The 115,343-nt window shown below is 60.5% G+C and carries 83 protein-coding genes and 1 pseudogene (1 of these 84 running past the window's edge); 15 read left to right on the top strand and 69 right to left on the bottom strand.

Annotated features, from left to right (window positions below):
* Positions 1–2,691, bottom strand: partial view of a glutamate synthase large subunit gene (gltB, locus tag H7C18_RS16270; protein WP_185130138.1) — the 5' portion only. 1,914 nt of this gene lie to the left of the window's left edge; only the first 2,691 of its 4,605 coding nucleotides appear in the window; the start codon lies at positions 2,689–2,691; its stop codon lies off the left edge, out of view.
* Positions 2,692–3,017: 326 nt separating this feature from the next.
* On the opposite strand from gltB, the gene H7C18_RS16265 reads away from it, so the two are divergent.
* Positions 3,018–4,334: a stalk domain-containing protein gene (locus H7C18_RS16265; RefSeq protein WP_185130137.1), complete on the top strand. Its 1,317-nt coding sequence runs from the start codon at positions 3,018–3,020 to the stop codon at positions 4,332–4,334.
* 175 nt (positions 4,335–4,509) lie between these two features.
* Here the strand turns inward: H7C18_RS16265 and H7C18_RS16260 are convergent, their stop codons facing one another.
* The 10 genes from H7C18_RS16260 to H7C18_RS16215 form a co-directional block, all read right to left on the bottom strand.
* A complete protein-coding gene (locus H7C18_RS16260) occupies positions 4,510–6,738 on the bottom strand; it encodes an Ig-like domain-containing protein (RefSeq protein ID WP_185130136.1) in 2,229 nt (742 codons plus the stop codon).
* 121 nt (positions 6,739–6,859) lie between these two features.
* The gene (locus tag H7C18_RS16255) at positions 6,860–8,419 is read right to left on the bottom strand and encodes a response regulator transcription factor (RefSeq protein ID WP_185130135.1); all 1,560 of its coding nucleotides are present in this window, start codon (positions 8,417–8,419) and stop codon (positions 6,860–6,862) included.
* Complete coding sequence (locus H7C18_RS16250) at positions 8,416–10,170, bottom strand: cache domain-containing sensor histidine kinase (RefSeq protein ID WP_185130134.1); 1,755 nt, start codon at positions 10,168–10,170, stop codon at positions 8,416–8,418. Before H7C18_RS16250 ends, H7C18_RS16255 begins: the two co-directional genes overlap by 4 nt.
* A gap of 25 nt (positions 10,171–10,195) precedes the next feature.
* Positions 10,196–11,530 (bottom strand): extracellular solute-binding protein, encoded by a 1,335-nt coding sequence (locus H7C18_RS16245; protein WP_185130133.1) that lies wholly within the window; start codon positions 11,528–11,530, stop codon positions 10,196–10,198.
* Between the two features lie 31 nt (positions 11,531–11,561).
* Entirely contained in the window at positions 11,562–12,557 is a 996-nt protein-coding gene (locus H7C18_RS16240; protein ID WP_185130132.1) for a mannonate dehydratase, read from the bottom strand.
* Between the two features lie 199 nt (positions 12,558–12,756).
* Positions 12,757–14,136 carry an ABC transporter substrate-binding protein gene (locus tag H7C18_RS16235; protein ID WP_238357736.1) on the bottom strand — a complete coding sequence of 460 codons (1,380 nt, stop codon included), beginning with the start codon at positions 14,134–14,136 and terminating at the stop codon, positions 12,757–12,759.
* Between the two features lie 43 nt (positions 14,137–14,179).
* Positions 14,180–15,010 (bottom strand): carbohydrate ABC transporter permease, encoded by an 831-nt coding sequence (locus tag H7C18_RS16230; protein WP_185130131.1) that lies wholly within the window; start codon positions 15,008–15,010, stop codon positions 14,180–14,182.
* A complete protein-coding gene (locus H7C18_RS16225; RefSeq protein ID WP_185130130.1) occupies positions 15,007–15,900 on the bottom strand; it encodes a carbohydrate ABC transporter permease in 894 nt (297 codons plus the stop codon). The genes H7C18_RS16230 and H7C18_RS16225 overlap by 4 nt, the downstream gene beginning before the upstream one ends.
* Positions 15,901–16,497: 597 nt before the next feature.
* Entirely contained in the window at positions 16,498–18,636 is a 2,139-nt protein-coding gene (locus H7C18_RS16220) for a YhgE/Pip domain-containing protein (RefSeq protein ID WP_185130129.1), read from the bottom strand.
* A 76-nt stretch (positions 18,637–18,712) separates the two neighbouring features.
* Positions 18,713–19,300 carry a TetR/AcrR family transcriptional regulator gene (locus H7C18_RS16215; protein ID WP_185130128.1) on the bottom strand — a complete coding sequence of 196 codons (588 nt, stop codon included), beginning with the start codon at positions 19,298–19,300 and terminating at the stop codon, positions 18,713–18,715.
* A gap of 184 nt (positions 19,301–19,484) precedes the next feature.
* Here H7C18_RS16215 and H7C18_RS16210 point away from each other — a divergent pair, with 184 nt between their 5' ends.
* A complete protein-coding gene (locus H7C18_RS16210; RefSeq protein WP_185130127.1) occupies positions 19,485–19,877 on the top strand; it encodes a PilZ domain-containing protein in 393 nt (130 codons plus the stop codon).
* 31 nt (positions 19,878–19,908) lie between these two features.
* On the opposite strand, the gene H7C18_RS35150 is transcribed toward H7C18_RS16210, so the two are convergent.
* Positions 19,909–21,162 (bottom strand): RluA family pseudouridine synthase, encoded by a 1,254-nt coding sequence (locus H7C18_RS35150; protein WP_238357735.1) that lies wholly within the window; start codon positions 21,160–21,162, stop codon positions 19,909–19,911.
* 258 nt (positions 21,163–21,420) lie between these two features.
* Here H7C18_RS35150 and H7C18_RS16200 point away from each other — a divergent pair, with 258 nt between their 5' ends.
* Complete coding sequence (locus H7C18_RS16200) at positions 21,421–21,612, top strand: hypothetical protein (protein WP_185130126.1); 192 nt, start codon at positions 21,421–21,423, stop codon at positions 21,610–21,612.
* Positions 21,613–21,866: 254 nt separating this feature from the next.
* Here H7C18_RS16200 and H7C18_RS16195 read toward each other — a convergent pair whose 3' ends face one another.
* The 14 genes and pseudogenes from H7C18_RS16195 to H7C18_RS16130 all read right to left on the bottom strand — a co-directional run bounded on the left by H7C18_RS16195 (position 21,867) and on the right by H7C18_RS16130 (position 40,932).
* Positions 21,867–22,541, bottom strand: coding sequence for a tetratricopeptide repeat protein (locus tag H7C18_RS16195; protein ID WP_185130125.1), 675 nt, complete (start codon positions 22,539–22,541; stop codon positions 21,867–21,869).
* Positions 22,542–23,283: 742 nt separating this feature from the next.
* Positions 23,284–25,865: pseudogene (gene hrpB, locus H7C18_RS16190) on the bottom strand (ATP-dependent helicase HrpB).
* A 345-nt stretch (positions 25,866–26,210) separates the two neighbouring features.
* On the bottom strand, positions 26,211–27,707 hold the full coding sequence (locus H7C18_RS16185) for an MFS transporter (protein WP_185130124.1): 1,497 nt from the start codon (positions 27,705–27,707) through the stop codon (positions 26,211–26,213).
* A gap of 25 nt (positions 27,708–27,732) precedes the next feature.
* On the bottom strand, positions 27,733–28,371 hold the full coding sequence (locus H7C18_RS16180; RefSeq protein ID WP_185130123.1) for a cysteine hydrolase family protein: 639 nt from the start codon (positions 28,369–28,371) through the stop codon (positions 27,733–27,735).
* Positions 28,372–28,400: 29 nt separating this feature from the next.
* The gene (locus H7C18_RS16175; RefSeq protein ID WP_238357734.1) at positions 28,401–29,477 is read right to left on the bottom strand and encodes an ABC transporter substrate-binding protein; all 1,077 of its coding nucleotides are present in this window, start codon (positions 29,475–29,477) and stop codon (positions 28,401–28,403) included.
* A 52-nt stretch (positions 29,478–29,529) separates the two neighbouring features.
* Entirely contained in the window at positions 29,530–30,402 is an 873-nt protein-coding gene (locus H7C18_RS16170) for an ABC transporter permease (RefSeq protein WP_185130232.1), read from the bottom strand.
* A gap of 34 nt (positions 30,403–30,436) precedes the next feature.
* Entirely contained in the window at positions 30,437–31,240 is an 804-nt protein-coding gene (locus H7C18_RS16165) for an ABC transporter ATP-binding protein (protein WP_185130122.1), read from the bottom strand.
* 122 nt (positions 31,241–31,362) lie between these two features.
* Positions 31,363–31,731 (bottom strand): Na-translocating system protein MpsC family protein, encoded by a 369-nt coding sequence (locus H7C18_RS16160; RefSeq protein ID WP_185130121.1) that lies wholly within the window; start codon positions 31,729–31,731, stop codon positions 31,363–31,365.
* Between the two features lie 757 nt (positions 31,732–32,488).
* Positions 32,489–33,505: a galactose/methyl galactoside ABC transporter permease MglC gene (gene mglC, locus H7C18_RS16155; RefSeq protein WP_185130120.1), complete on the bottom strand. Its 1,017-nt coding sequence runs from the start codon at positions 33,503–33,505 to the stop codon at positions 32,489–32,491.
* Between the two features lie 16 nt (positions 33,506–33,521).
* A complete protein-coding gene (locus H7C18_RS16150) occupies positions 33,522–35,045 on the bottom strand; it encodes a sugar ABC transporter ATP-binding protein (RefSeq protein ID WP_185130119.1) in 1,524 nt (507 codons plus the stop codon).
* A 125-nt stretch (positions 35,046–35,170) separates the two neighbouring features.
* On the bottom strand, positions 35,171–36,217 hold the full coding sequence (locus tag H7C18_RS16145) for a galactose ABC transporter substrate-binding protein (RefSeq protein ID WP_185130118.1): 1,047 nt from the start codon (positions 36,215–36,217) through the stop codon (positions 35,171–35,173).
* A gap of 356 nt (positions 36,218–36,573) precedes the next feature.
* Positions 36,574–37,566, bottom strand: coding sequence for a substrate-binding domain-containing protein (locus H7C18_RS16140; RefSeq protein ID WP_185130117.1), 993 nt, complete (start codon positions 37,564–37,566; stop codon positions 36,574–36,576).
* Positions 37,547–39,244, bottom strand: coding sequence for a sensor histidine kinase (locus tag H7C18_RS16135; RefSeq protein ID WP_185130231.1), 1,698 nt, complete (start codon positions 39,242–39,244; stop codon positions 37,547–37,549). The genes H7C18_RS16140 and H7C18_RS16135 overlap by 20 nt, the downstream gene beginning before the upstream one ends.
* A gap of 68 nt (positions 39,245–39,312) precedes the next feature.
* Positions 39,313–40,932 (bottom strand): response regulator transcription factor, encoded by a 1,620-nt coding sequence (locus H7C18_RS16130; protein ID WP_185130116.1) that lies wholly within the window; start codon positions 40,930–40,932, stop codon positions 39,313–39,315.
* Positions 40,933–41,122: 190 nt separating this feature from the next.
* On the opposite strand from H7C18_RS16130, the gene H7C18_RS16125 reads away from it, so the two are divergent.
* On the top strand, positions 41,123–41,629 hold the full coding sequence (locus H7C18_RS16125; RefSeq protein ID WP_337913591.1) for a GNAT family N-acetyltransferase: 507 nt from the start codon (positions 41,123–41,125) through the stop codon (positions 41,627–41,629).
* A 148-nt stretch (positions 41,630–41,777) separates the two neighbouring features.
* On the opposite strand, the gene H7C18_RS16120 is transcribed toward H7C18_RS16125, so the two are convergent.
* Positions 41,778–42,725: an NADP-dependent oxidoreductase gene (locus H7C18_RS16120; protein ID WP_202887099.1), complete on the bottom strand. Its 948-nt coding sequence runs from the start codon at positions 42,723–42,725 to the stop codon at positions 41,778–41,780.
* Positions 42,726–42,970: 245 nt separating this feature from the next.
* On the opposite strand from H7C18_RS16120, the gene H7C18_RS16115 reads away from it, so the two are divergent.
* Positions 42,971–43,570, top strand: coding sequence for a TetR/AcrR family transcriptional regulator (locus H7C18_RS16115; protein WP_185130114.1), 600 nt, complete (start codon positions 42,971–42,973; stop codon positions 43,568–43,570).
* Between the two features lie 145 nt (positions 43,571–43,715).
* Here H7C18_RS16115 and H7C18_RS16110 read toward each other — a convergent pair whose 3' ends face one another.
* The 7 genes from H7C18_RS16110 to H7C18_RS16080 all read right to left on the bottom strand — a co-directional run bounded on the left by H7C18_RS16110 (position 43,716) and on the right by H7C18_RS16080 (position 53,528).
* Positions 43,716–45,389, bottom strand: coding sequence for a hypothetical protein (locus H7C18_RS16110; RefSeq protein ID WP_185130113.1), 1,674 nt, complete (start codon positions 45,387–45,389; stop codon positions 43,716–43,718).
* Positions 45,386–46,156 (bottom strand): sugar phosphate isomerase/epimerase family protein, encoded by a 771-nt coding sequence (locus H7C18_RS16105; RefSeq protein ID WP_185130112.1) that lies wholly within the window; start codon positions 46,154–46,156, stop codon positions 45,386–45,388. Before H7C18_RS16105 ends, H7C18_RS16110 begins: the two co-directional genes overlap by 4 nt.
* Positions 46,157–46,610: 454 nt before the next feature.
* Entirely contained in the window at positions 46,611–47,432 is an 822-nt protein-coding gene (locus H7C18_RS16100) for a carbohydrate ABC transporter permease (protein WP_185130111.1), read from the bottom strand.
* Positions 47,433–47,523: 91 nt separating this feature from the next.
* Positions 47,524–48,426, bottom strand: coding sequence for a carbohydrate ABC transporter permease (locus H7C18_RS16095; protein ID WP_185130110.1), 903 nt, complete (start codon positions 48,424–48,426; stop codon positions 47,524–47,526).
* An 81-nt stretch (positions 48,427–48,507) separates the two neighbouring features.
* On the bottom strand, positions 48,508–49,980 hold the full coding sequence (locus H7C18_RS16090) for an ABC transporter substrate-binding protein (RefSeq protein ID WP_185130109.1): 1,473 nt from the start codon (positions 49,978–49,980) through the stop codon (positions 48,508–48,510).
* Between the two features lie 124 nt (positions 49,981–50,104).
* Complete coding sequence (locus tag H7C18_RS16085; protein ID WP_185130108.1) at positions 50,105–51,715, bottom strand: helix-turn-helix domain-containing protein; 1,611 nt, start codon at positions 51,713–51,715, stop codon at positions 50,105–50,107.
* Entirely contained in the window at positions 51,708–53,528 is a 1,821-nt protein-coding gene (locus H7C18_RS16080; RefSeq protein ID WP_185130107.1) for a sensor histidine kinase, read from the bottom strand. The genes H7C18_RS16085 and H7C18_RS16080 overlap by 8 nt, the downstream gene beginning before the upstream one ends.
* A gap of 226 nt (positions 53,529–53,754) precedes the next feature.
* On the opposite strand from H7C18_RS16080, the gene H7C18_RS16075 reads away from it, so the two are divergent.
* The gene (locus H7C18_RS16075; protein WP_185130106.1) at positions 53,755–54,711 is read left to right on the top strand and encodes a D-2-hydroxyacid dehydrogenase; all 957 of its coding nucleotides are present in this window, start codon (positions 53,755–53,757) and stop codon (positions 54,709–54,711) included.
* A gap of 468 nt (positions 54,712–55,179) precedes the next feature.
* Here the strand turns inward: H7C18_RS16075 and H7C18_RS16070 are convergent, their stop codons facing one another.
* Together H7C18_RS16070 and H7C18_RS16065 are read right to left on the bottom strand one after the other, a co-directional pair.
* Complete coding sequence (locus H7C18_RS16070) at positions 55,180–56,334, bottom strand: GntR family transcriptional regulator (RefSeq protein ID WP_337913588.1); 1,155 nt, start codon at positions 56,332–56,334, stop codon at positions 55,180–55,182.
* A 95-nt stretch (positions 56,335–56,429) separates the two neighbouring features.
* On the bottom strand, positions 56,430–58,235 hold the full coding sequence (locus tag H7C18_RS16065) for a heparinase II/III domain-containing protein (RefSeq protein WP_337913587.1): 1,806 nt from the start codon (positions 58,233–58,235) through the stop codon (positions 56,430–56,432).
* A 281-nt stretch (positions 58,236–58,516) separates the two neighbouring features.
* Between H7C18_RS16065 and H7C18_RS16060 the strand changes: the two genes are divergently transcribed.
* Together H7C18_RS16060 and H7C18_RS16055 are read left to right on the top strand one after the other, a co-directional pair.
* Positions 58,517–59,125 carry a DUF3990 domain-containing protein gene (locus H7C18_RS16060; RefSeq protein ID WP_185130105.1) on the top strand — a complete coding sequence of 203 codons (609 nt, stop codon included), beginning with the start codon at positions 58,517–58,519 and terminating at the stop codon, positions 59,123–59,125.
* Positions 59,094–59,387, top strand: a complete 294-nt coding sequence (locus H7C18_RS16055) for a hypothetical protein (protein ID WP_185130104.1) — start codon at positions 59,094–59,096, stop codon at positions 59,385–59,387. Before H7C18_RS16060 ends, H7C18_RS16055 begins: the two co-directional genes overlap by 32 nt.
* A gap of 228 nt (positions 59,388–59,615) precedes the next feature.
* On the opposite strand, the gene H7C18_RS16050 is transcribed toward H7C18_RS16055, so the two are convergent.
* The 6 genes from H7C18_RS16050 to H7C18_RS16025 all read right to left on the bottom strand — a co-directional run bounded on the left by H7C18_RS16050 (position 59,616) and on the right by H7C18_RS16025 (position 68,423).
* Entirely contained in the window at positions 59,616–61,220 is a 1,605-nt protein-coding gene (locus H7C18_RS16050) for a response regulator transcription factor (protein ID WP_185130103.1), read from the bottom strand.
* A complete protein-coding gene (locus H7C18_RS16045) occupies positions 61,213–63,033 on the bottom strand; it encodes a cache domain-containing sensor histidine kinase (protein ID WP_185130102.1) in 1,821 nt (606 codons plus the stop codon). The genes H7C18_RS16050 and H7C18_RS16045 overlap by 8 nt, the downstream gene beginning before the upstream one ends.
* An 87-nt stretch (positions 63,034–63,120) precedes the next feature.
* The gene (locus tag H7C18_RS16040) at positions 63,121–64,557 is read right to left on the bottom strand and encodes an ABC transporter substrate-binding protein (RefSeq protein WP_185130101.1); all 1,437 of its coding nucleotides are present in this window, start codon (positions 64,555–64,557) and stop codon (positions 63,121–63,123) included.
* Positions 64,558–64,679: 122 nt separating this feature from the next.
* Positions 64,680–65,519 carry a carbohydrate ABC transporter permease gene (locus H7C18_RS16035; RefSeq protein ID WP_185130100.1) on the bottom strand — a complete coding sequence of 280 codons (840 nt, stop codon included), beginning with the start codon at positions 65,517–65,519 and terminating at the stop codon, positions 64,680–64,682.
* A gap of 198 nt (positions 65,520–65,717) precedes the next feature.
* Positions 65,718–66,665, bottom strand: coding sequence for a carbohydrate ABC transporter permease (locus tag H7C18_RS16030; protein ID WP_185130099.1), 948 nt, complete (start codon positions 66,663–66,665; stop codon positions 65,718–65,720).
* Positions 66,666–66,782: 117 nt separating this feature from the next.
* Positions 66,783–68,423, bottom strand: a complete 1,641-nt coding sequence (locus H7C18_RS16025) for a hypothetical protein (protein ID WP_185130098.1) — start codon at positions 68,421–68,423, stop codon at positions 66,783–66,785.
* Positions 68,424–68,714: 291 nt separating this feature from the next.
* Here H7C18_RS16025 and H7C18_RS16020 point away from each other — a divergent pair, with 291 nt between their 5' ends.
* The 4 genes from H7C18_RS16020 to H7C18_RS16005 all read left to right on the top strand — a co-directional run bounded on the left by H7C18_RS16020 (position 68,715) and on the right by H7C18_RS16005 (position 72,197).
* Positions 68,715–69,578, top strand: a complete 864-nt coding sequence (locus H7C18_RS16020) for a MurR/RpiR family transcriptional regulator (RefSeq protein ID WP_185130227.1) — start codon at positions 68,715–68,717, stop codon at positions 69,576–69,578.
* Positions 69,575–70,303 carry a glucosamine-6-phosphate deaminase gene (gene nagB, locus H7C18_RS16015; RefSeq protein WP_185130097.1) on the top strand — a complete coding sequence of 243 codons (729 nt, stop codon included), beginning with the start codon at positions 69,575–69,577 and terminating at the stop codon, positions 70,301–70,303. The genes H7C18_RS16020 and nagB overlap by 4 nt, the downstream gene beginning before the upstream one ends.
* The gene (nagA, locus tag H7C18_RS16010) at positions 70,300–71,493 is read left to right on the top strand and encodes an N-acetylglucosamine-6-phosphate deacetylase (protein ID WP_185130096.1); all 1,194 of its coding nucleotides are present in this window, start codon (positions 70,300–70,302) and stop codon (positions 71,491–71,493) included. Before nagB ends, nagA begins: the two co-directional genes overlap by 4 nt.
* 527 nt (positions 71,494–72,020) lie before the next feature.
* Entirely contained in the window at positions 72,021–72,197 is a 177-nt protein-coding gene (locus H7C18_RS16005) for a YjfB family protein (protein WP_185130095.1), read from the top strand.
* 94 nt (positions 72,198–72,291) lie between these two features.
* On the opposite strand, the gene H7C18_RS16000 is transcribed toward H7C18_RS16005, so the two are convergent.
* Entirely contained in the window at positions 72,292–76,533 is a 4,242-nt protein-coding gene (locus H7C18_RS16000; protein ID WP_185130094.1) for an OmpL47-type beta-barrel domain-containing protein, read from the bottom strand.
* A gap of 583 nt (positions 76,534–77,116) precedes the next feature.
* Between H7C18_RS16000 and H7C18_RS15990 the strand changes: the two genes are divergently transcribed.
* The gene (locus H7C18_RS15990; protein ID WP_185130092.1) at positions 77,117–78,760 is read left to right on the top strand and encodes a carbohydrate-binding family 9-like protein; all 1,644 of its coding nucleotides are present in this window, start codon (positions 77,117–77,119) and stop codon (positions 78,758–78,760) included.
* A 55-nt stretch (positions 78,761–78,815) separates the two neighbouring features.
* Here H7C18_RS15990 and H7C18_RS15985 read toward each other — a convergent pair whose 3' ends face one another.
* From H7C18_RS15985 to H7C18_RS15965, 5 genes are all read right to left on the bottom strand, one after another.
* Positions 78,816–80,672, bottom strand: coding sequence for a glycoside hydrolase family 20 zincin-like fold domain-containing protein (locus H7C18_RS15985; protein ID WP_185130091.1), 1,857 nt, complete (start codon positions 80,670–80,672; stop codon positions 78,816–78,818).
* 19 nt (positions 80,673–80,691) lie between these two features.
* A complete protein-coding gene (locus H7C18_RS15980) occupies positions 80,692–83,247 on the bottom strand; it encodes an Ig-like domain-containing protein (RefSeq protein ID WP_238357743.1) in 2,556 nt (851 codons plus the stop codon).
* A 100-nt stretch (positions 83,248–83,347) separates the two neighbouring features.
* Entirely contained in the window at positions 83,348–84,955 is a 1,608-nt protein-coding gene (locus H7C18_RS15975) for an extracellular solute-binding protein (protein WP_238357733.1), read from the bottom strand.
* 30 nt (positions 84,956–84,985) lie between these two features.
* Positions 84,986–85,855 (bottom strand): carbohydrate ABC transporter permease, encoded by an 870-nt coding sequence (locus H7C18_RS15970; RefSeq protein ID WP_185130089.1) that lies wholly within the window; start codon positions 85,853–85,855, stop codon positions 84,986–84,988.
* 16 nt (positions 85,856–85,871) lie between these two features.
* The gene (locus H7C18_RS15965; protein ID WP_238357732.1) at positions 85,872–86,789 is read right to left on the bottom strand and encodes an ABC transporter permease; all 918 of its coding nucleotides are present in this window, start codon (positions 86,787–86,789) and stop codon (positions 85,872–85,874) included.
* 293 nt (positions 86,790–87,082) lie between these two features.
* On the opposite strand from H7C18_RS15965, the gene H7C18_RS35755 reads away from it, so the two are divergent.
* Complete coding sequence (locus tag H7C18_RS35755) at positions 87,083–89,347, top strand: helix-turn-helix domain-containing protein (RefSeq protein WP_185130087.1); 2,265 nt, start codon at positions 87,083–87,085, stop codon at positions 89,345–89,347.
* A 368-nt stretch (positions 89,348–89,715) separates the two neighbouring features.
* Here H7C18_RS35755 and H7C18_RS15955 read toward each other — a convergent pair whose 3' ends face one another.
* From H7C18_RS15955 to H7C18_RS15880, 17 genes are all read right to left on the bottom strand, one after another.
* Positions 89,716–90,405: a hypothetical protein gene (locus H7C18_RS15955; protein ID WP_185130086.1), complete on the bottom strand. Its 690-nt coding sequence runs from the start codon at positions 90,403–90,405 to the stop codon at positions 89,716–89,718.
* A 243-nt stretch (positions 90,406–90,648) separates the two neighbouring features.
* Positions 90,649–91,791 (bottom strand): tyrosine-protein phosphatase, encoded by a 1,143-nt coding sequence (locus H7C18_RS15950; protein WP_185130085.1) that lies wholly within the window; start codon positions 91,789–91,791, stop codon positions 90,649–90,651.
* 108 nt (positions 91,792–91,899) lie between these two features.
* Positions 91,900–93,390: a sulfatase-like hydrolase/transferase gene (locus tag H7C18_RS15945; protein ID WP_185130084.1), complete on the bottom strand. Its 1,491-nt coding sequence runs from the start codon at positions 93,388–93,390 to the stop codon at positions 91,900–91,902.
* Positions 93,387–93,518 (bottom strand): hypothetical protein, encoded by a 132-nt coding sequence (locus tag H7C18_RS35530; RefSeq protein ID WP_273386761.1) that lies wholly within the window; start codon positions 93,516–93,518, stop codon positions 93,387–93,389. The genes H7C18_RS15945 and H7C18_RS35530 overlap by 4 nt, the downstream gene beginning before the upstream one ends.
* A 43-nt stretch (positions 93,519–93,561) precedes the next feature.
* A complete protein-coding gene (locus tag H7C18_RS15940; protein WP_185130083.1) occupies positions 93,562–94,512 on the bottom strand; it encodes an oligopeptide/dipeptide ABC transporter ATP-binding protein in 951 nt (316 codons plus the stop codon).
* Positions 94,484–95,485: an ABC transporter ATP-binding protein gene (locus H7C18_RS15935; protein ID WP_185130082.1), complete on the bottom strand. Its 1,002-nt coding sequence runs from the start codon at positions 95,483–95,485 to the stop codon at positions 94,484–94,486. Before H7C18_RS15935 ends, H7C18_RS15940 begins: the two co-directional genes overlap by 29 nt.
* Before the next feature lie 168 nt (positions 95,486–95,653).
* The gene (locus tag H7C18_RS15930) at positions 95,654–96,517 is read right to left on the bottom strand and encodes an ABC transporter permease (protein WP_185130081.1); all 864 of its coding nucleotides are present in this window, start codon (positions 96,515–96,517) and stop codon (positions 95,654–95,656) included.
* Between the two features lie 22 nt (positions 96,518–96,539).
* A complete protein-coding gene (locus tag H7C18_RS15925; RefSeq protein ID WP_185130080.1) occupies positions 96,540–97,526 on the bottom strand; it encodes an ABC transporter permease in 987 nt (328 codons plus the stop codon).
* A 28-nt stretch (positions 97,527–97,554) separates the two neighbouring features.
* Positions 97,555–99,279 carry an ABC transporter substrate-binding protein gene (locus H7C18_RS15920; RefSeq protein WP_185130079.1) on the bottom strand — a complete coding sequence of 575 codons (1,725 nt, stop codon included), beginning with the start codon at positions 99,277–99,279 and terminating at the stop codon, positions 97,555–97,557.
* A gap of 173 nt (positions 99,280–99,452) precedes the next feature.
* The gene (locus H7C18_RS15915) at positions 99,453–101,828 is read right to left on the bottom strand and encodes an AraC family transcriptional regulator (RefSeq protein ID WP_185130078.1); all 2,376 of its coding nucleotides are present in this window, start codon (positions 101,826–101,828) and stop codon (positions 99,453–99,455) included.
* 43 nt (positions 101,829–101,871) lie between these two features.
* A complete protein-coding gene (locus H7C18_RS15910) occupies positions 101,872–102,771 on the bottom strand; it encodes a response regulator (protein WP_185130077.1) in 900 nt (299 codons plus the stop codon).
* Positions 102,772–102,773: 2 nt separating this feature from the next.
* Entirely contained in the window at positions 102,774–104,099 is a 1,326-nt protein-coding gene (locus H7C18_RS15905; protein WP_238357731.1) for a sensor histidine kinase, read from the bottom strand.
* Positions 104,100–104,208: 109 nt separating this feature from the next.
* Positions 104,209–104,973: a sulfite exporter TauE/SafE family protein gene (locus tag H7C18_RS15900; protein WP_185130076.1), complete on the bottom strand. Its 765-nt coding sequence runs from the start codon at positions 104,971–104,973 to the stop codon at positions 104,209–104,211.
* Between the two features lie 42 nt (positions 104,974–105,015).
* Positions 105,016–105,666, bottom strand: coding sequence for an ABC transporter permease subunit (locus tag H7C18_RS15895; RefSeq protein ID WP_185130075.1), 651 nt, complete (start codon positions 105,664–105,666; stop codon positions 105,016–105,018).
* Between the two features lie 12 nt (positions 105,667–105,678).
* Positions 105,679–106,332, bottom strand: a complete 654-nt coding sequence (locus H7C18_RS15890; RefSeq protein ID WP_185130074.1) for an amino acid ABC transporter permease — start codon at positions 106,330–106,332, stop codon at positions 105,679–105,681.
* A gap of 71 nt (positions 106,333–106,403) precedes the next feature.
* Entirely contained in the window at positions 106,404–107,285 is an 882-nt protein-coding gene (locus tag H7C18_RS15885; protein ID WP_185130073.1) for a glutamate ABC transporter substrate-binding protein, read from the bottom strand.
* An 18-nt stretch (positions 107,286–107,303) separates the two neighbouring features.
* Complete coding sequence (locus H7C18_RS15880; RefSeq protein WP_185130072.1) at positions 107,304–108,035, bottom strand: amino acid ABC transporter ATP-binding protein; 732 nt, start codon at positions 108,033–108,035, stop codon at positions 107,304–107,306.
* A gap of 270 nt (positions 108,036–108,305) precedes the next feature.
* Between H7C18_RS15880 and H7C18_RS15875 the strand changes: the two genes are divergently transcribed.
* On the top strand, positions 108,306–111,473 hold the full coding sequence (locus H7C18_RS15875) for an S-layer homology domain-containing protein (protein ID WP_185130071.1): 3,168 nt from the start codon (positions 108,306–108,308) through the stop codon (positions 111,471–111,473).
* Positions 111,474–111,583: 110 nt separating this feature from the next.
* On the opposite strand, the gene H7C18_RS15870 is transcribed toward H7C18_RS15875, so the two are convergent.
* From H7C18_RS15870 to H7C18_RS15855, 4 genes are all read right to left on the bottom strand, one after another.
* Entirely contained in the window at positions 111,584–112,114 is a 531-nt protein-coding gene (locus H7C18_RS15870; protein ID WP_185130070.1) for an acyltransferase, read from the bottom strand.
* A 90-nt stretch (positions 112,115–112,204) separates the two neighbouring features.
* The gene (locus H7C18_RS15865; protein WP_185130069.1) at positions 112,205–112,939 is read right to left on the bottom strand and encodes an alpha/beta hydrolase; all 735 of its coding nucleotides are present in this window, start codon (positions 112,937–112,939) and stop codon (positions 112,205–112,207) included.
* A 99-nt stretch (positions 112,940–113,038) separates the two neighbouring features.
* Positions 113,039–114,163 (bottom strand): TIGR03943 family putative permease subunit, encoded by a 1,125-nt coding sequence (locus H7C18_RS15860; protein ID WP_185130068.1) that lies wholly within the window; start codon positions 114,161–114,163, stop codon positions 113,039–113,041.
* On the bottom strand, positions 114,160–115,173 hold the full coding sequence (locus H7C18_RS15855; RefSeq protein WP_185130067.1) for a permease: 1,014 nt from the start codon (positions 115,171–115,173) through the stop codon (positions 114,160–114,162). Before H7C18_RS15855 ends, H7C18_RS15860 begins: the two co-directional genes overlap by 4 nt.
* Positions 115,174–115,343: the final 170 nt, after the last annotated feature.

Below are 115,343 nucleotides of genomic sequence, written 5' to 3'. Positions count from 1 at the left end.
TTCCTTGCTGATCGAGCCGAACGACATCGCGCCCGTCTTGAACCGCTTGAAGATCGCTTCGACCGGCTCGACCTCTTCGATCGGCACCGGAGGCTGATCGAACTTGAAGTCGAGCAGCGAACGCAGCGTGCGAATCTCCTCGTACTCGCCTTGAACGAGCGCCGAGAACTTCTTGTACAGGCCGTAATCGTTCGAACGGGTCGCCATCTGCAGCGTGTGGATCGTCTTCGGGTTGAACAGATGGTCCTCCCCGTCCTTGCGCCATTGGTATTCGCCGCCGGAGTCCAGCTCGCGCACCGCGCCTTCCTGCTTCTCGAACGCGCGGTTGTGCGACTTCAGCGTCTCTTCCGCAATGACGTCCAGGCCGACGCCGCCGATGCGCGAAGGCGTCCACGTGAAATACTTGTCGATAACTTCGGTCTTCAAGCCGATCGCTTCGAAAATCTGCGCGCCGCGGTACGACTGGATCGTCGAGATGCCCATCTTGGACAGCACCTTGACGACGCCCTTGTTCGCGGCCTTCAGATAATGCTTGACCGCCTTCTCGTGCGAGACGCTCTTCAGCATGCCCTGGCGAATCAGGTCGTCCAGCGTCTCGAACGCCAGGTACGGATTGACCGCGCTGACGCCGTAGCCGATCAGCAGAGCAAAGTGATGCACCTCGCGCGGCTCGCCGGACTCGAGCAGAATGCTCACCTTGGTCCGTGTGCCTTGGCGGATCAGGTGGTGATGCAGCGCCGAGACGGCCAGCAGCGACGGAATCGCCGCGTTGTCCGCGTCGATGCCGCGGTCGGACAGAATCAGAATGTTATGGCCGTGCTTGATGACGCGGTCGGCCGCCGAACACAACGTCTCGAGCGCCTCGCGCAGCCCTTCCTCGCCCGACTGCGGATCGAAGAAGATCGGCAGCGTGATCGACTTGAAGCCGGGACGGTGAACGTGACGCAGCTTCGCGAAGTCCTCGTTGGACACGATCGGCGACGCGAGCCGGATGTGCCGGCAGCTCTCCGGTTCCGGATTGAGCAGGTTGCGCTCCGGACCGATCGTCGTGTACGTGGAGGTGACGATCTCCTCGCGGATCGCGTCGATCGGCGGGTTGGTCACCTGCGCGAACAGCTGCTTGAAATAGTTGAACAGCCGCTGCGGCCGTTCGGACAATACCGCGAGCGGAGAGTCGTAGCCCATCGAAGCGAGCGGCTCGACGCCGCTGGACGCCATCGGCTCGATAATCTTGCGAATGTCTTCGAACGTGTAGCCGAACGCCTGCTGGCGCTGCTGCACCGTCGCATGGTCCGGCTCCGGCAGATCGGTCGCTTCCGGCAGGTCGGACAGATCGACCAGATGGTCGTTCAGCCATTCGCGGTACGGATGCTCGGTGACGATCGCCTTCTTCACCTCTTCGTCGGAGATGATCCGGCCTTCCTTCGTGTCGACGAGCAGCATGCGGCCCGGACGCAGCCGGTCCTTGAGCACGATGTCCTCAGGCGGCAGCTCGATGACCCCGGCTTCGGACGCCATGATGATCAAGTCGTCCTTCGTGACGTAGTAGCGCGCCGGGCGCAAGCCGTTGCGGTCGAGAATGGCGCCGATCTGAACGCCGTCGGTGAAGCCCATGGCGGCGGGGCCGTCCCACGGCTCCATCAGCGTGCTGTGGTATTCGTAGAAAGCTTTCTTGTCGTCGTCCATATACTCGTCGTTCTGCCACGGCTCCGGTACCATCATCATGGCGCAGTGAGCGAGGGAACGGCCGGACAGGTACATGAATTCGAACGTGTTGTCGAACTTGCCGGTGTCGGAGCCGTCATGGTTGATGACCGGCTTGACCTTCTCGAGATCGTCTCCGAACAGCTCGGAAGCGAACAGAGTCTGGCGCGCGTGCATCCAGTTCTCGTTGCCGCGGAGCGTGTTGATCTCGCCGTTGTGAATCATGTAATGGAACGGATGCGCGCGCTCCCAGCTCGGGAACGTGTTCGTCGAGAAGCGCGAGTGAACGAGCGCGATGCCCGTCGTAAGCCGAGGATCGTGCAGCTCCCCGTAGAACTCGCCGACCTGCTCCGTCGTCAGCATTCCTTTATAAATGATCTTCTTGCTCGACAGGCTGGTGAAATAGAACGTCTCGCCGCCTTCGATGCCGGAATAGCGGATCGCCTTCTCGGCGCGCTTGCGGATCACGTACAGCTTGCGCTCGTACGCCATGTCGTCCCGCAGTCCCGTGGAACGCGAGATGAACGCCTGACGGACGAACGGCTTGACGCGCTTCGCCGAAATGCCGAGCATGTCGTCCCGCGTCGGAACGGTCCGCCAGCCGAGGAGCGACAAGCCTTCCTCTTCCACGATGCCCGCGAAAATCTCTTCATGCTTGGCCCGCTGGGCGTCGTTCTGCGTCAGGAACGTCATGCCGACGGCATATTGTCCTTCTTCAGGAAGGCTGAAGCCGAGCTTGGCCGTCTCCGCCTGGAAAAATTCGTGCGGAATCTGCAGCAGAATGCCCGCGCCGTCCCCGGAGTTCGGCTCGCTTCCCTGGCCGCCGCGATGCTCCATGTTGATCAGGAGCGAAAGCGCCTGTTCGACAATCTCGTGGGACTTTCGGCCTTTGATATGGGCGACGAAGCCCATGCCGCAAGCGTCCCGCTCGAATTGCGGATCGTACAGGCCCTGCTTCGGGGGCAATCCGTTAAAGAGCTGATTCATATAAACGCAACCTTTCTGTAAGGAGAGTTTGAAGGGAAAATCCTTGAAACCGAACGAAACGGCCGTACCGTCCTACGTGCCGTCCAAGGGAAACCATTCAGAAAAGAATCGCAGGGTTATCTTCCTGAATCGCAAACCAATGGGGAGTCAAGGAGAGATGGGAATGGCGCGCATTGTCTGATACAATAGGAATGCTTCATATTTATTCACTTTTGTAGTTATATTATTTTAACATCACCGCGCGACGAATGGCAATTTAATATTTTTATGACGCCGATAACGTTTGTTTCGCTTCGGCCGCGCGGGAGAACGGGGGAAAACGACAAATGCTGAGCCATGCAATGCGCCGCGTCCGGACGATCGCCGTGGCGGGAGCTCTGCTCTGGACCGGAGCCGGCTCCGTCTGGGCCGGGCCGGTCTCGGCGGAAACCGCCGCCGCGCCTTCCGCTGCCGGCGAACCTTATCGAATCGTCGTGCTGGGCGATTCCGTCAGCGTCGGCTACGAGCCGGGAGCGACCAAACCGTCCGATCTGTACGGCTACGCGGACCGGCTGCTCGACCAGGCGCTTCTTCACGGCAGGGCGGAGGAATCCAACTTCGCGATCATGGGGCTGACGACCGACGGATTGGACCGTTTCCTGCAGGGCACCAAGGACAAAAAGCCGATGACCGCCGCGCAAATCCAGGATTTCTCTAGCTTCGATCCCCGCGTTCGGGCCGAAGCGGAGACGACCGCCGCCCGCGCCGCCGAGCTCGGAGATGCGCTGGCCCAAGCGAACCTGGTCGCGCTGACGATCGGCGGCAACGATTTTCTCGATTACATACGGGAGCTGTCGACGCTCGGCACGGCGGACGCGCTCGCGTCGCTGGACCGGGATATGGACGGCAAATTGAATAATTATGCAGATCAGGCGGAACAAGCCGTTCGTCTCATTCACGATCTGGCGCCGCAGGCCGAGATTCTGATGACCGACCAATATCTTCCGATACCCGAGCAGTACAACGCCGATCTGTACAAACGCCTTCTCCAGGTTACCGACGATTTGGCCGACCGGCTGGACAAAATGGCCGAGAAGCTGGTCGAGGAGCATATCGACGTCGGCATCGTGGCGGTCCGGCAGCTGTTCGCGGGCAAGGAGCTGTCGTACACCCATATCTTCGACGCGAAGGACGTTCACCCGAACCAGGCGGGCTACTCCGCGATCGCCGAAGCTTTCGCCGATTCGCTGTGGGGCGGGTATACGCAGATCCCTTACGCTTCGAAGGGTACCGGTTCCGCTCCCGCGGCGCCCGCCCTTTATATAGAAGGAAGCCCGCTGAAGACGGCGAACAAGCCCGTCCTTCGCAGCGGCACGACATTCCTTGCGCTCAGCGATATCGCCGCCGCAACGCGCGCAACGCTGACGTGGGACAACAAGACGAGAACGGCGACGTTCCGCAAGGGCGCAAACGAGGTCTCGATCGCGATCGGCGCCAAAACGATGAAAGTAAACGGCACGCCAAAGGCGTTGGCGACTCCCGCTTACTTGCAGAAGGTCGGATCGGCGGAGAAAACGTACGTGCCGCTCGCCGCCGTGACCGAAGGCCTTCAGTATCAAGTCGTTTATCGCAGCAGACTGTATACCGCATTCATCCATTCATAAAAGAATCCCCCAAAAGTGACGTGGCGCTCCGAAGCCGATTCCGATTACTTTTGGGGGAGCTCCCGACATGAATCCCAAAAAAGCCAGTCCATCATAGAATTTCCCAACCAAACAAAAAAACAACGGAGCCGGGAAGCGTCCCGGCTTCGTTGTTTTTCGTATACGGCTGGCTGATCTACTTGGTTACTTTCACGCGAACGGTGACCGTTTTGCCGTCAAATGTCGCTTTGAGCGTCGTGCTGCCTTTGGCGACGGCTTTGATGACGCCGCCGCTGACCGTCGCCACCTTGGTGCTGGTCGCGGTCCAAAGCGCGGCGCTCGTCACGTCCACCGTCTTGCCGTTCTCGTACAGCGCCGTAATCTTCACCGCAGCGGAAGCTCCGGGAGCGAGTTCCAGCGACGGATTCGACGCCGAAAGCTTCGTCAGCTTCGCTTTGACGGTGAACGGAACGGTCAGCGTCTTGCCCTGGAACGTAGCGGTCAGCTTGCCGCTGCCTTCCGCCAGCGACTTGACGCTGGCGCCGTTCACGGTGAGGACCGATTCGTCCGAGGACGTCCATTCGATGCGCGAGCCGAGCGACACTTTCTTGCCGGCTTTGGTTTTCCCGGTCACCTTGATCGACTTGGTCTTCTTGATCGTCAGATCGATCGAAGCCGGATCGATCGTATAGACGATGTATTCGTCCTCCACGACCGCATTGACTTTGACGGTCGCGTTCAGGTAAGTGCCGGTGAGCGTCGCTTTGGAAGCGACCAGCCCTTTCCACGTATGGGTCGAATCCTTCACCAGCACGTTGGCCGATCCGGACGTCCATTCGATCTTGTCGGTCAGGTCCTCTTCGTCCCCGTCTTCATAAACGACATGGATCGTCGGATAGGCGACTTCCTGGCCGGTAATGATGCTTACGCTGTCGGTATCGGCCAACAGCATATGAACCTTCTTGTTCACTTGAAGATCGAAAGATGCGGTAAGCGTATCGTCTCCGCTCTTCAGCGTCGCCTTCAGCGTCGCGGCGCCGGTCTTGACCGCTTTCCACTGCCCGTCCTCGATCGAGACGATCGAATCGTCGCTCGACGTCCAGGTGACGCTGTCGGTAAGATCGACCGTGTCGCCGGACAGCGCTTCGCCGGTTACCGACGGAAAAGCGCCGGTCTCGTCCACGAACGCGTCCAGGCTATCCTTGTCGATCTTGAGCGACGTAACCGTAGGGTAGACGATGAGGGTAAATGAACGCGACAGGCCTTTGTACTCCGCCTTGATCGTCGTCGTGCCGGCGCTCTTGGGCGTCACGTAGACGGTTCCGTTCTCGATGCCGACGGTGGCGACGACCAGATCCGACGACGTCCATTGCGCCTTCAAGCTAACGTCTTCCGAGCTGGACGCATCCTTGACGGCATTGGCCTTAACCGCAAACTTGTCGTCCTGAAGCGACAGCTTCAGCGTCTTCTCCTGCGACAGGCGCAGCGCCTCGCTCGGCGTCCGGACGACGACCGTGACTTTGCCGGACACGCCCAAGTACGTCGCGGTAATGTCCGCCGTCCCGACGCCGACGAAGGAGACGGAGCCTTCCTCGTCCACTGTCGCAACTCCCGAGTTGGAGCTGGACCACGTTACTTTGTTCGTAACGTCCTCCGTGCCGCCCGTCTTCAACTGGGCGGTCGCGGTCAGCTTGATCGCGTCGTCGTCGACGTTCTTCTCGATCGGACCGGTCTGATCGATGCTCAGGCTCTTATAAGGAGAGGCGACCGTCAGCGCGACGGAATCGGTCCGTCCGAGGTAGGACACCGTAATCGTCGCCGTGCCGGACGCGACCAGCGTAACTTCCCCGCCGTCCACGGTCGCCACGCTCGAATTCGACGTGGTCCACGCGGCGTCGTCGGTTACGTTGACCCCGGTGCCCGTCGTCGGGATTCCTTCGGCCGTGAATACGATCGTGTCGCCCAGCTTGATGTCCATTTTGGAGTCGACCGCCGCGTCGTTCTGACGAATCTCGACCGACTTGTATCGATAGGCGGCGTTTAAGGCTACGGTGGCCGTGTAGCCGCCGTACTTGCCCGTAATGACCGCGTTGGCGGCGCTGGCCGTGGCCGTGACGACGCCGCCGCTTACGCTGACCGCCGAATTGGACGATGTCCAGGTCGCGACGGAAGTGACATCCTTCTTGCTCGAAGAGCCGCTGATCGTGGCCCATAAAGTCAAAGCGATCGAATCGTCGTTGACGTATACCGTCTTGTCGTCGATCGGCGACAGTTCGACGCCCGTAACCGTATCCTCCGCGTGCGCAAGACCGCTCGCTTGTCCCCAGAACAGTGCGGCGAGCAGCAAGGCGGCCAGCAGCCGGAACAGAACCGGTCGGCCGTATGGCCGCTTCCGCCGGCTGACCTGAATCGTGTCGTTTCTCATCGTGTGGCGTATCCTCCTAAAGCAAAAATTCCATACACCACTTATAACGGTCGAAACGCGGGAAAAATGAACCAATTTCGACAAAATCGGGACGTTAGTCGCAAACTTTCGTCCTAGGTATTCAGGGAGCCAAGCCGCGCTCCCGGTATTCGCTCGGCGTCTTGCCCGCGTATTTCTTGAACATCTGGCCGAAATACTTCACGTCCCCGAAGCCGACCATGCCGGCCACTTCGCTGATCTTCGCGGGGGACGACAGCAGGATGTCGGCCGCGCGCTCCATCTTCTTCTTCGTCACGTAATCGACGAACCGCATGCCCGTCTCCTTCTTGAACAAATCGCTCAGATGGCTCGGATGCAGGTGCACGCGGCTGGCGATCTGCCGAAGCCGAACGTCTTCTCCGAGCATCTCTTCTATATAAGCGAGCGCTCTGCGCACATGCGACGCCTGTCCGCCCGCGAGCTTCCCGTGATACAGCTCCATGATGCCGTACAAATGCTGGAACAGCAGCTCGCCCGGCGCCGTCCCCAGCTTGCCGGCCGGCATCGCGGGCCGCGCTTCCTGGGCGGAGTCGCGGCCCGTCGCGGCCAGCGCGCGGTCGAGCCAGCGATGGGCGGCGATGACGACGGATTGCAGGGCGGCTTCGAACGTGGCCGGCGTCGCCTCCGCATCTTCGGCAAGAGCTCTCGCATACGTCTGCGCCCATGCTTTCAGGCGCATCGGGTCGTTCTCGAGCAGCAGGGACGACAGCTCCTTCTCCTCCTCGGCCGTGCAGACCGATTGGCCGCCTTGGCGATGGCGAACGTCGTCGAAGCTCCAGACGGCCGGCTTCATCAGCGGCTTAAACCCGAACGCTTCATCGGCCGCCGCATAAGAGGCATGGAGCTCGCGCGGATGCTTGGCCTCCGTGCCGAAGACGACCGTCAGCTTGCACTTGAGCACCCGCTCGATTTTCGCGAACGCCGCCCGGTACGCCTCGGCGCATGGGCTGCCGGCATCCGAGCGCAGAGCCGCCGCGATCCGGCCGTCCTGCGCGAAGCTGACGCACGGCAGCGTGTCCTTCAGCGCATTGTCGACCGCAAACAGCAAAAGCGACGCTTCCTTGACCGATGCTCCCCATCCGCCGGCGGCGATCAGGGCGACGGTCCACGCTCCGCCAAGGCCGGCTTCCTCCCCGAAGGGAAGCGCCCTATCGCCGGGCAGCTCGACGCGCTCCCCGGCGTCCGGAATCCCTTCCTCGACCCACCTCCGAAACCGCCGCATCGATTCCTCGCGCCTGCGCCTCTCTTCCCCAGTCAGCGTCACGCGCCGCTCCTCGGCCTTTTTTTTCACCTTCAGCATCGTCTTGATAATCTCTTCCGGCCGGCTCGACTTCAGCAAGTAATCGCTCACGTTCTGCCGGATCGCCTGCTGCGTATAGATAAAGTCGTCGTATCCCGAAAGGATGACCACCTCGAGCCGGGGGAGCATGCGGGCCGCTTCCTCCGCCAGTTCCAGCCCGGTTTTGCCCGTCATGCGGATGTCGGTCAGCAGAATGTCGGGGCGCTCTTCGGGAAGACGCGCCAGCGCTTCTTCCGCCGAACCCGCGGGCGGCAGCAGGGAGATGCCCATCTCCCGCCAATCGATAACGGTAGCCAAACCCGTTCGAATGATGACTTCGTCGTCCACGATCATCAGCTTCATGCGGGTCCCTCCAAGATCGGAATGGAAAAGGAGATACGGGTGCCGGCCCCCGGCCTGCTGTCGATGCGAAGGCACGACCGTGGACCGTAATGGAGCCGCAGCCGCTCGTTGACGTTGCGCAAGCCGTAGCCGGCTGCGGCATGTTCGGGAAGCTCGGGTTCGGCCAAGCTGTCCCGCAGCTGCCGCAGCCGTTCCCCGGTCATGCCGATGCCGTCGTCGAGGACGAGAAAATGCATGTCGCCGCCCCTTTGCTCCAAATAGACGGCAATCGTTCCTTGTTCTCCCTTTTTGAGAATGCCGTGGATCATCGCGTTTTCCAGCAGGGGCTGCAGCAGCAGCTTCAGCATGTATTTGTCCGACAGCTCCGGATCGACGATGCATTCGACTTCGAATTGTCCCGGATAGCGGAGCGCCTGGATTTGGGCGTAGTTGCGGATGTGCGCGAATTCCTGGCGGACGGGGCAATAGTCGTTGCCTTTGTTCAGGCTGAACTGAAGGAAGTCGCTGAGCGCCCCGACCATCTCGGCGATACGCTTTTCCTCGGACATGAGCGCCATCCAATGAACGGAAGAAAGCGTGTTGTACAGAAAATGGGGGTTGATCTGCGCCTGCAGCGCCCGGATGTCCGCCTCCTTCTTCCGGGTCTCGTCGCGGATGAGCTGCTCTTTCAATTGCTTGATGTGCGAGCCCAGCTTGTTGTAGCTTTTGCTCAGTTGGCCGATCTCGTCGCTCGACGACGGATGGTACACCGGCACCGGCTCGTCGGGATTGATCTTGCTCAGTAAGCGGGCCAGCACCTTGAGCGGATTCGTGACGCGCTGGATGACGAACAGGATCAGCCCCGCGTTCATGACGATCGAGATCACGACCGCCGCCGCCGACAATTGCAAAATATATCGGTTCTGCGACCGGTTCAGACTTTCGGGCGTCAGGCCCATCAGCGTCCAGCCGGTGGAAGGCTCCGGATAGACGATCGCGTTCATGGCGCCGCTGCCTTTCCCGTACCGGAATCGGCTGTAATTCGAGGCTCCGTCTGCTTTCCAGGGAATGTCGGGGAACAGCTCCTCGACCGGGCGGGCGAGCCAGGCTCTCTCCGTGGACGACAGAACGCTGCCGTCCCCGCCGAGGAGCAGCACGCGCCCCTTGCCTTCCCCGAAGCCGACTTCCGACCAGATGTCGGCGATCGCCGACTCGTCCACGCTGACGATCAGCCAGCCGATCGGTTCCAGCGTATAGATGCTGCGCATCGGGCGGATGAGCGACAGGACGCGGTGCGTTCCGGCGAAGTCGGTCATGTCGTACAAGCCGGTCCACCTTTTTTCTTTGACCTTGGCAAGGTCGACTTGCCGATCGAGCGTCGATTCGTAGACGTTGGTCGTGGACAACGGCGGGTTGAATTGCTTGGGGTAGATCGCGATGTTGGAGATATAGTTCTTGGAGCTGGTCAGGTCGCTCATGAAGCTGAGGATGCGCGTCTTCACCTGCTCGTTTACCGCCGTGGTGCTCAAATAGAGCTGGATGTCGCTCTGGCCGATCAGCGTAATCGACAGGCTCTCGATGTCGGATATGACGAAGCGAAGCTTCCCCTGCATCTGCCCAAGCGTATCGACGCCGGATTGCAGCAGCTTCTGTTCCGTCACGTCGGTCGAGACCTTGTACGTAAAAACGCCCAGCAGCGCAAGCGGAAGCAAGGTCGACGCCAGCATGAGCAGCGACAGCTTCCGCTGCAGCGAAGCCGCAATCCATCGCATCTGCCCGCCCCCCTTCCGCCGCGCGTTACTTGCTCATGGCTGCCGCTTGGGTGTCCTGCAGCTGCTGGGCGATCTTGTAGACGTTGCCGCCGAGCAGAACTTCCTGAAGCCCGCTGTTGATCGCCTCCGTCGCGGACAAGCTGAGGCTGACGTCGTATACGGGGCTGAGCTTGACGCTGCCGATCAGATCGTAGAGTTCGAGAAACAGCGGATTGGCCTTCGTCCGGTCGGGCTCCAGGTCGTAGCTGGTCAACGTGCTGCTGTCCAGCGTCGCCTTCTGGCCTTCCGGCCCGGAAAGGGCGTAGAACAGGTCGAGCGCCGCTTCTCGTTCGGCGCCTTCCAGCCTCTTGTTTACGCCCAGCCCCGTGCCGACGACGCCGGAGACGGAGCGGGCTTCGCCCTTGCCGCCCGCGATCGAGGGCATGATTCCGACGTGCGTATGCGCGAGTGCCTCCTTCGGCATGTTCTGGACGATGTAGGAAGTCGCCCACCCGCCGTTGAAGAACATCGCCGCTTTTCCGTCAAAGAACAATTGCATCATCTGATAATCGTCGAGCAGATTGAAATCGGCGGGAAAAGCCCCGGTCTTGCCGAAATTTTGCAGCAGCTTCAGCGCATCGATGAACGGAGGGTCGGTAAAGCGGGCTCCCTTCTGGTTAACCGCTTTCATAAACCAGTCGGAACCGGTGACCCGGTCGGCCAGGGTGCTGAAGATCGTAGACTGCACGACCCAGTTCGCCTTGTTCCCCAGCGCGATCGGGATGATTCGATGCTCGTTGAAGATGCGAACGGCCGTCTGCATCTCCTCCCAGGTCTCGGGCACCTTCACGCCGTATCGATCGAACAGCTCTTGATTGTAGTAAAGAATGGACGTCGGCGCGAGATTCATCGGAACGCTGTAAATGCCGCCGTTCACGGTAAACCCGTCGAAGGCGTGCGGGATGAATCGGTCCCGCCATTCGGGCTTGCCGTCCAGCAAGTCGTTTACCGGCTGCAGCAAGCCCCCCTTTACGAAATCTGTCGTCATCGACCCCGGCCACATGACGAACAGGTCCGGCATTTCGTCCGCCGCGGCAAGCGTCCGCAGCCGGACCTTGAGCACGTCGGTCGGCAGACCGACGTCTTCGAGCCGCACGTCGGGATGGGCGGTCCGGAATTCGTTGAGGATGCGTCTCATCGCGATCGCCTTCGCGTCCTGGCCGGTCCAATTGTGCAGGAGCGTCAGGCGAACGGTTTGCTGTCGCCCTCCGGCAGGCTGCGGGGGCGTGTACGTCCCGATTCCGCAGCCTGCCGCCAGCGCCGCGAGCAGCCCCGACATGAGAATGAGGATGACGATCGTCGCTCCACGCCTCGTTGCCATAGTCCAGAACCTCCCGCGAGAAAGTTCATTTTCATTTTATATGCGGGACGGGTTGGGGACAATCCGCCGATCGTACCGCGGCTTCCATCAGACCTTTGATATAGCCGACGCCGAACAGACGGCCCAGCAGCTCGTAGCCGGGGTTCTCGTTGCTCTCCCCTTCCATCGTCGGCACGTGGTCCGGCCGCGCCGGTCCTTCGAAACCGACTTCGCGATAGGTCTTCATGGCCTCCCACATGTCCGTCTGGCCGTCGTCGTGGAACGTCTCCTCGAATCGGTCCGGCGTCCCGCGCACATCGCGAAAATGGACGAAAAACAGCTTGCCCTGCCCGGCGAACCGGCGGATGGCGGCAGGGATGTCGTCTCCCGCCGTCGACAGCGTGCCCTGGCACAAGGTGACGCCGTTATATTCGCTGGGCACCAGGTCGATCGCCCGCTGCAGAGCATCGGCGTTGCGAAGGATCCGCGAGACGCCCCGGATCGGCGAGATCGGGGGATCGTCGGGATGGAGCGCCAGCTTGACGCGGGCTTTCTCCGCGACCGGAACGATCTGCTTCAGAAAATATTCCAGATTGGTCCACAGCCGATCCTCCGGGACGATGCCGGCATCGGTGAGCGGCGCATCCATCATGAGCGCGTGATCGTAGCCGGATACGAGCGCCCCTCCGCGCGTTCGAATCGAGGTCGAGGTGCGGAACCAGCCGAACTCGGCCATGAAGTTGTAGCACAGCACCGGGATTCCGGCCGCGCCCATATTTACGATCAGACTTTTGAACGCATCGATCTCTTCGTCCCGCCCTTCCGTCCCCAGCTTGATGCGGTTGCTTGGCGGCATCGATTCGATGACCTGCAGCGAGAGACCGAAGTTCTCGAACCGCTGCTTCATCTGAAGCAGCGGAACGAAGTCCCACGCCTTGCCGGCTTTCTCCTCCCAGGCGAGCGGGCCGACCGCGTGGGCGATTCCCATTTGCCGGGCCAAGTGCCACAACCGCGTAGGCTTTGACGGAAAAAATTCGGCCAGCAGCATTCGAATTCCTCCTTTTTAGATGCGCGAACGGTTTCGCGCCGATATCATGGTGCCGCTACGCCCTCCGGGCGGCGGGCTCGCCAGGGCCGATTGCGGCTTCGTGTGCCGCTGTGTCCCCGAGCAGTACAAATGGGCTCCGGCCGAGCGAAGAACGAAAGCTGCCAGAACGAACCGCTCCGGCAGCAAACCCTCGAATGCCTTACGCGTTTTTCGCCGCGATTTGCTGTCCGAGCTTATTGAGCTTGTCGTATGCGTCCTCGATCGACGTTTGGCCGAACATGACCCCTTCCATCGTCGACTTGTACGTATCGACCCACTCCGTGAAGCCTTGCGCGATCGAGTAGAACGGCAGCGCCTTCTCCACGGACATGTCGTAGATTTTTTTGCCGATCAGGTCCTTCGGCTCCATCGTCGGCTCCAGCTGCTTGAAAATGTCCGGATTGATCGGAATGCCTCGCGTCATCTTGAGCGTCTGGCCGGCATCCGGATCGGTGATGAACCATTTTAGGAACGCCTTGGCTTCCTCCTTATGCTGAGAATTGGCGCTGACGCTGAGGAAGATCGTCGACTGCGCCCATCCGCCTCCGGCCGGGCCGGTCGGAATGCCGACGACGTCCACCTGGTCGGGCATCAGCGTGTACAGGGCGGCGACGGACCCGGTCGTCGCGCCGCGGGTCATCACGACGCCGCTGGCCATCGGGTCGGCGCTCGGATCGTTCTCGACGAACGAGAGCGACTTGTCGGGCGGAGGCACGGCTTGTTCCTTGCGCAAATCCGCGAAAGTCTGCTGGTACTTGACGAACAGATCCTTATCCAGCGTGAACGTCTTGCCGTTGTCGCCCATGAGCGGCTTGCCGCCGTTGCCGGTCTGATACCAGTTGTACCAGTCCCATGCGCTGCTCGCATCGCCGATGCCGTATTTGCCCTTCGGCAGCTTCTGTCTCGCTTCCCGGGCGAACGCGAAGTAGTCGTCCCACGTCCAGTTTTTCTGCGGCAGCGAGATGCCGGCCGCTTCCAACGCGGGTTTGTTGAAGGCGATACCCTGCGCGTTCTGGCTGAGCGGAATGCCGTACAGCTTGCCGTCGATCTTCAGGTTGTCGATCACCGCCGGATCCACGATGCCCCCCAAGTCGAGATCGGACAGGTCCTCCAATACGCCTTTGGCAACGTAATCCTGAATATAGGCCGCGTCCATCTGAAGAATGTCGGGCACCGTCTTGGACGCCGCGAGGGCGGGAAGCTTCTGCCAGTAGCCGTCCCAGGCCATGTAATCCGGCGCGAACGTCGTGCCCGGATGCTGCTTGGAGTAAAGGTCGAGCGCTTTGAGCGTCGCTTCATGGCGGTCGTCCGCCCCCCACCACATGATGCCGAGCTTGACGGAAGCCGCGGGCGCTTTCCCGTCCCCGCTGCTCGGCGCTTCCGAACTGCCGCCGGACGGCGAGGCGGAGGGCGACGCGTTTCCGCTTCCTGCGTTGCCTCCGTTGCCGCCATTCCCGCCGCTTCCGCCGCATCCCGCCAGCGTCAACAGCGCGGCGAAGGCGAGCAGCGCCCAAAACTTGGAGCCTTTTCGCATCATCATGTCTTTTCTTCTCCTCTCGTCATTTCGATCGTTTGAGATCAAGCTAACCTTTCAAGCCGGTCGTGGCGATTCCCGAGACGAAATGCTTCTGCGCGAAGAAAAACATCAAAGCGGAAGGGACGACGGACAACAGCGACATCGCGAGCAGCTGCCCCCACTGGATCTCGAACTGGTCGATAAACATGCGGAGCGCCAGCGCCACGGTGAACTTTTCCACGGAGCTGAGATACAGGATTTGCGCGAAAAAATCGTCCCAGCTCCAGATGAAGGTGAAGATCGCGACCGTGACGAGCGCCGGCTTGACCAGCGGCAGCACGACCCGCCAAAAGATTCCGTACACCGAAGCGCCGTCGATCGTCGCCGCCTCGTCCAGGTCGCGAGGGATGCCGCGGATGAACTGCACGATCAGGAAGATGAAGAAGGCGCCGCCGCCGAAAAAATGAGGAAGCACCAAAGGCACGTAGCTGTTCACCAGGCCGACGGAATTGTACAGAATATACTGCGGAATGATCGTCACCTGCGTCGGCAGCATCATCGTGAGCAGCAGGATCCCGAACCACATTCCCCGCAGCTTGAAGTTCAGCCGGGCGAAGCCGTAGGCGACGAGCGCGGCCGTCAGAACGCTGCCGAACACGTTTCCGACTTCCATCAACAGCGTATTGGAGAAAAAGTGGGCGAACGAATACTGGTCCGAGAAATGCCATCCGTCCGAGTAGTTGCTCCACATCGGCTTCGACGGCCAAATCGCGGGCAGCCTCATCTCGTCCAGCGGCTTGAGCGAAGCGCCCAGCCACCAGATGACCGGATAAATCATGAGGAGCGAGAAGACGATCAGAACCAGGTGGACGACCCATTTCGATCGGCGTACCGTCATCCCTCTCTCCCTCCTTCCGCCTCATAGAACACCCAGTAGCGCGACACAAGGAAGTTAATGGCCGTCAAGGCCGCCACGATCGCCAGCAGAACCCAGGCCAGCGCGGAAGCATAACCCATCTGGAAGTGCTTGAACGCCTTTTCGTAGAGGAACATCGCATAGACGTAAGTGGACTGCACCGGCCCCCCTTTCGTAATGACGAAGGCGGCGGTAAACATCTGGAACGAGTTGATGATGCCGAGCACCAGGTTAAAGAACATGACGGGCGACAGCATCGGCAGCGTGATGCGGAAAAACCTGCGGAAGCTCCCGGCCCCGTCCACCGCCGCCGCCTCGTACAGCTCCTGCGGGACTTGCTTCAGACCGGCCAGGAAGATGACCATCGTCGAGCCGAACTGCCACGTGTTCAGCAGAATCAGCGTGCCGAGCGCCGTATCCGGGCTCGAAATCCAGCCCTTGCCGGCGATGCCGAACCAGGCCAGAATCGCGTTGATGTAGCCGTCGGCCCCGAACATGTTCCGCCAGAGCACGGAGACGGCGATGCTGCCGCCGATCAGGGACGGAAAGTAAATCAGCGTCCGGTAAACGTTCATCCCGCGCAGATTTTTGGCGAGCAGCATGGCGACCATGAGCGAGAAAAAGAGCTTGAGCGGCACGGAGAACAGCACGAACGTAAACGTGACTTTGAGCGACTTGGTGAACGAGTCGTCGTCGCCGAACATATGCCGGTAGTTGGCGAGTCCCGTCCATACCGGATCCGCCAGCATCGAATAGTCGGTGAACGACAGATAGAACGATTGGGCGATCGGCCACAGCGTCAGCAGAAGAAAGCCGATCAGCCAGGGGGATATGAACACGTATCCCGCTACATTCCTCCCTCTTTGAGCCATAAATCTCTCCCCTCTCGGCCGGTTGCTTGCCCGGTAGCCCTAACTATAAAAGAGAACGTTTTCTTTGGGCAGGTGAAAAAAACCGGGTGAAGGGTAGAATTTTTTACGGCGTTGGCCGGGCTGGCGGGCCCGGGGGCGATGAGAAGGCGAAGGCGGGACGGCAAGACGGCTTCCGGCTAGGCTGCGAGGGCGACGAGGGAGCGAAGGCGGGGCGGCGAGACGGCTTCCGGCTAGGCTGCGGGGGCGACGAGGGAGCGAAGGCGGAGCGGCAAGACGGCTTCCGGCTAGCCCCGGCCGATATCGTCACCGCCGGCAGGGCAAAAACTGCAAATGTGCAGGAATTCGAAGCGATTTTGCCGCTTTTTTATCAAATGCCTGCATTTGTGCAGGTTTTCTCCCGCTTCCCCGCTCCGATCCGCCGATCGCCGCCAAAAAACTGCACTTTTGCAGGCTTCGTGCATTCGGCGTTCGTCTTAAGAGCAAATACCTGCAGATTTGCAGGTTTTGAACCTCGGACAGACGATCGATCGATGACAAGCTTACTTGTCGGCGGAATGCGCCAATGCCAAAAAAGGCCGGCGATGTGTTCGCTTGTCGTTACGCGTTCGCCGCCAAGCTCTCTCCGCGCGTTCCCGGATCGTGCGGGCGGAAGCGGTCGGCCCGGCGGCTCCGCGCCCGGAACAGGAGCAGCGTCAGCGCGACGAACGGCGCGGCGTACGCCGCCAGCAGAAGCAGCTCATGCCCGACGCTCGAAGCTTCGCCGCCGGTCAGCGTGTAGCGCACGGCGCGGATCGCGTGCGTCATCGGCATCCATTCGCCGATCCGCTGAAGCCAAGTCGGGAGCAGCTCCGCCGGATAGGTGCCGGCGCTGGAGGCCAGTTGGAGCGTCAGCAGCACGACGGCGACGAAGCGTCCGATCGTATCCGCCAGCGTGGACAGAAACTGCACGATGGTCATGAACGTCAGCCCGATCGCGGCGCTGACGGCGTAGAACAGCGGAACGTTCGGCACCTGCAGTCCCAGTCCCGCGATCAGCACCGTATCCGCAAGCACCGTTTGCAGCAGGACGATCGGCGCGAACAGCAGCAGCTTGGACAAGTACCACCGGAAGCCGCCGCGGACCGTTCCCGCCGCGTCGCGCAGCGGGAGAATGACGGTCGACATGAGCACGCCCACGTACAGGCCGAGCGAGAGGAAGTACGGCGTCATGCCCGTGCCGTAGTTCGGCACGTTCGCCAGCTTGTGCTCGGAGACGGACACCGGGTCGGCGAACATGCCGGCCTGCTTGTCGGTTCCTTGCAGCTCCGAAGCTTGCTGCGACGCGTCTCCGAGCTTGCCGGCCAGCTCCTCCGAGCCGCTCAGCAGCCCGGACACGCCCCCGGCCAGCGACTGCGAGCCGTCGGTCAATTCCTTCGAGCCCTCGGCGACCGTCTGCAGCCCGCCGCTCGCGTCTCCGAGCCCGGTCTGCAGCGACTTCGCTCCGTCCGCCACTTGCCGCGCGCCGTCCGCCAGCGCGTCCGCCCCGCCGGCCGCCTCCTTCAGCTTGCCGGCCAAAGCGTCGGCACCCTGCTTCAGCTTCGCCGCGCCTGCCTGCCAGTCCGCCGCGCTTTGAGCCAGCCGGCTTTGCCCCGCGGCGAGCTGATCCGCGCTGTCCGCCAGCGTTCCGGCGCCCTGCCGCAGCTGCCCGGCTCCCGCCGCGACCGAATCCGCGGCCGCCAGCAGCTGCCGGAACGCGGCGTCGTCCGCCAGGCCGCCGTGCGCCTCGGCATACTGGCGCAGCCCGGCGGCGAGTTGATCCGCGCCGTCGGCCACGCTCTCGCTGCCGGCCTTCGCCGCGTCCGCCGCGTCGGCCAGCTTCCGCCCGCCGGCAGCCAGGCTGTCCGCGCCGGCCTTCAACTGCCCGGACGCGTCCGCCGCCTGGGCGACGCCGCTCTGAAGCTGGACGCTTCCCGCCGTCAACTGCCCCAGCCCGGCCGACAGCGTCGCTCCGCCGCCGGCTACCGCGTTCGCGCCGCTCGCCACCTTCGCCGCGCCGTCCGTCAGCTTGCCGAGGCCCTGCTTCAGCTCCAGCGCGCCGCCGGACAGCTTGGCGAGATTGTCGTGAAGCCGCTGCGCCCCCGCTTCGGCTTCCTTGGCGCCGTCCGCCAGCTTGCTCGCGCCGCCGGCCGCGTCCTTGAAGCCTTCGGCCGCCTCGCCGACGGAAGAGAATACCGCCGAAGCGTACGCCTTCGTCACCTCGCGGCCCACTTCGGTCCGCAGCGACTCCGCCGCGTCCGCCCCGATCCGCGAGGATAAGTAATTGTAGCCGTCGTCCACGTAATATTCGATTTGCGCCGGCTGCGGATCTTCGTCCCGCAGCGTCGTCGCCTGCTTCGAGAAATTCGCCGGAATGACGAACGCCATCGAATAGCGGTGGTCCTTCAGCCCGTCCATCGCTTCCTTCTCGTCCGTAAACGACCATTTGAAGTCCGAACCGTTCTTCAGCTGATCGACCAGATCGCTGCCGACGTGCAGCTCGCGCCCCTCCATCGACGCACCGGCGTCTTCGTTCACGACGGCGACCGGAAGCCGGTCCAGCTTGCCGTACGGATCCCAGAACGCTCCGATCAGCATGCCGCTGTACAGCAGCGGAATGACCATCAGGCCGACCATCGACAGCATCGCCATCCTGCTGCCGGTCAGCCTGCGGAATTCGCCGCGGACGACTCCGTCCCCTTGCGCCCGATTGCCTCTCATGACTCTCCACTCTCCTCGACAAATACGAAATGACCATTTTCCTCATTCGGTCAGTTTTCAACAAAAAAAGAAAGCGTCAGCGGTGGGCCAACCCTTCGATGCACATCATCCGGAAGTTCGACAGCACGTCTTCCCGGCTCAGCGGCTTCAGCCAATGCGGGCCCTCCGCCGTCAGCGCGAGATACATCTTCAGCATCAAATACGCCGTCATCTTCGGATCGCACGGCCGAATCTCTCCCTTGTCCGCCGCATCGTTCACGTGACGGGCGATGTAGGCGACGATCGCTTTCTCGACCCGCTCCAGCCCTTCCTTGGCCATCGGGGTGCCGATATCCCGCACTTCCTGCGACAGCTTGGCGGCCAGCGCGTGGCGCTCCCGGTAGTCGAGCACCCGGTGCAGAACGTTCATCAAGTTGTCGGCAAAAGAAAGCGACGGATCCAGCGTCTCGTCCGCCACGACGCGCAATTCCCGGATCAGCGCCGTCAGAATCTCTTCGAACAGCTCTTCTTTGTTGGCGTAGAACGTGTAGATCGTGCCCTTGCCGACGCGTGCCAGCTTCGCCACCTGGTCCATCGTCGTGCCCTTGTAGCCGAACGTCTCGAACGAACGGGACGCCGCTTCCGTCACCTGCCGGCGGCGGTCGATAGGCTTGCGTTCCGCCATCGCCTGTCCTCCTCCTACAAAAACTGACCAAAATAACGAACCGGTCAATTCGTTCCGAACCCAGCGTAACATAGCCTTTCCAAGGATGCAAGCCGGCTTTTCAGTATTTGTTCAGAAGCTCCATGTTATCATGATCGGAAAAAGACAAATATCCGATTCCCGTTCTCTCGGAGGTTGAACGCCCATGACGGTTTCCCGACGTCACGAACCTTTTCGCTATGCATTCGAACCCGCCATTTCCTGCCTGATCCGCTTAACCGCGATAAACCATAACCATCTGGACAGCCGGCCGGGACAAGCGGAGCTGCTTGACCTCAGCCCGAACGGCTGCAAGCTGGAGTCCGCGCTCAATTTTCACGCTGTGTCCCATGAATGCCAGGTCGTTCTCGATTTCGAATTGACCGGCCCGATCGAGATGCGGGGAACGATCCTGTGGCAGGAGCAAAGAGCGCACGGGTTCCGGTACGGCATCCGGTTCGACGAAGATCAGCCGTACGAGATCACGGGCGAGCTGAAGGCGTACGCCCGGCAGAAGCGGCATGAAGCCGCCGAGCTGCAGAATACGATGGAGCTGTGAACCCGGCGCTCCGCCTGAAGCTTGTCCCTTCCTACTCGCGGAGCCTCTCGAGCGCTTCCCGGAAATCGTCCGGCAGCGGCGCGCGAACGCTCATCGGCTCGTTCGTCCACGGATGATGCCAGCGAAGCTGCTCGCCGTGGAGCGCCTGCCGGGAGATGAGCCCTCTCTTTCCTCCGTACAGACCGTCTCCGGCCAGCGGATGTCCGATCGCCGCCAGGTGAACGCGAATCTGATGCGTGCGTCCCGTCTCCAGCCGCAGCCGGACGAGCGTATGGTCCGCGAACCGTTCCACGACTTCGTAATGCGTGACCGCCGGATCGCCCGTCTCGCTGACGCGGCGCCGGGTCGAATGGTGGCGATCCTGGCCGATCGGCAGGTCGATCGTCCCTTTATCCTTGGGAAGCGCCCCTTCGGCCAGCGCAAGGTAAATGCGCTCGATTTTTTTCTCGCGCATCTCCTTGTCGTACTGATAGTGGGCAAATTCGTTCTTGGCGTAAAGAACCGGCCCAGTCGTCTCCTTGTCGATGCGGTGGATATGCCGGATGCGCAGCTCCTGGCCCGTCGTCTCGTAATAGGAAGATACCGCGTGGGCCAGCGTCTTCCGCTGTCCTTTTTCGCTCGGATGAACCTCGATGCCGGCCGGCTTGTGGACGACCAGCGTGAAATCGTCCTCGTAAAGCACGTTCAGTTCCATCCAATCCGCCGGAAAATCGCGCGGCTCCTGCGGAAACAGCTTCAGCCTCAGCAAGGAGCCCTGAAGCGCCAGCCCTTTCGTCTGCATCAGCTTGGCGGCCAGCTTCGGAGCCAGCGGCGTATGCTGCATGACTTTCTGCGGCGGCGCCCCTGCCAGCGAATCCGGCAGGCGAATCTCCATCCATTCGCCTTTGCGGCGGCCCGGCTTGAGCGGCTCGATCCGCACGGCGCCCCTTCCCGGAGCCGCGCCGGAAGCCGCCGACGCTCCGCGGACATCCCTTGCGGCCGCTGCCGGCGTGCCGCGCCGGCTTCCCGGAGCTCCGCCTTCCTTGCGCGCCGATCGATCGCTTCCGAAGCTTCCGCCGCTTTTGGGCACGTGCCGGTCGCCGTCTCTACCGCCTCTCGCCGCTGGCCGTTCGCTCCCGCCTCTGCCGCTTCTTGCCGCGGGCCGGCCGCTTCCGCTTCCGCCTCTGCCTTTGCCGCCGCCCATGCCCGGCCGTTCGCCGCGCCTGCCGCCGGAATCCGCGCGCGGACGCTCGCCCCGTCCCTTCGCTTCGCCGCGCTGCGGCCGATTCCGTCCGTTTCCTCTCATGCCCGAACCACCCCGTTCTCAGCTTCGCCCCACAATATACGACGCCTTTCTTCGCTTGTCAAATCCATGCGTAACACGCCCCGCGGCAGAGTCGCGAATTGTCGGATTCCGCCCGGATTGTTACGTTTGTCTTACAAATGTCCGATTCGATGAAACCTTACAAAATACCCTAAAATAACACCGTTTCCACTTGCTGGCGAACATGATAATTTGATCTTAGGGGGTTGTCCCCTCTATAAAAAATTAGGAGGAATGGCCATGGATGAGAATGAAGATCTGATCGTGGAAGAGCAAGCGGAAGACGTGACCCCCGAAGAGCCCGCCGAAGCGGAAGTAGCGGCGGCGCAGACGGAAGCTCCCGAAGCTTCCGAGGAAGAAGTAGCGGCTTCGGAAGAGTCTGAGGCGTCCGCGGAAGCGGACGAAGAGGAAGCCGAAGACTCGGAAGACTGACTTCGAAATTTTATTCGACGCGCAAGGTGTCTTTCAAGATATTTCGTTTCGGCGAAAAAAGGGAGAGTCCACGAGCGGCGGACTCTCCTTTTGGCGTTGGTTAAGGCAGGTCTCCGATCGGTTGCTAGCTCCTGCCGCCGCTAGCGACGCGAATCTGGCGAGCTCGAACGGCTGCCTTCCCGGTCCGGGAGGAGACGAATCTTCGCCGCTAGAGTGCAAATCTCTGCCGATCTGGACGCCCCCTCAAGCCGAAGTCAGCCGCCTCGCGAGCGAAACGAGCTGAGCAGCGCCCATTTCCGTTCGCGGCGCTTCATGTAGCGCGGCAGGGATCGGTAGATCTGCGCGCATTCCCGATCCGCTTCCTTCGCCCGGTCCGGCTGCCCCATCTCGCGATAAATGCTTCCAAGCCGGTAATAAGCTTCGCAGGAAGACGATTGAATGTCCCGAAACCGCTGCAAGTAGTCCAGCGCTTTGGCCGCATCCGTCTTGGCGAACGCCTCGCCGAGCCGCAGATAAGGCAGGCCGTACTTGACGCGGGGGCTGATCTCCAGTGCCTTCAGCATCGCCTGTTCCCCTTCCTCGCGGCGGCCGAGCGCCAATTCGCACAGCCCCAGATCGCTCCAGTATTCGGCCGAATGCTCCATCCGGTCGCCCATCGTCCGGAGCTCCTCCATCGCTTCCTTATATTTTTTGCTTTCGATCAGCAGGCGTACCAGCTCCGCGCGCGCCGACACGTCATGCGGATTCACCTGCAGCTGACGCCGCCACTTGGCGATCGAGCTGCGGCGCCGGAACGGACGAACGAGGCTGGGCGAGAGCCCGATGAATCTTCTCTCCAGGAAATAAAGCACCACCAGCAGCACGATCAGCGCCAGGAACGGATTGCCCAGCAGCCACCATAACAAGCCGAACAGGAAAAACAGCTTCACGGCGAACCTCCCCCTTCTTCCGCTTCTCCTCCAGACGGCGTTTCCGTACGGTATGGAAAAACATTTCCTTTTCCGATCATACCACAGAAGGCCGAACCGAGGCGACATCCGACCGGCGGGGTGCGCAAGCAGCAGGCGAGGCGGAAGCCGACAAACGAGAAGACGCAAGCGAGGTGCGGGGGTGGGAGGGCGAGGCGAAGCCGACTTAAACGAGAAGCTGTAAGTGAGGTTCTTAGGCGGGAGGGCGAAGCAATAGCCGGCGAAAGAGTAGCCGCATGCGAGGTGCGGGGGTGGAGGGCGAGGCGAAGCCGACTTAAACGAGAAGCTGTAAGTGAGGTGCTAAGGCGGGAGGGCGAAGCAATAGCCGGTGAAAGAGTAGCCGCATGCGAGGTGCGAAGGCGGGAGGCGAGCTGAAAGCCGACAAGCGAGAAGCCGCATGCGAGATGCGGGACTGTATTGGGCGGGTCGGAGGGACGTGCGAAGATCTGCGGGGTTGTGCGGTGCTTCTTACTTTGAAAAAGATGCAAAATTACAGTTTTGAATGCCATTCGTGGTCTGGCGGCGTGGAATTCCTGCAAATGTGCAGTTTTTTTCGCTGTTCAGCCCAAAACAAGGCATTCCGCCCGCAAATACCTGCAGAATTGCAGGAATTTCCCTCATGGAGGCCGTTTCTCCGGAAAATGCCTGCATTTTTGCAGGAATTCATGCGAATGGATGGACAAAAAGAACGCCGCGCGGCCGCCTACGAAGGCGGGCGAACGCGGCGGGTGGCCGGAGCTTGCAGCGGATCGTCGGGCCAGAAGTGCTTCGGGTATCGCCCCTTCAAGTCTTTGCGCACTTCGAAGTAGGCGCCGCGCCAGAAGCTGGCCAGATCGCGGGTGACTTGAACCGGCCTTTGGGCCGGGGACAGCAGATGGATCGTCAGAGGCACCCGGCCTCCTCCGATGCGCGGCGTGTCCGGCAGGCCGAACATTTCCTGCAGGCGCACGAACAGCGCCGGGGCATCGGGGTCGGCATAGTCGACCGGAATGCGAGAGCCGCTCGGCACGACGACGTGGGTCGGCGCGTCGCGGTCCAGCGCGCGTCGCTGCTCCCAAGTAAGCGCGGCTTCGAGCGCGTTCGCCAGGTGAAGCCGCTGCAGGTCGCCGCGGCTCTTCATGCCTTCGAGGTGCGGCGCCAGCCAATCCTCCATCGTCGCGGCCAGCGCCTCGTCGGACCAGTCCGGCCAATCGCCGCCGTGGCGGGCGAGAAAACGGACGCGTTCCTTCAACTGAAGAGCGGAACGGCTCCACGGCAGAGCGTCCAGCCCGAGCGAGCGAATGCCTTGCAGCAATGCCGCGGCAACCCGTTCGGGATTCGGCTTTGCCAGCGGACGCTCGCCGAGCGCTACGGCCCCCAAACGGCGAACGCTGCGGGCGCGGACCGCCTCGGCTTCCGGATCCCAGCGCACGTTCTCTTCCTCCGTAATCCGGTCGGCGAAATGCTTGACCAGATCGGCTTCGTCCAAGGCCGCCGCGAGCTGAATGCGGCCTTCCTGCCCCTGGTCGTCGAGCTCGGCGACGACGACGAATTCGGCTTGGGCGAGAGGCTGCCCTTCGGGCAGGCTGGCGCCCCGGCCGACGCTTAGCGTGTAGCGGCCAGGCCCGCGGCGGCGGCCGATGCGGTCGGGGTAGGCGAAGCCGAGCAGCACGCCGCAGGCGCCGGACGGCGCGGGAGCGTCCGGCCCGCGCTCGCGGCGCGGCGCAGCGGCTGCTTCCGACGGCTTGGGCCGTCGGGAGCTCTCCGTCGCGCCGGCGTTCGCGAGCGACGGTTGCTGCGCGGCGCTGCCGTCGGGCAGCGTCGCTTCGGGCGACGGTTGCTGCGCGGCGCTGCCGCCGGGCTCGGCGGCGTCCAGCGCGCGGAGAAGCTGCGCCGCCTCGGCGCGCAGCCGATCGCGCACGCGCTCGTCGACGGGCGCGCCGCCGCCGCGGAGCGCTTCGACGCGGAGCGCGATGTCCGCGCTGCGCGAGGCGTCTCCGCGCAGCAGGTCCCGCTCGCCGAGCAGCGCGGCGAGCGAGCAGGCAAGCGCGCCGAGGCCGAGAGGCGCGGCGCGCAGCATCATGTGGGCGAGGCGGGGATGAGCGCCGAGCTCGGCCATGCGCGCGCCTGGGCGTACGCCGCTTGCGGCGGCGGATCGAGCCACGCCAGCTCGAAGGGATCGCCGACGCCCCAGACGGCGAGCTCGAGCGCCAGCGGCGCCAGGTCCGCTTCGCGGATCTCGGGCGTGCCGGTCGGCGCGAGCATACGGTGCTCTTCTTCGGTCCACAGCCGGTAGCAGACGCCCGGAGCCACCCGCCCCGCCCGGCCGCGCCGCTGATCGGCGGACGGCAGCGAGACGGGCACCGTCGCCAGCCGCGACATGCCCGTGCGCGGCGAGAAGCGCGGCACCCGCATGAGCCCGCCGTCCACGACGATGCGCACCCCTTCCACGGTCAAGCTGGACTCCGCCACCGCCGTGGACAGCACGACCTTGCGCCGCCCCGGCGAACTCGGCGCCAGCGCGCGGTCCTGCGCCTCCTGCGGCAAGCTGCCGTGCAGCGGCGCCACGTCCACCGGCCGGCCCGCCAGCGCCGTCCGCAGACGAGCTTCCGCCCGGCGGATCTCCGGCGCGCCGGGCAGGAAAACAAGCACGTCGCCCTCGCCATGCTCGGCCAGCGCTTCCAGCACGGCCGAGGCGACCGCCGGCTCGACCGGCCCATCGACCTTCCGAGCCGCATACCGCGTCTCGACCGGGAACATTCTCCCTTCGCTCGCGATGACGGGCGCTCCCCCGAGCAGCTCCGCTACCGGCTCCGCCTCCAGCGTCGCCGACATGACCGCGAGGCGCAGCTCCTCGCGGAACAGCGATCGCGCCTGCAGGCAAAGCGCGAGGCCGAGATCGGCCTGCAGGCTCCGCTCATGGTACTCGTCGAAGAGGACGAGTCCGGCCTCCTCCAGCGACGGATCGGCCTGCAGCATGCGCGTCAGCACGCCTTCGGTCACTACCTCGATTCGCGTCCGGGGCCCGACCTTCGTATCCATCCGAACGCGGTAACCGACCGTCTCTCCCACTTTTTCGCCTATGGAAGACGCCATGAACCGGGCGGCGTTCCGAGCCGCCAGCCGCCTCGGCTCCAGCATGATGATTTTTTTGCCTTGCAGCCAAATCTCGTCCAGCAGCGCCAAAGGCACCCGGGTCGTTTTCCCGGCCCCGGGCGCCGCCACGAGCACGGCCTGCTTCCGCTCGCGCAGCGCTTCCTTCAGCGCGGGCAGTACCTGATCGATCGGCATGGCCGGCCCCTTCATCCGCGCTCCGCCCCCCCCTCGTTCTCTTGTACGCTCCCCATTATACCGACGGAGGCGCTGCGATGCACCTGCATATGGAGGAAGTCGGTTTCTGCATCCAGTGCGACATGTTCGGTTCGGGCCGGGCACTAACGAATCTGCCTGCTCTTATCGGGCAAAAAAGAGAAGGTTATCCGTTCTAACGAATCGTAGCGAGCTTATCACCTCAAATAAGGTATGAAAAGCAGCAAAGGAGGCCCGATAAGGCCTCCTCGATTCGTTACGTTTCGCCAACCTCCGATTTTGTCCCAATAGCGCCGCTCAGGTTCGTTAGAAGGTTGGCCGGCAGACGGCTGCGAGCAGCGACTACTTTTCCAATGGCACAGGCCCGTTCGCCGGTTGGGACGACGAGCCCCGAACACCCGGCGTCCTCGCGCTTCCGGCCGCGGGCGCCGCACCTCCCCGCTTCGCTCCGGCACGCGACATTGCGACGTACGCCAGCAAAAACGCCAGCACGACCGCAGACATCCCCCAATACCCGCCGCGGAGGCCGCGAGTTAGCTGCCCGGTCACGCCCGCGGCGTCGGAGAGGCCTCCGGCCGGCGTCGCCATCATCATGCCGCCGACCGCCGCTCCGAACATCATGCCCAGATTGCGGCAGAGCGCGATCATGCTGCTCATCGTGCCGAGGCTTTGCCTGGGAGCGAAGCTCATCACGAGGCTGTTGTTCGGCGACGTGATCATGCCCATGGCGGTGCCGAGCAGTACGACGGACGCGATCACGAAGACGAGGCCGGCGCCGGAAGGCAGGAAGCCGAGCGCGGCGAGCGCCGCAACCATACAGCCGAGCCCGAGCAGCAGCACGCGCGCGGAACCGTACCGGTCGGAGCTGCTTCCGCTGAGAGGAGCGGAGATGATCAAAGCGGCCGGATACGCCATGACGATCAGCCCGGCGACCGCCGGTTCCAGGCCCATGACACTGCGTAAAAAGACCGGCAGCACGGTCTGCGTGGAGAAGGCGGCCGCGTACGTCGCGATCGTCAGCAGAATGCCGAAGGCGATGGAGGGATGGCGGAACAAGGACAGCGGGATAAAAGGCGATCGGCCGGTCTGCCCCGGCCGGACGGATAGGCTTCTCCCGGCGAACAGAGCGGCGAAGAGCGCGAAGACGGCGAGCAGCAGCCAAACGGCAGGCGAACTCCAGCCGTCGGAAGCGCCCAGATTCAAGCCGGCGACGAGCCCGGCAAGGGCGGCGGCGAACAAGGCGGCCCCCATCCAATCCGGAGCCGCTCGGGCAGCCGGCGCATCCTTCGGAATCAGCCGCCGGGCCAGCAGCCACGCGACGAAAGCGACGGCGGCGAGCAGCCAGAAGTTGAAGCGCCAGCTGAACGCCTGCAGGATCGCGCCGCCCAGGCTCGGCCCGATCAGCGCCCCGGCGGCGACGAACGTGCTGACCGTTCCAAGCGCCTTCCCCCGCTTCTCGGGCGGAAAAAGCGACACGACCAGCGCCATGTTGTTCGCCTGATAAATCGACGCTCCGACGCCTTGCAGCACCCGGAAGCCGATCAGGACGGGCAGACTGGGCGACAGGGCGCAGCAGAGACCGCCCAGCATGAAGACGAAAAAGCCGAGGTTATGCACGTTGCGCTTGCCTTTCCAATCGCCGATCGCGCCCATGAGCGGCAGGCAGACGGAGACGGTCAGCAGGTAAGCCGTCACCACCCATTGCGTAGCCGGGACGGAGCGGCCGTAGTCGGCGGCGATGTCGACCAGCGCGATGTTGAACAGGCCCGCCGACAGATTGGACAGAAACGCCCCCAGGCAGATGACGTATTGGACGGCCGCCGTCGATTGCGTTCGCACGATATGACCTTTAGCGCCGCCGGCCTCAGCCGGCGGTCGTCACGCGCTCGTCGGCCATCGCTTCCCACGTCTCGATCAGCCGGCCGGTATCCGTCACCGCGCCGAAAAACTTGTCGATGTTCTCCAACGCCATGTCGTGGGCCGCCTGCGTGAACGCGGCGCAGCTGTCGGAGAGGAACACGATATTATAATCGAGCATGTAGCCGTGGCGCGCGGTCGACTCCACGCATACGTTCGTGCTGACGCCGGTCATGACGAGCGTCTCGATTCGAAGGGTGCGGAGCACCGTGTCCAGCCGGGTGTTGATAAAGGCGCTGTAGCGGTGCTTGTTGACGATGATTTCGTCCGGAAGCGGAGCCACCTCGTAGAAGTCCGCGCCCCAGGTGCCGGTCCGGCAGACCTCGCTCGACTTGCCGTCGGAGCGGCCCGTCCAAGCGGCGGAGTCGGTCGCCTTCTCGTGGAACGTCTGAATGAAGATGACCGGCACGCCGCGGGTTCTGGCATACGCCAGCAGCCGATGCAGATTGGGCATCATCTCTTTCACGGCGCCGACGTCGTTGCCCCTGCGCGCGCAGGCGCCTTCCGGATGGCAGAAGTCGTTTTGGACGTCCACTACGATAATGGCGGTTTTCGAAGGTTCCAGGTTTTCTTTTACGAGTTTCATCGTCGTCACCTCTTGGGATTAGGTTGGGATTATTTCGCGTGGTTGACGAATTGCATGTCGACCAGCCCATCGTACGTGTAAGGATCGGTGAAAATTTTCGTCGTCTGCATGACGTCCATGTCGTTCTTGAGCGCCTGTTCGGAGATTTGTCCGTCCGGGCTCCACAGCTCGTCCGCGTAAGCGCGATCCATCGACGCTTTCAGCGCCTCGTCCGTCATCGTCGGGAATTCCAGCTTGGCCTGCGCGGTTGCGTACTCATGATCTTCCTGAACCTTTTTCAGCACCTCCAATATCGCATCCACGAACTTCTGGACGGTATCCGGGTCTTTCTCGATCGACGACTTCTTGACGCTGAGCACGGAGTAGGCGTAGTCGCCGAGCGAATGGAACTTGTAGAACGGCTCGTCCCATACCCCCTTGGAAATGCCGTCGCTTACCTGCGGCTCCGCGCCGTTCGCGATCTCGCCCGCGCCGGATTGCATCATGGCGACGACCGCGGCGCTGTCGGCAGGCTCCAGAAGCTGAGTGTCTTTGTCGGGATCGAGCCCGAGCTGGATGAGCAAATACCGGCTGAGCAGATTGGGCGTGCCGCCGTGGCGGCCGACGATCAGTTTCTTGCCTTGAAGGAACGCCTTCAAATCTTCCGGCGAGTCGCTTTTCGGGCCGGTCCCTTTCTTGGCCATCAAATACACGTTGGCCCGATTGACGACGTTGACGACGGAGATGATCGGATCGTCGTTCTTCCGGTTGGCCATCGCGTTGGACTCCGGCCCGCCGATCACGCCCCAGGCGTCGCCGCTGACGACCGCCGTGACGTGAGTGCCGCCGGCTGCCGTGATGACCTTCACGTTCAGTCCGTATTTCTTGAAATAACCGTCTCTTTGGGCAATGTAGAGCGGCAGGTAGCCGATCGAATGAAGCGGCTCGGCGATGACGAGATTTTTGAGCGGCCCGTCCGCCGCCGGGGCGCTCCCGGAAGCGGACGCCGAAGCGCTGCCGGCGCTTGCGGCCGGACTTTCGTTATTGGCGTTCTTGGCGCCGCAGGCGGCAAGGACAACTAGGCAGATGCAGAGAAGAGCGGCCATCCAGGTACGATTACGCAGCATTGAATTTCTCTCCCTTTTCCGGCGCGGGGCCGTCTCTGTTTTGGTTTTGAAGCTACTGCTTGACGAGGCCTTTGGATAACCATTTCTCCAGCTCGACGACCCCCCAGTACATGAAAATCGAAAGGATGGAGAGCGCCGCGACGCCCACCCAGACGAGATCGATGTCGAGAATGGTTCCCGCGTACATGATCATTCGGCCGACTCCCTTGCTCGACGCGATGAACTCGCCGACGATCGCCCCGGCCAGCGCAAGCGCGATATTGATGCGCAGGCTGCTGATGATCCACGGCATCGACCACGGCACGACGACCTTCGTGAACACTTGGCGCCGCTTGGCCCCGAGCGAGTACATCAGCTTCTCCATGTCGGGATCGACGCTCTTGACGCCGCTGTAAGCCGAGAGCGCCGCCACGACGACGGTAAGGGCGAACGCGAGCGCCACTTTGGAGAAGAAGCCGATGCCGAGCAGGATGACGATGATGGGCGCCAGCGCGAGCTTCGGCATGGCGTTCAGCACGATCAGGAACGGCTCGCTGATCAGCGCGTAATGCCTGGACCACCAGAACGACAAGCCGAGCGCGGCGCCGATGGCTGTCCCCGCCACGAAGCCGATAATGGTGGAGCCGGACGTGTACAGCATGTCGGACAACAAATGTTGCTGCGTGATTTGATCCCATCCGGTCTTCGCGATCGTGAGCGGGCTGCTCCAATAGTACGAATCCAGCCAGCCGATTCTCGTCAAAAGCTCCCATCCGGCCAACACGAGCACGGCGATGAGCACCCGGCCGAGCAGGACGACGCGGCGGCTCTTGCGTTCCCGAAGCTCCTCGTCCTGGATCACGGGCTTCTCGCTCGTCTGCGTCTCCTTCTTGTGGCGCAGCGTCTCGATGACGGCCGATTGCAGAATCGTAGCGTCGCTTTCCATTTTCACGTCGGATCCTCTCCTCTATCGTTATTGTTCAAGATATCCGCTCCGCCGCTTGGGCCGACTGCTGTTCGACGGCCAGCAGATCGAGCAGATGGTTCTTCAGCTCCATGAAAGCGGGGGAGGTCAGATCCTCCTGCTTGCGCGGACGCTCCATGTGGACCGTGACCTTCGTCTTGATCCTTCCCGGCCGCGCGGTGAACACGTAGATGTCGTCGGACAGGTAGATCGCCTCGTCGATGTCGTGGGTGACGAACAGCACCGTCTTGCCGAAGTCGCTCCACAGCTGCAGCAGCCAGTTCTGCATCGTGATGCGCGTCTGAGCGTCCAGCGCGCCGAACGGCTCGTCCAGCAGGATGATATCCCGGTCGTACAGCAGCGTCCTCAGCAGGGCGGCGCGCTGCCTCATGCCGCCGGACAGTTCCTTCGGATAGTGCTTGTCGAACCCTTTGAGCCCGTACCGCTCCATCAGCGGCAGCGCCCGGTCGACCGCCTGCTTCCGGGGGACGCCGCGAATTTCCATCCCGAGCACGATGTTGTCGAGAATGGTCCGCCAAGGCAGCAGCATATCCTTCTGGAGCATGTAGCCGACATGGCCGGTTTTGCCGACGATATTCGTTCCGCCCGAGAGCACCTGTCCGGTGGACGGCGGCACGAGGCCGGCAATGATGTTGAAGAGCGTCGATTTGCCGCAGCCGCTGGGGCCGATAATGCTGACGAACCGGCCTTCCTCGACGGACAGGCTCGTCTCCTGCATCGCGGTAATGTCCACCCCGTTCTTGCGAAAAATTTTGCTGACCCCGCTGATCTCGATCTTGGGTATCGCCGCTTCTCCCATCTTCCGATTCCTCCTTGGTAAAAGTAGAGAAACAAAAAATCGCCAGCTCTCGGGAAGAGAAGACACACAAGTGTCCTAAAAGCTTCCCAGGAACTGACGATTGGCCGGCTCTCCTTGCGGAGCTACAACGCATCGTTCAGGTAACTCTCCACGTCCCGATCCAGGATGATAATCGTGCCGGAATATTCGGTCACGATATCGTAATCCTTCAGAGTCGCGACGATATGCATTTGGAACTCCCGCTCGAACGCCTTCTTGAGCTCGGACTTGAAATGCTCGGATAACAGCGAGTCCAGCCGTTTGGTAGATTCGCGGTCCTTCCCGTCCAGCAGCTTCAACACCGGCACCCGATGGTTGATCGATAGAATCAGAATCTTGTTCCCGACAAAGTCGACCCTCTGACGGCTGACACCGGCGTTGAACATCTCCATGTTGATCTCGTTGTACAGCTTGAGAATGCTCTGCTTCAATTGGCCTGCCGCCAAGCTCAAATCTTTGCCTCCTCTCGTAAATGTAATATTACATTACATATTGAGAGATTAAATATAACAAAAACTTATCTTATCGCTATTATAGATGAGCTTTTTTATATAGTCAATAGTATCGTGTTATATTTTATTACATACATTTCACGGGATCTCGGTCCGTTTTTCTTAATCTCCCACTCCTCTTCTACGAGATTTGTGAAGGGTGGAGAAAAAAGGAATATATTGCCAGGAGGCGAGTGAGATCGGGGGGAGATGCGTCCGCGCGGGAGAACAAGGAAAGCGGCGATGCGGCTGCTGCGTTCGAAGATGTTGGCTCAGCATCGGGCACGAAGGTTGATTCGGCATCAGTCGCGAACCGGAGCCGCATTCTAACGAAACGTCATTACGCTATCTCGACCAAAACGAGGGGCTGCCGAACGTAACGAAACGTACAAACCTTATCGAGCGTAAATTTGTCTTTTTCCCGACCAGCGGGAGCAAATACGATCGCTCCGTTTCGTTAAAATCCAAAATGACCTCTTGAGAGTCTAATAAGAACGCTTGGTTTCGTTAGAGGCGGGAAGAGCAAACGCTCCTACCGATCGAACGTCAGCCTTCGGTCGATATCCAATCGGCGTTCGGCCATTGTTCGATCGGCATGTGGACGATGTTCAAGCGGCATTACCATTACCCGACTTTGGCAGTTTCAGAGCATCTGCATGGAACGATCCGCTTCCAGCCTCCGTTCATTCCCTGGGCAGCCGGGCCGGTGGACGGGCCGTCATCTTCTCGCCAAATACTTGCGAATGTCGAAGGAAACGGCGGCGACGATGATGAGGCCTTTGATGATGAGCTGCCAGTAAGGGCTGACGCCGATAAAGGTGAGGCCGTAGTTGATGACGCCGAAGATGAGCACGCCGGCCATGACGCCGGGAACGGTGCCGATGCCGCCGGACGTGGAGACGCCGCCGACGACGCAGGCGGCGATCGCGTCGAGCTCGTACATGTTGCCGTAGTTGTTGGAGGCGCCGCCCGTCTTGGCGGCTTCCAGCAGACCGGCCAGCCCGTAGAGGGAGCCGGCGATGCCGTAGATCCAGAACAGGTTGCGGCCGACGTTGATGCCGGAGACGTGCGCGGCCTGGACGTTGCCGCCGATCGCGTACATGTTTTTGCCGAGGCGGGTCTTGTTGAAGATAACCCAGACGAGCGCGGCGATGGCGATGGCGATGAGGACCAGATAAGGCACGGAATACGGTCCGCCGTTCCCGATGTAGCCGCTGCCCAGCGTCGTGAAGTCGGAGCGCAGCCCGCCGATCGGCTGGGACTGGTTCGGCTTCATGTCGAAGTACAAGGAGTTCGCGCCGTAGACGGCAACCATCGTGCCGAGCGTGGCGATGAACGGCGGCACTCTCAGCTTGGAGACGATCAGGCCGTTCACTAGGCCGACGATCAAGCCTGCGAGGATCGCCAGAAGGATCGGGATGCCCACCCAGATTTGCGGAAGGTCCGGATAAAAGCGCCGCGCATACTCGGGAATTTGCAGCATGGAGGCGGAGATGACCGCGGTCAGGCCGACGACGCGGCCTGCGGACAGATCGACGCCGCCTGTAATCAGCACGAAAGCGGCGCCGAGGGCGATGATCGCACGCGTGGCGTTCTGCAGCAGAATGTCGTGCAGCGTCTGAACGGACAAGAAGCTGGGATCGTACACCGAGATGCAGACGATCAGAACGACGAGAACGATATAAATCGCGTATTGGGTCACAAACTGGCCGGCGTCTCGTAAGCCGAGCTTCATGGTGCAGCTCTCCCTTCTAGGATTGCGCGGCGAGCCGCATGATTTCTTCTTCCGTCGCCGACGGGCCCTCCACGATGCCGGTGAGGCGGCCTTCGCGCATGACGAGAATGCGGTCGGACATGCCGAGCAGCTCGGGCATCTCGGACGAGATCATGACGATGCTTTTGCCCTGCCGGGCCAGGTCGGCGATGATCGTGTAAATCTCGTACTTGGCGCCGACGTCGATGCCGCGGGTCGGCTCGTCGAGCAGCAGAATGTCGGGATCGGTGAGCAGCCAGCGGGCGAGCAGCACCTTCTGCTGGTTGCCGCCGGACAGGTTCATCATCGCCTGCTTCACGGACGGCGTCTTGACTCGCAGCCGCTCTACGCTCCGCTCCGACGCTTCGCGGCGCTTCCGGTCGTTCAGCCAGCCGTACTTCTCGTACTGCCGCTGGCTGGCGATAACGGTATTCTCGAGCACCGACAGCACGGGAAAAATACCGGTCGCCCGCCGCTCTTCCGTAAGCAGCGCGATCTTATGTCGAATGGCATCCACCGGACGGCGGATCCGCACGGGTTTTCCATGGAGGGAGATCTGTCCGGACGAAACGGCACGGAGCCCGAACAGCGCTTCGATCAGCTCCGTCCGCTGCGCGCCGACAAGGCCGCCGACACCGAGAATTTCACCTTTGCGAAGCTCGAAAGAGACGTCCCGGAACGACCGCGGATTCGGCGATGTCAGGCCGTCCACCCGCAGCAGCACATCGCCGGGAACGTTCTCGCGTTCGGGAAAACGCGAGGTGAGATCCCGCCCGACCATCCGCGAGATGATGAGATCCGTCGTCAGCTCCTCCGCCGGCCAGGTGCCAATCTTCCGTCCGTCGCGCATGATGGTGACGTCGTCGGAGATGCGGAGAATTTCTTCCATTTTGTGCGAGATGTAAATAATCGCCACGCCTCTTCGCTTCAAATCCCCGATGATGCGGAACAGATGCTCCACTTCGTTGCCGGTCAGCGACGACGTCGGTTCGTCCATCACGATTACTTTGGCGTTGAAGGAGACCGCTTTGGCGATCTCGACCGACTGGATCTTCGACACCGACATCGTGCCGACGATCGTGTTCGGTTTGATGTCCATGCCCAGCTCTTCGAACAGCCTCTTCGTGTCGCCGTACATCTTCTTGTGGTCGACCAAGCTGAGCGCCCTGAACTTGCCCAGCCGGACGCTGCGGAGCGGAAAGCGCCCCAGCCAGATGTTCTCCATGACGCTGCGCCGGGGAATCGGATGAAGCTCCTGGTGAATCATCGAGATCCCGCTCGCCAGCGCGGCTTGCGAATTCGGGATGCTTACGGTCTCGCCGTTCATGCGGATCTCGCCTTCGTCCGGCGAATAGAGGCCGAACAGGCATTTCATCAGCGTCGACTTGCCGGCGCCGTTCTCGCCCATGAGCGCGTGAACCGTCCCCGCCCGCACCTTCAGGCTGACGTTCTCCAGCGCCTTGACGCCGGGAAAAGCTTTGGAGATGCCGATCATCTCCAGCAATGCGCCAGGTTCCGCCATCTCTCGTTCCTCCTGCCTGATAACCCCACAAAGCGAGGCTTGACTTCGAAGCTTGCTCAGGTGCTTTGCGGGAAAAACCGGAGCGAAGCGTCGTAAGCGCGCCGCCGCTCGCCCCGGCCCTTCTTTTACTTGGCGTCGTCCATATTGTCCTTCGTGATTTTCTTGTACGGAATCCAGACATACTTTCCGTCGGTTATGTCATAGCCGGTGTTCTCCTTGGAGGGCGTCTCTCCGTTCGCCAGCGCAAGCGCCAGGCTGAGCGTCGCCCCGCCCTGGTTCTTCGCGTCGTTCAGGACGGTGCCGAGCAGCGTGCCGTCGGACAGCGCCTGCAGCGCCGGGGCGGTGGCATCGACGCCGACGACCGGCATGAACTTGTTGTCCTTGAAGTAGCCAGCCGCCTTCAGAGCTTCGATCGCGCCGAGCGCCATGTCGTCGTTGTTGGCGATGACGGCTTCGATCTTGTCGCCGTGAGCCGACAGGAATGTCGCCATCTTATCCTGCGCCTTGGCCCGATCCCACATGGCCGTGTCTTCGGCGACTTTCTCGACCTTGATGCCGGCGTCCTCGATCGCCTGGACCGAGAACTTCGTGCGCAGCTCGGCGTCCTGGTGGCCCGGCTCGCCTTTCAGCATGACGTACTGCATGACGCCGTCTTTGTTCGTGTCCATCTCGGGGTGCGCTTTCCAGTAATCGGCGAGCAGCTCGCCCTCCATCGTGCCGGACTGCTCCGCTTTGGCGCCGACGTAGTACACTTTGTCCCACTTCTTCATGTCGTCGGCGAGCGGCTCGCGGTTCAGGAACACGACCGGGATGTTCGCCGCCTTCGCCTTATCGATGATGACGCCGGCCGCCGTGCGGTCGACCGCGTTGATCGCCATGGCGTCGTATTTCTTGGAGACGAACAAGTCCACTTTGTCGTTCTGCGTAGGCTGCGAGTTCTGGCTGTCGACGATGTCGACCTTGGCCTTGCCGCCGGCCGCGTCGCTGATCGCGTTCCGCACGCCGGTCATGAACGTGTCGTCGAACTTGTAGATGGCGACGCCGATCGTCTTCTCGCCGCCGCCGGAGCCGCCGCTCTCGCTCTTGTCGTCCGACTTGCCGCAGGCGGACAAGGCGGTCACCGCCAGGGCTCCGGCCATCAGCGCCGGGATCCATTTCTTTGTCTTTCTCATTACATGGCCCTCCTCGGTTTATGGGGTTTGCTCCGTTCCGCTTTGATTATGTCGGATCGCCCGGCGAAAGCGAATTCAATATCCTCATCACTTTCTAGGAAAATCCTCAGGTGAACAAGGCCGCTCTAATGAAACTGTAAGCTCTTATGAGACTCAAAAGTCGGAATATCGCGTTCTAACGAATCCAAGAAACCTTATGGGCCCCGACCCGACCGGAAAACGACGATTGCAAGCTCCATAAGGTCTGCTCGTTTCGTTACATTTTGCCATTGCTTGATTTTGCCGAAATAGCGTCGCTCAAGTTCGTTAGCGTTAGCGTAGCAATTACACCGTACTCCTCCATCGGCAAGCCTCCTCTACTGCACGAACGGGAACAGCATCTTCTGGTTGTCGGACCAGAACATGCTCTCGGAGTCGATGACCCGCGTCTCGGTATCGATTCGCCGGTCGACCTTCTGATGCGCCGCGGCGGCCAGCGCCGTCTTCACGCTCAGGTAGCCCATGGTGAACGGATTCTGAATGAGCGTCGCCTGGATGACGCCCTCCTGCAGCCATTCCAGCTCCTCGAGCGAATTCTCGAAGGCAACGAGCTTGATCCGCCCGTCCGTTCCGGTCTGCCGCAGCGCCTCGGCCGCGCCGACGGAAGCGGCTGCGTTGAGCGCCAGGATGCCGTCGACCGGCGCCGGCGCCCGGTCTTCGACGACCGAACGGACCTGGCTCTCGCAGGCGGAGACCGAGGGTCCGCAATATAGCGTCCTCGCCACCGACATCCCGGGAGCCGCCGACCATTCGTCGACGATCCCCTTCTTCCGCTGCTCGTCGTTCCGATCGTCCGGCGAGGAGCCGAGAATGACGAACCGGCCTTTGGACCCGGCCAGTTCCTTCAGCTTGTCGGCCGCCTCCCGTCCGGCTTTGTAATTGTCGATGCCGATGAAGCTGCTGATCCGGTTCGACGCCACCTCGGAGTCGACGGCAACGACGGGAACTCCTTTGCGCACGGCGTTATCGACGTCCTCCGCCAGCTTGCCGTAATCGCTCGCCGCGAGAACGATCGCGTCCGCCCCGTAGGCGACGTACTGGCGAACGAGCTCCTGCTGTCTGGCGACGTCGTCTTCTTCATCCGCCCCGTCGAATGTCAGCTGGACGCCGAACTCTTTGGCCGCCGCCTCCGCCCCCATCTTGATCGTGTTCCAGTAGTCGCCGTTTTTGCTTTTGGCCAGCAGGACCACCTGCTTGCGCTCGTCCGGCGCCGGCTGCAGCTCCACCTGGCGGGAGCAGGCGGTCAGCATCAGCGCCGCGGCCCATGCCGCAAGACCGAGCCGCATCGCGTTACGCCTCAGCCGCATCATCGGAATCCCCCTCCCTCCGGACAGGAAGCCAGACCGTCACGACGGTGCCTTCCTCCCGCTCGCTCTCGATTCCCAGCCCGTACGCCTCCCCGAAGTTCAGGCGAATGCGCTCGTGCACGTTGCGCAGACCGATGCCGGCCCCTTCGCTTCCGGGCAATTCCGCCAGCAGTCCGGCGGCCCGTTCGGGACTCATGCCGACGCCGTTGTCCTCCACCGCCAGCCGCAGCTTCCCTTCGCGCACGTCCGCCCGGATCGCGATCCGGCCTTCGTCGACGGAAGGCTCGATGCCGTGATAGATCGCATTTTCCACGATCGGCTGCAGAATCAGCTTCGGCGCCAGCAGCCCTTTCGTCTCTTCGGACGCGGACAGCTCGAATTCGAATTTGTTCTTATAGCGGATTTTTTGAATGATGAGATAGTTGCGGATATGCTCCAGCTCGTCATCGAGTGGAATGATCTGCTTGCCCTTGGACAGGCTGATCCGGAAAAACTTCGACAGCGACGTAATCATCGTGATCACTTCCTCGTTCTTGCCTGTGCCGGCCAGCCGAACGACGGAATTGAGCGTATTGTACAGAAAATGGGGATGAATCTGCGACTGCAGCACTTCGAGCTCGGAGCGGCGCTTCGATTCCTGCTGGGAGATGATCTGGTCCATCAGCTCGCGGATCCGGCCCATCATCAGGTTGAACCGGCGCGACAGCCGCCCCACCTCGTCGTCCCGGCGGATCGGAATGGCGATGTGGAAGTTGCCCCGCTCGACGAGCTGCATCGACTTCTCCAGCCGCTTGATCGGCTGCGAGATTTTGGCCGACATGTAGAGCGTGATCGCCAGCACGAACAGCAGCGCCAGGGCGAGCAGCCAGACGAGGAAGCCGCCGATGTCCCGCTTGGTCGCCCCGATCTCGTCCATGTACGAGACGCCGACGATTTTCCAGCCGACGTTCTGCACCGTCTGGATCGTAATGAGCCGCTGCGTGCCGGTCGAATCGTCGAAATAGCTGCCGTACGTATATTTGAGCGCCTGCTCGACGTTCTCGTACTTGATGCCTGCGTAGATGAGCTGCTGCTGCGGATGGTAAATGATGTTGCCCGCAGAGTCGTCAATGATATAGGCGTATCCCTTCTGGCCGAGCTTGACGCTGCTCGTCAGGTCGTCGATCATCTTGAAGTTGACGTCGACCAGCAGCACCGCGTCCGTCTCCCGCCCGTTCACCGTCAGCTTGACTCCTTTGCTCATCGACACGACCCATTTGTACTGCCCTTTGAAAAGGTTCTGCACGTGGGGGATCGAGAAGCTGAGGTGGTTCGGATTCTCCACCGCCGAACGGAACCAGCTCTGCGTCGTCAACTGGGTGTTGGAGCGCATCGGCACGGATGGGAGCGCTGTCAATTCACGGCCGCTTTGGTCGAACAGGGCGATCGTCACGAGATCCTCGCGCGTGTTGAAGATCGTGCCGAGCCGATCCGTCAGCCGGCTGCCGGTCGGATCGTCGTCCTGGCGGAACGTGTTCTCCACTTCGCCGAAAAAAATCGTCATGCTGCGGATGTAATATTCGAGGTTTTTGGTCACCTGGTAGATGATCTGCTCGTTGCCGCGGAACGTGTTCCGCTCGGCGGTGCGCGTGAACTTGTCGTAAAGCACGTAGCTGACCGTCAGCACGACGGCCGTCGTCATCGCGGCGAAGGAGACGGCGATGAGGAACTGGATGCTCTTGAACCGATAGCGCCGGAAGCGGAAGCCGATCACTTCGTCTCTTCCTTTCGAAGGCCGGCCCGGTACTCCTTGGGGGAGAGGCCGACTTGCTTTTTGAAGCTGAAGCTGAAGTAGTTCGGATCGGCGTAGCCGACCTTCTCCGCGATCTCGAACGCCTTGAGGTCCGTCTGCGCGAGCAGCTCCTTGGCCGTGTCCATCCGCAGCTGCTGCAAATATTGAACGTAGGTGAGCTTCGTTTCCTTTTTGAAAATGCTGCTGAAATACCCCGCGCTGATGTGCAGGCGGGCGCACACTTCGGCGATCGACAAGCCGCTGTCGGCAAAATGGGCTTTCGTATATTCCTTCGCCTGCTCCACCAGTCTGTTGTACGCGGTTTGGCGGTCGGCGGCGATCCGGCTCATCACGCTCCGGGCGATGCGGACGACCCACGCCTGCGCTTCATCGAGATCGCGGATACGGGAGAGCTCGCCGAGAAGCTGGGGGTTCCCTCCTCCGAACAAGCCGCCGAGGTCCTTGCCCGTATCCTGTGCCGCCCGCATCAGCGTGGCGGCGATCTGCAGCAGGAACAGCTGCACGCTCTGCAGCGCAGCGTCCGGACCAAGGCTTCGCACGGCCGCAAAATGCTTCTCCACCGTCTCCGTCATCTCTTCCTCCGTGCCGAACTTCAGGCAGCGGATGAGCGCCTGCTCCTGCTGCTCGTCGTAGCGAAGCGGAGCGGCCTCGCGCGCTTCGACGTCGCCGATCGGGATGAGCCGGTTGCTGCCGAGCAAAAGCCGGTAGTCGAGCGCGGCGGCCGCCTCCTCGTAGGAATAGCGAACGTTCCGCAATCCGTCCGCCTCCCCGCTGACGCCGATCGTCACCGTCAGCTTCAAATACTTCTCCACGCTTTGGCGGATCTCCTCAAGCGCGGCATAGAAGCCCGCCGGCCAGTCCGGCCCCGCCTCGCCGGAGGAAGACAGCAGCACGACATGGCCGTCGTGCTGGAACACGAGCCCCGCCCGGCGGCGCTCCGCGATCTCCTCGGCGATGTTGCGCACCGCGAAGCGGTGCAGCTCGACGTCCCCGGCGTCCGCCGGCAGGTCGAGCCTCGCGGCCGCGGCCAGGTGGCGGCCGTCCGCGGGAAGCTTCAGATCGTAGGCGGCCAGCTTTTCGCCGATCTCCCTTTCGCTCAGGCTGCGCGTGGCGAGCGAGCCGAGGAAAAGCTCCCGCAGCAGCGGCAGACTGCGCCGGTAATGCTCCTTCAAGCTGTCCATGTCCTCGCGCAGCGCCCGCTCCCGGTCGAGCTCCGCCTTCACTTTGCGCAGCGCCTGCAGCAGCTCCTCCTTGGAAAACGGCTTCAGCACGAACTCCGCGATCTGCAGCCTGATCGCCTGGCGGGCGTATTCGAACTCGTCGTACCCGGTCAGAATGATGATCTTCGTGTCCGGCCGCAGCCCGCGCACCCGCTCCGCCAGCTCCAGTCCGTCCATGAACGGCATGCGGATGTCGGTCACGAGCACGTCGGGAAGACACCGTTCCGCCATCTCCAGCGCCTCGCGCCCGTTCTCGGCGCGGTCCGCCACTTCGAAGCCGTTATTTTCCCAATCGATCTCCTGCAGCACGCCTTCGCGCACATCGGCTTCGTCGTCGGCCAGAATCAGTCTGTACATGCCCTCTCACTCTCCTCGCCCCTTCAATTCTACTCCAGCTCTGCTAAAACCTTCTTGCCTGAATTCAAAGGCCCGGCGCGCTCAAAACCTTCAATCCGGTTCGGGTCGTCTCCCCATCTGCTGGAAGGATGATGCGAAGAGCTTTATGATGGAGAGAGGGACGTTGACTTTTGGCAAGGAGGACGAGCTTGTGGATTTGGCTTTCCATCGGGTGGAGACGGAGGAAGAGATCGCGGGCCTGGCCCGGCTGGCTTCGGAGATTTGGAACGAATACTTCGTGCGCATCATCTCGCAGCAGCAAATCGACTATATGGTCGCCAAGTTTCAGTCCGCCGAGGCCCTTGCGGATCAAATCGGGAATCAGGGGTACGAGTATTATGTGATGCGTGCCGGCGGCGTGAATGTCGGTTATTTGGGAATCAAACCGGAAGCCGGGAAGCTGTTTTTGAGCAAGTTTTATATGCGGCAGGAGCATCGGGGAAAAGGGTACGCCAGCCGCGCGATGGAATTTCTGGTTGAGGCGTGTAAATCCCGTAAGCTGAGCGCGATCTGGCTGACGGTCAATCGGCATAACGATGCGGCGATCGCCGTTTACGAGAAGAAAGGATTTCGAACCGTGCGGACTCAGGTGGCGGATATCGGGAACGGTTTTGTCATGGACGATTACGTGATGGAAAAGGAAATCGCGACGGACTAAGGCCGCTCCCGGGTTTGGACTGCCAGCCGATCGCCCCGCTCCTCGCCGAAGCGGCGGTCGCGGAGCGGTCGATCGATATACCGAATTGGCGGTCGCGGAGCGGCCGATCGGTATGCAGAATTGGCGTTCGCGAAGCGATCGGCCGGCCTTACGTCACGCGGATGACGATTTTGCCGCGCGCCCGGCGGCTTTCGCTTTTTTCATGCGCACGGACCGTTTCCTCCAACGGGAAGATGGAATCGATCGCCGGCACCAGTCGTCCTTCGTCCGCCAATCGGGCCAGCTCCGCCAATCCGGCGGTCCCGATCGGCGGGTATTGCACCTCCTGTACGGCCACTGACGCACGGGCCGCCTTGTCGGGCGAGTACCGTCCCCAGGCGACCGGCACCAGTCGGCCCCCCGGCTTCAGAACGTCCAGCAGCCAATCCCCCCGGCCTCCGCCGACCGTATCGAGGACCAGGTCCGCGGACTGCTTGAGCTTCTCCGACAGTTCTTCCGCATAGTCTACGAACTCGTCCGCGCCCCGCTCGCGAACGAACGGCTCGTTGCGGGCTGAGGCCGTTCCGATGACTCGGGCTCCCTTCCATTTGGCCAATTGCACCGCCAGGTGACCGACGCCTCCGGCTGCGCCGTTGATCAGAACGGTCTGGCCGGCTTTCAGTTCCCCTTGCATGAACAGCGCATGCCACGCCGCGAAGCCGGACTGGGGCAAAGCCGCCGCGCGGACAAAATCGACCGATTCGGGCTTCCGCGCCAGCTGCCCGGCCGGAACCGCGACGTACTCCGCGCAGGCCCCGCTGTCGGTGGTCATCCCGAAAACGTCGTCGCCCGGGCGCCAGCCTGCCCCATCTTCCCCTGCGCCGACCACGACGCCCGCTACGTCCCAGCCGGGGATGTACGGGAGCTTGAACGCATCTCCTGCAAGGCCGGAGCGAATCTGCCAGTCGCCCGGGTTGACGCCGACCGCATGAACGCGGACGATGACTTCGCCTGCGCCGGGCTTCGGTACGGCCACCTCTTCCAAGCGCAGCACCTCCGGTCCTCCTCGAACGTGGTATCGGATCGCTTTCATCGTTTGGGGGATTTCCATGGTCATATCGTTCTCTCTCCCTGTTCGTTGTATTGGCGGCCATCGTTCCTTACAATAGTAGAAAAACCGGATACCGGGAACAACGGACAATGCGGCCCTTGGGTCGGTTACCCGACAAATCGGACGATTTGTCGGAGGATGAATACGACGGACCGCTATGCAGGGTTCGGTCGAGGAAGGAGCGCGCCATAAAGGACGCCGAAGAAGCACAGGTTGAACGGGCAGTCGACGAGCGAGGAGAGGAGCACGCCATGAAGGACGTCGAGAACAATGCGGACAGACGAAGCAGGCGCTCGCGGCGGCTGCTTGAGCAATCGTTCGTTGAGCTGATGCGGGAAAAAGGCTTTACCGCGATGACGATCCGGGACATTACCGACCGGGCGGATGTGCACCGGGGGACGTTCTACGCGCACTATCCGGACAAATTCGCGCTGCTGGAGCAGTCCATCCGCGGCAAGTTCCGCCGCCTGCTGGAGAGGGAGCTGCCGCCGGATGCCGGTTGGGAGCCCGAGCATCTGCGCGTACTGATCCGTACGGTGCTGGAGCACGTCCGGTCGCTTTACGGCCGCTGCAGTCCGGTCGCCGCCGTCGATCCGCTGTTCGAGCAGTCGGTTCGAGACGAGCTTTTCCATCTGCTGCGGCGCTGGCTTGGCCGGCTTCGCGCGACCCGGGACGACCGGCAAGTCGACGTCGACACGATGGCGCTCATGACGAGCTGGTCGATCTTCGGAGCCGCGGCGCAGTGGAGCAAAAGCTACGAGGGCGTCAGCGTGGAAGAGATGACCGGCCGCGTGCATGCCGTACTGACGGAAGGAGCCGGCCGGTTCGCGGCCGATCCTTTCCGGGATTGAATGCAGCGGAGGGGCTGCGGCGGGCGCTTTTGCGGCACGGCGTGCCGCTATCCCGCCAGGCCATACGAAAAAAGGCCGGCTCACGCACCAGGGCGTGGCCGGCCTGTCTTCGAGGTAACGCAGGTTCCTCTTTGAGCCTGCTAACTCAGCGATTCGGCTCGCAGACTTCGAATTCAAGCTCGAAGCCGCGCGAATCTTTCGGGTAGATTCTCAGCTCCGCTTCGCCGAAGCGCTGCGTCCAGCAGTCGGCGGCGGGGAGGAACGGCTCCAGCGTCTCGCGCACCCGGTCGTCTTCCAGAAAATGCTCCGTTGTAAGCCAGCGCCCGGAGCCGACCGGCTCGCTGTCCGCCCAGCGCCGGGGAACGAGCCAGTCCGCGATGACGACCGTCGCCCCCCGCTCCGCCCGATCCCGTACCATAGCCAGCGTCTCTTCGGAAATTCGCGAGCCGGCGACGACGATCAGGCCGGGGCGGCCCAGCCGGCCTTCGCTCACCGTCTCGTCGAACGTCAGCGTGCTGCGGGACGGATAGAACAGCGGATGCACTCCCTCCGCGACGTGAGCCGAGCTCCCCCGCTCCAGCGGGAAGGAAGCCGCGGGCACGTCCGCCTTCAGCCGATGGCGCGGGAAATCGTAGCCCGGAATGTGCATGCAGCTTCCGTGCGGCGGGATCGTTCCGCGGCTGAGGAGATGCCAGACTTGGAACACGCTCTGCGTCGTCTCCGGCGCCGGCAGCGTACGGTTGCCGAGCAATCTCTCGTTCTGCCCGTAATTGCCGTCGTCGGCATGAATGATCGCGATGTCGCACTCCGCATCCCCGTGGCTCCAGCGAAGCGGATGCGACGGAACGAACTCGCGCGCGAACTCGTCCCACACGTCGCCGAATTCCGTTCGGCGGAACGTTGTTCCGTTCCCGTAATGAAGCAGCGCGTCCACATTTTCGGCGAACAGCCGGTCCGGCCCCATGAAGTAGCCCAGCCGGAGCGCGGACGCGAATTCGGCCGGCGAATGCCCCGGGAAGCCGGGCGCGCGCGTGAACCACGCTCCTGTATCCGGCCCCCACAGATCGGCGCAAATCCACATCTGCCTGCCGTATTGCTTGGCGGCGCCTAGAGCAGCGGACAGCTGCAGCGGCTGGAACGACTCTTTCATGATTTTCGGACAGGGAATCATGCCGCTCCGCGCGAACAGGTGAAACATGACAGGGAACACTTGCTCCGAGATCAACGGAACGGCATCCGGGTCAAGTCCCTCCCGTTCAAGCAGACGGCGAATACGGGCGGCGCGCTCCGCGACCGCTTCCGCCACCTTCCGGCCGGCTTCGGCAAGGGAGAGACCGTCGGTCGCTCCCCAGTGAGGATAGAAGCCGTCTTTGCGATACTGCCCGGCGTTGATCTGCAGGTGCTCCGGCTCGTCGTAGAGCAGGCCGGTCAACAGACCGCTGCGGGCGGCTTCCAGCACCGCCTCGTCGGGAATATCCCACCGGTTCGTGCCTTCCGTATAAGGACCGTTGATGTTGCCGTATTCGTTTCCCAGGCAAATCTCCATGCCGCAAAGCGCCGCGTCGCGAACGAATTCGGATTGGCCCGCCAGGTCCGGCATGGCATGATGTACATAAAATTCCGCGCCCAGCTCTCGCATCGCCCGAAGGAACGCGACCGGTTCCGGCGTCGGATCCTGCGGGGCCAGCAGGCTGCCGGTGCCCGTCCGCATCCAGCACGCCGCTCGCTCTTCTCCGGCCCAGGGGTCCTGCCAGGAAACGGCCGGACCTTGGATGCCGAGTTTGGGGCGAAATGCAGCCCTTCTTCCAGTCGAACTCATGGTCTCGCTTCCTCCCATGCCGCGCGAAGATAAGGCAGGCTCTCTTCCGTCAGAGGAGCGTTGCACTCGACGGAATACGCTCCCTCATAGCCCGCCCGCCTCAAGGCGGCGAACAGCTCCCGGCACCGGGAAGGAGCCGTGCCCGGCGCGACCCGTCCCTCGGCGGCCAAGTGAACGTGGGCCAGCCAGCCTGCTTGCCCGGCCACCTCTTCCGGCTTCTCCCCTTCTAAATCCATATGATAGAGATCGGCCAGAATCCGAACCGATTCGGAGCCGACAGCCTGGGCGTAAGCCGCCGCTTCGGCCACGCGGTTGATGATGTTGGATTCGCGGCGGTTCAGCGGTTCGATCGCCAGCGTCACGCCGCTGCCGCGGAAGACGCCGCCCATCATCGCCAAGGCGTCAAGCAGCTGCTCCTTTGCACGCTCCGGGTCCCATCCGTCCGGCACCGAGCGGGCGCCCCCGCTTCCGATGACGGCCGTTCGGACGCCGATCTCGCTTAACGCATCCGCCGCGACTTCGACATAGGCGCGAATCCGCGCGGCGCTCGTATCCGGTCCCGTCAGCTTCATATCGCCCGGGAAAAACACGTTGACCGCCCGAACCGGCACCGGGCTTGCCTTGTACGCCCGGATGCGCTCCCCGAGTCCGTCCTTCTCTTCGAGCCGCAGCGCGGTCACCGGGCATTCGATAAAGTCGAAGCCGAGCTCCGCTACCCGCGGCGCTTCTTCAATCCGCGCGCACCAACCGATCGTCGTTCCGTTCATCGTCCAGCTCCTCCCCGTGTCTCGTCTTCCTTTACTCTTTTCTGCATATCGGGGCCGACTCCTTCCGGATTTCAGAAGACGCTTCCAGCATTCGACTCGCCCCTGACGGCCGCAGGGGAGCAGGCGGTAACGCTAACGAATTTCAGAGACGCTATTCCGTTCAAATCAAAGGCTGGCGAAATCTAACGAAACGAGGAGAGCTTATCGAGGCGCCGGATGGCCGTTAACCGGACAAAACGAGCAAATAAGTCTCCTACGTTTCGTTAAAACGCAAACCGCCCTCTTTTTCGCCCAATAAGAACGTATGGTTTCGTTAGCGAGCGAGACGGAAGCGCTCCGTATCCGCCCCACTTGCCGCCGACGCGACAAGCGGACCGCTCTCGGTCCGTTGCCCGCAGGCCGCGGAGCCGGGCGGTCCGCTAGCCCTGTCCCTTGTCGACCGGTCCGGTCCGCTTTATGCCTTCACCGCCCCGGAGGTCAGGCCGTCGACGAAGTACCTCATCGAGAAGCCGATCACCAGCATGAGCGGAAGCGAAGCGAGCACGTAAGCCGCCATCATCGGCCCGTAGTCGCTGGAGTAGTCGTTCGTGAACGACATGATCCCGGTTACGATCGGCTTGAGCGATTCCTTGTTGATCGTCACCATCGGCCAGATATAGTCGTTCCAGGAGGTGTTGAAGTTCAGCACCGCGACCGTGCCCAGAATCGGCTTGGACAGCGGCAGCACCAGGCTGCGGAGAACGGTTCCTTCCCGCGCCCCGTCGATCCGGAAGCTCTCGAACAGCTCTTCGGGCAGCCCGGCGAAAAAGCTGCGCAGCAAAAACACCGCCATCACGCAGCCTCCGGCAACCTGAGGCAGAATGACGACCCAGTAGCTGTTCAGCAGATGCAGCGCCGCCACCATTTTGAACATCGGAATCAGCACGAGCACGGTCGGCACCATCATCAAGGCGATAATCGAATAATAGATCGGCTCCCGTCCGGGAAAACGGTACCTGGCAAGCGAATAGGCCGCCAGCGACGAGACGATCAGCACGCCGACCACGACCGCGACGGCGATCAGCAGCGAATTCCCCGTATAAGGGATGACCTTGCGAAACGCTCGGCCGTAGTTGTCCCAACGGATGTCCGTCGGCAGGCGGAAGATGCCGAGGCTGATCTCCAGCCGGGATTTGACGGAAGTCAGCAGCATGATCAATACCGGAAAAAAGCTAAAGAACACGAACAAAGACAAAAGCACGGCCGCGACGGCGGAAACCGCCCTTTGATTTCTCATTTCAGACCTCCTCTCCGTAACCGTTATCGTCAGCCGCAACCGTTATGGTCAGCCGAAGGCTGATGAATCGGTTGACAGGTCCCCGCTACCGCTAATCGTTCTCGGACCGGACCAGCTTGTTGGTCGCGAAAGTAATGGCCAGCATCGCGATCAGCATGACGAATCCGATCGTCGAGGCGTAGCCGAAATCGTTCCTTGAAAATCCCGATTGAAACATGTACAGGCCGGGAACGAGCGTCGCGTCGCCGGGGCCTCCGCCGGTCATGATCAGAGGCTTGTAGAACGACTGCATCGCGTGCAGCACGGACAGAATGAACACCAGCTTGAGCTGGCCCGAGACGAGAGGCAGGTCGATCGAGAGGAATCTCCGCCAACGGCCGCAGCCCTCCAGCACGGAAGCTTCGATCAGGGACCCCGGAATCGCCTGAAGTCCCGCGAAGATGATCAGCAGATAAATCGGGTTGATGAACGGGAACCCGGACAGGATGACGGACCCCAGCGCGGTGGACGTCCCTCCCAGCCAAAGCTGCGGGCCGATGCCCAGCACGGAGACGACCGCGTTCATGCCGCCGACGACCGGGTTGTACAGGAACACCCAGATCAGAATGACCACGACCGACGGCACCGTGATCGTCGCCACGAACATCGTGCGGAACGCATACTGCAGCCTGGCGCTGCGAAGATGGAACAGCAGCTCGGCGACCAGCAGCGGCATCAGCACGCCGACGGTGCAGTCGAACAGAATAAACCGGAAGACGTTCCCGAGCGAGCGGTAAAAGGTCGGATCGGAGAACAGCTCCCGGAAGTTGTCCAGCCCGTTGAAGATGGCCTCGTTGCCGCCCTTCCATTGGTAGAAGGACATCTTGAGCGCCATGACGATCGGATAATAGCTGAATATCGCGAGCAGCGCGATAAGCGGCAGCAAAAACGCGTAAGCGTGCTTGGCCCGGTAAACGGATCTCCACAAAGGCAAACGCGGCTCGGTCCCCCGCATTCTCGAAGCCTCCCTTGCCTCCATCACCCCGCTGTTCCGGAAGCCGAAGCCAGGCGCGGCGGGGCGGCGGCATACTTGGTGTTAAGACTTGTGACCGTAGTCGTTCTCCTTGGTCCAGCCTTTCTCTTTCATGATCTTCGCGGTCTCGTCTTTCATGTTCTTGTCGACCGAATCCAGGAAGTCATCGATGCCGACGTCGCCGAGCACGTAACGCTGAAGCTGCTGCAGCACGTATTGGCGGGCGGCGGTGCCCAGGGGCGCCTGAGAGTTGAGATCGATCTGGTTTTGCGGACGGTATTTGGGCAAATAACGCTGCAAATTCGCGTTGGGCTCGACGCCGACCGCGGTCGGAATGATCCAGTTCATATCCGCCAGCTTGGTGGCGATCTCCGGCGACGTGTAGAACATGATGAAGTCCATGATCTCGTCCTGGATCTTCTCGTCGATCGCCGACGGCATGACGACGAACGCGTCCGCCAGGTCGCCGAATTCGGCGGGGTTCTCGTTGGAGGTCGGCGCCACGTCTTTGGTGATGACGGGGAACTCGAACGTGTCCCAGTTAAACGGCGGCTTCGTGTCGCCGGCGAACGGCTTGGCGTCGATATTGATCGTGAACGTATGCGCCGCCTTGCCCTGCAGCCACATGTCCCGCGCTTCCGCGCTGGTCATGGCGATCGAGCCGGGCGCCCAGTAGCCGGTAAAATCCTTGAACAGCTCGTACAGGCCTTTGATCTCCGGCTTGTGCACGTCGATGACGCCCGTGTCGACCGCTTTGACGTATTCGTCCTGTCCGTATTTGTCGTTCCGGAGGAACGTGTCGATCTGCGGAACGAACTGCTCTTCCGTCTGCTGGGCGGTAAAGCGCGCGAACCAGTCCCACGCGGACGTCACCTTGAGGAAGCCGGCGAACGGTTCCACGCCGATCTTCGCGTCGCGGATTTTCTGGAGGTTGGCGATGAGTTCGGGGTACGTCTTCGGGACTTGAAGGCCGAGCTTGTCGTAGATGTCCTTGTTGTAGGCGATCTTCAGCGTCACCATCGAAGTCGCGATATTGTTCAGCTTGCCGTTCTGCGTGGAACGCATCAGGTTGAGGTCGACGTCGCGGAAGCTTTCTTTCCAAGGCTTATTCGTGTAAGGGCTGACTTTGTCCAGGTACGGGTCCATCTCCAGCACCTTGTAGCCCTTGTCGATGTACTTGTTGTAAGGCTCGTCGTAGCTGAAATCCATGACCGCTTCCGGCTCCTGGTTGCCCGCGAGTTGGGCGGCCATCCAGACGTCGAAATCGGAGTTGGTCTGGGCGACCTCCTCGAAGCTGATGTCGACGTTCGGCTTGATTTTTTTGTACTCGTTGATGACCATGTCCATTCCGTCCTTCTTGCCCGGTCCCGCCCACGAAGCGATCTTGAACGAGACGGGCTTGCCGCCGGACCCTGCATCCGCTCCGTTCGAAGCGCTTTCATTGTTGCCGGAGGAACTGCCGCAGCCTCCGAGCAGCGAAGCTCCCAGAACGACCGCGGCCGACACTGACACCCATTTGACGGATACCGCTCTCACTGTTCTCTGCCCCCTTCTGAATCTGCCGGCGTCCGAAGCCGGCTGCGCATGCCGGATCGTCGGCCCTATCCCAATGTAAAGCTTTTGCCGGAGAAGGGTAAGGAGACAGATTGGTCGTCGATGTTTAAATTTCGGTCCACTTTTTTTGGTATTCGGTGGGGGTCATGCCCGTGCGCTTGCGGAAAAGTTGGCTGAAGTAGCGCTGGTCCTCGTATCCGACCCGGCCGGCGATCTCGTATACCTTGACGCCCGGGGCGCGAAGCCATTCGCAGGCTTTATCGATTCTGAGCTTGGTGAGATAAGCCAGGTAGGTGACTCCCGTTCTTTTTTTAAACAACTTGCAGAAGTAGCTGGGCTCGATGAAAAAAGTGGAGGATATCAGCTCCAGGTCGATGTTCCGGTCGTAGTTGGCGTTCATGAACAGCAGGATGCGGCCGATGTCGTCTCCGCCCGCCCGTTCGCGTCGCCTCTGCAGATCGTCGGCGATCCGCTTCGCGACGGCTTTGAACCAGTCGGCCAGCTCCTCCAGCGTGCCGAACCCGGCGAGCGTCTCCCGGGACAGCAGGTCCTCCTCCACGATATCGTCCGTGTTCACTCCGATCTCGTCCAGCGCTTTGCGGATGGCGAAGCCGATCTCGGTGCACAGGCGGAAAACGGCGTCAGGGGACTTCCGGCGCAGCCGTTCGGCATCTCCGAAAATGGCGTCTACCGCGGCGTCCGCCTCGGCTCCGTCTCTCTCGCCGATGGCGGAGACGAGCCGGCGCACGTGCGCATCGGGAAATTCGCAGGCGGATTCGCCGGGTTCGCCCAGTTCCCCGTATCGAATGAACGCACCCCTGCCTCTGAACAGCATGTAGCCCAGCGCCGTCCTCGCTTCCCCATACAGCGCCGGAAGCTCCGACCACGCCGCGAAGCCCGACACGCCGGCCGTGAGCCGGAGCCCGAGCTGCCGCGCGGCTAACTCTGCGAGCTCCGGCCAATGATCGTCCGCCAGCGGCCGATCTCCGCTTCCTTCGCCGCTCAACACGATCGCGACGTGACGGTCGATCGTCGCCGCAAGCACGGCGAGGCCTCTCTGCTCGAAAACGCCGCAGGCTAGCTGCGCCAGGCGTGCAAGTGTATCGCCATCCGGTTGCACTCGCTTGTTGCCCGTCGCGGCGAGCCGGTCGGGTTCGAGAACCAGCACCGAGCATGGGCTGGCGGCGCTTGCCGTCCCGGGTGCCGCCAAGCCGAACGCTTCCGGCTCACCTGCGGGGAAGCGGCCGGTCAGCAGCTCGCGAAGCCGCTGCTCGCGCACGACCGGCTGGAACTCGCTCAGCCGCTGCTCCATCGTCCGCAAATCGGCCTGCCGTCGCTTCCCCTCGTCGATCTTCCGCTTCATGTCGGCCAGCGCGCCGGCCAGATCCTTTTCCTCGATCGGCTTCAGCAGATAATCGGCCACTTGATTCTTCAGCGCCCTGCGGGCCAGGTCGAATTCCTCGAAGCCGCTGAGCACGACGAAATGCGGCGTCAGCCCGTACGTTCGGCATTCCTCGATCATGTCCAGCCCGCTCTTGTAGGGCATCTTGATATCCGTCAGAACGAGATCCGGGTTCCGTTCGATGGCGAGCGCGGCTCCTTCTTCTCCGTCCCGGGCCGTGCCGACGATCTCGAAGCCCAGCGCGTTCCAATCGACAATCTCCCGAAGTCCTCGCAGAATCGAGGCGTCGTCGTCGACGATGATCGCCTTATACATCGGAACCCCTCCCCTCCGCGACGCCGTCCGTCGCGGGAATTCTCACGTACACGCTCGTATATTCGCCCGGCTCGCTCTCCACCGTCAGGCCGCACGGCTCGCCGAAGCGGAGACGCAGCCGCCGGTGCACGTTGCTCAGCCCGATATGCTCCCGCTCTTCGGACAGGTCGTTCAGGCGGGCCCGAATGTCGGCCAGCGTCTCCGGTTCCATCCCCGCTCCGTCGTCCCACACCTGCAGCACAAGGCCGCTCCCTGCTTTGTCCTCGATCTCGGCGGCGGTAATCCGCACCCGTTGCGCCCCCCGCTTGCGGTCGATGCCGTGCTCGATGGAATTCTCGACCAGCGGCTGCAGCACCAGCTTCTCGATCTTGGCGTCCAGCCAGCGTTCGGGAATGTCCACCTCCACTTGCAGACGATCCTCGTATCGGATTTTCTGCAGATTGATATAGCTTTGAAGATATTCCAGCTCGTCTCTCAGCGTAATCTCGCGTTTGCGGTCCGCGATCAGATAGCGGAACAGATGTCCCAGCGACTTGAGCATCTCGGCCGTGACGAGGTCCTTGTTGACGACGGCGAGCATGCGGATCGACTCCAGCGAGTTGTACAGGAAGTGAGGCTTGATCTTGCTTTTCATGGCGTCGAATTCGGCTTCCTTGGTCATGATCTCCGCGCGGTGCATCCGGTTCTTCGTCTCGTTCAAGTCCGCCACCAGCCGGTAAAAGCCTTGTCCCAGCTCGGCGATCTCGTCCTGGAACGCGGGCGGCTGCTGAGGCCAGAAGGCGAAGTCTCCGCTGCGGATTCTCCGCTTCACTTCCTTGGACAGCTTCTTCAGCGGCATCGTCATCCGATGGGCGAACAACGCCGCCAAGGCCAAAGCGCCGACAACGCACAGCCCCGTCGAGTACAAAATGATTCGCTTGATGCTCCGCTGGTTTTGCAGCACGTCGGACAAGGGGGAATCGACGATGAGGCTCCAGTCGCTGTTCGGAATCGCGTCATAGACGGTCAGGCGCTTGCCCGCCTGATCTTTGGGGAACAGCGGGGACAGATCGAGCGAACGGGTTCCCCTCTCCAGCGGAAAAGCGACGGTCGAAAGCGCCTCTCCGACATGGGATGAATCGGAGCCGGACACGATGCGGCCCTGCGGATCGCCGATCAGAATCTGCGAGCGGTTGGCCAGATGGACCGAATCGTTGATCGCCGAGAAGTCCCGTTCGTCGAAGCTGATCACCACCATGCCGATCGGGCGGAAGCGGTCCTCGGACTTGACGTATTCCCGGACCTCTCTTGCGACGAACACATACGCGCTTCCGTTGTCGAAGCTTCCCCAATAAGGCTTGCCGTCGAGCCGGTCGACCTCTTCGCGCCAGTTCGGATCCGCGACGGCTTCGGGCCGGAACGCGCTGGCGCCTGCATAGATCTTCTCGCCATTGGCGTTCAGGATCGCGATTTCCTTGGCCATCGTGCCATGAACCTTCAGCTCGAACAAATATTTCTCGAGCGCGTTGGAGACCGCGAGCTTCTGCTGCGGACCGGCCGGCTCCTCCTGCCGGAGCAGCGCCGTCACCGTATCGTTGGTCATCACCATCAGGACGGCGTCGGCGGCGTCGCCCATAAAGTTGGACGTATTTTCCTTGGAGTGCTCCAGCGCGGTCTCCAGCATCGCCATCGCGTTCCGCTCGATGATGCCGGTCGATTGGTCGATGGTGAACACGGAGACGACCGTCGTCGGGGCGACGATGAACGCCAGCAGGAGCACGAGAATTTGCGAGCGGACGCTATGGAAAAGGGGCAATCGCTTCAGGCTGATCATGTCGGCAGTCACTCCAGAGAGGGTCTGTAGGCGTAAACGCTATCATTGTAAGCCCATTCCGCTCGCCCGACAAGCTCCGTCTCGATGGGGCGGAAAGGAAAGGCCAAGCTCTAGAGGAAGAGGCCCCTGCCCTGGCCATGGAATGTTCCCCGTTCTCCAAACTTGCTTGGGACTTTCCCGATTTGCCTGTACAATGGGAGAATAGGGACGAAGGAGGAGAACCAAGATGCGTACGTTAGTCTGTCTATTCGGCTTCACCCCAGAGCAGGAAAAGGAGATCGCCGCGGCCGCGCCGGGCTGGAAAGCCGTGTTCGCGAAACCATCGGATATCGATGCCGCGCTGCTTCGCGAGGCGGAGGTCGTCTGCGGCTGGCACGCCGTCGTCGAAAATGCGCTGGCCGGAGGCGGCGACTCGCGGCTTCGCTGGGTGCAGACCGGTTCGGCGGGCGTCGATAACGTGCCGCTTACGGAACTGGAGAAGCTCGGCGTCACGGTGACGACGGCCAGCGGCGTGCATCCGGGTCCGATGGCGGAGACGGCGTTCGCCATGCTGCTCTCGTTCACGCGCAACCTGCACCTCTCCGTTCGCAAGCAAACCGAGCGGAAGTGGGAGCGGTTCGAGAACTACGGGGAGCTGCGCGGCCGGACGATCGGCATCGTCGGCGCGGGGCAGATCGGCAGCGAAGTGGCGCGGCTGGCGCAGGCGTTCGGCATGCGCACGCTGGGCGTGCGGCGCTCGGGCGCGGCGGCGGCGTTCTTCGACCGGATGACGGCGATGGACGGGCTGGACGACGTGCTGGCGGAGAGCGACATCGTCGTCAACATTTTGCCGGGAACGCCCGAGACGCAGCGGCTGTTCGACGCGCAGCGGTTCGCGCGGATGAAGCCGGACGCGCTGTTCGTCAACATCGGACGGGGAAGCTCGGTCGATACCGATGCGCTCGTCGACGCTCTGCGGGAAGGCCGGCTCGGCGGCGCGGGACTGGACGTCTTCGATCCGGAGCCGCTGCCGGCGGACCATCCGCTGTGGGAGATGGACAACGTCATCGTCATGCCGCACATCGGGGGCATGACCGACCATTACAAGGATCGGCTGGCGGCTCTCTTCATCGAGAACCTGCAAGACTACCTGAAAAACGGAGCCCCGTCGCGAAACGTCGTCGATTACCGGCTGAGCTACTGAGGAATGAGGCGGACGGGGCGACTTGGAGGGGAAGAACGTTCTCGCTCGTAAAGCGGCGGTAGGGCTTGTCAAATCTGCGCAGATGCAGGGATTTCCAGCGGTATCGGTCTTTCGGAGGTCAAAACTGCAAATGTGCAGGAATTTCCGCCGGAAGTGGCCTTTCGGAAGCTAAAAACTGCAAATGTGCAGGAATTTCGGGGTCAACAGCGCTGTAAACGCGGCACGGAGTCCAAAACATGTATTTTTGCAGGAATTTATCACCGAACCGTCGCGCTCTCCCGAAAAAGATGCAGATTTGCAGGTTTTGAGGCACGCCTTTCAGCCGTCTATGCGAGCCAAAGACTCTCGGCACCAGCTGCGCCTGCTCGACCCGCAGCGTCTCTCTCAATCTCCCGGCTATGGTTGTCATATTATTATAGGCAAACAAATAGACCGTCAGCAGCCTGCCTGACGGTCTATTTGTTTGCCTTACGAATGAACCCGGTGCGCCGCCGCCGTCGACCGGCCGACGACCAGTTCGGCGTCCAGCGTGATCTTGCCTGGGACGGACTGGCCTTCCCGCAGCTTCAGCACGCTTTCGTAGGCGAGCCGCCCCATCTCCTCCTGCTTCTGCCGAAGGTGCGTAAACGGGAACGCTTCGCTCCCCTCCGGGCAGTCGAAGCAAACGATCGACAGATCCTCCGGCACCTTCCGCCCGAGCTGCTGCGCCGCCCGGTTGGCCAGCAGAGCGATGTTGTATTCCATCGCGAAGATCGCCGTTATCTCCGGATGCTCCTGGAGGTGCCGCGCGATCTTGTCGATATCCTTTCCCTTGTTCTCCTCGGTGTACGCCATCGGAAGCGTCGACAGGATGTCCTCGATCCACAGCTCGCGGTCGACGACGATTCCTTTCTCCGCGTGGGCCTGCACGAACCCTTCGATCCGATCCTCGACCGCCGTCGTGTCCGTCGGCGGGGGCGTCAGCAGAGCGATATGCTTGTGGCCGAGCCCGAACAAGTATTCCGCGCCCTTCTTGGCGCCGGCCGCGTTATCCGAGCTGATCGAGCCCGCGGAGATCCCTTTCAGCTGGCGGTCCACCAGGACGAACGGGAACTTGTCGATGACCAGCTTCAAAATTTCCGCGTTAAAAAACTCGCCCTGCGCCGGGAAAATGATCAGCCCGTCCACGCCGAGCTCCAGCATGCCCCGAATCGCTTCTTCCTCGTACGAAGGAATGCCGAACGTCCGCCGCAGAATCAAGTAGCTGCCGTTCCGGCGAGACGCTTCCTCCATGCCGTAAATCAAGCCCGTGCCGTAGCTGTCGCCGAAGTCGGTCATCACGAGCCCGATCAGCAGCTTCTCGCCGCCGCGCCCGATGCGGGCTCCGTTCTTCGCGCCGGGAGCCGCCGCCGCGGCCGGAGGCTTCGCTGCCGGATCCGCCACGAAGGAGCCTCTTCCCGGCCTGCGGACGATCAGCCCTTCCTCGGCCAGCATCTCCAGCGCCTTCTTGCTCGTAATCCGGCTGACCCGATGAGCGTCGGCCAATTCCTTCTCCGAAGGCACCCGATCCCCGACGCCGTAACGGCCGGAACGGATCTCCTCTCTAAGCGCTTCGAATATTCTCTCATACATCGGTGCCGACAACGCGTTCCGCCCCTTCCGATCCTTCTCTTCTTATACATAACAATATATCATGGTATATATAAGATGGAAAGCAGGACCGGGACGAACGCTTGTCTTTAGACAAACTCGAACAGGAGCGAGACCGTCCATTGCAGCGGAACCGGAACCTTCGGAACGAAGTCGATCGCATACCAAGCCGTTTCCCGCCCGAGATGGGCCCGGTACGTGCGGCGTTCGATCCGGGGTTCGAGCAGGCTTCCGTCGAACCGGATGTTCAAGACGCGGTCTCCCGTACCCCGCAGCAGCACGCCGTCTTCCGTCAGCTCGGGCGCAAGCAGCGAGACGATCCGCTCGACCGCTTCGCCCGGCGCCTTCGCAAACCGGAATTCGTCCGTAACTTCGAGCGAAGGCCGTTCGCCCTTCCGCCAGACAAAGCCGCGGACAAGCGATTCCAGCTGCGGCACGCGGTAAGCCGACGCCATCTGGAACCGGAAGCGGTCCTCTTCCTCGCCGACGGAAGCTTCCAGCACGCGGGCGGCGCTCTCTTCGCCTTCCGCCTGGAACGTCCCGTCCACGACCGGAACCGTATGCCCCTGCGAGCCGTTGCAGTCGTATTCGTAGCGGCCCTCGCCGAAATACGTTTTCGTGTATTCCCCGCTGCCGAGGTCGGCGACGAACGTCTCCCCGTCTGCCAGCAGCAGGAATTGGCCGATGTCGTTATGGTTGTGCGACTCGGCGTTGTGCCCGGCCTTGGCGGCGAAGCCGAACGCCCCCGCCGGCGAGAGATGCCGGGAAACCATCCACTGCGCGTCGGGCAAGTAGTAATCGGCCGCCGGCCAGTCCGCGCCGCCAAGCCCGGGATTCAGCCAGAGCAGATTGCGGAACGCGTGCGCCCAGCGGCTGCAATGGTCGTCCGTGAACGCCGCCCGCTGCCGAAGCGGCGGCACTTCCGTCCCGGGATAGCGTCCGGCGAGATAATGGGTCAGGCCCGGTTGGAAACGCGCGCGCGGCGACGAGTCCGAGAAGTTGGCGACCCGGTCCCCGCCGAGATACGCTTTCTGCTGGAATTGGGCGATATGCCGCACCTTCTCCCCGCCGAACAGGTCGATCTCTCCTCCCGTCCGCTTGCCGAGCAGGTCCGCATAATAGACATAGTAGCCGAAGCCGTACGTCCAATAGTTCAGCCCTTCGGGACAAGCTCCGTCTTCGCCGTAGCCTTCGAGGAAGCAATCCAGGCTGCGGAACGTCCGCCGGGCGATCTGCGCCAGCCGATCCGGGTCCCGGACGGAGAGCAGCGCCGCCGAGCCGACCGAACCGGCGCATACGGCGGACCAGTTGTTCCGCATCGACTCCCAATGGAACGACTCCCGGGTCGTAAACGGCCCGAACAGCCGTATCTCCAGCTCCCGCTCCACCCTTTCCCTCACCAGCCGGGGCAGCCGATCCCCGAGCAGCAGCGAGATCTCGGCCAGCGCAAACCCGGTCTCCGCCGAGAACAGATCGATCGTCTCGCGGATCTGCGCATCGGTACCGGGCACGTGAGCCGGCACGCACCACGTGTATTCGCCGCAGATCGCCCAGACGATGTCGATCAGCTCTTCCAGGTAGCCGGGCTCGTCCGGCTCCGTCATGGACAGCAGGGCGAACGTGTTCAGCCTTCTTCGGCGCTCGAAGTAGGCTTGCTCGTATTCCCGCCGCGAGCCGCGCTCGACGTAAATCGTGAACAGCGAGTACTTCAGCTCCGGGATCGGCGTGCCCCGAAGCCGTCTGCCTTCTTCGCGGACCTCTTCCAGCATGTCCGCGTATCCGGGCTCCCGCAGCGCCCGCCGCCAGAATCCGGCCGCGTCCCCGCCGGGATAATACCACCCGAGATCCGCCGGCGCTCCTTGCGCCAGCGCTTCCTTTACCTTTACCAGCTCCACGCGTTCTCCTCCCTCATCGCCGCTTCATACCGACCTCTTCCATTGTAACGAATGCCGGCGGACGAGCGTTAGGCAAATCTTAACCTATTGCCGGTTCGTACAGCCCGAACTCCTCCGGTTGAAACCATCTTCCCGCTTTTCGGGGAACAGAGAGGATTTTCCAGCTTCGTATGGAATTACATATCTTGTTGTCCCGGAGCAGGCTCATTCTCGACGAACGGAGTGGGTAACCCCCCAAAAAATCGGGTGAAATCCTCAATCGAGCGCAAGGGAGGCAAGTGATGGATATCATTACGCCGCAACTGCTGTTCCATGGCACGATCGACAGCTTCGTGCCGTCCTTCCGCCGTAAGCTGCTACGCCCCGACCGCTGGCGTCCCGGACGCGACTTCGGAGAAGGCCTCTACACGACCATATCCGCCGCGCAGGCGCGGAAATGGGCGACGAAGGTGGCCCGAGACCAGGTCGGAGACGCCCGTCCTTGCGTGCTGGAGATCGAGATGGTCACCGTTCCGTCCGAATACGAGCCCGTCGTTTTTCTAAGCGAATCTCTCGCATGGGCCGGCTTTATCCTGAAGCATCGGATGACGGAGAACAAGGGCGTGGACCCCTGCGCCCGGCATCCGGACATCGTCATCGGCCCGATGGCGGACAGCGACACTGGCAAGATTGTGTCGGAGTGTGTAAAATTAGAAAGAGACGAAGCATGGTTCTATGATCAGATTACGCGATCTTCCCGGGGTAGACGGTTGGATTCCTTGAGTCTCGGGAATCAGGTCGTCTTCGCATCCGAAAAGTGGGAGCAGTCGCTTCGGCTGATCGGGTACTATATCCATAGGGGAGGAAGGTGGATCTATCATGAAAACGCAAATACGGCTGAATCTATATGAGCGCGGAATCGTCGAAGCGCTGGAAGAAAGGTTCGGCTACTCGGCGGAAGAAGCGCGCCAGCTGACCGTCCAGTACATTGGCGTCATTCGCAAGCTCGGCGGCTACGACACCCGGTTCGACCACGCGGAGAGATTGGATCTCGCCAGGAAGCAAGGCTACACGCCGGAGCAGTGGCTGGAGAAGATCCGGCTGCTCGACGCGGAAGAGGCCAAGGACGAAGGTATTCCCCACCTGGAAGGGCCTTACGAGAGCGTACGGTAAAACCGCATTCGGAGAAAGCCGCCCGGCAGCGCGAGCCGGGCGGCTTCTTTGTCGCAGCCTGGCAGCAGCACAGCCGCCCTCCGTTCCCCTGCTCCCGATACTCCATCGGCGTCATGTCGGAGTGACTGCCGTTCCTTACACCCGATACTCCGTCGCCGCCGCCTCGGAGTGACGGCCGTACCCTACCCTCGATACTCATCGCCGCCGCCTCGGCCTGTCGGCCGTCCTCTACCCCCGATACTCCATCGGCGTCACGCCGGCGTGGGCTTTGAACGTTTTGATAAAATAGCTTTGGTTGTCGTAACCAAGCTGCTCGCAGATCTCTCCCACGGAGCAGGACGTCTGGTCGAGCAGCTCCTTCGCGCGCTCCATCTTCAGCCTGGTGACGTATTCGATGAAGGTGACGCCCAGCTCCTTCTTGAACAGGCGGCTGAAGTAGCTCGCGTTCAGATGCAGATGGTCGGCCACCTCTTCCAGCGAGATTCGGCGGCCCAGGTTCAGCGAGACGAACTTGCACGCCTCCCGCACGTCGGTTCGCTTGCCCGCGGCCGCTCCCGCCGCCCCTTGCGGCTGAACGGCCACCTGCAGATGCTCGATCAGCCAAGTCCTCAGCTCGCTAAGCGAATCGATCCCGCCGATCTCCTTGTGCAGCGTGTCGGCGGAACGGCCGGCGCCCATAAACGGAAGCGAATGCAGCTTCAGCCGCAGATCGAGCAGCAGCTTCAGCGTCCAGTCCTTCACCGCTTCCGGCGCGTATTCCTCCCGGCGGATATGCGAGATCCAGGCGTCCGCAGTCTTCGCCGCCTCCTCGGCAGACTTGCCGACCAACGCTTCCCTCAGCTCGGTGCTCGCCTGATCGTAGTGGGCGAACAAGTCGTCGCCCGACGGCTTCCAGGGCCGCATCGCCGCGATGTCCCCCTCCTGCATGTAGAACCGCCGGCCTTCGCCGCCGAGCAGGTCCGCGAGCTGCGGCTTGAGGCTTCCGGGAGCGTCGCAGCCCGTTCCGAGCAGGAACGACATCCGAATCTTCAGCACTCTTCGCAGCGTATCCCGGACCGACGTCAAAACGTCCCTCGCCTCGTCGTATACGTTCGTTTTCAGCCCCGGCTTATACCCGAAAAGGAGAAGCGATCGTCTGGCGTCGTATCCGACGTGAACCACCTGCCGTCCCAGCCCGGCGAGCACTTCGTCCATCACGTTGCCGATCGCGAACCGGAGCGTCTGGTCGGAGTTGAACCGGTGCCGAAGCTGCGGGTACCCTTCGATAAACCCGACGGCCGGCAGACACGCCTCCCCGTCCGCCAGAATGCCGAACGCGCCCGCTTCTTCCCGCCACTTCGCGGGGGACAGCAGCGGCTGGTCGACGAAGCTGCGCCAGAACCGCTCCTTCCGCAGCTCCCGCGTCTCGTTCGCGATCGCCTGCAGCCGCGAATGCTCCCAGTCCGACTGCCGCTCCTCGTCCAGGACGGCCTTGAACCGCCCGAGCAGCTTGACCAGGTCGTCCGGATCGAGCGCGTCCTTGAGCAAGTACTCCTGCACGTTCAGCCTCATCGCCTGCCGCGCGTACTGGAACTCGTCATGGCAGGAGAGAATGACCGTCCGCAGGTTCGGCTTGCGTTCCTTGAGACGGGCGGTCAGCTCCAAGCCGTCCATCTTCGGCATGCCGATGTCGGTCACGAGCAGGTCCGGCATGTCGCCCTGCGCCTGCCGCCAGGCGCTCTCCCCGTTCTCGTGGACGCCGATGAGCCGGAAGCCGAGCCCCTCCCAATCGATCCCTTCGGACAGCAGCTCGATGACCGGATAATCGTCGTCCGCCAGCATCGCCTTATACATCGCGCTCCCCCTCCTTGCGAGGAATAAACATTCTGACGATCGTCCCTTTCCCCGCCTCGCTGTCCACGTCCATCCGGAATCCGTCGCCGAACACCATCCGCATCCGCTCCAGCACGTTGCGCAGGCCGATGCCGGAGAAGCTGCCCCTTGCCTCCTCTTCCTCCCGGCCGTCCGGCGGCGTCTCCCCCGCTTGCAGCTTCCGCCGCAACGCCGCGAGCGCTTCCGGCTCCATGCCGCCTCCGTCGTCCTCCACCGTCAGCAGCAGATAAAGCCGGCTTATCTCCGCCCGAACGGCGATCGTTCCCGCCCGCTGCTTCAGTCCGTGGATCAGCGCGTTCTCGACGACCGGCTGCAGGAAAAACCTCGGCACCTTCATCAGGAACGCTTCCGAGACGATATCCAGCTCCAGCCATGCGGCCTCCTTGTGCCGCAGGTTCATCAGCTCCACATAGCTGGCGAGCAGGTCCAGCTCCTCGTGCAGCGTGATTTCGTCCTCTTCCTTGCTGATGGTCATCCGAAGCAGCTTCGACAAAGAGCTGATCATCTTCGCGCTGTCCGGATCTCCCCGCCGCAGCACTTTCATCCGGATGGAATTGAGCACGTTGAACAGGAAGTGCGGATGAATCTGGGCCTGCAGCATCCTCAGCTCGGCCTTGCGCTTGCGCGCTTGGGTAATCGATACTTCCGCGATCATCTCCTGAACCCGGTCGAGCATCTGATCGAACAGGAAGCCGAGCCGGCCGATCTCGTCCGGGCCGCGAATGCCGGAGCGGACGGCGAGATTGCCGCGCTGCACCGCCGTCGTGATCTTCCCGAGCCGCGCCAGCGGCTGGGTGAACGCCCTAAGCAGCGCCAGCAGCAGCAGGAGAAAGACGACGAACGAACCGATCTGGAACACGAACACGCGGTTGAAAATCGAAGTGATATCGACGATCGCTTCCTTGTAGGGCTGCACCAGAACGAGGGTCCAGTCGTTGATGGCGATCGGACGCCGAACGACGAGAACCTTCTCGCCGCCGATCGTACGGATAGGGGAAGCGTCGCTTAAGAAATCGTTCTCCGGAGCGTCCGACGCCGGCTGCCCGATCCGCGACGGGTCCCGGTCGGACACGATTTTCCCGTCGCCGTCCACCAGCATCAGCTCCTGCCCCGCGTTCAGCCGGCCGAAGATCGAGCTGATCTCGTCCTCGAAAAAAGTGACGACGATATAGCCGTATATCTCGTTGTCCTTGCGCAGCGTGCGCCCGACCGAGAGCTGATAGGCATGGTTCAGCTTGTCGAGGCGGAACGCCGTCGGCTCCGCGCCGGCCCAGTACGACTGGAAGCCCTGCAGCGTCTGAAGCCGGCCGAACCACGGCTCGCTCCTTAAGGATAAAGGATCGAACTCCTCGATCGAATAATTGGTGAAATATTGGCCGTTATCGAGCAGGACGGTGACGTAGCTTTTCTCTCCCAGCACGGTCAGACTGTCCAGCTGCTCCAAAATATGCTTTTTCTCGGTAAACCGGGCATAGGGATCGCTCTCGTCGGCTTGGCCCGCTTCCAGCACCTTGAAATAAGCGTTCATGCTCGAATTGACCTGAATGTAGTTGGCGACGTTCAGCATGCTCTTCATCAGATTCGTCACCGAGTCGTGGACGAGCTGCAGCGAATCCTCCGCGTTCGAGACGGCTTGCCTCCGAACCGCCTGCTGCGTAAGAGCGTTGTAAACGACGAGCGTGATGAACGCGGGAACGAGAATGCAGACGACGGACGCCGCCATCAGCTTGTGGCGCACCGACCGGAGCGCGAACATCTCCTTGAAGCGATTCATCGAAGCCGTTCCCCCATGCCCTTGCAAATAGGAAAAAAAAGGGGCGACGCGCCGCCCCTGTTGCTTTTCCATTATAGCAGATGCCGCTTATTTCTTGTTCGAATCGATGATTTGCTGCGTGCGCTGCTGCGCGTTTTTGATCGTCGTGTCGATGTCCTGATTGCCGAGAATGAGCTTCTCGTACTCCTCGTTGATCGCCTTGTACACTTCGGCCTGATACGAGGCCGGCGGGATGATCTCCGATGCCTTGGACACGGACAGCGTATCGACGAGCGACTTCTTGTCGACCAGCTCCGGATTTTTGGTGCCGCTCAGGATCGTGTCGATGATAGGGGCGAGCTGATCGCTCTTGACCTCGTTCCAGGAAGGAACGTTCTTGCCTTGGACGAGCTGTCCCTCCGTCGTGTACCAGCGGACGAAGTCGTACGCCTCCTGCTTATGCTTGGAGGTGTTCGCCACGGCCACGTAGTCCGTCGTGACCGGCGTGTATCCGGCCGGATCGCCGGCGTCGTTCTTCGGAAACGGAGCGACGGCGACATGGAACGTCAGCGGAACCTGATCCGTTCCTCCGATCTCCGTGTTCATCCAGCTTCCGATCGTGATCATGCTGGCCGACTGGTTGAAAAATTGCGTACGATAGTTCAGCTTCTGCGAGATCATGTCCTCGTAAGGAACGGACGACTTGTCCTCCTTCTCCATCTTCACGCGGAGCTCCAGCGTCTTCTTGAAGTTCGGATCGTCCAGGTTGGACGTGCCGTCCGCCTTCAGGAAATCGGAGTTCTTCGGCTGATTCTCCATCTCCAGCTTCAGAAACTCCATCCAGCCGCCGCCCTGAGGGCCATGGAAGTACGTGCCGTAGCGCTTGCTCGCCCCTTCGCCCTTCGTCAGCTTTTTCGCGTAATCCGCGTAATCGTCCCAAGTCCAGTCCGTCGGAACGGCCAGCCCCGCTTCGTCCAGATGGTCCTTGTTCAGCATTACGTACCACGGGTTGAACTTGCCCGGCAGCGCATACACTTTGCCGTTCAGATGCGTGTCGACCTTGTAATCGGTCTCCTCCCGGTAGCCGTCCTTGGCGATAAAATCGTCCAGCGGCGCCGCCATTCCGAGGGACACGCGCTGCGCGTAGCCGGCCGGATCGCTGAACATCAGAATGTCCATCTGCTCGGACGAAGCGGCGGCCAGATCGAGCTTCTTCGAAGCTTCCTGCGTATCTCCCTTGTCGCTCAGTTGCACCAGCTCGATCGTAATGCCGGGGTGGGACTGTTCGTACGACGCCAGCGTTTTCGTCCAATTATACTGCTCTTCGGTGCCGTACGTATAAAGCCGCAGGTTGACTTTCTCGCCGGAACCGGCGGACGGAGAACCGCCGGCGCTCGCCGGGGAACTTGCGCCGCTTGCGGTCGAGCCGGCGCTTCCGCTCGGCGAAGCCGCGTTGCCGCCCGAATCGTTCGAGCCTCCGCAGCCGGCCAGAAGCCCCATCATCATGACGCCGGCCACCGCGCCGGACACTGCTTTTTTGTTCATCGTCGGACCCTCCTCAAAGTGGCGTTACCCGATGCACCCTCATTATAAGACCGTCCACATTTTTACTCATGAAACAATATTTACTTTTTATTAATTATTTTTACTATTTGGGATCGCTTTCGCTATCCCTTCACGCCGCCCAGCGCGATCCCTTCGATGACGCTTTTCTGGCCGATCACGAACACGATGAACAGCGGCAGGATGGCGGATACGGCGGCGGCCATGATGAGCGAGTAGAACTCCCCGCTGACCGACGTGAACTTCTGCATGGCGAGCGGCAGCGTGAACAGCTTATCCGTGCGCAGGAAGATCAGCGGATTCTGATAGTCGTTCCAGGTCCAGATAAAGCGCAGGATCGCGTAGGTCGCGACCGCCGGCTTGACGAGCGGCAAACCGATCGACCGGAAGATCCGGAAATGCCCGGCGCCGTCGATCTTGGCCGATTCGATGTAGTCCTGGGACACGCCCATGAAAAACTGGCGAAGCATGAACGTGCCGAGCACGCTGAAGCTGCTGAGGATGATCAGGCCGAGATGGCTGTCGAACAGGCCGATGTTGCGGTACAGAATGAACTGCGGCACGAGAATCGCCTGGCTCGGAATCATGTAGGTGGCCAGCACGATCATGAACAGCCATTTGCCGGCTTTGAACCGTACCTTGGAGAAGCCGTAAGCGGCCAGGCTCGACACCGTGGCGGAGATCAGCGTCGTGACGACGCTCACTTTGATCGAATTCCAGTAGTACCGGTAAAACGGATACTTCCCGTTCCATACTTCCTTGTAGTTCTCTATGGCGTGCCAGTGACGCGGAATCCACTGGATCGGATAGACGAACACGTCGCTCTCCGCTTTGAAGGACGTGACGAGCATCCAGATGAACGGCAGCAGGAACAGGACGCTGAGCGCCAGCATAATCGCGGTAACGAGCCCCCGGCGCCAGTCGAACCTTCGGGTGAGTGGCATGATTTGTTCTCCTTTCGCGGCGACTAAAAAGTCCGGTGAATATTGGCTCAAAAGCGGCATCGTTCTGGAGAAACGAAGTGGTCGTTTTTGTCGCCGGATTCCTTCCCTGCTACGGGGTTCCAATTCCAAGGAATCTGGCGACAACTGCGATCGGAAGAATGATGCCGCTGATAAAGAGCCATCCTTTTTCACCGGTCTTTAATAGTTCACCCACTTCTTCTGGATGCCCCACTGGGCGAAGGTGATCAGCAGCACGAAGAGGAACAGCACCGCCGCCACCGAGGAAGCGTACCCGATCTTCAGATTCGTGAACGCCTGGTCGTACAAATACCAGACCATCAGGCTGGTCGAGCCGATCGGGCCGCCCTGCGTCGTGACCGCGATGACATCGAACACCTTGAACGTCGAGATGATGCCGGTGACGAGCAGAAAGAAGGAAGTCGGGGACAGCATCGGGAACGTGATCCGCGCGAACTTCGTCCACGCGTTCGCTCCGTCGATGTCCGCGGCCTCGTACAAATCGCGGGGAATCGACTGCAGGCCGGCGATGTAGATGATCAGGTTGAAGCCGATCGAGATCCAGACCGTGATCATCATAATCGAGGCCAGCGCGTAATGCGGATCCGCCAGCCACTTCGGCGGATGGGAGAAGCCGATCGTCTTCAGCACCTCGTTGATCGGGCCGTACGAAGGCTGGAACAGCACCTGCCAGACGACCGCAACCGCGACGATGTTGGAGATATACGGCATGAAGTACGCGACCTTGAAGTACCCTTTCAGGTAAACGTAGCGGTCGATCAGCACCGCCAGCGCCATCGAGACGATCATGTATACGGGCACCGCGAGCAGAAACAGCAGGTTGTTGCGAATCGTCCGGATGAAAAGGGAATCCTGAAACAGCTTGTGGAAATTGTCGAAGCCGATCCACTTGATCCCGTTCCAGCCTTGGACGAAATTCCAGTCGGCGAAGCTGAGCGCCAACGTCGCGACGATCGGCACCAGCACGAGAACGAATACGCCGACGAGCATGGGACTGACGAACAATAGCCCCGCGAGCGTCTCTCCCCGCCCCAAGGAACCGCCCGAACGCCGGGCGGCGGTCCGGACCTGCGCGCCGGACTCCGGAATGGCCGCTTGTCTTGTCATGGGAACACCTCAACTTGTTATGCGTCGTGGTCCCATTATAAAAAAAATACCGTCAATGGATTTGACGGTATTTTGATCATATTCGCGCTAATTTTGACTTTGTGCCGTACCGTTATTTTACGCTTCGTACTTCGCGAACGACACCGGCTCGCCGCCGACGAGAGCCCGGAAGCTTCCGTCCGGTCCGGCGGACAGCTCAAGCTCCGCGTCTGCGGCCAAGCTGCGGTAGACGACGCCCGCGGCGTCCGGCGCGAACGTCGGCGCATGCTCCCGCATGACGGCGGCGAACTCCGCCAGGCTGCCGATGCAGAGCCGCTCCGCTTCCGCTGCCCCGATCGCTTCGACGGCGACGGCGAACGGGCCGGCGGGGGCGATCGCCTTCCACCGGTCGGAGCGCTCCTCCAGCTCGACGGGCTGCGGCAGATGAACGGCGATGTAAGCCCGCTCCACCCGTCCGAAGAGCGCGTTCGGCTCCTGTAGCCATTCGCCCTTGGGCAGCATGCCGTGCACCGCCACCTCGTCGCCTTCCGGTACCGGGTACAGCGCGAGAACCGCATTCTGATGAAACATTACCTCGGCGATGTCGCTCTCATGGCGCGGATCTTCCTCCGCGTGAAGGGCTACCGGATGGAAGAAGAACGCCTGATTGATCGAAGACGAGTTGGTCAGCGGAAGCGATATGTCCCACCGATGCTGCTCGTTATCGGGCTCCCGGACCCGTTCCCAGACGCCGCCCGCCGCGTAATCTTCCGTAATGTACGCATAGCGGTGAATGACGGCGGGTTTCCCCTCCTGCCCGTCGGTTCGGGATCTTTTCCTCACCTCGGTCGGCATGCTCCGGTCCAGCGCGTTGCGCCTGACGTCCTCCGGAGCCTCGTAGAACAGGAATCCGGCGAATTCCGTGCGCGGCATGTCGACGGGCAGCGGGAAGTCTCCGAACTGGACGTAGTCGAACAGCACGTTGGCGTCTTGCGGCACGTCGTGCGGCCAGGCTTGGGCGTGCGGTCCGACCCATGCTCCCTTCAGATAATACAGCGACCGCTCATGCCACAAGTAGTCGAGCATGTCGCCGAGGTCGCGGTTGACGTCCACGTCGTCGATCAGCTCCCAGGCGGCCGTGAACGCCTGAATCCAGTGCCAGAACCACGGCAGGGCGCCGTATTCCGCCATCCCGTTCTCCCGGACGTGGCGAAGCATGCGCACGAGGCTGCGATGGCCGTCCTCGACCAGCGCGTAATCGCGGAACATCTGGCCGAAGATAAGCTTGGCGGCCGTATATTTGGCGTCATGGTGGGTGAAGCCCGGCTCTTCCTTTTCGTAGAACCGGCTGCGGTAAATATGCTCGAACGCCGCCTCGAACGCCGCCTGCAGCGGCGGGCTCATCGAGTCCCGGTGGTCGCGGTAGAAGAACGCCATCAGGCTCCCCATCAGCTCGACCGGAAGCGCGCTCGGCTTCGCCTGTTTCGGAACCGGGTCCAGATACAGCGGCCAGTGCCCGTACGTTTCGCTCTCCGGATCGCGATCCTGCAGTTTCAGCACCTTGAGCAGCATCTGCGACGAGGAAGCCAGCGTGACTTCCTTGTCGAAGGGAACCGGACAGCCCGGATCCGCCGACGCCGCGAACAGATAAGCCGCATAATAAAAATTGTCCCGGATGTCGTGGTGAAACCATAACCCGCTGCTCATCACGGGCTGCTGCTGTGCCTGAAGCGCCACCCGGCGCACGATCTCCTGCTGTCTTTGCTCGAATGAACTCATTAGCATTCGCCTTTCTTTGCGGACTTGGCATTGATCGATCTATAGGTGAAGCTGTTGCCGAAGATATCTCTTGGGTAGTTTAACCTCGATTGCCTTTTCCCATAGGCCTTCCTTGAAACGGAACTCGTCGGTTGCCGTCTGTTCCATTTTAACGAAAAGCGCTGTTCAACAAAAGTGAAAATCCGGTGACGGCCCTTTCTTCCTTTTTTCGATTGCCTACGCAAATTATTTTCTTGTATAATATAAGATATAAGGAATTAATTTTCATGACAAAAGCCGAGGTGAGGAAAACTGAGCATTCGGAACGCGATCCGGGAACGTCTGGACGACCTCCACCCGAAGGAAAAGGAGCTCGCCGCCTTCGTGCTGGCGCATCCGGAGCAAGCCGTGCAGATGACGATCGTGGAGCTCGCCCAGCAAGCGGGAAGCAGCGCGGCGACCGTCTCCCGCTTTTGCCGCCTGTTCCATTTCCAGAATTTCTCGGATTTCAAAATGCGGCTGGCGTCCGAGCTCGCCAGGCAGCCCGCGGCCGCGCAATATCAGGACATCGTCGCCGGCAATCCGCTGCAGGAGATCGTGTCGGCCATCACCGCCAACCATCTTCGGTCGCTCACCGATACGACCAGGCTGCTCGATCTCGGACAGCTGAAGCTCGCGGTCGAAGCGCTGCACGCGGCGGGCCGGATCGACCTGTACGGGGCGGGAACGTCGGGAACGATCGCGCACGATTTTTTCCACAAGCTGATCCGCATCGGCAAAGCGGCCAATTCATACTCCGATCCCCATCTTCAGATTACGTCCGCCGCTTCGCTGACCGATAAAGACGTTGCGGTCGGCATCTCATATTCCGGGGAGACGCTGGAGACGATCAACGCGCTGCGGTGCGCCGCCGAACAGGGAGCGACCGCGATCTCGCTGACGAAGTTCGGGAACAACGCGCTGGCCGGCGTCGCTTCCATCCGCTTGTTCACATCCTCCTCCGAGGCGGGAATGCGCAGGGGAGACATGGCTTCGCGGATGGCCCAGCTGCATGTCGTCGACATTCTGTTCACGGGGCTGGTCAGCGAGCACTTCGACGAATACGTACCGCGCCTGGAAGGCTCGTTCGATATGGTACGCAGATTTACCGGAAAAGAGGAGAGGGATCCGTCATGAACGTATTGACTTTCGACAGCAACGAAAAATTGAACGAGACGGGCGCCAACATTATCGTCGGCCTGGTGCAGACGAATCCGCGCGCCGTGCTCGGGCTCGCCACCGGCGGCACGCCCGTCGGCGTGTACGAGCAGGTCGTCAACGATTTCAAGCAAGGGCTCGTCAGCTTCAAGCAGGCGACGTCGTTCAATCTGGACGAATACGTCGGCCTGGACGCCGGCCATCCGGAGAGCTATCGTTCCTACATGAAGCATCATCTGTTCGACCACATCGATCTGCCGGCCGAGCGCGCCTATATTCCGAACGGCAACGCGAGCAACCTGGAAGAGGAATGCGCCCGCTACGACGAGCGGATCGCCGCGGCCGGCCAGATCGACCTGCAGCTGCTCGGCCTCGGCCACAACGGGCATATCGGGTTCAACGAACCGGCCCACGCCCTCATCCGGGGAACGCATGTCGTCGATCTGGCGCAGGAGACGCTGCAGGCGAACGCGCGCTTCTTCAACAATATCGACGAAGTGCCGAAGCAGGCGCTGACGATGGGAGTCGGCACGATTCTGAAGGCGAAAATGATTCTGCTGATCGTGCGCGGAGCGGACAAGGCCGAGATCGTCCATCGGGCGCTGACCGGACCGATTACGACCGATGTCCCGGCTTCGCTGCTCCAGACGCACCCGCATCTCGTCGTTCTGCTGGATCGGGAAGCCGGGAGGCTGATGGCATGAGCGGCAGCGAGAAGACGAGGAACGCGCTGATCGTCGGCGCGAACGTGGTCACGCCGGACGGGGTGCTGGAGGGCGGATGGGTTTGGCTGAAGGACGGCCGGATCGAGGACGTCGGCGACAACGTCCGCAAGCCTTCGGAGGAAGCGGCGGACGTCGAACGGATCGACGCGGAAGGCGGCTGGGCGCTGCCGGGGTTCATCGACGTTCACGTGCATGGCGGCGCCGGTCACGACTTCATGGACGCGGACCGCGAGGGGCTGGACGCCATCGCGAAGTTCCATGCCCGCCACGGCACGACCGGTCTGCTCGCCACTTCGCTGACCGCTACCCGTGAGCAACTGACCGCCGTGCTGGAGAGAGTGAGCCGCTATGTCGCCGCGCCGATGCCTTACGCGCAAGTGCTCGGCGTTCACTTCGAAGGCCCGTTTATCAACCCGAAGTGGAAGGGCGCGCAAAATCCCGACTACATCCTTCCGCCGCAGCAGGAATGGCTCGATGACTGGGTGAGCCGCTACCCCGGGCTCATCAAGCTGCAGACGCTGGCGCCGGAGACGGACGGCGCCCTCGACTATATCGAACGCCTCGCTTCGCACGGCATCGTTCCCTCCTGCGGCCATACGGATGCCACGTATGACCAGATCATCGCCGCCGCGGACCGGGGGCTCCGCCACGCGGTGCACACGTTCAACGCGATGAAGCCGCTGCATCATCGCGAGCCCGGCACGGTCGGCGCGGTGCTCACCGACGACCGCATCACGGCGGAGGTCATCGCCGACGGCCATCACGTGCACCCGGCGGGCCTTCAGATCGTGGCCCGCATGAAAGGAACGGACAAGGTCATCCTCGTGACCGACGCGATGAGCGCCGCCGGCATGCCGGACGGCGACGGCTACGAGCTGGGCGGCCTGCCGGTCGTCATGAAGTGCGGCGTCGCCCGCCTGAAGGAGTCCGGCAACCTGGCCGGCAGCACGCTGACGATGATCTCCGCGTTCCAGCTTATGGTTCGCCGCGTCGGCCTCTCCGTCGCGGACGCGAGCCGGATGGCGAGCTTGAACCCCGCCCGGCAGATCGGCGTCGCCGACCGGACCGGCTCGCTCGAGCCCGGCAAGCGCGCCGACGTCCTTCTGCTGGACGCGGATTTGGAGCTCCGCCGCGCCTGGGTCGGCGGGCGGGAGCAGGAGCTGGAGTAAGAGTTGCGGTAAGAGTCGGGATCAGAGCTGGAATCGGCGCTGGAGTTGGAATTGAGCGGAGGATTACCAGGCTCCAAAGGAGCGGCAAACGCCCGATGCCTCACCAAGGCGGAAAACCTGCAAAAGTGCAGGTTTTGCCGTAAGAAAGCGGCATATGAGCGAAAAAGCCTGCAAATGTGCAGGCTTTGGAGGGCCGGCCAGCCGGATCGCAAGTTTGAAGCGGAAAAAGATGCAGAATCGCAGGCTTTTGATGCCGAAAGCCGCTCCCGCCCCAAAAAGCCTGCACAAACGCAGGCTTTTGACTCTAAAAGCCGCTCGCGACCTCAATAGCCGTTCCCGCCCTCAATAGCCGCCCGCGCCCCTCAAAAACCTGCACGAACGCAGGCTTTTGAGAAAAAGGAAACGGCTGTTCGGGAAGGCGAAGCGCGCCTGGCGAGAAGGTTGCAGACTTAAGGACCGGCCACCCGCATGACCGCTTCATGATTTTCGGCTCGCTAGCCGATAACAGGGTCAGGAGGTGCTGCCCATTGGATATCGCCGCTCTTTCCACGGCCCTTAGCCAGCAAAAAACAGCCCAGGCGTTCGGGGTTGCCGTTCTGGCGATGGCGAACGATCAAACGAAGCAGCAAGGACAAAATCTGGTTCAGATGATCGCCGGAAGTCTCGATCCGAACCTAGGGACGCGACTCGACGTTCGGGCGTAACCGATCCCCCGGAAACGGTCGCTTTATTCGAACTATGCCAAGGAGAGGAGCTGCCTCTGAGCAGCTCCTCTGTACCGGGCTAAATGACTCTGTTCTACATTTGCTGCGGTGCCGCAGATTCGTTCACATGAACAACCATGACTTCGCTGGAAGTCGAACCTGCCTCGTTCTCGATCTCGCACCGATACTCGTATACGCCTGCCGGCCGGTCGACGATCGCCGTTGCGGCCGATTGTGCCTGCGGCGTTTGGCCGGCGAGCGTTTGCGTATCGATCAGCACGCCGTTCTCGTACAGGCGGTAGGTCGCGCCGTTCGTGCCCCACCACATATTCATGTTCACGTTGAAGTTTCCGTCGCCGTCCCAATTGTCATTGGAGAGAACCGGTTGGGTCGGCTCCGCTTGCGTAACGTTTACGGTCAGATCGTCGCTTCTCGTTGTACCGTAAGCGTTGGTAAGCTCGGCATCGTATCGGTAAATGCCGTTTTTCCTGCCGCTTACGGACTTGACGGCGGATTGAGCGTTCGGCGAATCGTCGGTCAGCGTTTGCGTATCGATCAGCACATCGTTTTCGTACAGCTTATAGACGTCGCCGTTATTGCCCCACCACATATTCATGGTTACCGTATAGCTCCCGTCCAGAATTCCCGTATCGTACCCGTTATCGCTCGACAGGATCGGTTTTCCCGGCACGCCCGCGCTTTTGGCCGCAATGTTCGACACCGTCGCCGTAGCCGTCCCCGGATTGCCGGCTTGGTCTACGAATTCGAACGTAAAGCTGCCGTTGCTTTGGAACGTATAGCTGTCAGAGCCTCCGTTGTTGGTGACCGTTACATTCTCGCTCGGCGTGATCGTCGCGACCACGCTGCCGGAGGTTGGCGTCACGGCGCTGTAACCGACTTCCGCCGTCGGCGCCGTTCGATCGATCGGAAGGGTTAACGTCTGGGCTTCCTCCACGTTGCCCGCGGCATCCGTCGAGCGATAGCGGATGACGTTCTGACCTTCTTGATCGACCGTGAACGGGCTCTCATAAGGCTGCCAGGTTGTCCCGTTGTCCAAACTATACTCGCTTCCCGCCGCCCCCGACTTGTCGTCCTCCGCCGTCAACGTGACGGTGACCGGCTGGACATACCAGCCGTTTTGTCCGTCCGGCTGCGCCGGAGACAGTGCCGCCGTCGTCACGGGCGCCGTCGTATCGGGCGATTCGATACTCCCTATCGCGATCGGCGACTGCGTTGTCGACCCGTAAACCTCGAAATACCCTTCATCCTGGATCGGATTGTTCGTGTCCGTCCAGTTGACGACCTCGGTCCCGTCCACGTTCATGATCACTTGAACGCCTTCGTGCGTATCGATAGCTCCCAGTTGGACCGTATGCCATATGCCGCTTTGCAGAAACGTATTCGGAATGCTCTCCACGATCAGATTGCCGCCGTACCACTTCTGCACTTCAACGGTCCCCGACTTGACCACGATCAAGTACTGGCTGTTCGAGTCCCATGCCACCTTGTTCGTATTGGTCGCGCGGATGCCGAAAGCCTGCAGGCCGTTGGACGTATCGAGCTTCGCCTTAAACTGCAAAATCTCGTTATGCTTGATTTTGGCTCCCGTATAGCCGAAAACCGTCCGAGCCGTCGTCGGCGTAAAAACGAGGCTGTCGTCGGAAAAACTCAAGCTGCCCGGGTCGGCATCCCAGCCCGCTTGGTCGGCGATCATGTCATTCACATCGACGATCACGGTAGCGTCCAAATTGCGGGACGATCTGAATGCGGTTATTTCGGTATTCAAGGTGCGCACTGCGCCGTCGACCGCATCCTCCGTCGCATTCGCATCGGCTGCAACCGTCTGCGCTTCCTGGATGGCGGACAGCAATTCCGCTTTGGAGCCTGCGGGATACTGGCCGGGCTCGCTTCCTTCCACCGCTCCGTCATAAAGCGTCTGCGCCGTGGTTATCGCGGTGTTCAGCTTCGTTTTGTCCACGTACAGGCCGGGAGGGGTCAATCTCGTTTTGAATTCATCCGCGAACATGTCGTCCACATACAAATCCGCGAGCGAGGTGCCTGTCTGGACATAAAGATTGGCGGCGGTAATCGGAGCTGCCAGATTAAACGTATAGGTGCGAGACAGTTGCGTCCATGACGTCGAATTGATCGGGTTCGAAGCCAGCTGAATCCAGGACGTTTGGCCGCCGCTTACGACTTCAAGCACCAGGTAGGCCGAATCGGTTCCGGAGCCCAATTTCGTATAGGCGGAAAACGTGTACGTTTTGCCGTTTTCGATCGGCAGATTTTGTCTTGCGCTGTTGGATGCGCCGGTGCGGTTGTATACCTTCAGCGAAGACGTTCCGCTATGGGAATCCGCAGCGGTCGTGATCGAGCCTCCGGCCGCATGCCACCCGGTCGTTCCTTGTTCGAAGCCGGGATTCGAAACCTTATTCGTCGGGCTGCACGAGCTTCCGTAGCCGTTGAAGTTGCACCCCGGGACCCAATCGTACTGCCCGAATTCATAAGCGCCTTGATCCGGCGCCGAGCCGCTGTAGCCATCCGTGATGCCCGGTATGACCGCTCCTGCGTTAATGGCGGCCGAACCGGACTGCAAATGGAAATTGGAAGCGGTCTCGTCTACGAATAACGGATTGGCGGGAGGAGCCAGATTGTTAAGGAACATCGATCCGCCAGGCATCGGATCCGTCGGTCCGCGGAAAATATTGTTTTGCACGACGGTGCCCGTCGAGTCGACGACTCCCGCGGAAGCGATGCTTTTCGTTTGGCCGCCTGCGAGCGTATTGTTGTAAACTTTATTGCCTTGGCTTTTGCCGGTCGTCAAGCCGTTTAAGATCATGCCTGCGCCGTTGTTGTTCCACGACACGTTATGATGGATCAAAAACTGCGACGCTCCGTTGTCGATATAGATGCCGACGCCGCCGCCGGATTTGTCGTCATGAACCCAGTTGTGGTCGATGCTGGATCCGGTTCCGAGCGTGGCGCCGCAGCACGTGTAGAAGCCTCCCAAATCTTTGTCGATCAATCCATAATTGTAGATGTTGTTATACGCGACCCGATTGCGCAGTCCTCCGCCGATCATTCCGTCGCGGCCGGTATTATACATCGTGTTGTACGTAGCGGTCACGTCGACCCCGGCCCCCAGGAACCGGATAGGCGCATTGTAGGTTCCCGAATAATCGACGTCGTGAATCAGATTGTTCGTAATGACGTTAAACCGGCCGATCTGCGCAACTCCATTGCCCGCACTGTAGGCGATCGTGCTGTTTTTGAGCGTGTTCGTCAACCCGTCCATAATGATTCCCGTATCGTAATTATGCGAACCGTAAGGACCGTTCTTCGGATCGTCGGGAATCTCCATATAATGAGAGGGATATTCCGCATCGATGCCGTCGATCACATTGTTTTTGCTGTCGCCGTTCGTGAATATCGTCGTCGCGAACAAACGGAAGCCTTTGATTTGGATAAAAGAACGTCCGGCAAGATCGAACCCGTATTGGCGCTGCTTGACTTGAACCGTATGCGTGGACGGATCGGTATTGTCGGGCGTCTGCAAGTAGAGCGTTTGCGTGTCGCTCTCATATTGGAATTCGGACGGCGCATCGAGGAAGGAGAGCGATCCGAACAGGAAATATCGGCTGCCTTCCTTCGAGCACAGACTCGCGCAACCGGCCATCGGCTGATTGAACGTGAAGGAGCCGGGCGAACTCGCCGAGATCGTGCCGGAATGAGCCGTAAATTGAGCGCCCCCCAAAATCCACACCTTCGTGCCCGTCAAATCCAGATTCGGCAAGTGGGAATCGTAGACCGTCTCGGTTGCGGTCCCGGTTGTCGTCGTATTCGCCTCGGCTACCGCCAAAGTCGGATACATCAGTTGACCGCTCGTGTTGGGCCAGCGGGCCTGCGTCATCATGCTGCCGTCCACGAACAATTGATTGGCGAACAGAGCCGGGTTCAGAGCGATGTTCGTTTGATAGATGTCGGTACTGCCGCTTTTCAGCGTCCACTCGGACGTCACGATATCCGTTCCGTCGATCGTCACGCTTTCATTTTGATACGGCTGGAAAGTGATTGGAGCCGCGGACGTACCGGAGCCGACCGGCTTGACCGTTTCCCGGTAAACCCCTCCGCGAACGGCGCACGTATCTCCGGGAGCCGCGATGCTCGCGCATTTCTGAATCGTCAGGAAGGGTCCGGTAGATCCGGATACAAAGTCCGCGGAAGTTCCGTTCCAGCTGTCGTTTCCGTTTTTCGCCACATAATAAACGGTCGGAGACGCATGAGCGGGTTCGCTTACAAAAACAAAAGCCGATAGCAGGATTGCGCTTGCCAGCATGATCAAACTAATTTTGGGTAAGCGCTTACCAATTTGTAATGAGCCGCTTCCGAAAAATGTTTCCTTCATCAACTCTTCCTCCTTTTTGTTTTCGCTCCATACCCTTTCGGCCATGCGCCTTTCTTATAAAAATCATAACTTGGAGATGGCAGCTCCGTTCCTCCTTCCGGAATCTCCGCGTTATGAGCGAAACCGTTTCCGTACGGAATCGCAGTGCCCGTCCGTTCAGTGCCGATGCGTCGGCAAAAAACGTTCTATCTGCATCACCGGTTGCCCGAGGGAATTCTCATTACCGATTCTATCCGTGCCAATACCCGATCAGGAAGTCCATAATCCCGTCTTTTGTTCTAAAAGAGAGTCCAAATCTCCGTAAAAGGTCCAAATGACATAGGTAAGCGTTTGTTCGCGGCCGTCTCTTTCGTTTTTTCGGCGCGCGTCCCCAATCTTGCATAAGAATCGGAAAACATGCCGATAGGCTCGGCCGATCCCCTATGATAAGCTGAAAGGGAGCCTTGCGGCGGCGAACAACGGGCGTCGGTCCGGAACAAGCCGAAGAAGAATCGATGGACACGGAGGATGGAAGATGACCTATCGGATTGCGATCGCCGGCTGCGGAGGAATTGCCGACCGGCATTTGGCGGCGATCAAGCGGATGGAGGAGACGAACGGCCGCGCCCGGGCCGTTGCCGTCGCGGATACGGCACAAGAGCGCGCGCAAGCGGCGGCGGACCGATACGGCGGGAACGCGGCGGTCTATGTCGACTATAAACAGATGATTCGGGAAACGAAGCCGGACATCGTCGTGATCGCCCTGCCCCATTTTCTTCACTTGGAAGCCGCGTGCTTCGCGGCGGAGGCGGGCTGTCATGTGCTGCTGGAAAAGCCGATGGCGCTTACCGTATCGGAATGCGACCTCATCATCGGGACGGTCAAGCGAAACCGGGTGCGATTGCTGGTCGGACATACCCAGCGCTATATCCGGGAGAACCTAGCGGCGAAACGGCTGATCGAAGAGGGAGCTCTGGGAGAGCTGGTCATGGCTCATGACGTTCGCCACACGGATTACTACGCGAACGGCCGGCCGGACTGGTTTTTCCGCAAGGAGCTGTCCGGAGGCGGCATCGCGTTCAATCTCGGGTCCCACTCGATCGACAAGATCATGTGGCTGGCCGGAAGCCAAGCTTCCTCGGTTGCCGGGAGCTTGAGCCACCATGGCGGGCGCGGGGATGCGGAAGGCAGCATGATCGCTTATCTGCGGCTGCAAAACAATCTGCCTGCGACGATCGTGCAGTCGGGCTATAAGGGAGCTCCGGCCCATTATACGGAGCTGATTTTCACGAAGGGGATGCTGCGCCTGGAGACGGGACGAGGCTTGCAGATCAGCCGGGGAGGTCCGTACGAACCGCTGGAACTGCCGGAGAGCGCCGATCCGTTCCTGCTGCAGCTCGAGGATCTGATGCAGTACATCGAGACGGGTCGCCCTCCGGCGTGCACGATGGAATACTCCCGCCACGTCATCGAGGTGCTGGAGGCGCTGTCTCGCTCTCATCTTTCCGGACAGGAAGAGCTCGTAAGCGGCTTGATGGACCTGCCTTCAACGGATCAAGAGCAAATCGTCGTTCCGAAGACTACCCGCCCGGACGGCGAGGCCGGCTCCCGGACGGCCATCCGGCATTATTTATGGATGCAGACGGATTACCGCCCGAAAGTGACGTTCGCGCTGTCGTATACGGAGGAAGAGCTTCGACTGGTTTTCCGAGTCTACGAGGAGGCTCCGCTGATCCGGTATACCCGGCCGAACGATCCGGTTTACCGGGACAGCTGCGTGGAATTTTTTCTCCAACCCGCTCCGGCCGAGGACGCCCGCTACCTGAATTTCGAGATGAATGCGGCCGGAACGCTGCTCGTCGGTCTCGGCAAGGGGCGGCAGGACCGGTTATACTTGGGGCCTTCCGACCGTCCGGTCGTTCCCGTCGAGACGGCGGCCGGTCTGCGGGACCCGGATACGGGAGAGCTCTATTGGACGGCCCGGCTTCGCATTCCGCTTGGTTGGCTCTCCTCGCTCTTTCCCTCCTTCGTCCCTCGAACCGGAGCGGCGATGCGGGGCAACTTCTACAAATGCGGCGACGAGACGCAGGTTCCGCACTACGGCTGCTGGTCGCAGGTCCGATCGGACGTTCCGGACTTCCACCGCAGCGAGGATTTCGGCACGCTGGTCCTGGGCTGACGCAATTGCGAAAAAGGCGGAACGGGATGCCGCGCTCTTCCCGCTCCGCCTTCTTCTATTCGTCCATGTTCATTCCCAGTTCCCGATAGAGCGTCCGCTCCAAGTAGTCGTGCAGATAAAAACGGGATTTCAGAAAGTGCGCCGCCATATCGGCCGGCTGGAACCGCTCCAGTGCCGCCTGCATCCGCGGACGCGCCCTTTCCCTTTTGCGGTGGTTGCGCTGGTAGTTGTTGAGCAGCGACCTCCGTTCCGCTTCGTCGCCGGGATAAAGCTCCTGGCGGTAGGCATACTTGTGAATGGCCCGCGAGCGGTCCGTCGCCTTCTCAAAGTCGTGCATCGCGCCGATCAGCTCGGCGTATTCCTGGTTTTTGCGCACCTCGTCCGAAAGCTTCCAGACGATGTCGTAGTAATCCTCGATCCGGTAATTCCCGAGCTTGCCGTGCCCGACTTCCGGAGGAATGCCGTGAAAGACTTGCAGAAAACGGTCGATGTACCCTTCCGTATCGCTCCCCCTGTTCCACGCCAGATCCGCGTGCAGGAGCATCGGATACCATGTCGTTTCGAAAATACCGTAGGGGACGCCGAGGCTGAACGGCCCCGTCCAATTGGTCGCCACCATACAGCCGATCCCGAGCTTGCCCGCCGTCTCCGCCCATTGCCGCAGATTGTCCACCCGATTGACGATGACCGGGTAGTTCTGGTGCTCCGCCCAGTCAAAGCTGCGGACGGAGGGCGCCCCCATGACCTCGATGCCAAGCGTGCGGAACTTGGCGGTCAAGACGGTCACGTCCCGCTCGATATTGCGGCCGTTGTAGATCCAGATCATGGCGACGCCGCGGGGGTCGAGACGCTTCAACTCCTCTTCGGGACATTTGTCGAGCATATCGTGCCAAAAGATCGGCGTTCTGCCCCGGCTCGCCGTAAACTCGATCAGCCGGTTCAGGAACGTAATGAACGCCCGCTCCCTTACGCCCTCGAATCTCTCCCGGCAAGTCTCGCATTCGCACAGGCTGTACACTTCGTCGCAGCCCAGATGGATATATCGCGAATCCGGGTGCCGGTCCATCATTTCCCCCAGCAGCCCGGTCGCCAATTCGTACGATTCCGGCCGCGAGGGACAAAGCTCGCCCGTCGATTTCTCCGTCTCCCGAAGATGCTTGTACGCGCCGTGCCGCAGCACGTATTCCAGATGCCCGAAGCTCTGCTGAAGCGGGATGATCTCGATAAAATACTCGCGGGCCGCCCGCTTCAGCTCCTCGAACTGCTCCTTGCTCAGCGCGTGCTTCGGATGGACGAGCTCGGGATAGGTCTCGAACGGGAACTTGTCCTCGTATTCGATCAGCAGCGCATTGACCTTGAAGCGGGCGAAATCCGCCAGGTAGGCGATCAGCCGCTCCGGCTTCGAGTAGGTCTGGCGAAGGTCGTAATTCATGCAGCGGAGCGCCGTATCCGGCCAATCCGTGATCGCGAAGGCGGGAAGCTCGGCTTCCTGCTCCAACAGTTGAAGCAGCGTCTGCAGCCCGTAAAACAGACCGGCCGCATCCGCCGCCCGGATGACCGCCTCGTTGCCGAGCACGCGCAACCGGTAGCCTTCCTTCCGGCCGGCGAGCGTCTCAGCCGCAGCCTTCTCCTCGGCCCGCACGGAAGCCTCGCGGCTCTCTGTTCCCTCGCGACCCGGTTCCTTCTCCGCCGTGATCCCCTCATCCGGCGCGGTTTCGATTCGCAGCACAAATCCCGTCTCCCCGGTTTCTTCACGGTACTCCATGCCGGGAAACGCGCGGCGGCAATGCCGTTCCAGCCGAGGATCGTCCTGTTCCGCGATCAGCGTCACCCGCGGATTCCGGCCCGGCCTGAACGCCGCCGCTCCGCCGATGGATTCGAAGAGCTTCGCTTGCGGTATCGTTGGCAGCATGCTTGATGTCCTCCTGTCGTTAGCTGTTCGCCGATTCGCTTCTGGCTACCTGCAATTGGTAAGCATCCGTCGTGCCGTCCGCGTTGTAAACGAGGATATTCACCGCCGCCGGGCCGGTGCCGATCGAGACCGGGACCGAAGCCGTGCCGCTTGCGGTCGGCGAACCGTTCACCGTGACGACGCTCGAGCCGCTGACGGCGACCGGCGTGACGGCGAGTTCGTTCACCGAGGCGGGAACCGTTAGAGTGTACCGCGTTCTGCCGGTTTCGAACGGCGCGTCCCAAGTCCCCGCGCTGGCCGACAAGCCGCTCAGTCCCGTAAAGGGAACAAGCGCTGTCGTGTACGGCTGATCGTAGGCGCTGGCGTGGTAATAGCCAGGGACGACGATCCGGCGAGGCTCGAATCCGATTTGCCGGCCCGCGGGAATGCCCTCCGAATCCAGCGAGACCGTTCCGTCCGGGCCTGTCTTCCCGGCAGCGTAACGGCCGCCGGAATACGTGAAGCGTCCTTCCGCGGACGCGCCGACCAGCGGTTCTCCCGTTGCGTAGTCGGCTACCGTCAGCTTCACGGAAGCTTTCGTCGACGCATAGCCGACATTCATTCCTTTTACGATCAACGGAAGCAAATCCGTATTTCCCGTCGTCGCCGACGCTTCGGCGGAGACGGGTCCGATATTGCCCCGAAGGTCGCGGGCGGCAACCTTGTAGTAGTAAGTCGTGTTCGGCAAAAGCCCGGTATCCTGGAAGGAAAGGCTTCGGGACAAGCCGGCGATATTAGCCGCAGTGGGAGTAAATCCCGGCGTCGTGCCGCGGTAGATGATATAGCGGTCGACCTCGGAATTGTCGGTCGCCATGCCGTAGCCGAGGTTCACCGTCTGATAGTCGACAGCCGCGGCGACCGGTCCGCTCCGAACGGCGGAAGGCGCTTCCGTGTCGGCCGGCGGCGTCCAGGCCACGCTCCCTTCGCCCCAGAAAGAAGGCAGCGTCCGATAGGAATCGTAGTGATGAACGGCGATGCCGCCGAACGCGCTGCTCGCGCCGAAGGCCGCATACACTTTGTCCAGCTCGGTCTCCAGCTGCCCGCGCCCTTCTTCCTGGAACGTAATCGTCTCCGGATCGCCGCTGTCGGCGATATCCGATGTCTCCACGCCGATGACGACGGAGTTCGGCTTGCCGATCCGCTCGGCATACGCGATTTCTCCTTGCGCCCCGGCGATGATGCCCGCCCCGCCGTCCGCCGTATCCCGGTAGTCCATGATCGAGATATAGTCCGTTATGTCCTGTATATGCTCGGACAGCCACTTGGTCGAGCCGTTCCAGGCAATGTCCGCCCCTTGGTCCGAAGAATCGAACCATTTGGGAATAGCCGGACCGAACGGAAGATTGATGCCGGCGGCGTCGCGGCGATCGATCATCTTTTGGAGAACGTCCAGGTACTCCGTCTGCAAAAACTTGCTCGGATCCTTGAAATCCGGGGAAATATACGGCTCGATATCGACGTTGACGCCGTCGAACTTCTCGTCGGTCGCGGCGGCCAGATTATAGTTGATGATCTGCTCGATCTCGCGCACCGCAAGCGGATGATAACGCTCGTAAGCGCCCATATAAGGCGGAGTCGTGCCCCCGGCGATGAGCGCATACACCTGCAGGTTCTTGCCGTGCGCCCAGCGGATGAACGACTTGAGCTGTCCGGCCTGCCCTTCCAGCGCCTCATAGCCGGCATAGCTTCCGACCGCCAGGTAAAGGGTCGTGACCGGATCGGAACCGAACGTCTGCGTGTCGCGGACGAAGCTTTCCAGCACCGATCTCGAGCCCGGATTCAGCAGCAGCTTGTAGCTCTCCGGCTCCCAGACCCACATCGCCCGGTCCTGATTCTGCATGCGAAAAGGTTCGTTCGTTCCCTGGCCTACCTTGGCATAGACAGTGGAGCTGTAGCCGTATCGTCCTGCAGCGTTCGAAGCGCGGGCCTCCAGGCTGACCGTCCGATTGCCGACTTGCGCCGTATTCCAGCCGTACACGTACTTGGTTCCGCTGCGCTTGGCCTCCTGCCATTCGCCGTGATTCAGCCGAATTTGCACATGCGAGACGGGGAGCGCGGATGCCGCCTGAACCTCCACCCATACCATCCCTCTTAAAGATACGCCTTCCGCCGGGCTCGTGATGGTCACCTCGGGGACCGAAGCGGACGGATTGTCGACCTGCAGAGCGACGGTAGGGCTCCACACCCCGTAACGGGTAGCCGTATCGAGCCCCCGCGCGGTCAATTCGATGCCTCCGTTATAAGCGGAGGCGTCCAGCTCGTACGACCATGTTCCGGCATCGTCCCCATCCGGATCGTCCATTCGCACCGGCTCCTGGTCGGTGCCATTAATATAAAGAACGACATCATAGACGCCCGAATACGTACCGCTCACTTGAACGATGCCTCCGGAGACCGCGGCTCCCGCCGCCGGAGAATCCAGCGTAATCGCCGACTCCGCATGGGCGCGGGACGGAGACATGGCGAAGCCGGCCACCAGAAGCAGCAGCGACAGGATAAGCGCAATCCCCTGCCGCCGCTTGAATAAACGCGCCATTCCGTTCACGATAACCCATCCTTTCGATTAGATGTTGTTATCCAATAAAACCTCCGATACGCGAGCGCCCCTCTCTCAAGAGGCGCCCGCTCTTGCCGACTCACTTCACGTTCAGTTCCACTTTTTGAACGCGATCGTAGGCCGTTTTGTACGTGTCCAGAAGCTTGTCCACGCCGAGGTTCTTCATTTCTTCGACATACTTGTCCCACTCGCTTAAGCTTCTCGAGCCGGTGACGAATTTGGCGAAGCTCTCGTCCCGGTGCTTCTTGATCGCCTGGCCGGTCAGCGAGATGACTTCGTTCTCCTGCTCCGTGAAAGCCGGGCGCGGCTGCATCGCCGGCGGATCGTACTTGGTTGCTTCGGTATAGGCGTTCTTGAGGCTCTCGGAGAACAGCGACAGATCGGAATCGAAGTCGATCCACGTGTAGGTGCCGCTCGTCTGCAGGCCGGTCTCCTTCCGCGTCTCCGTGATGTCCGTATACTTCGGCAAGAACTTGAGCGTATCGCCGCTCTTCTCGTACGATTCGCCCTCCACGCCCCAGCTGGCCAGCGTGCGGCCTTCTTCCGAATAGAAGAAATCCATGTACTTCATGATGTCGTCGATTTGCTTGGAGGTGGAGGCCACCGTCAAGCCGCCTTCGAGATAGTGGAAGTACGGATTCAGCTGTTTGCCGCCCGGAATGCCGGCCGGAGGCGGCAAGAACTGCATGTTGAAGTCCGGGTTTTCCTGCTGCATGGCATTATTGAAGAAGTCGATGCGGCTGATGTAATCGATCGTCACGAACGATTTGCCGGTGGACATCATGTCCTGCCACTGCTTCGTCTGAAGGGAGAGGAAGTCCGGCGGAATGAGGCCGTCGTCATAGAACTTTTTCCAGGTCTCGACCATCGCCTTGTAATTGTCCTCGATCGGACCGTAGCGCCATTCCTTCTTGTCGAAATCGTAGTAAGCCCCTTCGCCCGTCCCGAAGTTCACCGTCATGTTCATGTTCATCTCGTCCGGGATTTGCCCGTAGCGGATCGAGAGCGGGTAGCTGTCCGGATACTTTGCTTTCAGCGTTTTCAGCGCCTGATACAGTTCGTCGTAAGTGGTCGGAACTTGAATGCCTTCCTTATCGAACACGTCTTTCCGGTACATCCAGATCATCCGGTTTGTCTCGCCGAAGCCCTGGTTCGGGAACATGTACATTTTCCCGTCCGCGGACAGCGCGGCCTTCGCTTCGTCCGGATACTTCTCCATCCACGCCTTCAGGTTCGGCATTTCGTCGACATACTTCAGAATGTCCACGAGCGCTCCCTGCTGGCCGAATTTGTTGGACTCCTGGCGATTGGGCATATACATGAGGTCGGGCATCGCGTTGGACGCGACCGCCAGATTCAGGGAATCGCTCAGCTTGCCGGAAGGGGTTTGCACGTCGAGCGTGACCCCCGTCTTGTCTTTGATCCATTTCCAGATCGGCCAGTCCTTCGAATACGGGAAGGTCGCATTATTGTCGAGCAGCGCCTTGAACGTCTTGCTCGGCAGCGCGGACGCTTCCTGCACGCTTCCGGAGGAGGAAGGCGCGGCGCTCGGCGATGCGCTCGGCGATGCGTTTGCTCCGGAAGACGGTTCGCCGTTATTCGAATTCCCGCCGCAAGCGGCCAGCAAGGCCGCCGTCAGGATGGGAGTCAGTGCAAGCCCGGCGTACGTTTTCAGATTCTTTCTCAAATCGCTCAGCTCCTCTTGTTTTTTTTGCTGTCAGCCTTTGACCGCCCCAATCATCGCCCCCTTGACAAAGTACTTCTGCACGAAAGGATAGACGATCAGAATCGGAAGCGTGGATACCATGATGGTGGCATACTTCAACGATTCTTCAACGACAAGGTTATCACCTCCGATCCGGGTCACATCTCCCGAACTTGCGCTGCCGGCGAGCACGAGATTCCGGAGCAGCACCTGCAAGGGGAACAGGTCCGGCGTGCGCAAGTACAGGAGCGGATAAAGAAAGTTGTTCCATAAGCCCACGGCATAAAAAAGGGCGATGGTGGCGAAGGATGCCTTCGACAGCGGGACCATGATGCGAAGGAAAATGCCGATGTCGTTCAGGCCGTCCATGCGGCCGGACTCCTCCAGCTCCTTCGGGATGCCGGAGAAGAACGTCCGCATCAGGATCAGGTTCCACGTGCTGGCGGCGCCGGGAAGCACCATCCCCCAGATCGTGTCCACCAGGCCCAGCGACCGGACGACCAGAAAGGTAGGAATCATGCCTCCGCTGAAAAACATCGTAAACACGATCAGCATCGTCAGGGGCCCGCGGAACGCCATTTGGGCGCGCGAGAGCGCATAGGCTCCCGTGGACGTAACCGCAAGCGAGATGGCGGTCCCCAACAAAGTGTAAACGATCGTATTTTTGTACGAAGTCCAGATTTTCGGATCCCCAAGCACCAGATCGTACATCCTCCAGTTGAACCCTTTCGGCCAAATGTTCACTTCATTCTTCATCACATAGACGTCGCCGCTGAGCGATACGGCCAGCATGTGTACGAACGGATACAGCGTCGCCGCGACAACGATCGTCAATATAATGGCGCTGACGATTGAGAATAGGCTCAGCTTCGGCTCTCTCATGATCGGTCGGCTCCTCTCACCATAGGCTGGTCTCGCTGGCGCGCCGGCTGATCCAGTTGGCGCCGTAGATAAAGATGAAGCAGATGATGCCCATGAACAGATCGATCGCCGATCCGTAGCTGAAATTCCCTTGCTCCATCCCGACCCGGTAAACGTAGGTGCTGATAATGTCCGCCGTATCGTAGATAGCCGGATTTTGCATCAGATACACCTTCTCGAATCCGATCTCCAGCACCTGGCCGATATTCAGAATGAGCGTGATCACGATCGCCGGCGAGATGCCGGGCAGCGTGACGTGCCAGATCTTCCGCATCCGGCTGGCCCCGTCGATGCTCGCGGCTTCGTACAGCTGCGGGTCGACCGCGGTCAGCGCCGCCAGATAAATGATCGTCTCCCAGCCGATATGCTGCCAGATTTCCGAGACCACGTAGATGCCCCGAAACATTCCCGGCTCGTTCATGAAGTTGATCGGCTTGAAGCCGAACCACTCGATCATGTTGTTGATCAGACCCCCAGACGGGGACAGGAACATGATCACCATGCTGGCGACGATAACGTTGGAGATGAAGTGCGGCAGATAGCTTACCGTCTGCACGAACCGTTTCATCGTCGCCTTCCGCAGCTCGTTCAGAAGCAGAGCCAACAGGATCGGAGCCGGAAAGCCGAAAACCAGCTTATAGAAGCCGAGAAGAAAGGTATTCTTCATCAGCGGCCAGAAATCCGGATTGTTCAGAAACAGCCGGTAATACTTCAAGCCCACCCACGGGCTGCCCCAGACCCCTCGGAACAGGTTGTAGTCCTTGAACGTGATCACGAGCCCGAACATCGGCGCGTATCGGAAAATGAGATAATAGAGAAGGCAGGGCAGGAACAGAAGCCATAAGTAGATGTTGTTTTGCCAGATTCGCCTGAACCTGGACGACGAAGAAGCCATACGCACGTCTCCTTGACTTGAAGTAAAATCCATGTAACAATAAGTAACTCTAAAATACCATGAACTTCCCGCATCCTCTCGAAACCGGTGTACTCGCATTATAATCAGCCATTTTCGAGAAATAAATCTTCACATCATAGCATCGATCGCCATTTGAGCGGATAGCGGAACAATTGAATATGAATCTGCAAAAGTGCATATTGTTCGTTTCCGGCACCAAACGGTATGATGGATTTATTAGAGGAATGTAAAATAGATGACTTGAGGCTGTGTTCCGAGGGGGCCATCTTATCGTGAGAAAACAAGCCGGATTCAAGCTTTCCTTTAATACGTTGTTCGTCAAGCTGATGATCGGCTTCCTCAGCGTCATCGTCCTGCTGGCTTCGTTCAATCTGTTCGCCTACCTCTATTTGAGCAGGAAGCTCTATCACGAGATCGTCCGTTACAACGAGCTCGGCATGAAGCAGACGGTCGACAGCTACGAGAATCATTTTCAGATGATGCAGAACATGCTTCTCTCCCTCGCCCAATCCGACCGATGGACCGTCAACCTCGAAATTCTGAACCATGTCAAGGACAACCGGCGCTATGACATCATTCCCGAAGTCAAGGACGACCTGGCTGCGCTTTATACCAATCCGTTTCTTCATCTCGACAACTTCATTCTCGTCTTTCGGGATGCCGGCTACGTGCTGGAAAAGGAAGGGACCAGCAGCATCGAGGACATGTTCACCCGCTACTATTCCAGCGAGACGTATCCGTTCGATTACTGGGACCGGATCTCGGCCGGCCATTCCTTTATGCAGATTCTGCCCGCCGCCGCCTTCTCCGAGAAAACGATGAGCTACGACCGTCCGCTCGGGCAGCTGATGCCGATATTGTTCAAGGCGGTGCCGTATGAGAACGTGTACGGCCTTCTCATGGTGAATCCGCAGCAGCTGTATTCCGCATACGGCCGATCGGGCGAATCGTCGTTCTACATTTTGGACGGGGAAGGGAAACCGGTTTTCTCCTCCCGGCCTCAAGCGGAGGTACAGGTACCGGCCTCTTTCAAGGAAGGAACGCTTCACCAGAGGAGCGGCGATCAGTATTACTTCTATACGAAAGGAGCCGTTACCGGCTTTACGTATGTCCGCGTCGTCCCGATCGCCAGCATCAATTCCGAAATGATGAAGCTGAACCTGCTGCTGGTGTCCCTGCTCGTCGCCGCGGTGCTGATCAGCCTGTTCGCCTCGGTCTTCTCCAGCCTCCGGCTCAACAATCCGCTGCGCCGGATCATCGCGATGCTGGAGCGCGATTCGGCCTCGGAGCTGCCGACAAGCAACATTCGGGAATATGCCCTTCTGAGGGACGGCATGAGCCGCATCCTGCAGACGAACGAGCGCATTCGCACGGATCTCGATACGAAAAACACGCTGGTGCGCCAGTACGCCTATACCAATAAGGTAAAGAACATTCCGATGAACCCGAACCTGGCGGATCTGGAAGAGATTCAGGCCGATAAGCCTTATGCCGCCGTTCTCTACGAGATCAGCTTCAAAAACCCGGAGCAGGAATACGAGGCCGAAACGCTGCTGCTGCACAAGCTCATCCACAGCCTGTTCTCCCCCGCCGACGGCGTAACGCTGCAGCTCGAGCAGAACCGGCTTCTGTCGCTCCTTTTCCAGCCGGGCTCGCAAGACGAGATTCTGCAAACGCTCGATACGCTGAAGCAGCTGCTTCGCGCGGACGATTATCTGTACCTGACGATCGCCGCAAGTCCGGTTTATACGGCGTCGACCTCCTATACGGAGGCCTACAATCGCTTGTCTGTTTTACTCAAAGAGCGGAGCTTGAACGGAGAGACGCAAATCTTGACGGTATCGGGAGCTTTCCCCGCCAGGCCGGGACGCCTGAAGCTGATTCCGGGAGAGGAGCTGCCCACGCTGATTCTGGCGGGCAACGAAACGGCCGTATTCGAATGGATCGACCGGCAGCTTGGGTCGTTGAAGCGGAGGGACGCGGCGGTCGGAGAATTTCAGGATTTTGCGCGGGGCGTCGCGGAGCAGGCCGAGAAAACGTTGGCCAAGCTGAGCCTGAGCCTGCACGTCCTCATGGAAGGCGGCCGCTTCCCGTCCTTCGAGCCCCTGAGCCGATTTTATTCCGTAAGGCAGTACCAGGAGTGGCTTCGGGAGCTCATCCGCCCCGCGCTTGCCGCCATTGCGGAGAAAAACGAAGCGAAAGATCCGATCGCCTCCTTTGTCGCCGAATACCTGGAAACCCACTTCTGCGAAGACGTCAACCTGGATTCCGTCGCGGACAAGCTGAACCTGACGCCGGGATATTTATCCGGCTACTTCAAGGAGAAGACCGGAACCAACTTCAGCGACTATTTGAACGAGCTCCGAATCAATCGGGCGAAGGAGCTGTTGATGAACCTGGAGCTGCGCATCCAGGACGTGGCCGGTCTCGTCGGCTACCAGAACGTCAACTCCTTCATCCGCATGTTCAAGCGCTGCTCCGGCGTCACTCCGGGCGAGTACCGCAAGCTGTATGCCGGCTCCAGCAAGGCGATCTAGGGCGGGAGGCAGACTGGACTCCGTCGAAATCCCTTTCGTTCAGGGAGAGCAGGATTTTCCAATATTTGGGACACGCTTGCCGCCATCTCTCTTTTTTTCGCTTATGTTCGAAATCCCTTTCCCTCAGGCAGCTGACGGACAAAGACGATCTGTTGAAAAGGAACCATCCTGCATCGCAGATTCACGCTCGATCGATCCCTTGCGAGCCGCTTCCTGAGCGTCGGGGATTTCGAAGTTAAGGACGAAAAAGCAGACGGTTGATCGCATCCTGAGCGAGCGGGATTTCGAAGTAAAGCGGGAAGAGGAACAAAAAAAAGAAGACACCCATCGGTCAATGGTTGTCTCCAGCATGGCGTCTAAATCCGAATTCAGGCAACGATCGGAGATCCGCAGTATTGGCAGGTCGTCGATTCGTTCCGGTTCACCTTCGTCGTATACCCGCACCCGGAGCATTTGACCGCGACGGGGACGGATTTCCCCTCTCCTTCCGTCTCTCCTCCATCATCCTTGTATTTCAATTCGACTTTTACGTTTACCTCAACCTTATCGTCTTCTCTGCCTTCGTTCTCCCCTTGCAATTGAATAAAGGGAAGAGCGCCGACACCCATCATAAATTCCAGCGCCCCCAGCACTTGCATGGGATCGCGCCCGGTTGCCCGGGCAATCTGCGCGGGAGATCTCATTTGATCCGGCCCCATCACCAAGCGGAAATATTCTTGGAGCTGCGCGACTCGTCTTTTCCGGGCGACCGTTCCGCAAATGCGAAAAACGATCAGCAACGGAAACGCGGTCAAAAAGAGAAACGAGAAGAACATAACCAGTCCGTTTCTGCTGTCGCCGCTCGAGCCCATCACAATAAACGCGGCCGTGGCGATTCCGCCCAGATGAACGGACAATATATCGTAGCTGCGCCCTCGCAAATAATCGTTCCGACGGTTTGACTTCAAAAATTGAATCAAGTGCAGGAGCGATAGCGGGTAGAGCGCCACCAAAAAATAATTGAGCACTACCGAACCGCGGCGGGCTTTTTTCAATTCCAAATTCAACCTCGACTCCATCTGCAATTCCTCCGTTCCTCTTGCCGACTCTTTCTGTTTTTTGGCCCCTCTATTACTTCAAATGAATCCGTTGTCAAAATTCGCCATGATTCCGCATGAATGGATGATTCTACGCAAAGAAGACTTTTCCTTTATTTCAGCGGAAGAAAATTGCGACTTTTCACCTAAAACGATCCCAACCGGCCTATACGCAAAAAAAGACAGCCGCCTGTTTCGCGGACTGCCTCCTATCGCCTGCTCGGTCTATTCCAGATAAAGCCGCTTCAGCTTCGCTTGCTCCGCTGCCGTCAGGCCGAGGCCTTTCTCCAGGAAGCCTTGGATCGAGCCGTATTTGCTGTCCATTTCGTCGAACGCCGCCTCGATGTACTCTTTGCGAACGTCCATCAGCGCCTGAACGATCTCGATCGCTTTCGGATCGGTCAGCTTGAACTGCGATACCATCGCGTTCACCGCCGCCTTGTTGTATTCCGCGCGGTATACGTTGCTGAGCAGATAGTCCTGCACGACCGTCTCCTTCGGGACGCCAAGCGCCAGCAGGATGAGCGCCGAGCCGATGCCCGTCCGGTCTTTGCCGGCGGTGCAGTGCTGCACGAGCGCGTTCGTGCTCGAGTCAAGGATGAGGTCGAACAGCTTGCCGAATGCCGACGGGCTGTCCACCATGCTCTTGTTGCCGTCGATCAGCGCGTCGCCGGGCTCGCCCAGCTTGTCGAACTGGCCGGAAGCCAAGTACGAGATCAGGTCCGTGCCCCCGGCGGAATCGGAATCGGAGAACACCGGATCGGCCACGTATTTCACGCCGGCGATCGTCGGGTCGGGCTTGCTCTTGACTTCGCTGCCGGTACGGTAGTCGACGTCCGTTTTCAGCCCGCTTTTCTGCAAATACGAGATGTCGGCGGCAGTCAGTCCGGCCAGTTCGTCCGAACGGAACAGCTTGCCCCACTTCACCGTCTTGCCGTCCGCGGTCCGGTAGCCTCCAAGGTCGCGGAAGTTCGTCGCGCCTTTGAGCGGAAGCTTGCGCTCGGCCGTCTTGACCGCAGCGCCGTTGCCGCCCTTGATCAGGAAGTAGACGCGGCCGCCCGGGTTCGGATCCGCCGTGACATAGCCGTTGTACTTCGCATACGTGCGGGCCAGCTCCTGCCAATGGCCTTCGGGGTCGGCGCTCCAGTATACCTTGGCCGGACCGAGATCGGCGCTTGCATGCCAACGAATCACCAGCCTTCCGTCGGCCAGCCGCTCTGCGCCGGCATCCGTAAACGTTCCCTGCCGGACGGCTGTCGCCGCCGTAGCCTGAACCGCCGATTTGCCCGCCGCGGCGGCAGTCCCCGCCAATGGGGATGCGACCGTCAGCAGCGCAGCACCCAACGTGACCGTTCTTCTCCAACTCATCGAACTTCCTCTTCGTTCCGTCTCTTTAACGCTAACGTCCTTATTTTCGAGGAGGAGTGTTCGGAGTCGGTCAAACTCGGGTTAACGGAATGTTAATTCGGCGATTCGTTAAACTTTTGCTTCAATCCTCATGCCCAAGCGCTCGAACTGTTCGGGCGGGGAGTCATGGAGATGCATGAGATCGGTCATGAGGCCGAGCATGCGGGCTTCGGCGGCTTCGTCTTGAAGCGGCTGAAGCTGGCCGGGATCGGCCGCCAGATCGAACAGCAAGGTGCCGAACCGGTGCGCCGGGTTGTGAGCCGCCGGGGCTGCGGGTATTTTTAGCGTTCGAACGCCTTTTGTGAACGGAAAAGGCTCCGCCAACTCCAACTGCCGCAGCTCTTCCGGCTTGAATAGGGAAGCCATGCGGGCCGGCATCAGCGTATAGTCGAACAGCGGCGTATTGTCCGCGCGAACCGGCGCCCGCATGTAGACGTATCGGCCGTCGGTGCAGTTGACGTGCGCGCCGTGAATGCCGAACAGCACGGCTTCGCGCGCGGGCTCCTCGGCCTCGACGGCCGTCCGGAGCGGGATGCCCCGCATATCGGCGGGAGTCTCGACTCCGAAAAACTCCAGCAGCGTCGGCGCCAAATCGATGAATTGCGTGAGCCGGCCGCAGCGCTCGCCCCGGCGGCGGTTCCGCGGGTCCCATTGGAACAGCGGCGTGCGCGCGATCTCGTTGTAGAACGGCATGACGTTCTTCGCCCACCAATCGTGCTCGCCGAGCAGGAAGCCGTGATCGGTCGTCACGATGAGCATCGTGTCCTTCCACAGGTCGAGCTCGTCCATCGTATCCAGCACCCGGCCGAGCGAAGCGTCGCACATGCTGAGCAGCGCCGCGTATTCGTACTTGCAGTGCTCGGCTTCCTCCCGCGTCTCCCGCACCGGAGCGTAAGGCGGCCAGTCGAAGTGGCGGCCTTTGTATTCGTGCGGGTACAGCTCCTTGTAAGCCTCCGGCGAGAAAAACGGCTCGTGCGGATCGAACGCTTCGAGCTGCAGCAGCCACCGGTCTTCCCCGGCGTTGGCACGCATGAACTCGATTCCGCGGGTGAACGTCTCCCGCTGCGGATGAAGCTCCTCGGTCGCCATATGCTTGCGGTTGATCCAATCCTGACGGAACAAGGCGCCGCGGAAGCCGTCGAAGCTTCCGACATGCTCCGGAATGTCGGGCTCCCCGACCTCCCCTTTCCACGGATCGCCTTCCTGCCCGCGGACGAAGTCCCACGTATTGTACTGGCTGTGATACGTGGCGCCGCCGGGCTCCCAGTAATGATAGTGATCGCTCGTCAGATGCGAGTAAACGCCCGCTTGCCGAAGCACCGCCGGAAGCGAATCGTCGAACGGCTCGAGCGGCCCCCAGCTTCGGTGCAGAAAATTGTAGCGCCCCGTATGCAAATCCCGACGGGCCGGCATGCAAGGCATACTGCCGACCCAGTTGTTGTCAAAAGTGACGCTTCGCTCCGCCAGACGGGCGAAATTTGGCGCATGAACCCAATCGCAGCCGTACGGCGGCAGCATGTGCCGATTGAGCGAATCGAACATTAGCAGAATGGCTTTCACGCTTTGGCAGCCTCCTCTCTTAAAGAAGAGTACCACCGCCTCAAATCTTTTTCCAGCCGTCTCGCCGGCTCCGGGCGCTCCTCCGCGAAAGGCCGAGCGGGAGCGTCGAAATAAGGTTCATCTTTCATCGGAAGTCTCCTTTCCCATCCTCGCAGTCGGACAGCCGGCTCTCTATTCGAACAGATGGCAGCGCACGAACCGCCCCGTCTCCGGCTCCTTCAACGCAGGCGACTCCGCGGCGCATCGATCCGATGCGAACGGGCAGCGCAGCCGGAAGCTGCAGCCCGTCTGCGGCGGCGGCCCGGTAGGCTCGATGGCCTCCATCGCGTCCGCCTCTTCCCGCCAAGGGTCGGGAGAAGACTGAAGCAGCAGCCTCGTATACGGATGCCGCGGCTCCCGGATCAGCTCCTCCGACGGTCCGGACTCGACGATCTGCCCCGCGTACATGACCAGAATTCGGTCCGCCATATAGCGCGCGCTGCCGAGATTGTGCGTGATCAGGATGAGCGACAGCCGCTCCCGCTCCCGCAGATCGAGCAGCAGATTCATGATGTCGACGCCGATCGAGACATCCAGCATCGACGTCGGTTCGTCGGCGACGATGACGCTCGGGGACAGCCCCAGCACCTTGGCGATGACGACACGCTGCTTCTGGCCGCCGGACAACTGGTACGGGTACTTGTCGATAAAATCTTCGGCCGGCGTCAGCCCGACCTTGGTCAGCAGCTCCAGCACGCGCGGACGAGGATCTCCCTTCCGGCGCTTCTGCACCTGAAGCGGCCTGCCGACAATGTAGCCGATCGTGTGATGGGGGTTGAGCGCCGCGAACGGGTCCTGGAAAATCATCTGCACGAACGTCGGCAGCGACCGCCGAAGCGCTTTGTTATCTCTTAGCGACTCCCCGTTGTAGCTGACGTTTCCCGCGGTCGGGGGAAGCAGGTGCGTCAGCATGCGGGCGATCGTGCTTTTGCCGCTGCCCGATTCCCCGACGATCGCGAGCACCTCGCCCTGTTCCAGCGTAAAGCTGACGTCCCGGACGGCTTGAAACGACGTCTTGCGGAACAAGCCGCGGGAACCGAACGTTTTGTTAAGTTCATTCGCTTGCAGCAGAGGCTTGCTCACGGGCTCCCTCCTCCTCGCCGTATAAATGGCAGGCGACCTTCCCGAGTCCGTCGCGATCCGGCAGCAGCGCGGGTTCCACGCTCAGGCACGGCGGCATCGCGCGGCGGCAACGGGGCTGAAAGCGGCAGCCTGCAGGCGGACGGATCAGATCGGGCGGATGGCCCGGAATGCCCGTCAGCCTTCGCTTCTCCCCGGACAGCGCGGGGAACGAGTCGAGCAGCCCCTGCGTATACGGATGCTTCGGCTCTTTTAAAATTCGCGAAGCCGGCGCGGTCTCGACCAGCTTGCCCGCGTACATGATGCCGATCCGGTCGCACATCTGAAGCATCAAAGGCAGATCGTGGGTAATGAACAGGATCGAAAAGCCGAACCTTCTCTGCAGCTCCATCATTTTGCGGATAATGCCGTGCTGCACGACGACGTCAAGCGCCGTCGTCGGTTCGTCCATAATGACAAGGCTCGGCTTCAACGCCATCGCCATGGCGATGACGACGCGCTGGCGCATGCCGCCGGACAGCTCGTGCGGATAGCTGTTCAGCCGGTCGGCCGGAAGGTCGACCAGCTTCATCAGCTCTGCCGCCCGCGCGTCGGCCGCGGAGGCCGCATCCGGCTCGTGGGCCAGAATCGCGTCGGTCAGCTGCTTGCGGATCGTCATGACCGGATTCAGGTTGTTCATGGCGCTCTGCAGAACGATCGACAGCTTGGCCCAGCGCAGCTTGTCGAACTCGTCCTCCGGCAGCGCGGTCAGCTCGACGCCATCAAGGCGCACGCTTCCGCCCGCGAGCCGGGCGGGAGGGCGCAGCAGGCGGCAGATGCCGAACGCCGTCGTCGATTTGCCGCAGCCCGACTCGCCGGCCAAGCCGAAAATCTCGCCCCGGCCGATCGTAAAGCTGATCCGGTCTACCGCCTTGACGACTCCTCTGGCCGACGGATATTCGACGGACAGCTCGCGAACTTCCAACAATGCCGACAATGGGATCCCTCCTTTTCACTTCACTTTTGGGGTCTCTCTCGGGGGCTCCCCCAAAAGTAATCGGAATTCGCTTCGAAGCTTCGCGTCACTTTTGGGGGTCTCTCTCGGGGGCTCCCCCAAAAGTAATCGGAATTCGCTTCGAAGCTTAGCTTCACTTTTGGGGGCATATCAGAGTGCGGCGTTCCCCCGGTTGGCGCGGTATTTCTCCAGAATGCCGTTGCCGATCAGAATGAAGCCGAAGCAGAACAGCGCGATCGCCAGTCCCGGCGGCAGAATCCACCACCAGGCGTGGAACAGCACGGCGTTGTTGGCGTTGGCGAGCGCCAGGATGGTGCCCCAGCTGACGTTCGTCGGATCGCCGAGCCCGAGGAAGCTGAGCCCGGCCTCGGCCAGCACCGCCTGCGTCGTGACGAGCACCAGGTTGGCCAGAATGACCGGAACGATGTTGGGCAGAATTTCGCGGAACATGATTTCCGTGTCTTTCATGCCGACCATCCGCGCGGCTTCCACGTACCCGCTCTGCCGCTCGGCCATCGTCTGGCTGCGGATGCTCCGTGCCATATACAGCCAGCTCAAGCAGCCGATGATCAGAATCGTGCTCGTTACGCCCATGGAGGGCAGAAAAGAAGCGAGGATGATCATGAGCGCCAGCGTCGGGATGATGAGCAGAAGATCCACCACGCGCATCAGCGCCTCTTCGACCCAGCCTCCTTTGAAGCCGGATATAATGCCGACCGCCACGCCGATGACGGTCGTGATGAGGCCCGCGATGACGCCGACCCAGAACGAGGTGCGCGTGCCGTAGATCATCTGGCTGAGCACGTCCTGCCCGTAGCTGTCCGTGCCTAACCAATGGTGCATGGAAGGCGCCAACCATGGCTCGAATTCGATGTAGTTTTTCGGATACGGCGCCAGCAGCGAGCCCAGCAGCGCGATCGCCGTGAACGCCAGCAGAATCGCCAATCCGATCATGCCCTTCGCCCCCGGGAATGCGGTGCGGATCGCGCCGGCGGCGCGCCTTAAGATCGTCATGTCGGGAACCTCCTTGGAAAAGTCAGCCGAGCGCCACCCGCGGATCGATCAGCGGATAGAGCAGGTCCGCGATCAGGTTGCAGACGATGACCGATACGGCGATGCACAGGAACGCGCCCTGAATCAGCGGGTAATCGTGGTTCAGAATCGCGTTGAACGTCACCAGCCCGACCCCGGGATAAGAGAACACGATTTCGGTCGTAATCGCCCCTCCGATCACGTGGCCGAGCGACGTCATCAGCCCCGTGAACGAGGGGAGCAGCGCGTTGCGGGCGCCGTAGGCGTATTTTCGCCGGGACGCCTTGAGGCCCTTGGCCTTCGCGAGCAGCATGTAATCCTCAGACAGCACGCGCATCAGGTTGTTGCGCAGCACGAGAATGTGTCCCGCCAGCGAAGCGATGATGAGCGTGAACACGGGCAGAATCGCGTGGTACAGCACCGAGCGGACCTTCTCCATCGCCGACATCGCGCCGTACGTCGGGTCCACCGCCTGACCGAGCGGGAACCAGCCCAGGTAGAACGAGAAGATCATGATGAAGATGATGGCGATCCAGAAGAACGGCACCGAATTGAGGAAGAATGCCGAGAACAGCGTCGATTGATCGAAAAAAGAGCCCGACTTCCACGCTCCCCGAATGCCGATCAGCCAGCCGACCAAATAGCTGAGCAGCGTGGCGGTGAGCACCGTACCCAGCGTCCAGGGCAAGGCCTTCCCTATCACGTCAATGACGGGCGAGGGGTAATTGGCGTAGGAGATGCCCAGGTTGCCGTGCAGCAGCTGCTTCAAATATTGGCCGTATTGGTAGAGCAGGCTCGGATTGTCCAGCCCGAACTGGGCCTTGAGCGCGTCGGCCACCTGTTGCGAGCCGAGCGCCTTGTCGGAAGCCAGGGCGCTGGCCGGATCGCCGCCCATGAGCCGCGGCAGCAGGAAGTTCAGCGTCGCCGCCACGAACAGCGTGACGAGCGAGAACCCGATCCGGTTCAGCAGATAAACGGAATTGTAGCGCAACTTCGCTTCCTCCTTCCCGTGCTCTCCGCTACTTTTTGGACACTTTCAAGAGCGACAGCGCCGAGGTGACCGGCAGATTCTCGTCGTAGCCTTGGAATTGATCGACCCGGTACGGCACGTGGCCGCCGACGTTGTACATCATCGCGATCGGAGCTTGTTCGGCGATGCGGTCCTGCACTTTCTTGTAGAGCTCTTGGCGGGTCTGATCGTCGGCGGAAGCCGCCTCGTCGAGCCAGGCGTCGACGTCCTTGTCGCGGAACCGCATGTAGTTGAGTCCCGGCGTATTCGTACCGGTCGGCGCGGTCATCTTGCTGTGGAACACTTCCAGCGCCGCCTGCGGATCGGGAGGCGTCGTCAGCCCGTTCTGCAGCAGCTCGTAATCCCCGGACATGAGCAGCTTCGTGAGCTCCGGCCAGGTGACGAGCTTCACCGTCGTCTCGATTCCGATCGCCTTGAGCCAAGCGGTGATCATTGCGCCTTCCTTGTTCTGCGCCGGCGCGTTGGCCGCCATATGGTACGTGAAGCTGAGCGTCTTGCCGTCCTTGGCGTAGATTCCTTTGCCGTTCTTCTTATAGCCCGCCGCTTCCAGCGTCTGCATCGCCTTGTTGGCATCGTAGGCGTAAGCCGGATCGTCCAGCAGCTTCGCGTCGGTCGAATCGCCGAACACGGAGGAGAGGAAGCCCGGGCTCGCGGGGAAGACGCCGCCCGATTCGCCCTTCTCGATCAGCGACTGGCGGTCGAGGCCGAGCTGAATCGCTTTGCGCACGGCCGGATCGTTCAGGCCGGGTTTCTCGTTGTTCATGATGACCGCATACGTGCTGAGTCCAGGATACACCTGCAGCTTGTTCGCCGGATTCTCCAGCAGCTTCGGCACGCTCGGCATGGCGACCGTCCCGGTCGATCCCTGCACGTCGCCCTTCTCGATGGCCAGCGTCAGCGTGGACGAATTGTTGAACCGGTCGATCAGCAGCTGATCGATCTGCGGTGCGCCCAGGAAATAATCGGGGTTCTTTTTGAGCACAATAGCGCTTTCATTTACGCTGTCGAATTGGAACGGGCCGGTGCCGATCGGCGTTTTGTTCAGAAATTCCGCGGGATTCTCCTTCTCGAACTGATGCTTCGGCACGATATAGACGGTCGTCAAGTAGAACGGCAGCGACGGGAACCGGTCGTTCAGCGCGAAGACGACCGTATCGTCGCCTTGGGCGGTTACGCTCTTCAGCCGCTTGTCCCCCCAAAGCTGGTAGCGGTCGAGCGCCGCGTTCGTTTTGAGCGCTTCGTACGAATAAACGACGTCGGCGGCGGTAAACGGCTGGCCGTCATGCCACTTGGCTTTCATGTTCAGCTTGACGGTGTACGTTTTCTTGTCGTCCGACCAGGCGCCTTCCCCTGCAGCCAATCTGGACACGAGCTCGCCTTTGACGGGATTAAAGTAGTAAAGCTGGTCAAAGACGTAGTCGAACAAATTCGACCAGTTGCCGGTTGCCAGGAACGGGTTGAAGTTCGTAACCTGCTCGGGATTGATCGTCTCTCCCAAATGGTAGACGACGGGCGAACCGCTTCCGGAGCTTCCGCTTCCCGATGCTCCGGCGGAAGACGCCGCCCCTTGGCCGCCCGACGGCGAGCCGCCCGCGCTCGCTTCGGGCTTCGAGGAACTGCAGCCGGCGAGCAGAAGAACGCCGGCCAGCGACGCCGCAACGACCGCGAGGCCGCTCTTCCTCCATAACGCTTCCCTTGCGCGAATTCTTTTCATCTCGTTTTGCCCCCTTATTGGAGTGGGTTGCGCAAGCGAAAGGCCCTGCCGCGGCGGGCCGCTTGCGAGACCGATCGTAGCCGGAGAGGGAACGCTTCGTAAAGAGACCATTTTCGAAATGGCGGACTTCCGGGGGTGGACCGTTTCTGACATCGTTCGCCTCGCGCGCTTCCTCAATAGATTTCGTCGCGGTCCAGATGCTTTGGCACGTGCTTCTCGCGGTATTCTCCCGGAGTGAGTCCCTCCACCTTCTTGAAAATGCGGTTGAAGCTCCGCTGGTTGGCATAGCCGACCGCCGCGCCGATCTCCTTGACGGTCAGCCGATTCTCCCGCAGCAGCTCCTTGCTCTTGTCGATGCGCAACGAGATGACGTAGTCCATAAAGTTGACGTTCGCTTCTTGCCGGAACAGCCGGCTCACATAGGAAGGATCGAGCTGCAGCCGTTCGGCGATGCCGCCGAGCGAGATTTCCTTATCGAAGTTCGCGTCGATATAATCGAGAATCCGGGCCGATACCGGCGCGCGCTCTCCGTTCTTCTCCGTCCGGAACCGGCGGTTGACGTCCCGGATGAAGCTCTGCGCGAAGCCGACCGTCGCTTCGAACGTCTCCAGCTCCTTGATTCGGGATTGCAGCCGCACAAGCTCGTCCTCCGATTGCATGGGGAGGCCGAATTCGAAGGAACGCATCGCCACGTCCACGAGCAATTGAAGAAAGGCGTGCTGGACGAGCGGAAACGGCAGATTTTCCGCGTCCTCGGCCCAATCCCCCAGCTGCCGGAGCCGTTCTTCGAGCAGCCCGGGCTGCTCCTCCCGCAGCAGCGGCAGCAGGTCCCGCTTCGCTTCCGCCAGCCTGCGGAAGAGCAGATGGTCGGCCGCTCGCCGATCGGGCCGCCGCCAGCTCGGCGCGACCGCCCCGAACCCCCGGAACGCGCGAATCTCCAGCGCGTCCACCGCTTCGTCGCGGGAATCGCTGATCTCTCCCGCGCCGTCCTTCCGCTCGCCGATTCCGATGCTTACCGTGAAATGCAAATACTCGCGCACGAGCTCGCCGATCCGATCGGCCTGACGCTCGGCGAACGCGCGGAATTCCGCTTCGTCCGTCTTTTGCTCCAGATTGCAGACGAGCAGCACGTCCCGGCTCTCCGTGTGCAGCGGAAACGCGCGGATTCCGCCTCCGAACGCCTCGCAGGCCAGCTTCGCGATGAAATAGCGGATCAGGCTCTGATCGTAGCTCTCGTAGCGGTTCACGAATGCCGCATAATCGTCGATTCGGACCACGCAGACGAAGAAGCCGAACGGAGTGACCGGCAGCCGATAGTAAGCGAATTGGGCCAGCCGCTCCTCGTGGCGGTTCGTCTTCTCCTGCACGAGCTGCCGCAGGAAGCTCTGCTGCAGCACCGGCCAGTGATCCCGCAATTGGTGCTCTACGGCCTCTCCGCGCTCCTTCAGCGTTTCGAACGCTCCGAAGATCAGGTTCAGCTCGCTCGTCTTCCGGACCGAACCGTCGGAGCCCGAGCCTCTCGCCGGTCCGGCGACCCGTTCGACCAGCGAGTAAATGGGCGTGTAAATGCGGAGAGTAACGAAATAAGACGCGACGGCGGCCGCCGCGATGCCGATCAGCGCCAGAAGCAGCATGTACGTTTGAATGTCCTGACCGCTTTTGTTCAGCGAGCCGGTCGTGATCAGGTCGACGTATGTCCAGCCCGTATAGGGCGAGGTGACGGTCGTGAACGCGTACATCCGGTCGCGGAACCGGCTCGTAAACGCCTTGTCGCCGGCGTTGAGACGGCTTCGGAGCACGTCGAACTCGCCCGCCGGCACTTCCTTGCCCGTGTTGCTGTTGAACGCCAGCGCTCCGTCGGGGCTCACCATCCAGATCTCTTCCCCGGGGCGCATCAACTGGAAAGAAGGGCTCTGGAAAATAACCTGCTGGTCCAGGTTCACGACGATCGCGCCTTTGACCTGCTTGCCCACCCAGGGAGTCGTGCGGATCAGCGTTACGACCCGCTCAGGCTCGTCCGATTCGGAGCCGCCGGACGAACCGTCGCGCACGAACCATTTGCCCTCCGACCGGTTCATGCTGCGGTACAGAGAAAGCCATCCGGCATCTTCGGCTTGATCCGCCTTCGCGACGCCGGTCAGCGGCGACTGCACCTCATTGCTGGCCTCGTAGTAGACGAAAACGTTTACAATATAAGGCGACGAAGTGTACGCCTCGAGCAAATCGTCCTGAACGGCGCTCAGATCGGCGTCCGACGGCCCTTCCGGCCCCGCGTTCATCGCTTCCGCGAAGGCGGGATTCTGCGCCATGCGGACCGTGATCTGATCCACGTCGTTCAGCAGCACGTCCATCAGCCGGCGGGTTTGTTCCAGCATCTGCAGGCTGGACTGCTTGACCTCGGCGTTCACCACGTTCCGGCTGTAGCGGATGCCCAAATAGCTGACCGTCACGACGGTCAGCACGACCAGCGAGACGAACACGAACAAGATGCGAAAAAACAAGCTTCTGAATCTGAAATTGGAAAACGCCGCGCGCATCATCCCGATCATACGGTCTCCCCTTTTCCCCGGCTGTCTGCGACTCTCTTGCCGCTCAACCGCTTAGCTTGCTCACCGTCTCCACATAGAGCACCTGCAAAAACTTTTTGACGTTCGCTTTCCCTTTGCCGGCGGGCATCTCCTCTTCGATCTCCCTCATCTTGAGCCGTACGTCCCGGAAGTCGAAGTACAGCGGCGCGTAATATTCGAACTTGGGGTGGCTGTAATCGGTCAGCCCGATCGACGCCAGATGGGCCATGGCGGCGGTAACGGTTCTGCGGATGCGCTGCTCGACCGCCTTGCTCCCCTTCTCGAGATCCCGCGCCTCCGGGTTCGAAGCCAATACCGCCGATTCGTACAGCTCCTTCAGCTGCGGAAAATCGCGCGTCCGGTCTTCCTCCGCGAGCCGCTCCATGATCGACAGAATGTCCTTGCTGCCGCTCTCTCCCACGATTCCGAGGTCTGCCAGAATCTGCCGAACGACATCGCGCACGGTCTTTTCCCTGCGCACCTGTGCCGCTTCCGGCTGCAGCGGATCGAGCTGCGCCAGCGACCGCTTGATCTCGAACAGGTAACGGTCAAGCTTGCACCGTTCGCTCACCTTCTGCAGAACCGACTCCACTTCGATCCAATTGATCGGCTTGCGGATAAAAAACTCGATCCCGTTCCGGTACGCCTGCCCGACCATCTCCTTGTTCTCCACCTGCGAGATCATGACGAACCGGCCGTTATATCCTTGAGCCTTGAGCTGAATCATGGTCTCGATGCCGTCCTGGTCGGCCATCAGCAGATCGATGAGCACGATATCCGGACTTGTCTCCAGTATCAGGCGGGCCCCCTCCACGCCTCCGCCGGCCGTTCCGGCGACGCTTCCGAACCCGCTGTCCTCGATGATATTTTGCAGCATCCGGGTGCTGACGGCATCGTCGTCGACGATACAAAAATTCGGCAGCATCTCTACGCCCCTCTCCGCAACGTATTCGTGGGAAGTTCGACGATAAAGCGCGCGCCCTTGCCGTTCTCGGGAGCGGCGGCCCGAATCTCGCCGCCGAACGAAGCCACGATGTCCCGGACGTGCGAAAGTCCGATCCCCGCGGCCGCGACCCCGTCCTGATCGAACTTCGTCGTAAACCCGGGTTCGAAAATCATGAGCCTGTCGCGCTCGGGGACTCCCTTGCCGGAGTCGATGACCTCGAATACCGTTCGGTCCCCTTGGGAAAAAGCGCGAACCCGGATGATTCCGTAACGGTTCATCGCCTCGACGGCGTTGGCGACCAGATTGTTGAGCACGGTGAGCAGGACGATGTAATGGGACGTCGGAAAATCGACGCGCAGATCGCCTTCGATCGCCAGCTCCTTCTTGAGCATTTCGCTGTACGTCTGATTCGCCTTAATGACGTATCGGAAAATCTCCTCCAGCTTCATCTCCTGGGCGATCTCCCGGTCGTACAGCTTCGTCAGCCCCGCCAGAATCCTCTGGGAGTCTTTCTTCACTTCATGGATTTGCTGGGCGATGGCCAGCGCCTGCCGGCTGTATTCGGCCAGCGGCGCCGTCTTCAGCCGGCTGTACAGCTCGAAGCTGCTCGCCGTAATCCGCTCGATCGTATCCATCGACTTCCGCAGATAGAACGACTCCCCGTACAGGCCCGAGCCGACGCTCAGCATTTGCTCGATCCGCTTCTGCTGCTCGATCTGAATGAGCCGCATCTGGCGGATCGAGACGCTGCTGAACAGCCCGATAATGAAGTAGCTTCGCAGCAGGGCGATCGCCCCGAGCAGCGCGATGCCGTTGTTCTGGAACGGCGACTGGCCTTCCAGCAGCCTGCGGGTAAACAGCTCGGTCTCGTTCGCAACCAGATCGACGGCGGAGACGATCGCGCCCAGCGTCAACGGCTGGAAAGCATCGAGCCGATGCCGGATCAGGCTCATGCCCGAAGCGAAGACGACGTAAAAAACGCCGCTGGCCAGATGAACGCCGAAGCTCGATCCGGCGGAAAAGACGTGCGGGTGGCCGATCGCGTCTTCCGTCATCCGGAACCCAACGACGACGAGTCCGGTGATCGCTCCGGTCTTGACGAACGGCAGATGCGGCATGAGCAGAAGCGAGAGCAGCAGCGCGCTCGCTCCGAGGCCTAGGCGGAAAATATCGCCGCTGAAAGGATTGATCTTGAATTCGCCCGCGAACGCCGTCATGACGGCGACGACGAAGATTTGAAACGTCTCGTTTCGGAACAAAAGCTGCATTCTTGGTCCGATCTTCGAGGGAGAGGGAGCTTCGGGCATCTGGGTTCCTCCATCCCGACGGCCCGGTCGCGGACTATTTTACTATCGTACCACGGACCCGAGCGATTTCAAGCCGACCCCGGAACGATACAAGCGCCCTCCGTCCCGGTCAGATCAACAAATCCCAAAGCTGCTTGCCGATGAGCAAGGCGCAGATGGCCAGGAACAACGGGCGAACGTACGACGAGCCTTTGCGGATCGCAAACCGCGAACCGGCCCAGGAACCCGCGATCATCGCGAGTCCCATCGACACCCCGTATTCGTAGCGGACGAGACCGAACGAGACGAACGTCGCGAGGCTCGCGAGGTTGCTGGCGAAGTTTAACACTTTGGCGTTGCCCGCGGCCGTCACGAAGTCGAACCCGAGCGCGAGAAACGCGAAAATGAGAAACGAGCCGGTGCCCGGGCCGAAGAACCCGTCGTAGAAGCCGAGTCCGAACGCCGCCGCGCCCATCAGCGCCGCCGAGCCGGATTTCAATCCGGCATAGGTGGAGGTACGGCCCCAGCTTTTTTTGAACCATGTATACGCAGCAACAAGCACGAGCATGACCACGACGAGCGGACGCAAAAAATCGGAGGGTACATGGCGCACCAGGAACGTGCCGCCGACGGCGCCGGCCAACGTAAGCGGGAACAGGCGAAGGACGAGCCGGAGATCGACTTTGCCCGACGCGATGAACGATAGGGTACTGGTGAGCGAGGAGCAGGTGCCGGCCAGCTTGTTCGTTCCGAGCGCGGCCGCCGCCGGCATTCCGGTCGACAGCAGCAGAGGCAGCGCGACAAGGCCGCCGCCCCCGACGACCGAGTCGACGAAGGCGGCGACGAATCCTCCGGCCACGATGGCAAACAGCCATCCCAGTTCGATATGCTCCATCGTTACCTACTTCTCCTTCCCCTCTGCGGAGCCGACGGGTGTTTACGCCATGCGGGTTTCCAATCTTCTGGATACGAGCGACAGGGTAAAATTGGCGGCGAAATACAGGATCGCGGCAAGGACCAGAATCGGCACCGCCGTCCGGTAATTGTGGCCGATTACAATGTTCGCGTTGTGCATCAGCTCGGGCAAGGAGATGATGACCGCCAGCGACGTATCCTTCAGCAGCGAGATGAATTGGCTGACCAGCGGCGGAACCATCCGGCGCAAGCCTTGCGGCAGCACGATGTGCCACAGCGTCTGGAACGAAGTCAAGCCGGAGGACCGGCTTGCCTCGATCTGGCCCTTTGGAATGGAGTTCAAGCCGCTGCGGACGATCTCCGAGATCATCGCCGCTTCGAATACGGTAAGCGCGGCGATCGCGGCTTCCGCGACGCCGAGCTTGATGCCGATTTCCGGCAGTGCGAACTTTGTAAAGAAGATAATCAGCAGCAGCGGCAAGTTGCGGACCGTCTCGACCAGAAACGCCGCGACGGGCGAGACGGCGGGAATTCTCATATACCGCGCCGTGCCCGCGATGCAGCCGATCAGAAAGCTGAGCGCGATGGCGGCGGCGGCCACCTCGAGCGTCATCAGAAAGCCTCTAAGGATAAATTCGACGTTGACCCATACGTATGCGTCTTTGAAGTCCACCTATTCACCCCCTCAGTCATTTCTGGCCAGCCGGCGCTCCAGCCACCCGGTCGCGAAGCTGAGCGGAACGGTGAGAAGCAGGTAGAACAGCCCGGCGAAAATATAGGTGCTGAAAATGACGAACGTCTCGGAAGCGATCCGGTCGGCGTAGAACATCAGGTCGAAGCCGGAGATGACGCTCAGGATGGAAGAATTTTTGATCAAATTGATAAACTGGTTGTTCAGCGGCGGAATGACGATTTTGACCGCTTGCGGAAGAACGATCAGCCGCATCGACATTCCGTAGGACAGCCCCGACGACCGCGCCGCTTCCATCTGCCCCTTCGGAACGGAGAGAATGCCGGCCCGGACCGCTTCCGCGATGAAGGCGGCGGTATAAACGGTCAGACCGAGCGTGCCGCAGGCGAACGGACTGAGGACGACGCCGAGCGGCGGCAGTCCGAGGAAGAAGAGAAATACGACCAGGAGCAGCGGAATGTTGCGGACAAACTCGACATAAGCCGTGCCGATCCACCGCAGCGGCTTCGCCGGCGTGATGCGGAACACGGCGAGCAGCGTGCCGAGCAGGAAGCTTCCGGCCAGCGCAAGAACGCTGGCATAGACGGTTTGGCCAAGGCCGGTCAGGTACGTGCCGAAGTGGTCCGTCAGGATCGAGAAATCCAGCATCCCGTCCAATCCCTCCTTGCGGGTTCAAACGCCGAACGGGGGAGAAGCTCCCCCGTCCGCGCCGAGCGGGCTTATTGTTGAATCGGCGTTTCTCCGATCCACTTCTCGTAGAGCTTGTCATACTCGCCGCTATCATGCAATTTCTTCAGATAGTCGTTCACGAACGCCACCAGATCGGCGTTGCCCTTCTTCACCGCGATGCCGTAGGGCTCGTCGGTGAACGTGCCGCCGACGACCTCGTAATTCGGGTCCTGGCTGGCCATCCCGTACAGAATCGCGTTGTCCGTCGTCAGCGCGTCTCCCTGACCCGCTTTGAGCGCGGTGAAGGCGTCCTGGTAATTGTCGAATTCGAGAACCGTCGCGTCCGGCGCCTTCTCCGCGATGTTCAGGACGGAAGTCGAGCCTTTGACGCCGATCACTTTCGTGCCTTTCTTAATATCGTCGATGGATTGAATCGGGCTTCCCTTCTTCACAAGCAGCGATTGGCCGGCTTTGAAGTAGACGTCGGAGAAGTCGACTTCCTTCTTGCGGTCCTCCGTAATCGTCATGGTCGCGATGATCAGGTCGATGTCGCCGTTATTGATCATCGGAATGCGCGTCTTCGAAGTGACCTCCTTCAGCTCGACCTTGCTCTCGTCTCCGAGCAGCTCCTTGGCGAGCCCCTTGGCGATGTCGATGTCGAACCCTTCCACCTTGCCGGTGGCCGGATCCTTCAGGCCGAACAGGCGCGTATCGAACTTGACGCCGACGACAAGCTTGCCTCTGTTCTTGATCGCGTCGAGCGTCGGCGTGCCGCCGGCCGCCGTCCCCGAGGATGCGGACGACGCGGAGGGGCTCGATGAAGGAGAAGCGCCTTTGGTGTTATTTTCCTCCTTCTTGCCGCATCCGGCAAGCGTCAATACCGTTATGACCAGCACCGCGACGCCTACCGCCAACCACCTTCTTTTTCTCATCCCTCTTGCTCCTCTCCCTTATCGATGTCTAATTAAACGGCTGAGAAAGACGCGTGCCCGCTCTTCGCGGGGATTCGCGAAAAACTCCGCCGGACTTGCCTCCTCCAGAATGCTGCCCTGGTCCATGAACACGACCCGGTCGGCTACTTCCCGCGCGAAGCCCATCTCGTGGGTGACGACGACCATCGTCATTCCTTCGTGGGCGAGCGTCTTGATCACGTCGAGCACTTCCCCGACCATTTCCGGGTCCAGCGCCGAGGTAGGCTCGTCGAACAGCATGATTTTCGGCTTCATCGCGAGTCCCCGGGCGATCGCCACGCGCTGCTGCTGGCCGCCGGACAATTGCGACGGGTAAGCATGCGCCTTGTCCCGGATGCCGACTTTCTCCAGATAGAAAAGGGCGGTTCTCTCGGCTTCCGGCTTCGTTACGCCCAGCGCCTTGATCGGAGCGAGCGTAATATTGTCGATGACCCGCTTGTGGGGATATAAGTTGAAGTGCTGGAACACCATGCCGATGTCTCGCCGCAGCTTGTTGATGTCGGTCTTCTTGTCGCCCACGCGAATGTCGTTCACGGTCAGTTCTCCGCTTGTGATCGTCTCCAGCCGGTTGATGCAGCGGAGCAGCGTGCTCTTGCCGGAGCCGGACGGGCCGACGACGACGACGACTTCGCCTTGATGGACGGCCAGGTTGATGTTCTTCAGAACGTGAAAGGAGCCGAAATGCTTCTCGACGCCTCGAAAATGGATCAATGGAATCCCTCCTCCTTGGGCGGCCTTTCCGCGATCCGATCGGCTTCCCGGGGGTTCGCTTCCCGGAGCTCGGTCGGTCTATGTCCAGACTAATGCCCAACCTACGGGAAACCATGCGATCCGACATCTTTGCTAACATGAAAATAAACAAAAAAAAACTGCCGAAGGATCGATTAACTTTTTCACATCTTTTGGAAATTCCCCCTCGATTCACTGGGCGGAGTCGAATTTTATAATAGAAAGGATTCACCAAACGAGAAAGGAGTCGACATGAAAAAACGATCGATTGCATTCGCCGTCACTCTTGCTCTTGCCGCTTTGTCATCTACGGGTGCTGCCGCAGGGGCAGCGGATTTTAAGGACATACCCGGTACAAGTCCGTATCTGCCTTACATTGAAGATTTGAAGTCGCTTGGCGTAGCGGACGGAATCGCCGAAGGATTATTCGCTCCCGAACAGACGTTGACCCGTGCCCAGTTTGCCAAATTCGTCTCCGTCGCTTTTCAGTTAAAGGATAACGGGGGCCCGGTTCCATTCTCGGACATCCAGGACCATTGGGCCGCCGGCTATATTCGGGCTGCCTTCCAATCGGGTGTCGTTTACGGCACCACCGGTACGACATTTTCGCCGAATCAGCCGGTCACACGCGAAGAGGCAGCCGCCATGGTATGGCGATATGCCAAAAAACTCGGACTGACCTCGGGTCCCTTGCTTACCTTCAGCGAAAAACCGGCCTCATGGGCGACGGAGGGGATCAGCGGCGTTATTGCCCACGACTGGTACGGGGCGGACGTTACGCAAAACTCCGGTCTTTGGTCGTACCGGCCGCAAGCGGCAATGACCCGCCAAGAGTCGGCCGCGCTGGTCGATTTGGCGATGAAAGATGTCCCCGGCAGCCTGTCGGGACCCGCGGCGCCTGCAACCGCGGCACCCGCAACTGCGGAGCCTGCGCCTGCGGAGCCTGCGCCTGCGGCACCTGCTAACGGCGTGACAGCCGGTTTGAATTCGGGGAGCGTCCCTTATGGAAGCATGGTCGTCCTGAGCGCTTCCAAACCTGGAGCTACCATATACTACACCACGGACGGCAGCGATCCCAGAACATCGCCTACCCGCAAGCATTATGAACAGCCGATTGCCGTGCTGAGCAAGCTTGAGTTGAAGACGTCCGCAGTCTACCACCCGGCTTCCGGCAAAACGGAAGTGAGCGATGTTTCCAGCTACCGGTACGAGACGATCGGGAACGCGACGCCGCCGGGGCCGTCCGATGGACTGTACGATCCGCTCGACAGCTTTAAACAAATGGCCAATCGTACGAATGTTTACATCGCGAAGGACAGCCCCTCCTATTACAATGGCGATACGAACCGGATGGTAAGAACGTCGACGGCGCCTGGGAGTGTCATCTACCATACGAATTACGATATTACGTCATTGCTGACGTACAGCTACTATTACACCGGGGTTGACGTAGAGCAGAATCGATTGTACGCATCGGCGGACGGTAAAACCTATACCGAAATACCGGTCGGCTTCTATCCGGTCGGCAATCCGTCGGGCAATTGGCAGCAGTACGCCACGGAAGCTTCTTCGCTGCCGCCGAATACAAGATTTTTGAAAATCGAACTGACCGGGGCCTCCAAGTCGTGGTCGCCGCAACTTTCCAGCGTTCAGCTTAATAGAAGCACCGCTTCCGTGGCGATCAAATCGACGCGAAGCGCCGGATCGCTCCAGGTCGAGCTTTCCTCGGCTACGCCAGGGGCCCGGATTTATTACCGCATGGACAATGCCGCCAAGTTTCAGCTATACTCCGAGCCGTTGAAGCTCACCGCGTACAACGTTATGGAAACGTATGCCGTCAAGGAAGGCAAGGTGCCGAGTCCCTTCCGTAAGTACAAGCTCAACGGAAGCAGCGACTTTCTGGTCGACAGGTACGGGCAGATGGTTTCTGCGAATTTTCCGGAGAAGGTGACCAGCGACCAGGAGCTCAAAGCCGACGTCCAGGCAGACGCCTCCTACTACGGAAGCCTGAAGCCGCCAACGAACTTGGATCGTTACGGCGGTCTGGCCGGAAGCGCGGCCAAATACGGAATCAAAGGCACCGGCTTCTTCGCGATTCAGCAGGTCGGCAGCCGGAAAGTGATGAAGACGCCGGATGGCAATATTTTTTTCAACTTAGGGATGAACGGAATCACCCCCGATGAAACCTATACGATGATTAAGGGCCGGGAGCAAGAGTTTGAATCCATCCCTTCCTATACCGGGGAGTACCGACCGGCTTATATGGGTTCCGATCATAGCGGCTTCTCGTTCTATATGGCGAATAAATACAAGAAAACAGGGACATTTCCGACGGACAGCTCCTTTTATACGGAAGCGGTCGGACGGCTTAAAAAATGGGGCTTTAACAGCGCGGGGGGCTATTCGCCCGAGAAATACGGCAGCGCGAACAACTTCCCTTACACGCGGATGCTTCCGCTGGACATGGACTGGGCGAAGCTGGACGGGATTTCGATCTTCGACATTTTCGCGCCGGACGCCGAAGCCAAGATCGATAAGGCGTTTGCAAAAGCACTCCCGCAGAGCAAAGACGATCCGATGCTGATCGGTTATTTCATCGGCAATGAATATGATTACCACAAGTTTTACTCTGTGGTGCCGAAGCTGAAGGCCAGTTCCGCGGCGATCAAAGGACGTTTGGTCAAGATGCTGAAGGATAAATATCAGAACATCGATGCTTTCAACAGCAACTGGGGAACCGGCTTTACCTCCTTTAACGATCTGCCGGAAGCGGAGCTTCCCGTTAACACATCGCAGTCCTGGAAGGATATGGACACCTTTTTCCGGTATTACCTCGATACGTTCTTCGGAACCGTCTCGCGAATCTACCGCAAATATGATCCGAATCACCTGTTGCTTGGGGATCGCTGGATCACGACCGCTTTCCACAATGCGAAGTTTCGAGACGTATTGGCGGAGGTGGAAGGGAAATACTCGGATGTCATCAGCATGAACTATTACTCGTATAAGATCGAAACCGATCTTCTAAAGGATGTGTACGCGAAGTCGGGCGGCAAACCGATTCTGATGAGCGAATTCGGCTACGGCACGGCAGAGCAGGGATTGGCGCCTCTTCTTCCGAATGCGGCCGTGAATCAGTTCCAGAGGGGAATGCGCTACCGGAATTACGTCGAGGGAGTCGCCAGTCTGGGCTATGTCGTGGGAGCCGATTGGTACAGTTACGTGGATCAAGCCTCCATGGGAAGATATTGGCAAGGGATTGGAGAATGGGCGGAACATTATAATTCCGGTCTTCTAAACGACGCGGACCGCCCATACAAAGATTTCCTTACAGGTGTCATGCAGTCGAACTACGATATTTACAAAGTGCTTCTGGGGGAACGACCGAAATTTTATTACGATTTCAGCCAACAAAAGTAGCTTGTTAAAGGATCGTATTGGCGGAAAAGCCGGTTGAATTCTCCGCACGCAAAGGGCCATGCTTGCTCGTTTCCGAGCCGGCATGGCCCTTACATGAGGAGGCTTATCCATTAATCCCGAATCCACCCCTCCTCTATTTCCAGTTCGCGAATCACCTTTGCAGGACTTCCTCCGACCAGTACATTGCTTGAAACATCCTTATTTACGGTGCTTTTAGCTGCGATAACGGAATTATCGCCTATGGTGACGCCCGGAAGAATGGTACAATCCGCTCCAATCCATACATTGTTGCCTATCGTGATCTTTTTGCTGAGTTCACCCTTATCGGCAGAATCGATGCGATGGTAATTGCTATCAAAAATGCTTGTCCTTGGGCCGATCTTGACGCTGTCTCCGATGACGATTTCTTTATTGGCCGCGATTCCCACGCCTGCATTCACATACACATTATCTCCGATTATCAAGCGGGCGCCCTTGGTGATGGTAATTTGAACAGCCCACGGATGCCCTGTAATCGAAAGATTTTTTCCGATTTTGATGGTGCCAAATTTGTTTACGAATACTTTTCCGCGCAGCTTCGGCGCCGTTTTCCCAAGTTTGTAGAGTCCATTCAGTCTGTACAGTACCGTTTTCAATTCCATATCACTCACACCTCCTCATTCCAAAAGATCGCTTACACGAAATATATCAAAAATCAAACGAGGATTCGAAAAAAATTATTCTCATAAAGTTTAGAGGCGCTCTTTTTGGACAAGGCCAAGAAACTCATGTATCTTCTGCAGCATCCCCAGCGTAATCTGATGATTCACGCCCGGGTACTCAAATAATTGGATATATTCCGCATTTGCGCTATCTGACAAAGCTTTCAATAAGTACCGTTGGCTGTCAATAGGGACTGAAGTATCTTCTTGGCAATGGAGAAGCAACAGCGGTTTGTTTATGGTCAGAATATTGCAAAACGGATCTCGCTGTCGTAACGCATCTTTTTCATCCGGGTTCATTGGACTTAAACCGAGTTTCTCGCGGAACGATTGTTCAAATTGAACCCAAGCGCAGGATCCGTTTACAACAACTGCCGCGTGTACATTTTTATTGCTGGCGAAAGTGCCGGCACTAATAAACCCGCCGGTCGAATGACCGATCATGAGGATCGGAGAATCTGTTGTGCGTGACAGTTCGGCAACCAATCGGTCTGCTTCTTGAACCCCTTGAAAGACCACGCTCCAAAAATGGCTTTGCAGGGTTGCTTCATCAGAATAGTCGAGACTCCCGCGCTGTCCATGCCAAGGGAGTTCGGGCACGATCACTCGATAACCCCAATTCGCAATCAACGATGCAAAGAACTGATAGCTATCCATCGTGGAACCCCATCCATGATACAAAACTACAATTCCGATCGGTTCGGCGGCAGGGTTATGAACGATGCAGGGTACTCCGGCAATAACGCAATACTCGTCATGTTCCATGGATTGCCTCCCGTACGAGAATTTGAAAAGGCAGTCGATCGCTTGGTCGGCTGCCTTCTTGTTGTTTAATGAGCAATCGTACTCGTTTATGTTCGCCGGTCAAAAATTCCGGTAAACGTAAGGCTCCTTGGGGGCGTCGATCCGGCTCCACGAGGTCGTGTTCAGGACCGGGATGGTCGCTTTGAACGGCTGGTAATACTCCCAGCTCAGCTTGCCCGATACTTGGACCCAATCGTCGTCCTTCAGGTTGGCGTTGGGCGGGAACTTGACCAGCATGCCGAACACGCCGGAATCGGCGACGCAATGAATGAAGCCGAAGCGGAAGACGAAGTAGTGGTCGCCGTCCACCTGCTTGCCCTTGTAGGCGAAGCCGTTGAACGTGATCGTCTTGCCCATGAAGACGCTCGGCTCGTTATAGATGGCTTCCATTCCCTTCAAGTACTGCTCGTCGTCCAGCACGATGTTCTGCAGGGAGGAGAACTGGGCGATTTCCTTTTTCTTCACCGCGTTGTAATCGTCCGGGTTGTAGAACATGCTGGTGCTCGGCCGCAGGAACTGATGGTAGCCAGGATTGTTCTTCACGTCCTCCTCCAGGGTCGGGAACGAGAAGCCCTTGGCGGTGACGAAGCTGGAATCGAGCGTCTGAACGGGAAGAAAGATGCCGGTGAAAATCGGAAACAGCAGGATCAAATAGCCGGCGTAGCGCTTGAACCGGGACGATTCGCCGTGGGAATGCCCGTGGTCGTCGAACGCGCTGCCGTGAGCGTGCGCATGCGCGTGTGCGTGCTCATGTGCATGGTCATGATCGTGCGCGTTTGCGTGCTTATGGTCATGGTCGTGCTCGTGGGCATGGCGATGATCATGCTCATGGTCCTGATGGCGAGCGCGAGCATGAGCATCGGCCGGAACCGGAGCCGGGTAAGCGAGCCCGCTACCGTCGACGGAACGCGATTCCGCGGCAAGCGCCGCGGCCGCTTCGGGAGACGAAGCCTCCGCCGCTTGCTCGCCGGCTCCCCGCGCGGCGGCGGATTCCGCTTTCTTCTCGGCGGCGCGGTCCTGAATATAGCCGCGAATGAAGTCATAGAGGCTGAGCAGGGTCAGCATGACAATGGCGCTGATGGATAAATACGCGTATTTCATGTTGATGTACTTGTCGATATCGCCGGTATAGTGCAGCAGGAAAAACATAAACGCAAAGCCGAACAAAATCGCGAATCTCATCATCCCGCGAACAACCTCCCCACCGCTAAAGATCCGAGCAGCGTAAAGACCGCTACCAGGCCGATCAGGACGACGACGAATTTGGTCCGATACGTGCCGAGCAGCATCAGCGTATTTTTGATGTCGATCATCGGACCGAACACGAGAAAGGCCGACAACGCGCCGACGGTGAACGAACCGCGGAACGAGGAAGCGATGAACGCATCGGCTTCGGAGCAGAGCGAGATGACGAACGCCAGCAGAATCATCACGAGCGACGCGGTGACCGGATTGCCGCCCAGGCGGAGCAGCGTTCCGGTCGGCACGTAGGTTTGCAGTCCGGCCGCGATGAAGGCGCCGATGACCAGGTACTTTCCGACGGAGAAAAACTCCTCGATCGCATGCACGACGACGTCGTTCAGCCGGCTCCAGATCGACGCTTGCGGAACGGCGACGGCGAGCGCGCCCGCGGCCGAAGCCGCCAGGACGGGTGCTCCCGAGCCGCCCTGCGGGAGCGAATGCCCGCCGGCTTGCGGCGAAGACGGCGGTCCCTCCGAGGACGCCGCCGACTCCCGGAGAACGCTATCATGCGGTCCCTCTTCTTTAAAGGGCAGCCTGGGGAACAGGAAGGAGATCGTCATGGAGACGCAGAACGCCACCGCGATCGCCATCCCCCCGCGAATCCATACCATTCGCCAGTCGTTGCCGAACGCGATATAGGTGGCGAACAGGACGATCGGGTTGATAATCGGGCCGGTCAGCATGAAGGCGATGCCCGCGTGAAGCGGCATTCCCTTGCGGATCAGCCTGCGGGTAATCGGCACGATGCCGCACTCGCACGACGGGAAGAACACGCCGATGCCGCAGCCGAACAAGGAAGAGAGCAGCCGGTTCTTCGGCACGACGCGCGAAATCCACCGTTCGGTCACGAACGTCTGGATCAGCCCGGAGATGAGCACGCCGACCAGCACGAACGGGATCGCCTCCATGACCATGCTGATGAAGATCGTGTTCAATTGATAGAAACTTTTCATAGAATCGAACCTCGCGATCTGCCTTGGGCGAACATTACGTTCCTGATTATAGACCTCCCCCCGTTAAAAAGAAAGCGAGAAGCCCGCAGCGCGGCGGCGAGAGAAGACCGGGAATCATTGGGGGAATCCGAAGCCGGCGCGAATGCCGTCGCTAGAGTGAAGGGCTGAAA

The organism is Cohnella zeiphila (assembly GCF_014212055.1).
In the GTDB taxonomy this organism is placed as follows: Bacteria; Bacillota; Bacilli; order Paenibacillales; family Paenibacillaceae; genus Cohnella; species Cohnella zeiphila.
Note: the sequence above shows the minus strand (reverse complement) of the source record. Positions and strands in the feature narration are given on the sequence as shown.

Excerpts from the sequence above, each read along its gene's own strand:
- H7C18_RS16265 (WP_185130137.1), top strand. The coding sequence starts at position 3,018 with ATGCTGAGCCATGCAATGCGCCGCGTCCGGACGATCGCCGTGGCGGGA.
- H7C18_RS16260 (WP_185130136.1), bottom strand. The coding sequence starts at position 6,738 with ATGAGAAACGACACGATTCAGGTCAGCCGGCGGAAGCGGCCATACGGC.
- H7C18_RS16255 (WP_185130135.1), bottom strand. The coding sequence starts at position 8,419 with ATGAAGCTGATGATCGTGGACGACGAAGTCATCATTCGAACGGGTTTG.
- H7C18_RS16250 (WP_185130134.1), bottom strand. The coding sequence starts at position 10,170 with ATGCGATGGATTGCGGCTTCGCTGCAGCGGAAGCTGTCGCTGCTCATG.
- H7C18_RS16245 (WP_185130133.1), bottom strand. The coding sequence starts at position 11,530 with ATGGCAACGAGGCGTGGAGCGACGATCGTCATCCTCATTCTCATGTCG.
- H7C18_RS16240 (WP_185130132.1), bottom strand. The coding sequence starts at position 12,557 with ATGCTGCTGGCCGAATTTTTTCCGTCAAAGCCTACGCGGTTGTGGCAC.
- H7C18_RS16235 (WP_238357736.1), bottom strand. The coding sequence starts at position 14,136 with ATGATGATGCGAAAAGGCTCCAAGTTTTGGGCGCTGCTCGCCTTCGCC.
- H7C18_RS16230 (WP_185130131.1), bottom strand. The coding sequence starts at position 15,010 with ATGACGGTACGCCGATCGAAATGGGTCGTCCACCTGGTTCTGATCGTC.
- H7C18_RS16225 (WP_185130130.1), bottom strand. The coding sequence starts at position 15,900 with ATGGCTCAAAGAGGGAGGAATGTAGCGGGATACGTGTTCATATCCCCC.
- H7C18_RS16220 (WP_185130129.1), bottom strand. The coding sequence starts at position 18,636 with ATGAGAGGCAATCGGGCGCAAGGGGACGGAGTCGTCCGCGGCGAATTC.
- H7C18_RS16215 (WP_185130128.1), bottom strand. The coding sequence starts at position 19,300 with ATGGCGGAACGCAAGCCTATCGACCGCCGCCGGCAGGTGACGGAAGCG.
- H7C18_RS16210 (WP_185130127.1), top strand. The coding sequence starts at position 19,485 with ATGACGGTTTCCCGACGTCACGAACCTTTTCGCTATGCATTCGAACCC.
- H7C18_RS35150 (WP_238357735.1), bottom strand. The coding sequence starts at position 21,162 with ATGAGAGGAAACGGACGGAATCGGCCGCAGCGCGGCGAAGCGAAGGGA.
- H7C18_RS16200 (WP_185130126.1), top strand. The coding sequence starts at position 21,421 with ATGGATGAGAATGAAGATCTGATCGTGGAAGAGCAAGCGGAAGACGTG.
- H7C18_RS16180 (WP_185130123.1), bottom strand. The coding sequence starts at position 28,371 with ATGAAACTCGTAAAAGAAAACCTGGAACCTTCGAAAACCGCCATTATC.
- H7C18_RS16175 (WP_238357734.1), bottom strand. The coding sequence starts at position 29,477 with ATGCTGCGTAATCGTACCTGGATGGCCGCTCTTCTCTGCATCTGCCTA.
- H7C18_RS16170 (WP_185130232.1), bottom strand. The coding sequence starts at position 30,402 with ATGGAAAGCGACGCTACGATTCTGCAATCGGCCGTCATCGAGACGCTG.
- H7C18_RS16165 (WP_185130122.1), bottom strand. The coding sequence starts at position 31,240 with ATGGGAGAAGCGGCGATACCCAAGATCGAGATCAGCGGGGTCAGCAAA.
- mglC (WP_185130120.1), bottom strand. The coding sequence starts at position 33,505 with ATGAAGCTCGGCTTACGAGACGCCGGCCAGTTTGTGACCCAATACGCG.
- H7C18_RS16150 (WP_185130119.1), bottom strand. The coding sequence starts at position 35,045 with ATGGCGGAACCTGGCGCATTGCTGGAGATGATCGGCATCTCCAAAGCT.
- H7C18_RS16145 (WP_185130118.1), bottom strand. The coding sequence starts at position 36,217 with ATGAGAAAGACAAAGAAATGGATCCCGGCGCTGATGGCCGGAGCCCTG.
- H7C18_RS16140 (WP_185130117.1), bottom strand. The coding sequence starts at position 37,566 with ATGATGCGGCTGAGGCGTAACGCGATGCGGCTCGGTCTTGCGGCATGG.
- H7C18_RS16135 (WP_185130231.1), bottom strand. The coding sequence starts at position 39,244 with ATGACGACGGCCGTCGTGCTGACGGTCAGCTACGTGCTTTACGACAAG.
- H7C18_RS16130 (WP_185130116.1), bottom strand. The coding sequence starts at position 40,932 with ATGTACAGACTGATTCTGGCCGACGACGAAGCCGATGTGCGCGAAGGC.
- H7C18_RS16120 (WP_202887099.1), bottom strand. The coding sequence starts at position 42,725 with ATGACCATGGAAATCCCCCAAACGATGAAAGCGATCCGATACCACGTT.
- H7C18_RS16115 (WP_185130114.1), top strand. The coding sequence starts at position 42,971 with ATGAAGGACGTCGAGAACAATGCGGACAGACGAAGCAGGCGCTCGCGG.
- H7C18_RS16110 (WP_185130113.1), bottom strand. The coding sequence starts at position 45,389 with ATGAGTTCGACTGGAAGAAGGGCTGCATTTCGCCCCAAACTCGGCATC.
- H7C18_RS16105 (WP_185130112.1), bottom strand. The coding sequence starts at position 46,156 with ATGAACGGAACGACGATCGGTTGGTGCGCGCGGATTGAAGAAGCGCCG.
- H7C18_RS16100 (WP_185130111.1), bottom strand. The coding sequence starts at position 47,432 with ATGAGAAATCAAAGGGCGGTTTCCGCCGTCGCGGCCGTGCTTTTGTCT.
- H7C18_RS16095 (WP_185130110.1), bottom strand. The coding sequence starts at position 48,426 with ATGCGGGGGACCGAGCCGCGTTTGCCTTTGTGGAGATCCGTTTACCGG.
- H7C18_RS16085 (WP_185130108.1), bottom strand. The coding sequence starts at position 51,715 with ATGTATAAGGCGATCATCGTCGACGACGACGCCTCGATTCTGCGAGGA.
- H7C18_RS16080 (WP_185130107.1), bottom strand. The coding sequence starts at position 53,528 with ATGATCAGCCTGAAGCGATTGCCCCTTTTCCATAGCGTCCGCTCGCAA.
- H7C18_RS16075 (WP_185130106.1), top strand. The coding sequence starts at position 53,755 with ATGCGTACGTTAGTCTGTCTATTCGGCTTCACCCCAGAGCAGGAAAAG.
- H7C18_RS16060 (WP_185130105.1), top strand. The coding sequence starts at position 58,517 with ATGGATATCATTACGCCGCAACTGCTGTTCCATGGCACGATCGACAGC.
- H7C18_RS16055 (WP_185130104.1), top strand. The coding sequence starts at position 59,094 with ATGAAAACGCAAATACGGCTGAATCTATATGAGCGCGGAATCGTCGAA.
- H7C18_RS16050 (WP_185130103.1), bottom strand. The coding sequence starts at position 61,220 with ATGTATAAGGCGATGCTGGCGGACGACGATTATCCGGTCATCGAGCTG.
- H7C18_RS16045 (WP_185130102.1), bottom strand. The coding sequence starts at position 63,033 with ATGAATCGCTTCAAGGAGATGTTCGCGCTCCGGTCGGTGCGCCACAAG.
- H7C18_RS16040 (WP_185130101.1), bottom strand. The coding sequence starts at position 64,557 with ATGAACAAAAAAGCAGTGTCCGGCGCGGTGGCCGGCGTCATGATGATG.
- H7C18_RS16035 (WP_185130100.1), bottom strand. The coding sequence starts at position 65,519 with ATGCCACTCACCCGAAGGTTCGACTGGCGCCGGGGGCTCGTTACCGCG.
- H7C18_RS16030 (WP_185130099.1), bottom strand. The coding sequence starts at position 66,665 with ATGACAAGACAAGCGGCCATTCCGGAGTCCGGCGCGCAGGTCCGGACC.
- H7C18_RS16025 (WP_185130098.1), bottom strand. The coding sequence starts at position 68,423 with ATGAGTTCATTCGAGCAAAGACAGCAGGAGATCGTGCGCCGGGTGGCG.
- nagB (WP_185130097.1), top strand. The coding sequence starts at position 69,575 with ATGAACGTATTGACTTTCGACAGCAACGAAAAATTGAACGAGACGGGC.
- nagA (WP_185130096.1), top strand. The coding sequence starts at position 70,300 with ATGAGCGGCAGCGAGAAGACGAGGAACGCGCTGATCGTCGGCGCGAAC.
- H7C18_RS16000 (WP_185130094.1), bottom strand. The coding sequence starts at position 76,533 with ATGCTGGCAAGCGCAATCCTGCTATCGGCTTTTGTTTTTGTAAGCGAA.
- H7C18_RS15990 (WP_185130092.1), top strand. The coding sequence starts at position 77,117 with ATGACCTATCGGATTGCGATCGCCGGCTGCGGAGGAATTGCCGACCGG.
- H7C18_RS15985 (WP_185130091.1), bottom strand. The coding sequence starts at position 80,672 with ATGCTGCCAACGATACCGCAAGCGAAGCTCTTCGAATCCATCGGCGGA.
- H7C18_RS15980 (WP_238357743.1), bottom strand. The coding sequence starts at position 83,247 with ATGGCGCGTTTATTCAAGCGGCGGCAGGGGATTGCGCTTATCCTGTCG.
- H7C18_RS15970 (WP_185130089.1), bottom strand. The coding sequence starts at position 85,855 with ATGAGAGAGCCGAAGCTGAGCCTATTCTCAATCGTCAGCGCCATTATA.
- H7C18_RS15965 (WP_238357732.1), bottom strand. The coding sequence starts at position 86,789 with ATGGCTTCTTCGTCGTCCAGGTTCAGGCGAATCTGGCAAAACAACATC.
- H7C18_RS15955 (WP_185130086.1), bottom strand. The coding sequence starts at position 90,405 with ATGGAGTCGAGGTTGAATTTGGAATTGAAAAAAGCCCGCCGCGGTTCG.
- H7C18_RS15950 (WP_185130085.1), bottom strand. The coding sequence starts at position 91,791 with ATGAGTTGGAGAAGAACGGTCACGTTGGGTGCTGCGCTGCTGACGGTC.
- H7C18_RS35530 (WP_273386761.1), bottom strand. The coding sequence starts at position 93,518 with ATGAAAGATGAACCTTATTTCGACGCTCCCGCTCGGCCTTTCGCGGAG.
- H7C18_RS15930 (WP_185130081.1), bottom strand. The coding sequence starts at position 96,517 with ATGACGATCTTAAGGCGCGCCGCCGGCGCGATCCGCACCGCATTCCCG.
- H7C18_RS15920 (WP_185130079.1), bottom strand. The coding sequence starts at position 99,279 with ATGAAAAGAATTCGCGCAAGGGAAGCGTTATGGAGGAAGAGCGGCCTC.
- H7C18_RS15915 (WP_185130078.1), bottom strand. The coding sequence starts at position 101,828 with ATGATCGGGATGATGCGCGCGGCGTTTTCCAATTTCAGATTCAGAAGC.
- H7C18_RS15910 (WP_185130077.1), bottom strand. The coding sequence starts at position 102,771 with ATGCTGCCGAATTTTTGTATCGTCGACGACGATGCCGTCAGCACCCGG.
- H7C18_RS15905 (WP_238357731.1), bottom strand. The coding sequence starts at position 104,099 with ATGCCCGAAGCTCCCTCTCCCTCGAAGATCGGACCAAGAATGCAGCTT.
- H7C18_RS15900 (WP_185130076.1), bottom strand. The coding sequence starts at position 104,973 with ATGGAGCATATCGAACTGGGATGGCTGTTTGCCATCGTGGCCGGAGGA.
- H7C18_RS15890 (WP_185130074.1), bottom strand. The coding sequence starts at position 106,332 with ATGCTGGATTTCTCGATCCTGACGGACCACTTCGGCACGTACCTGACC.
- H7C18_RS15885 (WP_185130073.1), bottom strand. The coding sequence starts at position 107,285 with ATGAGAAAAAGAAGGTGGTTGGCGGTAGGCGTCGCGGTGCTGGTCATA.
- H7C18_RS15875 (WP_185130071.1), top strand. The coding sequence starts at position 108,306 with ATGAAAAAACGATCGATTGCATTCGCCGTCACTCTTGCTCTTGCCGCT.
- H7C18_RS15870 (WP_185130070.1), bottom strand. The coding sequence starts at position 112,114 with ATGGAATTGAAAACGGTACTGTACAGACTGAATGGACTCTACAAACTT.
- H7C18_RS15865 (WP_185130069.1), bottom strand. The coding sequence starts at position 112,939 with ATGGAACATGACGAGTATTGCGTTATTGCCGGAGTACCCTGCATCGTT.
- H7C18_RS15860 (WP_185130068.1), bottom strand. The coding sequence starts at position 114,163 with ATGATGAGATTCGCGATTTTGTTCGGCTTTGCGTTTATGTTTTTCCTG.
- H7C18_RS15855 (WP_185130067.1), bottom strand. The coding sequence starts at position 115,173 with ATGAAAAGTTTCTATCAATTGAACACGATCTTCATCAGCATGGTCATG.